Annotated in this window: 86 protein-coding genes and 2 pseudogenes (1 of these 88 cut by a window edge); 60 read left to right on the top strand and 28 right to left on the bottom strand. The window is 70.6% G+C overall.

Translation table 11 applies throughout. The features are described from left to right. Window positions 1-209, bottom strand: partial view of an alkaline phosphatase D family protein gene (locus tag Vgi01_RS12195; RefSeq protein WP_204291066.1) — the beginning only. The gene continues 1,495 nt to the left of window position 1, outside the view; 209 of the gene's 1,704 nt are visible here — the first part of the coding sequence; its start codon is at window positions 207-209; the stop codon falls past the left edge of the window. 150 nt (window positions 210-359) lie between these two features. Here Vgi01_RS12195 and ftsY point away from each other — a divergent pair, with 150 nt between their 5' ends. From ftsY to Vgi01_RS12315, 24 genes and pseudogenes are all read left to right on the top strand, one after another. Continuing rightward, complete coding sequence (gene ftsY / locus Vgi01_RS12200) at window positions 360-1,550, top strand: signal recognition particle-docking protein FtsY (protein WP_102659882.1); 1,191 nt, start codon at window positions 360-362, stop codon at window positions 1,548-1,550. A gap of 6 nt (window positions 1,551-1,556) precedes the next feature. Further along, the gene (locus tag Vgi01_RS12205) at window positions 1,557-2,420 is read left to right on the top strand and encodes an aminoglycoside phosphotransferase family protein (protein WP_169804609.1); all 864 of its coding nucleotides are present in this window, start codon (window positions 1,557-1,559) and stop codon (window positions 2,418-2,420) included. 179 nt (window positions 2,421-2,599) lie between these two features. After that, complete coding sequence (locus Vgi01_RS12210; RefSeq protein WP_050814560.1) at window positions 2,600-3,964, top strand: ammonium transporter; 1,365 nt, start codon at window positions 2,600-2,602, stop codon at window positions 3,962-3,964. Window positions 3,965-3,989: 25 nt separating this feature from the next. Next, complete coding sequence (locus Vgi01_RS12215; protein ID WP_165521895.1) at window positions 3,990-4,328, top strand: P-II family nitrogen regulator; 339 nt, start codon at window positions 3,990-3,992, stop codon at window positions 4,326-4,328. 13 nt (window positions 4,329-4,341) lie between these two features. Further along, window positions 4,342-6,672 carry a [protein-PII] uridylyltransferase gene (locus Vgi01_RS12220; RefSeq protein ID WP_204291067.1) on the top strand — a complete coding sequence of 777 codons (2,331 nt, stop codon included), beginning with the start codon at window positions 4,342-4,344 and terminating at the stop codon, window positions 6,670-6,672. A 157-nt stretch (window positions 6,673-6,829) separates the two neighbouring features. Then, the gene (locus tag Vgi01_RS12225) at window positions 6,830-7,732 is read left to right on the top strand and encodes an ABC transporter ATP-binding protein (RefSeq protein WP_102659884.1); all 903 of its coding nucleotides are present in this window, start codon (window positions 6,830-6,832) and stop codon (window positions 7,730-7,732) included. Further along, window positions 7,722-8,543 carry a DUF2705 family protein gene (locus tag Vgi01_RS12230; RefSeq protein WP_102659885.1) on the top strand — a complete coding sequence of 274 codons (822 nt, stop codon included), beginning with the start codon at window positions 7,722-7,724 and terminating at the stop codon, window positions 8,541-8,543. Before Vgi01_RS12225 ends, Vgi01_RS12230 begins: the two co-directional genes overlap by 11 nt. A gap of 146 nt (window positions 8,544-8,689) precedes the next feature. Next, the gene (locus Vgi01_RS12235) at window positions 8,690-9,904 is read left to right on the top strand and encodes a sensor histidine kinase (RefSeq protein WP_204291068.1); all 1,215 of its coding nucleotides are present in this window, start codon (window positions 8,690-8,692) and stop codon (window positions 9,902-9,904) included. After that, window positions 9,901-10,557 (top strand): response regulator transcription factor, encoded by a 657-nt coding sequence (locus tag Vgi01_RS12240; RefSeq protein WP_102659887.1) that lies wholly within the window; start codon window positions 9,901-9,903, stop codon window positions 10,555-10,557. Before Vgi01_RS12235 ends, Vgi01_RS12240 begins: the two co-directional genes overlap by 4 nt. Window positions 10,558-10,760: 203 nt before the next feature. After that, a complete protein-coding gene (gene ffh / locus Vgi01_RS12245; protein ID WP_102659888.1) occupies window positions 10,761-12,308 on the top strand; it encodes a signal recognition particle protein in 1,548 nt (515 codons plus the stop codon). Window positions 12,309-12,367: 59 nt separating this feature from the next. Next, a complete protein-coding gene (locus Vgi01_RS12250) occupies window positions 12,368-13,447 on the top strand; it encodes an amidohydrolase family protein (protein ID WP_204291069.1) in 1,080 nt (359 codons plus the stop codon). Between the two features lie 68 nt (window positions 13,448-13,515). Next, on the top strand, window positions 13,516-14,922 hold the full coding sequence (gene proS / locus Vgi01_RS12255; RefSeq protein WP_204291070.1) for a proline--tRNA ligase: 1,407 nt from the start codon (window positions 13,516-13,518) through the stop codon (window positions 14,920-14,922). A 153-nt stretch (window positions 14,923-15,075) separates the two neighbouring features. Beyond that, on the top strand, window positions 15,076-15,723 hold the full coding sequence (locus Vgi01_RS12260; RefSeq protein ID WP_204291071.1) for a ribonuclease FAU-1 family protein: 648 nt from the start codon (window positions 15,076-15,078) through the stop codon (window positions 15,721-15,723). Between the two features lie 245 nt (window positions 15,724-15,968). Beyond that, entirely contained in the window at window positions 15,969-16,430 is a 462-nt protein-coding gene (gene rpsP, locus Vgi01_RS12265) for a 30S ribosomal protein S16 (RefSeq protein WP_126711518.1), read from the top strand. Further along, the gene (locus Vgi01_RS12270) at window positions 16,405-16,665 is read left to right on the top strand and encodes an RNA-binding protein (RefSeq protein WP_175440282.1); all 261 of its coding nucleotides are present in this window, start codon (window positions 16,405-16,407) and stop codon (window positions 16,663-16,665) included. Before rpsP ends, Vgi01_RS12270 begins: the two co-directional genes overlap by 26 nt. Then, window positions 16,665-17,228, top strand: coding sequence for a ribosome maturation factor RimM (gene rimM, locus Vgi01_RS12275; RefSeq protein WP_204291072.1), 564 nt, complete (start codon window positions 16,665-16,667; stop codon window positions 17,226-17,228). Before Vgi01_RS12270 ends, rimM begins: the two co-directional genes overlap by 1 nt. A gap of 19 nt (window positions 17,229-17,247) precedes the next feature. Next, on the top strand, window positions 17,248-18,021 hold the full coding sequence (gene trmD / locus Vgi01_RS12280) for a tRNA (guanosine(37)-N1)-methyltransferase TrmD (protein WP_204291073.1): 774 nt from the start codon (window positions 17,248-17,250) through the stop codon (window positions 18,019-18,021). Between the two features lie 144 nt (window positions 18,022-18,165). Further along, window positions 18,166-18,522 carry a 50S ribosomal protein L19 gene (rplS, locus tag Vgi01_RS12285; RefSeq protein ID WP_102658984.1) on the top strand — a complete coding sequence of 119 codons (357 nt, stop codon included), beginning with the start codon at window positions 18,166-18,168 and terminating at the stop codon, window positions 18,520-18,522. Window positions 18,523-18,705: 183 nt separating this feature from the next. Continuing rightward, a pseudogene (gene lepB / locus Vgi01_RS12290) lies at window positions 18,706-19,580 on the top strand (signal peptidase I). Window positions 19,581-19,589: 9 nt separating this feature from the next. Then, complete coding sequence (gene lepB / locus Vgi01_RS12295) at window positions 19,590-20,225, top strand: signal peptidase I (protein ID WP_204291074.1); 636 nt, start codon at window positions 19,590-19,592, stop codon at window positions 20,223-20,225. A 66-nt stretch (window positions 20,226-20,291) separates the two neighbouring features. Then, entirely contained in the window at window positions 20,292-20,780 is a 489-nt protein-coding gene (locus Vgi01_RS12300; RefSeq protein WP_102658986.1) for an NUDIX hydrolase, read from the top strand. After that, the gene (locus tag Vgi01_RS12305; RefSeq protein ID WP_102658987.1) at window positions 20,774-21,586 is read left to right on the top strand and encodes a ribonuclease HII; all 813 of its coding nucleotides are present in this window, start codon (window positions 20,774-20,776) and stop codon (window positions 21,584-21,586) included. Before Vgi01_RS12300 ends, Vgi01_RS12305 begins: the two co-directional genes overlap by 7 nt. Next, window positions 21,583-21,906, top strand: coding sequence for a DUF2469 domain-containing protein (locus tag Vgi01_RS12310; RefSeq protein ID WP_007075222.1), 324 nt, complete (start codon window positions 21,583-21,585; stop codon window positions 21,904-21,906). The genes Vgi01_RS12305 and Vgi01_RS12310 overlap by 4 nt, the downstream gene beginning before the upstream one ends. A 232-nt stretch (window positions 21,907-22,138) precedes the next feature. Next, entirely contained in the window at window positions 22,139-22,885 is a 747-nt protein-coding gene (locus Vgi01_RS12315) for a murein hydrolase activator EnvC family protein (RefSeq protein ID WP_373306940.1), read from the top strand. Here the strand turns inward: Vgi01_RS12315 and Vgi01_RS12320 are convergent. The 5 genes from Vgi01_RS12320 to Vgi01_RS12340 all read right to left on the bottom strand — a co-directional run bounded on the left by Vgi01_RS12320 (window position 22,773) and on the right by Vgi01_RS12340 (window position 28,214). Continuing rightward, complete coding sequence (locus tag Vgi01_RS12320) at window positions 22,773-23,954, bottom strand: aminotransferase class V-fold PLP-dependent enzyme (protein ID WP_102658989.1); 1,182 nt, start codon at window positions 23,952-23,954, stop codon at window positions 22,773-22,775. The genes Vgi01_RS12315 and Vgi01_RS12320 overlap by 113 nt on opposite strands. Window positions 23,955-24,006: 52 nt before the next feature. Beyond that, window positions 24,007-25,053, bottom strand: coding sequence for a tyrosine recombinase XerC (locus Vgi01_RS12325; protein ID WP_204291076.1), 1,047 nt, complete (start codon window positions 25,051-25,053; stop codon window positions 24,007-24,009). Window positions 25,054-25,165: 112 nt separating this feature from the next. Next, window positions 25,166-26,341, bottom strand: coding sequence for a DNA-processing protein DprA (gene dprA / locus Vgi01_RS12330; RefSeq protein ID WP_102658991.1), 1,176 nt, complete (start codon window positions 26,339-26,341; stop codon window positions 25,166-25,168). Continuing rightward, the gene (locus tag Vgi01_RS12335; RefSeq protein ID WP_102658992.1) at window positions 26,338-27,855 is read right to left on the bottom strand and encodes a YifB family Mg chelatase-like AAA ATPase; all 1,518 of its coding nucleotides are present in this window, start codon (window positions 27,853-27,855) and stop codon (window positions 26,338-26,340) included. The genes dprA and Vgi01_RS12335 overlap by 4 nt, the downstream gene beginning before the upstream one ends. Further along, window positions 27,855-28,214, bottom strand: a complete 360-nt coding sequence (locus Vgi01_RS12340) for a YraN family protein (protein ID WP_013732114.1) — start codon at window positions 28,212-28,214, stop codon at window positions 27,855-27,857. Before Vgi01_RS12340 ends, Vgi01_RS12335 begins: the two co-directional genes overlap by 1 nt. Before the next feature lie 195 nt (window positions 28,215-28,409). Between Vgi01_RS12340 and Vgi01_RS12345 the strand changes: the two are divergent. The 8 genes and pseudogenes from Vgi01_RS12345 to Vgi01_RS12380 all read left to right on the top strand — a co-directional run bounded on the left by Vgi01_RS12345 (window position 28,410) and on the right by Vgi01_RS12380 (window position 37,121). Next, window positions 28,410-29,442 (top strand): annotated as a pseudogene (locus Vgi01_RS12345) (hypothetical protein). A 284-nt stretch (window positions 29,443-29,726) separates the two neighbouring features. Continuing rightward, a complete protein-coding gene (rpsB, locus tag Vgi01_RS12350; RefSeq protein ID WP_204291078.1) occupies window positions 29,727-30,596 on the top strand; it encodes a 30S ribosomal protein S2 in 870 nt (289 codons plus the stop codon). A gap of 132 nt (window positions 30,597-30,728) precedes the next feature. Beyond that, complete coding sequence (gene tsf, locus Vgi01_RS12355; RefSeq protein WP_102659035.1) at window positions 30,729-31,556, top strand: translation elongation factor Ts; 828 nt, start codon at window positions 30,729-30,731, stop codon at window positions 31,554-31,556. A 150-nt stretch (window positions 31,557-31,706) separates the two neighbouring features. Continuing rightward, window positions 31,707-32,474 (top strand): UMP kinase, encoded by a 768-nt coding sequence (gene pyrH / locus Vgi01_RS12360; protein WP_013732118.1) that lies wholly within the window; start codon window positions 31,707-31,709, stop codon window positions 32,472-32,474. A gap of 80 nt (window positions 32,475-32,554) precedes the next feature. Then, window positions 32,555-33,112 carry a ribosome recycling factor gene (gene frr / locus Vgi01_RS12365; RefSeq protein WP_013732119.1) on the top strand — a complete coding sequence of 186 codons (558 nt, stop codon included), beginning with the start codon at window positions 32,555-32,557 and terminating at the stop codon, window positions 33,110-33,112. Between the two features lie 322 nt (window positions 33,113-33,434). Next, window positions 33,435-34,694 (top strand): phosphatidate cytidylyltransferase, encoded by a 1,260-nt coding sequence (locus Vgi01_RS12370; RefSeq protein WP_204291079.1) that lies wholly within the window; start codon window positions 33,435-33,437, stop codon window positions 34,692-34,694. 104 nt (window positions 34,695-34,798) lie between these two features. Then, window positions 34,799-35,950, top strand: coding sequence for a dual-specificity RNA methyltransferase RlmN (gene rlmN / locus Vgi01_RS12375; protein ID WP_102658997.1), 1,152 nt, complete (start codon window positions 34,799-34,801; stop codon window positions 35,948-35,950). A 31-nt stretch (window positions 35,951-35,981) separates the two neighbouring features. Beyond that, window positions 35,982-37,121, top strand: coding sequence for a DivIVA domain-containing protein (locus tag Vgi01_RS12380; protein ID WP_204291080.1), 1,140 nt, complete (start codon window positions 35,982-35,984; stop codon window positions 37,119-37,121). A gap of 176 nt (window positions 37,122-37,297) precedes the next feature. Here the strand turns inward: Vgi01_RS12380 and Vgi01_RS12385 are convergent, their stop codons facing one another. Beyond that, a complete protein-coding gene (locus tag Vgi01_RS12385) occupies window positions 37,298-37,519 on the bottom strand; it encodes a DUF2631 domain-containing protein (RefSeq protein ID WP_102658999.1) in 222 nt (73 codons plus the stop codon). A gap of 269 nt (window positions 37,520-37,788) precedes the next feature. Between Vgi01_RS12385 and Vgi01_RS12390 the strand changes: the two genes are divergently transcribed. After that, window positions 37,789-39,363, top strand: coding sequence for a Rieske 2Fe-2S domain-containing protein (locus Vgi01_RS12390; protein WP_204291081.1), 1,575 nt, complete (start codon window positions 37,789-37,791; stop codon window positions 39,361-39,363). Window positions 39,364-39,451: 88 nt separating this feature from the next. Here Vgi01_RS12390 and Vgi01_RS12395 read toward each other — a convergent pair whose 3' ends face one another. From Vgi01_RS12395 to Vgi01_RS12405, 3 genes are all read right to left on the bottom strand, one after another. Beyond that, on the bottom strand, window positions 39,452-41,047 hold the full coding sequence (locus Vgi01_RS12395; RefSeq protein WP_204291082.1) for a phytoene desaturase family protein: 1,596 nt from the start codon (window positions 41,045-41,047) through the stop codon (window positions 39,452-39,454). A 93-nt stretch (window positions 41,048-41,140) separates the two neighbouring features. After that, window positions 41,141-41,626, bottom strand: a complete 486-nt coding sequence (locus tag Vgi01_RS12400; protein WP_102659002.1) for an aromatic ring-opening dioxygenase LigA — start codon at window positions 41,624-41,626, stop codon at window positions 41,141-41,143. A gap of 141 nt (window positions 41,627-41,767) precedes the next feature. Continuing rightward, the gene (locus Vgi01_RS12405) at window positions 41,768-42,616 is read right to left on the bottom strand and encodes a YhjD/YihY/BrkB family envelope integrity protein (RefSeq protein ID WP_204291116.1); all 849 of its coding nucleotides are present in this window, start codon (window positions 42,614-42,616) and stop codon (window positions 41,768-41,770) included. Window positions 42,617-42,735: 119 nt separating this feature from the next. Here Vgi01_RS12405 and Vgi01_RS12410 point away from each other — a divergent pair, with 119 nt between their 5' ends. The 3 genes from Vgi01_RS12410 (at window position 42,736) to Vgi01_RS12420 (ending at window position 46,616) form a co-directional block, all read left to right on the top strand. Continuing rightward, window positions 42,736-43,278 (top strand): GNAT family N-acetyltransferase, encoded by a 543-nt coding sequence (locus Vgi01_RS12410; protein ID WP_204291083.1) that lies wholly within the window; start codon window positions 42,736-42,738, stop codon window positions 43,276-43,278. 126 nt (window positions 43,279-43,404) lie between these two features. Then, window positions 43,405-45,969: a M14 family metallopeptidase gene (locus Vgi01_RS12415; protein ID WP_204291084.1), complete on the top strand. Its 2,565-nt coding sequence runs from the start codon at window positions 43,405-43,407 to the stop codon at window positions 45,967-45,969. Between the two features lie 14 nt (window positions 45,970-45,983). Then, window positions 45,984-46,616, top strand: coding sequence for an endonuclease V (locus tag Vgi01_RS12420; protein ID WP_373306934.1), 633 nt, complete (start codon window positions 45,984-45,986; stop codon window positions 46,614-46,616). A 90-nt stretch (window positions 46,617-46,706) separates the two neighbouring features. On the opposite strand, the gene Vgi01_RS12425 is transcribed toward Vgi01_RS12420, so the two are convergent. Then, window positions 46,707-49,889 carry a DNRLRE domain-containing protein gene (locus Vgi01_RS12425; RefSeq protein ID WP_204291085.1) on the bottom strand — a complete coding sequence of 1,061 codons (3,183 nt, stop codon included), beginning with the start codon at window positions 49,887-49,889 and terminating at the stop codon, window positions 46,707-46,709. Between the two features lie 444 nt (window positions 49,890-50,333). Between Vgi01_RS12425 and Vgi01_RS12430 the strand changes: the two genes are divergently transcribed. Continuing rightward, window positions 50,334-58,094: a ricin-type beta-trefoil lectin domain protein gene (locus Vgi01_RS12430; protein ID WP_204291086.1), complete on the top strand. Its 7,761-nt coding sequence runs from the start codon at window positions 50,334-50,336 to the stop codon at window positions 58,092-58,094. A gap of 111 nt (window positions 58,095-58,205) precedes the next feature. Next, window positions 58,206-58,529 carry a hypothetical protein gene (locus Vgi01_RS12435; RefSeq protein WP_146017575.1) on the top strand — a complete coding sequence of 108 codons (324 nt, stop codon included), beginning with the start codon at window positions 58,206-58,208 and terminating at the stop codon, window positions 58,527-58,529. 246 nt (window positions 58,530-58,775) lie between these two features. Here the strand turns inward: Vgi01_RS12435 and Vgi01_RS12440 are convergent, their stop codons facing one another. The 4 genes from Vgi01_RS12440 to Vgi01_RS12455 all read right to left on the bottom strand — a co-directional run bounded on the left by Vgi01_RS12440 (window position 58,776) and on the right by Vgi01_RS12455 (window position 61,065). Next, a complete protein-coding gene (locus Vgi01_RS12440; protein ID WP_102661098.1) occupies window positions 58,776-60,092 on the bottom strand; it encodes an ISL3 family transposase in 1,317 nt (438 codons plus the stop codon). 228 nt (window positions 60,093-60,320) lie between these two features. Continuing rightward, the gene (locus Vgi01_RS12445; RefSeq protein ID WP_102659007.1) at window positions 60,321-60,572 is read right to left on the bottom strand and encodes a hypothetical protein; all 252 of its coding nucleotides are present in this window, start codon (window positions 60,570-60,572) and stop codon (window positions 60,321-60,323) included. Beyond that, the gene (locus tag Vgi01_RS12450) at window positions 60,569-60,814 is read right to left on the bottom strand and encodes a DivIVA domain-containing protein (protein ID WP_204291087.1); all 246 of its coding nucleotides are present in this window, start codon (window positions 60,812-60,814) and stop codon (window positions 60,569-60,571) included. The genes Vgi01_RS12445 and Vgi01_RS12450 overlap by 4 nt, the downstream gene beginning before the upstream one ends. Then, window positions 60,811-61,065, bottom strand: coding sequence for a hypothetical protein (locus tag Vgi01_RS12455; RefSeq protein WP_204291088.1), 255 nt, complete (start codon window positions 61,063-61,065; stop codon window positions 60,811-60,813). The genes Vgi01_RS12450 and Vgi01_RS12455 overlap by 4 nt, the downstream gene beginning before the upstream one ends. A gap of 203 nt (window positions 61,066-61,268) precedes the next feature. On the opposite strand from Vgi01_RS12455, the gene Vgi01_RS12460 reads away from it, so the two are divergent. The 8 genes from Vgi01_RS12460 to Vgi01_RS12495 all read left to right on the top strand — a co-directional run bounded on the left by Vgi01_RS12460 (window position 61,269) and on the right by Vgi01_RS12495 (window position 71,909). After that, window positions 61,269-62,150 (top strand): helix-turn-helix domain-containing protein, encoded by an 882-nt coding sequence (locus tag Vgi01_RS12460; RefSeq protein WP_204291089.1) that lies wholly within the window; start codon window positions 61,269-61,271, stop codon window positions 62,148-62,150. 4 nt (window positions 62,151-62,154) lie between these two features. Further along, window positions 62,155-62,334 (top strand): DUF397 domain-containing protein, encoded by a 180-nt coding sequence (locus Vgi01_RS12465; RefSeq protein ID WP_102659037.1) that lies wholly within the window; start codon window positions 62,155-62,157, stop codon window positions 62,332-62,334. Between the two features lie 384 nt (window positions 62,335-62,718). Beyond that, window positions 62,719-63,375, top strand: a complete 657-nt coding sequence (locus Vgi01_RS12470; protein ID WP_204291090.1) for a Uma2 family endonuclease — start codon at window positions 62,719-62,721, stop codon at window positions 63,373-63,375. Between the two features lie 116 nt (window positions 63,376-63,491). Beyond that, a complete protein-coding gene (gene dxr, locus Vgi01_RS12475; protein WP_204291091.1) occupies window positions 63,492-64,703 on the top strand; it encodes a 1-deoxy-D-xylulose-5-phosphate reductoisomerase in 1,212 nt (403 codons plus the stop codon). Continuing rightward, window positions 64,703-65,953, top strand: a complete 1,251-nt coding sequence (locus tag Vgi01_RS12480) for a M50 family metallopeptidase (RefSeq protein WP_102659012.1) — start codon at window positions 64,703-64,705, stop codon at window positions 65,951-65,953. The genes dxr and Vgi01_RS12480 overlap by 1 nt, the downstream gene beginning before the upstream one ends. Before the next feature lie 9 nt (window positions 65,954-65,962). Then, entirely contained in the window at window positions 65,963-67,135 is a 1,173-nt protein-coding gene (gene ispG / locus Vgi01_RS12485; protein WP_204291092.1) for a flavodoxin-dependent (E)-4-hydroxy-3-methylbut-2-enyl-diphosphate synthase, read from the top strand. A gap of 91 nt (window positions 67,136-67,226) precedes the next feature. Then, entirely contained in the window at window positions 67,227-68,066 is an 840-nt protein-coding gene (locus tag Vgi01_RS12490) for a GNAT family N-acetyltransferase (protein WP_204291093.1), read from the top strand. Window positions 68,067-68,252: 186 nt separating this feature from the next. Continuing rightward, window positions 68,253-71,909, top strand: coding sequence for an ABC transporter ATP-binding protein/permease (locus Vgi01_RS12495; protein ID WP_204291094.1), 3,657 nt, complete (start codon window positions 68,253-68,255; stop codon window positions 71,907-71,909). A 66-nt stretch (window positions 71,910-71,975) separates the two neighbouring features. On the opposite strand, the gene Vgi01_RS12500 is transcribed toward Vgi01_RS12495, so the two are convergent. The 3 genes from Vgi01_RS12500 to Vgi01_RS12510 are packed head-to-tail and all read right to left on the bottom strand — an operon-like array spanning window position 71,976 to window position 74,717. Next, window positions 71,976-73,043 (bottom strand): NADH:flavin oxidoreductase/NADH oxidase, encoded by a 1,068-nt coding sequence (locus tag Vgi01_RS12500; protein WP_204291095.1) that lies wholly within the window; start codon window positions 73,041-73,043, stop codon window positions 71,976-71,978. Next, window positions 73,040-73,759: a DUF998 domain-containing protein gene (locus Vgi01_RS12505; RefSeq protein ID WP_204291096.1), complete on the bottom strand. Its 720-nt coding sequence runs from the start codon at window positions 73,757-73,759 to the stop codon at window positions 73,040-73,042. The genes Vgi01_RS12500 and Vgi01_RS12505 overlap by 4 nt, the downstream gene beginning before the upstream one ends. Next, window positions 73,752-74,717: a glutathione S-transferase family protein gene (locus Vgi01_RS12510; protein ID WP_102659018.1), complete on the bottom strand. Its 966-nt coding sequence runs from the start codon at window positions 74,715-74,717 to the stop codon at window positions 73,752-73,754. Before Vgi01_RS12510 ends, Vgi01_RS12505 begins: the two co-directional genes overlap by 8 nt. A gap of 107 nt (window positions 74,718-74,824) precedes the next feature. Here Vgi01_RS12510 and pcaF point away from each other — a divergent pair, with 107 nt between their 5' ends. From pcaF to Vgi01_RS12530, 4 genes are all read left to right on the top strand, one after another. Further along, window positions 74,825-76,027, top strand: a complete 1,203-nt coding sequence (gene pcaF / locus Vgi01_RS12515) for a 3-oxoadipyl-CoA thiolase (protein ID WP_013732140.1) — start codon at window positions 74,825-74,827, stop codon at window positions 76,025-76,027. 158 nt (window positions 76,028-76,185) lie between these two features. Then, the gene (locus tag Vgi01_RS12520; RefSeq protein ID WP_013732141.1) at window positions 76,186-77,004 is read left to right on the top strand and encodes an SAM-dependent methyltransferase; all 819 of its coding nucleotides are present in this window, start codon (window positions 76,186-76,188) and stop codon (window positions 77,002-77,004) included. A 4-nt stretch (window positions 77,005-77,008) separates the two neighbouring features. Continuing rightward, on the top strand, window positions 77,009-79,144 hold the full coding sequence (locus Vgi01_RS12525; RefSeq protein WP_013732142.1) for a putative bifunctional diguanylate cyclase/phosphodiesterase: 2,136 nt from the start codon (window positions 77,009-77,011) through the stop codon (window positions 79,142-79,144). Between the two features lie 75 nt (window positions 79,145-79,219). Next, window positions 79,220-79,720, top strand: a complete 501-nt coding sequence (locus tag Vgi01_RS12530) for a DUF456 domain-containing protein (RefSeq protein ID WP_204291097.1) — start codon at window positions 79,220-79,222, stop codon at window positions 79,718-79,720. A gap of 315 nt (window positions 79,721-80,035) precedes the next feature. Here the strand turns inward: Vgi01_RS12530 and Vgi01_RS12535 are convergent, their stop codons facing one another. Then, window positions 80,036-80,647, bottom strand: a complete 612-nt coding sequence (locus Vgi01_RS12535; RefSeq protein WP_102659023.1) for a YdeI/OmpD-associated family protein — start codon at window positions 80,645-80,647, stop codon at window positions 80,036-80,038. A gap of 95 nt (window positions 80,648-80,742) precedes the next feature. On the opposite strand from Vgi01_RS12535, the gene Vgi01_RS12540 reads away from it, so the two are divergent. Beyond that, complete coding sequence (locus tag Vgi01_RS12540) at window positions 80,743-81,360, top strand: DUF4291 domain-containing protein (protein WP_102659039.1); 618 nt, start codon at window positions 80,743-80,745, stop codon at window positions 81,358-81,360. 23 nt (window positions 81,361-81,383) lie between these two features. Here Vgi01_RS12540 and Vgi01_RS12545 read toward each other — a convergent pair whose 3' ends face one another. Both Vgi01_RS12545 and Vgi01_RS12550 read right to left on the bottom strand, forming a co-directional pair. Continuing rightward, a complete protein-coding gene (locus Vgi01_RS12545; RefSeq protein ID WP_204291098.1) occupies window positions 81,384-82,439 on the bottom strand; it encodes a hypothetical protein in 1,056 nt (351 codons plus the stop codon). Continuing rightward, window positions 82,436-82,783: a PadR family transcriptional regulator gene (locus Vgi01_RS12550; protein WP_199180244.1), complete on the bottom strand. Its 348-nt coding sequence runs from the start codon at window positions 82,781-82,783 to the stop codon at window positions 82,436-82,438. Before Vgi01_RS12550 ends, Vgi01_RS12545 begins: the two co-directional genes overlap by 4 nt. Before the next feature lie 65 nt (window positions 82,784-82,848). Here Vgi01_RS12550 and Vgi01_RS12555 point away from each other — a divergent pair, with 65 nt between their 5' ends. After that, window positions 82,849-83,058 carry a hypothetical protein gene (locus Vgi01_RS12555; RefSeq protein ID WP_146017576.1) on the top strand — a complete coding sequence of 70 codons (210 nt, stop codon included), beginning with the start codon at window positions 82,849-82,851 and terminating at the stop codon, window positions 83,056-83,058. On the opposite strand, the gene Vgi01_RS12560 is transcribed toward Vgi01_RS12555, so the two are convergent. Together Vgi01_RS12560 and Vgi01_RS12565 are read right to left on the bottom strand one after the other, a co-directional pair. Further along, window positions 83,055-83,462 carry a nitroreductase family deazaflavin-dependent oxidoreductase gene (locus Vgi01_RS12560; RefSeq protein ID WP_204291099.1) on the bottom strand — a complete coding sequence of 136 codons (408 nt, stop codon included), beginning with the start codon at window positions 83,460-83,462 and terminating at the stop codon, window positions 83,055-83,057. The two genes, Vgi01_RS12555 and Vgi01_RS12560, sit on opposite strands and share 4 nt — an antisense overlap. Before the next feature lie 153 nt (window positions 83,463-83,615). After that, on the bottom strand, window positions 83,616-84,107 hold the full coding sequence (locus tag Vgi01_RS12565) for an SgcJ/EcaC family oxidoreductase (protein ID WP_102659028.1): 492 nt from the start codon (window positions 84,105-84,107) through the stop codon (window positions 83,616-83,618). 61 nt (window positions 84,108-84,168) lie between these two features. Here Vgi01_RS12565 and Vgi01_RS12570 point away from each other — a divergent pair, with 61 nt between their 5' ends. Then, window positions 84,169-84,648 carry a MarR family transcriptional regulator gene (locus Vgi01_RS12570; RefSeq protein WP_204291100.1) on the top strand — a complete coding sequence of 160 codons (480 nt, stop codon included), beginning with the start codon at window positions 84,169-84,171 and terminating at the stop codon, window positions 84,646-84,648. Between the two features lie 21 nt (window positions 84,649-84,669). On the opposite strand, the gene Vgi01_RS12575 is transcribed toward Vgi01_RS12570, so the two are convergent. The 4 genes from Vgi01_RS12575 to Vgi01_RS12590 all read right to left on the bottom strand — a co-directional run bounded on the left by Vgi01_RS12575 (window position 84,670) and on the right by Vgi01_RS12590 (window position 87,210). Further along, window positions 84,670-85,782, bottom strand: a complete 1,113-nt coding sequence (locus Vgi01_RS12575) for a MerR family transcriptional regulator (RefSeq protein WP_204291101.1) — start codon at window positions 85,780-85,782, stop codon at window positions 84,670-84,672. Window positions 85,783-85,846: 64 nt separating this feature from the next. After that, complete coding sequence (locus Vgi01_RS12580; protein WP_102659040.1) at window positions 85,847-86,215, bottom strand: VOC family protein; 369 nt, start codon at window positions 86,213-86,215, stop codon at window positions 85,847-85,849. A 36-nt stretch (window positions 86,216-86,251) separates the two neighbouring features. Next, complete coding sequence (locus Vgi01_RS12585; protein ID WP_204291102.1) at window positions 86,252-86,452, bottom strand: DUF397 domain-containing protein; 201 nt, start codon at window positions 86,450-86,452, stop codon at window positions 86,252-86,254. Further along, window positions 86,443-87,210: a DUF5753 domain-containing protein gene (locus tag Vgi01_RS12590; RefSeq protein ID WP_204291103.1), complete on the bottom strand. Its 768-nt coding sequence runs from the start codon at window positions 87,208-87,210 to the stop codon at window positions 86,443-86,445. Before Vgi01_RS12590 ends, Vgi01_RS12585 begins: the two co-directional genes overlap by 10 nt. A gap of 276 nt (window positions 87,211-87,486) precedes the next feature. On the opposite strand from Vgi01_RS12590, the gene Vgi01_RS12595 reads away from it, so the two are divergent. The 5 genes from Vgi01_RS12595 to Vgi01_RS12615 all read left to right on the top strand — a co-directional run bounded on the left by Vgi01_RS12595 (window position 87,487) and on the right by Vgi01_RS12615 (window position 95,392). Beyond that, window positions 87,487-87,741 carry a flavin reductase gene (locus Vgi01_RS12595; RefSeq protein ID WP_102659042.1) on the top strand — a complete coding sequence of 85 codons (255 nt, stop codon included), beginning with the start codon at window positions 87,487-87,489 and terminating at the stop codon, window positions 87,739-87,741. Window positions 87,742-87,842: 101 nt separating this feature from the next. Continuing rightward, window positions 87,843-89,207 carry a glutamine synthetase family protein gene (locus tag Vgi01_RS12600; protein ID WP_204291104.1) on the top strand — a complete coding sequence of 455 codons (1,365 nt, stop codon included), beginning with the start codon at window positions 87,843-87,845 and terminating at the stop codon, window positions 89,205-89,207. A 248-nt stretch (window positions 89,208-89,455) separates the two neighbouring features. After that, on the top strand, window positions 89,456-90,811 hold the full coding sequence (locus Vgi01_RS12605) for an aldehyde dehydrogenase family protein (RefSeq protein ID WP_204291105.1): 1,356 nt from the start codon (window positions 89,456-89,458) through the stop codon (window positions 90,809-90,811). Between the two features lie 2 nt (window positions 90,812-90,813). Continuing rightward, complete coding sequence (locus tag Vgi01_RS12610; protein WP_204291106.1) at window positions 90,814-91,581, top strand: 3-oxoacyl-ACP reductase; 768 nt, start codon at window positions 90,814-90,816, stop codon at window positions 91,579-91,581. Window positions 91,582-91,741: 160 nt separating this feature from the next. Continuing rightward, window positions 91,742-95,392 (top strand): SpoIIE family protein phosphatase, encoded by a 3,651-nt coding sequence (locus tag Vgi01_RS12615; protein ID WP_204291107.1) that lies wholly within the window; start codon window positions 91,742-91,744, stop codon window positions 95,390-95,392. Between the two features lie 45 nt (window positions 95,393-95,437). Here the strand turns inward: Vgi01_RS12615 and Vgi01_RS12620 are convergent, their stop codons facing one another. Beyond that, a complete protein-coding gene (locus Vgi01_RS12620) occupies window positions 95,438-95,752 on the bottom strand; it encodes an STAS domain-containing protein (RefSeq protein WP_102661010.1) in 315 nt (104 codons plus the stop codon). Between the two features lie 94 nt (window positions 95,753-95,846). Here Vgi01_RS12620 and map point away from each other — a divergent pair, with 94 nt between their 5' ends. Together map and Vgi01_RS12630 are read left to right on the top strand one after the other, a co-directional pair. Next, window positions 95,847-96,704: a type I methionyl aminopeptidase gene (gene map, locus Vgi01_RS12625; protein WP_102661009.1), complete on the top strand. Its 858-nt coding sequence runs from the start codon at window positions 95,847-95,849 to the stop codon at window positions 96,702-96,704. Then, window positions 96,701-97,417 carry a VIT1/CCC1 transporter family protein gene (locus Vgi01_RS12630; protein ID WP_102661008.1) on the top strand — a complete coding sequence of 239 codons (717 nt, stop codon included), beginning with the start codon at window positions 96,701-96,703 and terminating at the stop codon, window positions 97,415-97,417. Before map ends, Vgi01_RS12630 begins: the two co-directional genes overlap by 4 nt. Window positions 97,418-97,867 lie beyond the last annotated feature (450 nt).

Raw genomic sequence — 97,867 nt, forward strand, 5'->3', positions numbered from 1 at the left:
TGATAGGTCGTGGTGCTGTCCGGGGTGAGCCCGTCGACCACCACAAGTGCGTAGTGGTGGTCGTACGCGGTGAAGGTGTTCGTCGTGCCGGTGGCGCCGTCGGCCGTGCGGACGGTGACCACCGCCGGGGCCGTGGTTTCCGCCCAGACCGTGGCCCGCGTGCCGACCACCCGGCGGAGCAGGGGGCCGATGAGCAGCTCGGCGGGCATCGCAGACCTCCAGATGAGAGTGTTTCGACCTCTACTACCCGGCTGGCCGTCGCACCACTGCTGGTTGTGGCCGAGACTACCGCCGCTTCACGACAGGTGCGGGGGTGCGGTGGCTGAGACGTGGTCGGCGGCATCTGACAGGATTTCGGCATGAAGGACTACCTCCTCATCGTTCTCGCCCTGCTCGGTGTGCTGATCCTCGGCGGCATCGGGTTGGTCGTGCCGAGGCTGCGCCGGCGGCCGGCACCCCCGCTGCCGCGTACGGAGGTCGACACCCGGACGCAGGAGGATCTCGCCGGGCCTCCGGTGGAGGCGCCGGAGGCCGAGTTGTCCACCGGCATCCTGGTCGAGCCGCCGCCGGTGGTGGAGGCGCCGACCCCGACCGTCGAGGTGCCCGAGCCGACCGCCGGCCGGCTGGTCCGGCTGCGGTCCCGGCTGTCGCGCTCGCAGAACGCCTTCGGCAAGGGGCTGCTCGGCCTGCTCAGCCGCGACCGCCTCGACGAGGACGTCTGGGAGGAGATCGAGGACAGCCTGATCACCGCGGACGTGGGCATCGACGCCACCCGCGAGATCGTCGACCGGCTGCGCGAGCGGACCCGGGTGCTGGGCACCCGTTCGACGGCCGAACTGCGTGCCCTGCTCGCCGCCGAACTGGTGAACGCGCTCGACCCGGAGCTGGACCGCTCGCTGCGGACCACCCCCAAGGAGGGTGTGCCGGCGGTGCTGCTGGTGGTCGGGGTCAACGGCGCCGGCAAGACCACCACCTGCGGCAAGATCGCCCGGGTGCTCATCGCCGACGGTCGCAGCGTGCTGCTCGGCGCGGCCGACACCTTCCGGGCCGCCGCCGCCGACCAGTTGGAGACCTGGGCGGGACGGGTCGGCGCGGAGACCGTCCGGGGTCCGGAGGGTGCCGACCCGGCCAGCGTCGCGTTCGACGCGGTCCGGCGGGGTATCGACACCGGCGTGGACACCGTGCTCGTGGACACCGCCGGCCGGCTGCAGAACAAGGTCGGCCTGATGGACGAGCTGGGCAAGGTCAAGCGGGTGGTGGAGAAGCACGGCCCGATCGACGAGACCCTGCTCATCCTCGACGCCACCACCGGGCAGAACGGTCTGGAGCAGGCCCGCGTCTTCACCGAGGTGGTTAACGTCACCGGGGTGGTGCTGACCAAGCTCGACGGCACCGCCAAGGGCGGCATCGTGATCGCCGTACAGCGCAAGCTCGGCATCCCGGTGAAGCTGGTCGGCCTCGGCGAAGGTCCGGACGACCTGGCACCGTTCGACCCCGCGCAGTTCGTCGACGCGCTGCTGGGCACCGAAGCCCCCGGTCCGACCGCGTAACCTCGGGTGACCAGAGACAATCGCGCGTACGCGGGCTGGCGCGACCCGAGCCACCCGTCGCAGCGCCTCGGGAGACCGTACGTGACTTCGCAGGAGATCCCCCTGCACGGCGGCAACGTCAGCACCGTGGTGCGGGTCGGTGACACGGTCCGGCGCAACGCCGGACCGTGGACGCCGTCCGTGCACGCCCTGCTGCGCCACCTGGAGTACGTGGGCTTCACCGGTGCCCCCCGCGCGCTCGGCATGGACGAGCGCAACCGGGAGGTGCTGTCGTACCTGGAAGGGGAGTGCGGGGAATACCCGCTGGCCCCGCACTGGGTCACCGACGAGGCGCTGGTCACCGTCGCCACCATGCTGCGGATGTTCCACGACGCCCAGTACGGCTTCGCGCCGCCGGCCAACGCGGTGTGGCGCTCGTTCGGGCCGCCGCCACCGGACACCGAGGTCATCTGCCACCACGACGCCGCGCCGCACAACGTGATCTGGCGTCCGGACGGCACCCTCGGGCTTATCGACTTCGATCTCGCCTCACCCGGTGCGCGGATCTACGACGTGGCCTACGCGGCCTGGACCTGGGTGCCGATCTTCTCCGACCGGGATTCGATCACCCTGGGCTGGAAGCGACCGGACCGGCCGCGCCGGTTGCGACTGTTCGCCGACGCGTACGGGTTGATCCCCCGCGACCGCCACCGGCTGATCGGGACCATCCGCAAGCGGATCATCGACCACGTCGAGGGCATCCGGCGGATGGCTGCGGCGGGGGAGCCGGCCTTCGTGCGGATCGTGCACAAGGGCCACCTGCGCCGGCCGATGCGCGATCTTCGACTGCTCGATTACGAGCGGCGTGCCCTGGAATCCGCCCTGCAGTAACCCGTCGGGGGATAGACCATCACCAAATGGCTGATCCACCCCCGTCGAAGCGTGGAGCTGTGCGGTTTTCTTCACACGTCCGAAACAAGCCGTGACGCACCGGAAACCAGTCGGGGTCCCTCGTCGAAACAGCCGACGACGAGAGTTCCGGCCAACCGGCGTACGGGCGATGCTGCGCGATGCCGGGAGGGAGGGAAAACGACCCGAGAGGAGGCAGCGTGCCGGAGCTAGATTCTGGTGCCACCGCCTGGATTTTGACTTCTGCCGCGCTGGTGTTGCTCATGACGCCCGGCCTGGCGCTGTTCTACGGCGGCATGACGCGATCCAAGTCCGTGCTCAACATGATGATGATGAGCTTCGGCGCGATCGGCCTGGTCAGCCTGTTGTGGGTGTTCTACGGCTACAGCATCGCATTCGGCGAGGACATCGGCGGGATCACCGGTGATCTCTCCGCCGCCGGTCTGCGTGGCATGTTGGAAAGCGGCACCGAGGGCGGCATTCCCGATCTGCTGTTCGCCGGTTTCCAGCTGATGTTCGCGGTGATCACCGTCGCTCTGATCAGCGGTGCGATCGCCGACCGGGCCAAGTTCGGCCCGTGGCTGCTCTTCGCCGGGCTGTGGGCCACCCTGGTCTACTTCCCGGTCGCGCACTGGGTCTGGGGCGGCGGCTGGATCATGGAGCTCGGCGTGCTCGACTTCGCCGGTGGTACGGCGGTGCACATCAACGCCGGTGCCGCCGCGCTCGCTCTGGCGCTCGTACTCGGCAAGCGGGTCGGCTGGCCGAAGGACAAGTTCAAGCCGCACAACCTGCCGATGGTGCTCCTCGGCGCGGGTCTGCTGTGGTTCGGCTGGTTCGGCTTCAACGCCGGCTCCGCCGGCGCGGCCAACGGCACCGCCGCCATCTCGCTGATCAACACCCAGGTCGCCACCGCCGCCGCGGTGCTCGGCTGGATCGTGGTCGAGTGGCTGCGCGACGGCAAGCCGACCACCCTGGGTGCGGCCTCCGGCGCGGTCGCCGGTCTGGTCGGCATCACCCCCGCCTGTGCGTTCCTGGAGCCGCTGGGCGCCATCGCCCTCGGCCTGATCGCCGGTGCGATCTGCGCGCTCGCCGTCGGCATGAAGTACAAGCTCAAGTACGACGACTCGCTCGACGTGGTCGCCGTGCACATGGTCGGCGGCATCATCGGCTCGCTGCTCATCGGTTTCCTGGCCATCGAGGTGCTGGCCGGTGAGGGCAACGACGGTCTGCTCTACGGCGGCGGCATCAAGCTGCTGGGTCTGCAGGCGGTCGGCGTCATCGCGGTGCTTGTCTACTCGTTCGTGGTCGCGTACATCATCGGCTTCGCGATCGAGAAGACCATCGGCTTCCGGGCCAGCGCCGAGGCCGAGGTCGAGGGCATCGACAACGCCGAGCACGCGGAGAGCGCGTACGAGTTCAGCTCCACGAGTGGTGGTGGCGGGGCTTTCGCCGCCGCGGGTATCGCTTCCTCGGCCAAGCCGAAGAGTGAGCCCACCGAAGCGGTAAGCGAAAAGGTCGCCGGCTAACGTTCGTGAGATGGAGGGGTTGGACATGAAGCTGGTGACCGCGGTCATCAAGCCGCACCAGTTGGACGCCGTCAAGGAGGCCCTGCACGCCCTCGGCGTGGCCGGGTTGACTGTCAGCGAGGTCCAGGGTTACGGGCGACAGAAGGGGCACACCGAGGTCTACCGGGGTGCCGAGTACACCGTCGAGTTCCTGCCCAAGATCCGGGTGGAGGTGCTGACCGACGAGATCGACGTCGAGAAGATCGTCGACGCGGTGGTCGGTGCCGCCCGGACGGGCAAGATCGGTGACGGCAAGGTCTGGGTGACCGGAGTCGAGGAGGTCGTCCGGGTCCGCACGGGCGAGCGCGGCCTGGACGCCCTGTAAGGAGACACCGTCGATGACCTCGTTGACCTCTCGGCAAGCCTCGGCTTCGAGCCCCACGGCAGCACCGAAGGTCAACGAGGTCGTCGGCGTACCGGCCGGGATCGGCGCCGCCGCGCGTCGGGCCCGGTCGGACGCGTACGACACCTGGCTGGCCCGCCTGCTGCCACCGCGGCCGGGCGTCGCCCTGCTCGCGGTCGGTGGGCTGGGCCGGCGGCAGTGCGCCCCCTACGGCGACCTCGACCTGGTGCTTGTGCACTCCGGGGTGGCCGGGATCGACGAGTTGGCCGCCGAGCTGTGGTACCCGATCTGGGACGCCGGGCTGCGGCTGGACCACTCCGTACGCACCGTCGCCGAGGCGCTGTCGGTCGCCCAGGACGACGTCAAGGTGGCCCTCGGGCTGCTCGACGCCCGTCTGGTCGCCGGTGACCCCGACCTGGCCGACACGCTGATCCGCAGCGCCACCGACCACTGGCGGCGCACCGCCGTACGTCAACTGGCTCCGCTGCGGGAGAGCACGACCGCCCGCTGGCAGGCCCACGGCGAGCTGGCCTTCCTGCTGGAAGGCGACCTCAAGGAGGCGGCCGGCGGCCTGCGGGACGTCGGCATCCTGCGGGCCATCGCGATCGCCGGGATCACCGACGCGCTGCGGCCCGCCGTACACGCCGCACACCTGCGCCTGCTGGACACCCGCGACGCGCTGCACCACCAGGTCGGCCGGCGCGTCGACCGCCTGCTGGCCCAGGAACGCGAGGGAGTCGCCGCGCTGCTCGGCCTGCGCCAGACAGCACCCGGCGGCCCCGACACCGGCCCGACCGCCGGCTCAGCGGAACCAGCCGGGGACGGGGACGCGCTGTTGCGTCGGGTCGCCGGTGACGCCCGTACCGTCAGTCATGCCCTGCACGACGCCTTCCGCGCCGCCGACCGGCTGCGCTCCGGTCGCCGCCGGGGTGCCGACGGACGGCCGCTGCGCCGGCCGGTTGCCCGTGACGTCGTCGAGCACGACGGCGAACTGGTGCTGGCCCGTACCGCCATCGGGGCCCGCCCCGACCCCAACCTCTCGCTGCGGGTCGCCGCCGCGGCGGCGGTCACCGGGCTGCCGATCGCCCGCGCCACCTGCGAGTGGCTGGCCACCTACTGTCCGCCGCTGCCCACGCCGTGGCCGGCGGAGGCCCGAGCCGCGCTGACCACCCTGCTGGGCGCCGGTGCGGGGCTGCTGCCCGCCTGGGAGACCTGTGACCGGTACGGGCTGATCGACGGCTGGCTGCCGGAGTGGACCCGGCTGCGCAGCCTGCCCCAGCACAACCCGGTGCACCGGTTCACCCTCGACCGGCACCTGGTGCAGACCGCCTTCGAGGCCAGCCGGCACACCCGCGACGTGGACCGCCCCGACCTGCTGCTGCTCGCTGCCTTCCTGCACGACATCGGTAAGGGTCTGCCGGGTGACCATTCCACGGTCGGGGCACCGATCGCCGAGGCGATGGCCGCCCGGATCGGCCTGCCCGCTGCCGAGGCGACACTGATCGGCACCCTGGTCCGGCTGCACCTGCTGCTGCCCGAGGTGGCCACCCGCCGCGATCTGGCCGATCCGGTGACCATCTCCGGGGTGGCCGAGGCGGTCGGCGACGTCACCACCCTCGACCTGCTGCACGCGCTGGCCCGGGCGGACGCCGCCGCGACCGGGCCGGGCGCCTGGTCGGACTGGAAGGGCCGACTGATCGCCGAACTGGTGGCCCGGGTCCGCACCACGCTCGACACCGGCGCCGTACCCGAACCGCCCGCCCCGGACCCGGCGCTGGTGGCGGGGCCGCTGCCGGTCGTACACCTGACCGGGGACCGCGTGGCGGTGGCCGCGGCGGACCGACGTGGCCTGCTCGCCACGGTGGCCGGTTGCCTGGCCCTGCACCGCCTGGAGGTGCTCGCGGCCGACGCCTCGACGGTGGACGGGCGGGCCCTGGTGGAGTGCCGGGTGCAGCCACGGTACGGGCTGCCACCCGAGCCGGTGGCGCTCAGCTCCGACCTGCGTCGGGCGGTCGGTGGCGACGTGTCGGTCACCCAGCGACTGCGGGGACGGGCCCTGGCCGCACGGGGGGCCGGGGCCGAACCACGGGTGGTCTGGCACCGGGACGCCGCCACCGACGCGGTGCTGCTGGAGTTGCGGGCCGCGGACGCCGCCGGCCTGCTGTACCGGGTGACAAGCGCCCTGGACGCCGCCGGCGCCCAGGTCCGCGCGGCCCGCATCGCCACCCTCGGCGGGGACGTGGTCGACGTCTTCTACCTGGTGGGCGGCTGGCCCTCCGACGACGAACGCACCCGCCTCGAAGCCGCCGTCCTAGCCGCCGTGTAGGTGTGTGTGTAAGGAAGGGCACCTTATTAACGCCTCGTGTAGTACAAGGGCCCCTTCTTAACAACCGGCAGCCCGCGCTGGCGTACGCGCCGGAGCGTAGCCGCGATGTCGCTCGCGGGACGACGTGCTCCGGCGCACGTGGCGGCAGGCTCAGGGCATGGAACCGTCAGTACAGACCGAAGCGCTCAGCAAACGGTACGGCGGCAGAACCGTCGTACGGGATCTCCACCTGATTGTCCGGCCCGGGGAGGTGTACGGCTTCCTCGGCCCCAACGGCGCCGGCAAGACCACCACCCTGCGGATGCTGCTCGGCCTGGTGCGGCCCAGCGCCGGGACGGTCCGGCTGTTCGGCCGACCCCCCGGTGCCGGCCGCCTCGCCGACGTCGGCGCGCTCATCGAGGGCCCGGCGTTCTATCCGTACCTGTCCGGACGGGACAACCTGCGGGTGCTCGCCCGCCACGCCGGGGTGGGCATGGACCGGGTCGCGCTGGTGCTCGACCTGGTGCACTTGGCGGACCGGGCCGACGACCGGTACGCGGGCTACTCGTTGGGCATGAAGCAGCGCCTGGGAGTGGCCGCCGCGCTACTGCGCGACCCGCGCCTGTTGGTTCTCGACGAGCCGACCAACGGGCTCGATCCGGCGGGTATGGCGGACATGCGCCAACTGATCCGTCGGCTCGGCGCGGGCGGCCGTACGGTCCTGGTCGCCAGCCATCTGCTCGGCGAGGTCGAGCAGATCTGCGACCGGGTCGGGGTGATCGCCGGAGGGCGCCTCGTCGCGGAGGGCAGCATCGCCCAACTGCGTGGCGCGGTAGGACTGTGGGTGCTGGCCGATCCGCTGGACGCCGCCGTCGCACACGCGCGCACGTTGGTCGGAACGGAGCGCGTCCGGGTGGTCGGCGGGGGCCTGGAACTGTCGGTCGCGCCGGAGCGGGCGGCCTGGCTCAACACCGAACTGGTCACCGCCGGGGTGGCGGTGCGCGAGTTGCGCCCCCGTGAGCGTGATCTGGAACAGGTCTTCTTCGACCTCGTCGAGAAGGGCACCGCCGATGTCGCGTAGCTTTTCCGCCGAGATCGTCAAACTGGTCCGCCGGCCGTCCTGCTGGCTGCTACTCGGCATTGCGCTGGTGACCTCCCTGACCTTCACCTACGTCCTGCCGTACGCGAGCATCCGCAGCGGGACCGGCGGTCCGAACAGCGATCGCACCCTGCCGATGCTGTTGCCGGATCAGTTGGTGGGCAACTCCCTCGGCGGACTGCCGATCTTCCTGGGTGCGATCGTCCTGATCATTGGTGTGCTCGTTGTCGGTAGCGAGTACGGCTGGGACACCTGGAAGACCGTCCTCAGCCAAGGGCCGAGCCGGCTGGAGGTGTACGCCGGCAAGGTGCTCGCCCTGGCCGCCGCCGCGCTGGTGGTGGTGCTCGCCGTCTTCGCAGTGGGTGCGGTGGCCGGTACTTTGATCGCGGTCACCGAGTCGCAGCCGGTGCGCTGGCCGTCCATCGACGACCTGCTGGCCGGGGTCGGCGCGGGGTGGCTCATCGCCGTGACCTGGACCATGCTCGGTGTGGTGCTGGCCGTGGCGATGCGTTCGGTGGCCCTGCCCGTCGGTCTCGGCCTGGTCTGGATGCTCGCGGTGCAGAATCTGCTCGCCGGGGTGGCCGCGCCGTTGCTGGACTGGGTGGCCCAGGTGCAGAAGGGGCTTCCCGGACCCAATGCTGGCTCGCTGGTGGCGGCACTCGGTGCGCCCCGAGACACGCCGGGGGTTGCGGTGGTCGTCGGAGCCGGGCAGGCGGTCCTCGTCCTGGCGGTCTACCTGATCGCCTTTGTGCTGCTGGCCGCGCTACTGCTGCGACGGCGGGACATCGGCTGACCGGTAGCAAGGGAACTGCGACCGATGATCCCAGCGGGGCGTCGGCTGATCGGACAGTAACGGGGGTTGCGAATGACCAGCCGGAACGGGGCATCGGCCGGCCAGGCGGGACGGACGAGAGGGTCGGGCGGGAACGGGAGATGAGAATGCTGCGCAACCGAATCGGATGGCGCGGATATTCCTTCGACGTGGCTCTCGCCACGGCGCTCGTCGCGCTCGGGCTGATGGGTACCGCGCCGGCCGGCGCGAACCAGGGCGTGCCCGTCGGCCCTGCCGCGTACCCACTGGTGGTGGTCGCGGCGCTGGCGCTGGCGCTGCGGCGGCGCTGGCCGTCGGTCACGCTGGCGGTGGTGACCGGGGCGGTGCTGTCCTACCTGCTGCTCGGCAACCCGTACGGGCCGATCCTGGTGTCGCTGCTCGCCGCGGTCTACACAGTCGCGGCGTATCTGCCGGCGCGCGACGGTGTGGTGGACTGCGTCGTCGCCCTCGCCGCCCTGCTCATCGGGGTCTTCATGGGGCTGCGGGCGCCCGGTTGGTCGGGCCTGATGCCCGTCGCCGCCTGGGTGGTGGTGCCGTTCGCGGTCGGCACGGTGGTCCGGGTCGGGCGGGAGAACGCGGCCCGGGCACGACGGGACGAAGCGCGGCGACTGGCCGACGCCGAACGACTGCGAATCGCCCGCGAGGTGCACGACGTCGTGGGACACGGACTCGCGGCGATCAACATGCAGGCCCAGATTGCGCTGCATCTGCTCGACCGGAAGCCGGAACAGGCGGCTGTCGCGTTGACCGCGATCAGCCGGACGAGCAAGGAAGCGCTCGACGAGCTGCGGGTCACGCTGACCGTCGTCCGGGGAGACGACCGGCACGACCGTGAGGCGCGGCACGATCGCGACACACGGGACGGCCGAGACCGTGACGGACGGGACGAGCGGGACGAGCCGGGTGAGGCGGGCGTGGAGCGCTTTCCGGTCCCCGGTCTTGCGCAACTGCCGCAGCTGCGTGACCGGCTGGCCGGCGCCGGTCTGCCGGTGACCGTCGAGACCACCGGCGAGCCGAGCACGCTCCCCGTCGCCGTCGATCTCGCCGCCTACCGAGTGGTGCAGGAGGCCCTCACCAACGTGCTGCGCCACGCCGGCCCGGCCACCGCGACCGTCCGGATCGACCACCGTCCGGAGGGAATCGTGGTGGAGGTGACCGACACCGGCCGGGGACCGGTACCGGAGGGGGCCGGTGGCCACGGCTACGGGCTGGCCGGCATGCGGGAACGGGTGGTCGCGCTCGGCGGAACCTTCCGCACCGGCGCCGCGAGTGGTGGGGGATTTCAGGTGTACGCGACACTGCCCGTGGAGGAGTCCGAATGATCAGCGTGTTGCTCGCCGACGACCAGGACCTGATCCGGATAGGCCTGCGCGCCCTGGTGGAGAGCGAGGACGACCTCACGGTCGTGGGCGAGGCAGCCGACGGGCTCGCCGTGCTGGAGCTGGCCCGACGGGTACGCCCCGACGTGGTGCTGATGGACGTCCGGATGCCGGGCATCGACGGGATCGAGGCGACCCGCCGGATCGCCGCCGATCCAGGGCTGGGCGGTACCCGGGTAATCGTGCTGACCACGTTCGAGCTGGACGAGTACGTCTTCGACGCGCTGCGATACGGGGCCAGCGGCTTTCTCACCAAGGACGCCCCGCCGGCCGAACTGCTGCGGGCGATCCGGCTGGTCGCCGAGGGCGAGGCGCTGCTGTCGCCCTCGGTGACCCGGCGGGTGGTCCGGGAGTTCGCACATCGGTCGGTCCGGGTGTTGCGCCCGCACCCTCGGCTGGACAGCCTCACCGAGCGGGAACGGGAGGTGCTCGGACTGGTCGGCGAAGGGCTGAGCAACGGTGAGATCGCCGAGCGGCTGGTGCTCAGCCCGGCCACCGCGCGTACCCACGTCAGTCGGGCCATGGTCAAGCTCGGCGCGCGGGACCGGGCTCAGCTGGTGGTGTTCGCGTACCAGTCGGGGCTGGTCGCGCCGTGACCGTCGGCCCTGGCCGCACCGCCCGGCGGGCCTGCCATACGGCGGACCCGCCGGCCTGTACTTCGGCGATGCGGTCCGCGGACGACGGGAAGGGGGCGGCTGGGCCGGGCCGGGGAAGCGGGGTCGGGCTAGGCTAGCGGTGGGCTGGACGCCACCCGCGTGTCCGCACCGTGCCCGCCGAAGACGACAATCGGGATGTTCGCGTGTTTGACACCTTGAGTGACCGCCTCTCCGGGATCTTCACCAAGCTCCGCGGCAAGGGACGCCTCACCGACGCCGACATCGACGCCACCGCGCGCGAGATCCGTCTCGCGCTGCTGGAGGCCGACGTCGCGCTGCCGGTGGTCAAGGGCTTCATCGCGAACGTCAAGGAACGGGCGCGCGGTGCGGAGGTCTCCCAGGCGCTCAACCCGGCCCAGCAGATCATCAAGATCGTCAACGAGGAGCTGGTCACCGTCCTCGGTGGCGAGGGGCGTCGGCTCCAGTTCGCCAAGCAGCCGCCGACCGTGATCATGCTCGCCGGCCTCCAGGGTTCCGGTAAGACCACCCTCGCCGGCAAGCTGGCCCGCTGGCTCAAGGCCCAGGGCCACCAGCCCCTGCTGGTCGCCGCCGACCTCCAGCGCCCCAACGCCGTCGGGCAGCTCCAGGTGCTCGGTGGCCGCGCCGGCGTCGAGGTGTACGCCCCGGAGCCCGGCAACGGCGTCGGTGACCCGGTGCAGGTGGCGAAGGCGTCGATCGAGCACGCCCGACGGGCCGCCCGGGACGTGGTCATCGTCGACACCGCCGGCCGGCTCGGCATCGACACCGAGATGATGCAGCAGGCCGCCGACATCCGCGACGCGGTCGACCCCGACGAGGTCATCTTCGTCATCGACGCGATGGTCGGCCAGGACGCGGTGCGTACCGCCGAGGCGTTCCGCGACGGCGTCGGCATCACCGGCGTGGTGCTTTCCAAGCTCGACGGCGACGCCCGGGGTGGTGCCGCCCTGTCGGTGCGTGAGGTGACCGGGCAGCCGATCCTGTTCGCCTCCACCGGCGAGAAGCTGGAGGACTTCGACGTCTTCCACCCCGACCGGATGGCCAGCCGGATCCTCGGCATGGGCGACGTTCTCACTCTGATCGAGCAGGCCGAGGCGGCCTTCGACACCGATCAGAAGGAGAAGATGACCGCCAAGCTGATGGGCGGCGAGCAGTTCACCCTGGAGGACTTCCTCGACCAGCTCATCGCGGTGCGCCGGATGGGGCCGATCGCCAACGTGCTGGCCATGATGCCCGGCATGGGGCAGGTCAAGGACCAGCTCGCCGAGGTGGACGACAAGCACTTCGACAAGATCACCGCGATCATCCGGTCGATGACCCCGGCCGAGCGCACCAACCCGAAGATCATCAACGGCTCTCGACGGGCTCGGATCGCCAACGGTTCCGGCGTCACCGTGATGGACGTCAACCAGTTGCTCAACCGCTTCGCCGACGCGCAGAAGATGATGAAGCAGATGGGCGGCATGATGGGCCTGCCGGGCGGCCGGCGCAAGGCCACCAAGAGCCCGAAGAACAAGCGCAAGGGCACGAAGGGCGGCGGTCGGCCGCGTACCGGTGCCGGCATGCCCGGTGGCTTCCCGGGTGGCATGCCGCAGCTTCCGCCGGGCATGAAGCCGGAGGACCTGGCGGCCGGTCAGGGCCTCCCGCCGGGCTTCAAGCTCCCGAAGATCGACTTCAACAAGCTCGGCAAGGGCGGCCAGCCGCCCCGCTGACCGTACGGCGGGCGGGGCTCCTCGCCGGCGACGGAGAGTGATCCGGTAGGACTGTGCGCATGGCTCTGCATGTGCGCGGTGTGCTCCTGCCGGACGACGAGGTCCGGGATCTGTGGCTGGTCGGCGACCGGATCACCTTCGAACCGGTGCCCGGTGCCGAGACGATCGCCAACGGCGGCTTCGTCCTGCCAGGGCTGGTGGACGCGCACTGCCACATCGGCATCGCCCGGGGCGCGACACCGATCACTTCCCTGGACCAGGCGCGGGCGTTGGCGCGGATCGACCGGGACGCGGGTGTGCTGGCGATCCGGGACGCCGGTTCGCCCTTCCCGTACCCGGAGCTTGAGGACGAACCCGACCTGCCCCGGATGGTCCGGGCCGGGCGGCACATCGCGCCGCCGAGGCGCTACCTGCGCGACATCGGGGTGGAGGTCGAGGCGGCCCAGGTGGCGGCGACCGTGGCCGAGCAGGCGGCGGCCGGCAGCGGCTGGGTCAAGCTGGTCGGGGACTGGATCGACCGGGGGGTCGGTGACCTGGCCCCGGCCTGGGACGCGGACACCATGACCGCCGCGGTGGCCGCTGCGCACGCCGCCGGGGTACGCGCCGCCGTGCACACCTTCAGCGAGTCGGCCGTGGAGATCATGGTGCGGGCCGGGGTGGACTCGGTCGAGCACGGCACCGGGTTGAGCCTGGACCTGATCGACCTGATGGCCCGGCAGGGCACCGCGCTGATCCCCACGATGATCAACATCCAGACCTTCGGCCACATCGCCGACCAGGCCCGACCCAAGTTCCCCGGGTACGCCGACCACATGATCGCCCTGCGGGACCGCTTCCCCGAGGTGGTGCGTTCGGCGTACGAGGCCGGGGTGCCGATCTTCGTCGGCACCGACGCGGGTGGTGGTATCGACCACGGCCTGGCCGCCGAGGAGATGCTGCTGCTGCACGAGCAGGCCGGCATGAGCACCGAGGACGTGCTGGCCGCCGCCACCTGGCGGGCCCGGGAGTGGCTGGGCTTTCCCGGCCTGGTCGACGGTGGTCTCGCCGACCTCGTCGTCTACTCCGACGACCCGCGCCGGGACCTGCGGGTGGTTCGCGAGCCTGCCCGCATCGTGCTGCGCGGTCGGGTCATCCGCTGACCCGCTGATGGTGGTGATGCCGCGCCCGATCGCGCTGCCCCGTCCGCCCCTGCATAGGATGTGCGGTTATGGCGCGCGTGCTTACTCCCCGGGCTGAGGACTTCCCCCGGTGGTACCAGGACCTCATCGCTAAGGCGAAGCTGGCCGACAACGGGCCGGTACGGGGGACCATGGTGATCCGACCGGCCGGCTATGCCATCTGGGAGCGGATGCAGGCCGAGATGGACGACCGGATCAAGGCGGCCGGGGCGGAGAACGCGTACTTCCCGCTGTTCATCCCGGAGAGCTACCTCAAGCGCGAGGCCGAGCACGTCGAGGGCTTCTCGCCGGAGTTGGCGGTGGTCACCCACGGCGGCGGCAAGCAGTTGGCCGAGCCGGTCGTGGTGCGCCCGACCAGCGAGACGGTCATCGGCGAGTTCATGGCCAAGTGGATCGACTCGTACCGGGACCTGCCGCTGCTGCTCAACCAGTGGGCCAACGTGGTCCGCTGGGAGCTGCGTCCGCGGATCTTCCTGCGTACCAGCGAGTTCCTCTGGCAGGAGGGGCACACCGCCCACGCCACCCGCGAGGACGCCCGGGCCTACGCCCGCAAGATCCTGCACGAGGCGTACGAGGACCTGATGGTCAACGTGCTCGGCATCCCGGTGGTGGTCGGGCTCAAGACCGCCCGGGAGCGGTTCGCCGGGGCGACCGCCACGTACACCTGCGAAGGCATGATGGGCGACGGCAAGGCGCTGCAGCTCGGCACCAGCCACGAGCTCGGGCAGAACTTCGCCAAGGCGTTCGACATCAGCTACTCCTCGGCCGAGGGCGGCCGGGAGCACGCCTGGACCACCTCCTGGGGCACCTCGACCCGGATGCTCGGCGGTCTGATCATGTGCCACGGCGACGACAACGGGCTGCGGGTGCCGCCGAAGCTGGCGCCGGTGCAGGCGTACGTCATGGTGGTCAAGGACGGCGAGGGTGTGGGCGAGGCGGCGGCCAAGCTGCGCGACGCGCTGCGCGACGCCGGTGTCCGGGTCATGCTCGACGACCGCACCGACACCCCCTTCGGCCGCCGGGCCGTCGACGCCGAGCTGCGCGGCTACCCGGTACGCGTCGAGGTCGGCCCCCGCGACCTGGCCGCCGGCAACGCGGTCGTGGTCCGGCGTACGGACGGCTCGAAGGCCCCCACCCCCATCGCGGACGTGGTCGGCGCGGTGCTCGCCGCCCTGGACGCCGACCAGCAGTCGCTGCACGACCAGGCCCTGGCCTTCCGCCAGTCCCGCACCACCGACGTCGCCACCCTCGACGAGGCGATCGAGGCGGCCGCCACCGGCTGGGCCCGCGTTCCGTGGTCGGCGGTAGGCATCGAAGGCGAGGCCAAGGCCAACGCCCAGGGCGTCACCGTCCGCTGCCTGCTCCGCGCCGACAACTCCGTCCCCGACACCGAAGACGAACCCAACCTCACCGCCATCCTCGCCCGCGCCTACTAACCCCCACCCCACCCCACCCCCACCCCGTCCTCACCCCACCCCCGCTCTGCCCGTCGATCTTGCACTCTCTGTCGGGGTGAACCCGAATAAAAGGTTCATTTCGGCGACCAGAAGTGCAAGATCGCGGGGGTTGGGGGGCGGTAGGGTCGGGGTGTGAGGTTTGAGGTGGGGCGGTTGGTGGTGCACCGCAACGTGCGGCGTGGGCGGATCGGGTGGGTGCGGCCTGCCCGGGTGGTCAGCGACGACGAGCGTGGGCTGCTGTTGTGGGTGGCCGAAGGGTCGGCGGTCGCGGCGGAGGTGAACGCTGCCGGGCTGGGGATGCGGGAGGTTCCGTTTGCCGAGTGGCTCACTCCGACGTTCCAGCTGAAGCAGGGGCGGTGGAACGGGCCGCCGTTGCTGAAGTTCCTGCCTGCCGGGGCGGCGCATTCCGTCTGGTGGTTCCGGGACGCGCAGGGGCGGTTCACCGGGTGGTACGTCAACCTGGAGGAGAACGGCGTCCGGTGGGACGACGGCGGGCTGGCCGGCGTCGACATCATCGACCAGGATCTCGACGTCTGGGTCCGACCCGACCGCAGTTGGGAGTGGAAGGACGAGGGCGAGTTCGTCGAGCGGCTGGCCTTCCCGGAGCACTACTGGGTGACCGACGAGGCGGCCGTACGAGCCGAGGGCAAGCGGGTGATCGCCCTGGCCGAGGCCGGTGAGTTCCCCTTCGACGGCACCTGGTGCGATTTCGCCCCGCCCCCGGAGTGGGAAACCCCGCAGTGGCTACCGGCCGGCTGGGACCGCCCGCCCGTACGCTGAGCCGGCTGTGTTCTGTGTCACATGCGGGCTGGTTCGGGTGACCCGCCCCGGTCCGATGTGAGGGATCCGGGGTGGATCTGGCAGAATGGCTGGCTGGTATCCGGCGCGCGTCCGGCGCCCTCTAACCCGGTCGCGTCGCCAGTCCACCCGAGCAGTCTCCGGCCCAACCCCACTGTGCCGGTTGGCGCTCACCCGTGCACACCGCCCACCTGGGCCGGTGAGATCGCAACAGGAGCGAAACAACCGTGGCCGTAAAGATCCGGCTCCTGCGGATGGGCAAGATCCGCAACCCGCAGTACCGCATCGTCATCGCCGACTCGCGCACCAAGCGTGACGGCCGGGCGATCGAGTTCGTCGGCATCTACCAGCCGAAGGAAGACCCTTCGGTGATCGAGGTCAAGTCGGAGCGGGTCCAGTACTGGCTGTCCGTCGGCGCGCAGCCGAGCGAGGCGGTGCAGCGGCTGCTGGAGCTGACCGGTGACTGGCAGAAGTTCAAGGGCCTGCCGGCCCCGCCGCCGCTGAAGGTGGCGCCGGAGCGGGTCGACCGCACGGCCGCCTACGAGGCCGAGGCGAAGGCCGCCGCCGGTGTGGCGGACACCCCGGCCAAGCCGGCGAAGAAGGCCGCCAAGGCCGAGGCTGAGGCGCCGAAGGCCGAGGAGTCGAAGGCCGAGGCGCCGGCCGCTGCGGACTCCGGCGAGCAGGCCTGACATGGCACTGCGGCCGGCGTTGGAGCACCTGGTCAAGGGCATCGTCGACCACCCCGATGACGTACGCGTCCGGATGGTCGACTCCCGTCGGGGCAAGCGGCTCGAAGTTCGCGTGCACCCCGAGGACCTGGGCACCGTGATCGGGCGGTCCGGTCGGACCGCCAAGGCACTGCGCCAGGTGATCGGCTCCATCGGTGGGCGCGGCGTGCGCGTCGACATCGTCGACTCGTACTGATGCAGCTCATCGTCGGCAGGATCGGTAAGCCGCACGGCATCCGCGGTGAGGTCACCGTGGAGGTCCGTACGGACGAGCCCGAGACGCGGTTCGCCCCCGGCATGGTGTTGACCACCACGCCGGGGGCGGTTCCCCGTGGCCATCAGGAGCCGGCCGCCAGCCCGGGAGAGCGCTACGAGGTGCCCGCCGAGCTGACCGTGGAGGCTGCCCGCTGGCACCAGGGTCATCTCCTGGTCGCCTTCGAGGGTGTGCTGGACCGCAACGTCGCGGAGGCCTTGCGGGGCACTCTGCTCGCCGTGGACAGCGCCGACGTGGCCCCGCCGGAGGACCCGGAGGAGTTCCACGACCACCAGTTGGTGGGGCTCGCCGTGGTCACCCCGGCCGGGGAGCGCCTGGGCGAGGTGGCCCGGATCGACCACGCACCCGCCTCGGATCTGCTGGTGCTGCGTCGCCCCGAGGGGCGTACCGCGCTGATTCCCTTCATCAAGGTGATGGTTCCCGAGGTCGATCTCGCCGGTGGTCGCGTCGTGGTCGACCTGCCCGACGGCCTGCTCGACCTCTGATCCCCGCGGAGCACCCCTGATGCGCGTCGACATCGTGTCGATCTTTCCGGAGTACTTCGCTCCGCTGGACCTGTCGCTGATCGGCAAGGCGCGGGCCAACGGCACGCTGCAGCTGGGCGTACACGATCTGCGGAGCTGGACCCACGACGTGCACCGCACCGTCGACGACACTCCGTACGGTGGCGGGCCCGGCATGGTGATGCGGCCCGAGCCGTGGGGTGCGGCGCTGGACGCCCTGGCCCCCGCCGAGTCGGCTGCGCCCCGGCTGCTGGTGCCGTCCCCGGCCGGCGTGCCGTTCACCCAGGCGCTGGCGTACGAGTTGGCCGCCGAGCCGCACCTGCTCTTCGCCTGCGGCCGGTACGAGGGCATCGACCAGCGGGTGCTCGACCATGCGGCGACCCGGATGCCGGTCACCGAGGTCAGCCTCGGCGACTACGTGCTCTTCGGTGGTGAGGTCGCGGTGCTGGTGATCCTGGAGGCGGTCGTCCGGCTGCTGCCCGGGGTGCTCGGCAACGCCGGCTCGCTGACCGAGGAGTCGCACGCGCACGGGCTGCTGGAGGCGCCGATGTACACCAAGCCGGCGACCTGGCGGGGGCTGGACGTGCCGGAGGTGCTGCGCTCCGGTGACCACGGCCGGATCGCCCGCTGGCGCAGGGACGCGGCGTTGGAGCGTACCGGCCGTCGTCGGCCCGACATGCTCGCCGCGCTCGACCCCCGGGAGCTGGACAAACGGGACGTGGCGGCGCTGGACCGGGGCGGGTTTCCGGTGCCCGGACCCGATGTGGCAAAGTAGAGGGGTTGCCGCAGACGTCTGCGCCGTGGACGGCTGCGAGGATCCCCGACCGGGGTCTGGTGCCACCGACCACCACCCGGGGATCAGTATCACCCATCCGCGCGCCGATTGACGGTGCGCCGTGAGCCTCACGAGGACGCAGCGATGAACATCCTGGACGCCCTTGACGCCCAGTCGAAGCGCACCGACCTTCCCGCCTTCCGTGCCGGTGACACCGTCAAGGTGCACGCCCGGGTGGTCGAGGGCAACCGGTCCCGGGTCCAGATCTTCCAGGGCGTCGTCATCCGCCGCCAGGGTGACGGACTGCGCGAGACCTTCACCGTTCGCAAGCTCAGCTTCGGCGTCGGTGTCGAGCGGACCTACCCGATCAACAGCCCGGCGATCGACCGGATCGAGGTCGTGACCCGCGGTGACGTCCGTCGGGCCAAGCTCTACTACCTGCGTGAGCTGCGGGGCAAGAAGGCCAAGATCAAGGAGCTGCGCGAGAAGCAGCCGAGCTGACCTCGCCCTGCGCCACGCCGCCTAAGCTGCGCGTATGTCGTACGCTCGGGGTCGCACTACCCTGGTCGTACGGGCGCAGCGCGGCGGCGACCCGCCGTGCATGGCGGGGGACCTCCACTACCGCCCGGGAAGTCTCGACGAGACTGCCGGGCGGTAGTCGTTTCTGTGGACCGGGGAGTGCGCGTGGTACAGGCGCTTGACGACAGCGGCTCGGTTGATCCATGGCGCCGACGGACCCGGCGCAACAAGCCGCAGATGCCGCTCTGGCAGGAACTACCGCTGCTGCTCGTCGTCGCCTTCTGTCTCGCCGTGCTGATCCGTACGTTCCTGCTCCAGGCCTTCTTCATCCCCTCCGGGTCGATGGAGGACACCCTCCTCGTCGGCGACCGCGTCCTGGTCAACAAGGTCGTCTACAACGTGCGGGATCCGCAGCGCGGCGAGGTGGTGGTCTTCCGGGGCACCGACAAGTGGGTTCCGCAGGTGGAGGTGGAGCCGGCCGGCGGCTTCGTCGACCGGCTCGGCCGCACCGTCGGTGACCTGGTCGGGCTGAGCCGCCCGGGGGAGAAGGACTTCATCAAGCGCGTCATCGGGCTGCCCGGTGACCGGGTGAGCTGTTGTGACGACCAGGGGCGGCTGCTGGTGAACGGCACCCCGCTGGACGAGTCGGCGTACGTGTTGCGCGACTCGCCACTGGACCTGCCCCCCAACGCGCAGGAGTGCCGGTCCCGGCGGTTCGAGGAGATCGTGGTCCCGCCCGGGCATATGTTCGTGCTCGGCGACCACCGTCTCGTCTCGCAGGATGCCCGCTGCCAGGGCACCGTGCCGATCGACAACGTGGTGGGACGGGCCTTCGCGGTGGTCTGGCCCTCCAACCGCTGGCACACCCTGCCCGTTCCGGAGACGTTCGCCAACGTGCCGTCACCGGTCACGGCCAGCGGCGGTGCCGCGCCACCGGTGCGGCCCACGACCGAGGGCGGAGCCTTCCTGGCACTTCCGATCGCAGCCGTACTCTCCGTTCTCGCGCGTTCGACGCGGTGGCACCGATCCGGGCAACGTAGGCTCCTCCCGTGATTGACGAGCAGACCGACAAGCCGCGCCACTCCTTCTGGAAGGAACTGCCCATCCTTCTCGGGGTGGCGATCCTGGTCGCGGTACTGGTGCGGGCCTTCGTACTGCAGACCTTCTTCATCCCGTCGCCGTCCATGGAGAACACCCTCAAGATCGACGATCGGGTGCTGGTCAACAAGTTGGTGTACAACTTCCGGACGCCGCACCGCGGTGAGGTGATCGTCTTCAAGGCGCCCGTCGAGTGGAGCGGCAACCCCGCGGGCGAGGACTTCATCAAGCGGATCATCGGCGTCGGCGGTGACCGGGTGGTCTGCTGCGACGCGCAGGACCGCCTGATGATCAACGGGGTGCCGCTGGACGAGCCGTACATCTTCTCCTTCGACGGTCAGCGGGACAAGCCGGCGGACCAGGAGTTCGACGTCGTCGTACCGGAGGGTCGGCTCTGGGTGATGGGCGACCACCGCTCCGCCTCCGGCGACTCGCTGGAGCACTACCAGCAGTCCGGCGAGAACGTCACCGCGGCCACCATCCCCGAGAAGGACGTCGTGGGTCGGGCCTTCACCGTCTTCTGGCCGTTCAACCGGGCCACCCTGCTCACGGTGCCCGAGGGGTTCGAGGCGATTCCGGCACCCTGACGGTGCCGGCAGGTCGGGTGGGACGGCGACGTGGGCGTTGTCGGTGACGTCTGGCAGTCTGGTGCGGTGACGCGATACACCCCGAGGCGCGCCGCCCGGGTGCTCCTGGTCGACCAGGCCGATCGGCTGCTGCTCTTCCGCGGCTTCGATCCGGCCCAGCCGCAGGGCGGACGCTGGTGGTTCACCCCTGGCGGTGGTCTGGACCCGGGGGAGACGTACGCCGACGGCGCGGCGCGTGAGCTGGCGGAGGAGACCGGGTTGCGGTTGCCCGTGGCCGAGTTCGGTGAGCCGGTGCACGCCGACGTCATCGAGTTCTCCTTCGACGGGGTGTCCTACCGGCAGGAACAGCGGTTCTTCCTGGTGCGGGTGGCCGCCCACGAGGTGGACACCACCGGGTTCAGCGAGGTGGAGCGGGGCAGCGTGGACGGCTACCGGTGGTGGTCGGCCGAGGAGCTGCGCAGCACCGCCGAGCGGTGCTACCCGCCGGACCTGCCGGCGGTCCTGACCCGGGCGTTGACCGACGTGCCGGCCACGGCCGGCGGTGCGCCGTGCTGACCCCGCCGCGCACGGTCGTGCGCCGGGAGGCCGGGCTCTACGCGCTGGAACGGGCCTTGCAGCGGCGTGGCTTCCGGCACGTCGCCGGTGCCGACGAGGCCGGCCGGGGCGCGTGCGCCGGGCCGCTTGTCGCCGCCGCCGCGGTGCTGCCGGAGGGGCGGCGGGGCGAGATCGACGGTCTGGCCGACTCCAAGCTGCTCACCCCGGCCAGCCGGGAGCGTGTGTACGACGAGGTGGTCGCGCGTGCCCTGGCGTACGCCGTGGTGGTCATCCCGGCCGAGGAGGTCGACGCCCGCGGGCTGCACGTGTGCAACCTGGCCGCGATGCGCCGGGCGCTGGCCTCGCTGACCGTGCGACCGGAGTACGTGTTGACCGACGGGTTCGGCGTCGACGGTCTGGACGTGCCCGGTCTCGCCGTGTGGAAGGGTGATCGGGTGGCGGCCTGCGTGGCGGCGGCGAGCGTGCTGGCCAAGGTGACCCGGGATCGGATCATGGTCGACCTCGACGCCGAGCACCCCGGCTACGGCTTCGCCGAGCACAAGGGGTACATCACCGCCGACCACACGGCGGCGCTGCGCGAGCATGGTCCGTGCCGGGAACACCGGTTCTCCTACGTCAACGTCGCGGCCGTCTCCGGCCTGGACGACCGCCCGCCCCGCTCACGTCGACCGCTTGGCGCAAGCCGGGACGAGCCGATGGAGCGCTCAGGCTTCGCAGGGGGTACCGTCGGCGTGGCGTTGGGCGAGCAGCGTCAGCGCCCAGCGCCGGTGGGGGAAGATGTGGTCATGGAAGGCGGAGTGCGATGAGCGCGGAAGACCTCGAAAAGTACGAGACCGAGATGGAGCTGCAGCTCTACCGGGAGTACCGCGACATCGTCCGTCAGTTCTCCTACGTGGTGGAGACCGAGCGGCGGTTCTACCTGGCCAACCAGGTCGACCTGCACGTGCGCAACTCCGACGGCGAGGTCTACTTCGAGGTCGAGATGCATGACGCGTGGGTGTGGGACATGTACCGTCCTGCCCGGTTCGTCAAGAACGTCCGGGTGATGACGTTCAAGGATGTCAACGTCGAGGAGTTGGAGAAGCCCGACATCTCGCTGCCCGCCGACTCCGGCTTCGGCGGCTGATCCTCGGCGGCGTTGTCGTCACGGCGGCCCCCACCCGCCCGTGATCGGTCCACATCGGCGTGCCGGGTCCGTCCGGCGCTCCGCGTCGTCCCGCAGCAGCCCTCGGTCGCCACGTGATGCCATAGCAGATCAACTGTGTCGGCGTGGTCTGTCCACAGGGCGTCGCGTCGTCCACAGGCGAGGCCCGCCGGGCAGCGAAGTCGCGCCGACGACGCGCACACTCGCCGCCATGGTGACCCGATCCGGCGCGCTCTGCGCCCTCCTGCTGGTGCCACTTGTCGCGTACCCGCCGCCACCCTTGTCGTCAACGCCGCCACCCTCGTCGTCGACGCCGTCGCGCTGGTCGCCGTTGCCGACGGTGGGTCCGCCGGCCGTCGATCATCAGGGTCCGGCCGTTTCGGTGGCTGCGCTGGTGTCGCCGCCCGGGGTCGCTGCGGCGGGCAGCGCCGGGCGATACCGGTGGCCGGTCGACGGGCAGCCCCGGCCGGTCCGCCGGTTCGATCCGCCGCCTCGTCCCTGGCTGGCCGGCCATCGTGGGGTGGACCTGCTCGCGCCGGACGGCGCGACGATCCGGGCCGCCGGTGCCGGCACGATCTCGTACGCCGGCATGGTCGCCGGCCGTCCGGTGATCTCGGTGGCCCATGCCGACGGGCTGCGCACCACCTACGAGCCGGTGGAACCGGCGGTCACCGTCGGCACGGCGGTGCCGGCGGGCGCCGTGCTGGGGGTTCTGCTGCCCGGCCACGCGGGCTGTCCGCAGGCAGCCTGCCTGCACTGGGGGCTGCGGCGGGGCAACGACTACCTCGACCCGCTGGCCCTGCTCGGTCTCGGCCGGACCCGGCTGCTGCCGGTGGCCGAGGCGCCCCTCAGCGCTGGTCGAGCAGGGTGGGCAGTTGCACGGCGAGCCGGTCGTACTCGTCGGGCGAGTTGTACACCTGGCCGCACAGCCTCAACCAGCCCCGCCCGTCCCAGCTGTTGACCGCGACCTGGGCGGCGAGCCGCTCGGCGATCCTGGCCCGCAGCGCCCGCGCGCCCTCCATGGTGGTGGCGAGGCCCGCCGGCAACGGGATGATCCGCATGGCGACCGTGGGTCCGCCGGGGTCGGGCAGGTCGGCCGGTCGCACGCCGAGAGCGTCCCCCACCACCCGCTGCCCGTACGCGGCCAGCGCCGCGTTGTGCGCACGCACCCGGTCCACGCCGAGCGTACGCAGGACGTAGAGCCCCACCGGGGCGCTCAGCCAGCCGGTGTAGTCCGCGGTCGCCTGCCACTCCAACCGGCCCGGGAAGCCCGCCTCCTGCTCCCAGGAGACCACCAGCGGTTCGACCCGCTCCCGCCAGGTCGGGGAGACCACGAGGACGGCCGTGCCCCGGGGCGCGTACCCCCACTTGTGCAGGTTGCCGACCCAGAAGTCGGCACCGATGCTCTGCACGGACGCCGGCAGCATGCCGGGCGCGTGGGCGGCGTCGACAAGCACCGACACGCCGTGTTCCCGCGCCACACCCACGATCGCGGCGACCGGGAACAGCCGCGCCGTCGCCGAGGTGAGCTGGTCGACCACGACCAGTCGGGTACGCCCCGGACGCAGCCCGGAGCGAACGATCTGCACGATCTCCTCGGTGGTGGCGGACAGCGGCACCCGCAGCACCCGATGGGTCGCCCCGGTGCGTTCACATTCCCGGCGGATGGCGAAGTCGACCGCACCGTAGCCGTGGTCGGTGGTGAGCACCTCGTCGTCCGGCCGCAACCCGACCGACTGCAACGCCACGGCCACGCCGGTGGTGGCGTTGGCGGTCAGGGCCGTGCCGTCCGGGTCGGCGCCGAGGAAGCCGGCCAGGTGCCGGCGGGCGTGCGTGATCCGGTCGACCAGACCCTCGGTGAAGAAGCGCAGCGGATCGGCTTCCATCTCGTCGCGTAACCGCTGCTGGGCCCGCTGCACGGTGATCGGCACCGCGCCGAACGAGCCGTGGTTGAGGTGGCTGACCGCCGGGTCGAGGGAGAAGAGCAGGCGAGCGCCAGGGATCGGCTCAGGAGGCAACGGGACGCTCACCGGATGATCGTAACGCCGTCCCCGGCCCGCCGTGATGGATCTTGCGCAGTCCCTAGGCGCGGGGGTGGGCCTGGCGGTATGCGGCGCGGAGCCGGTCGACCGAGACGTGGGTGTAGACCTGCGTGCTGGCCAGCGACGAGTGCCCCAGCAACTCCTGCACCGCACGCAGGTCCGCCCCGCCTTCCAGCAGGTGGGTGGCGGCCGAGTGGCGCAGCGCATGCGGGCCGATCCGGGGCAGGCCGGTGGCCTGCGCGTACGCCCCGACGATCTGACGGGCGGTCGTCGGGTTCAGCCGCCCACCCCGGACGCCGAGGAGCAACGCGTCGCGCGAGCCCGGGACCACGAGCACCGGACGTCCCCGCCGCAGCCACTCGTCGAGGGCCCGTTGAGCAGGCGAGCCGTACGGCACGACACGTTCCCGTCCGCCCTTACCTCGGACCCGAACCACCCGCCGGCCATGGTCGACGTCGGCGACGTCGATGCCGCAGGCCTCGCTGACCCGCACCCCGGTGCCGTAGAGCAACTCCAGCAGCACCCGGTCCCGCAACCGCACCGCCTCGGCGACCACATCTTCCGCCCCGGCACCATCCACCGTCGCTGCGGTCAGATGACCATCGGTAGCGGGATGGTCGTCGGGGGCGGGGCGTACATGGCTGTGGCGGGTCGGTGCCTCGACGAGCAGCGCGGCCTGGTCGGTGCGGAGCACGGTGGGCAGGGTGCGTTGCGGACGGGGGCTGGCCAGTGTGGCGGCCACATCGGTGGGTAGCAGCCCGCCCCGGTGCGCCCAGGCACTGAAGGTGCGTGCCGCCGCTGCCCGCCTGGCCAGCGACGCCCGGGCGGCTCCCATCGTCCGCTGCTTGGCCAGCCAACTGCGTACCGTGTCGAGGCTCAGCTCGGCCACCTCGGCGCAGCCCATCCGGTGGGCATGATCCAACAGGGACACCAGATCGGCGACGTACGCCCGCACGGTGTGGGCCGAGTGGTTGCGGACCGAGGCGAGGTGTCGGGCGAACTCGTCCACCGCGTCCCGCAGCGGCTCCGGCAGCGCCGCGTGCACGACCCGGGTGCCGCGGGTGCTGCGGTCTTCGGTACCCCCCACGCAGTCCAGCCTAGGACGAGGCGGTGGCGCCCGCGAACCTGCCGCGCACCGGTGGCGCTGCTCAACCTGCGCGACCGGGCGGACAGCTCAGCCGGCGCGGTGGGTTTGCAGATCAGCCCGCGCGGCGCGGTGGGACCAGGGCGTAGCCGTCGTCGCGGCGTACCACCAGGGCCAACTCCTCCAACAGGGACATCTTGCGCAGCACCGTGCGTACGGCCAGGCCGGCCCGGGCCGCGAGGTCGTCCACGCCGATCGTGCCTCGACGGGGCATCGCCTCCACGATCGCCCGCGCATCGTCGTCGATCACATCGGTGGGTCGGTCCGGGCCGCGCGGCACCGGGGCCAGCTCGCCGATCCGGCCCACCTCCTCCAGCACGTGGGCGAGACCGGTCACCAGTCGGGCCCCCGGCTCCTCGCGCAGGATCTCGTGCGCGCCGACGGACATCGCCGAGGTGACCGGGCCGGGCACCACCATCGCCGGACGGTTCAGGGCGAGGGCTCGTCTGGTGGTCTGGGTCGCGCCGCTGCGCGCCGCCGCCTCCACCAGCACCGTGCCCTTCGTGCCGGCGGCGATCACCCGGTTGCGGATGAGGAAGCGGGGACGAAGTGGCTCGGCGGCTGGTGGCCACTCGCTCACCAGCAGGCCCGAGTCGGCGATCCGGTCGAACAACGCCGTGTTGCCCGCCGGATAGGGGCGATCGACGCCGCAGGCGAGCACCGCGACGGTCCGGCCACCCGCACTCAACGCACCTCGGTGCGCGGCGGCGTCGATGCCGAACGCTCCGCCGGAGACGACAGTCCAGTCCCGGTCGGCCAGGCCGTAGCCCAGTTCCCGGGCGACGTGCAGACCGTACGGCGTGGCGGCTCGTGCCCCCACCACGGCCACGGACCGGTCCAGCGCCTCGGCCAGCGGCCACGGTCCGCGTACCCAGAAGCAGAGCGGTGGATCGGTCTCCCGGTCGACCCGGCGGCGCGCGTCGGAGAGCCGGAGCTTGCGGAGTTCCTCGACCGTGCCGGGCCATTCGTCGTCGCCGGGCACGACGACCCGGGCACCGAGCCGTTCGCCGCGTTCGAGGGCCTCGGCTGCGATGGCCCGGGCGTCTCCGGCCCGGCTGCGTGCCGCCACACTGTCGCGCAGGTCCTCGTGCGGCGCTGCGCCGTCGAGCAGCAACTCCAGGGCGGCCACCGGGCCGAGTTCGGCGACCAGCGCGTACACCGAGCGGGTGCCCGGCTCGGCCAGCCAGGTCAACGCGACCCGGGCCAGCGTCGTCTCGTCGTACCTGCTCATATTGCCTCTCCCGTTCTGAGGTGGATGGCCTCGCCGACGTCGTGCCGGTCCGGGCGGGCGCGCCCGTCGAGGTCGGCGATCGTCCAGGCGAGCCGGATGACCCGGTCGAAGCCGCGGGCGGAGAGCGACCCCGAATCCAGCCGGGCCCGTAGTTCGGCGGTGTCGGCGGCGGGCAGTTGCCACGGCGGCCGGCGCAGCCGCGTGCCGGGCACCTCGGCGTTGAGCCGGCGGCCCAACGCCGACCAGCGATCCGCCGCGGCGGCACGGGCGGCGACCACCCGGGCCGCCACTGCCGTGGAGGACTCGTGCGTGCCGGCCTCCATGAGTTCGGCGGCGCGCATCGGCAGCAGCCGCACCTGCAGGTCGATCCGGTCGAGCAGCGGACCGGAGAGCCGGGCCAGGTAGCGGCGGCGGGCCTGCGGGGGACACTCGCAACGGTCGTCGCCGGCCGGGTTGGCGCACGGGCACGGATTCGCCGCGATCACCAGCTGGGCCTGGGCGGGGTATTCCGCGCCGCCCCGGCTGCGGGCCAGGTGCACCCGGCCGTGCTCCAGCGGTTGGCGTAACGCCTCCAGGGCGGCGCGACTGAATTCCGGAGCCTCGTCGAGGAAGAGGACCCCTCGGTGGGCCAGTGAGATCGCGCCGGGCCGGGCCAGTCCCGCCCCACCGCCGACGATGGCGGGGATGGTCGCGGTGTGGTGCGGGGCCTGGAACGGCGGGCGGCGCAGCAGCCCACCCTCGGCCGGCAACAGCCCGGCGATCGAGTGCAGAGCGGTGACCTCCAGCGCGGCGTCGTCGTCCAACTCCGGCAGGATCGACGGCAGACGCTCGGCGAGCATCGTCTTGCCGGCACCCGGTGGGCCGATCAGCGCCAGGTGGTGGCCGCCGGCGGCAGCCACTTCCAGGGCTCGCCGACCGAGCCCCTGCCCGGCCACCTCGGCCAGGTCGGGACCGGAGGTGGCGGGCGTCGGTACGTGGGTCGGCGGCTCGATCAGTGGCGCACCGTCGCGGACGAACGCGATCAGCCGGTGCAGGGTGTCCACGCCCCGGACGCGCAGCCCGGGCACCACGGCGGCCTCGGCACTGTTGGCGGCCGGCACGATCACCCGCTCGACGCCGGCCCGGGCCGCCGCGGCGGCCATCGGCAGTACGCCCCGTACCGGCCGGACGGTCCCGTCCAGGCCCAGTTCGCCGAGGATCACCACGCCGTCCAGCGGTGCCAGGGGCAACTCGCCGGAGCCACCGAGCAGTGCCACCGCGATCGCGAGGTCGAAGGCCGAGCCGAACTTGGGCAGGGTGGCCGGTAGCAGGTTGAGGGTGATGCGGCGGTTCGGCCAGCGCTGACCCGAGTTGACCACGGCGGCCCGCACCCGGTCGCGCGCCTCGTGCAGCGCGGTGTCCGGCAGCCCGGAGATGACCACTGCGGGCAGGCCGGGCGCGAGATCCGCCTCCACCTCCACCAGGTGACCGGTGACGCCGACCAGGCCGACGCAGAGCACCCGGGCGTAGCTCATCAGAACGCTCCCTTGAGATGCTCGACCTGGGCCCGGCCGGCGCGCGGCAGCAGCACCGAGACGACGTCGAAGCGGATCTCGTCGGCGGTGGTGCCGGTGGCCGCCAGCCACGCGGCGGCGAGCCGACGCAGCCGGCGGGCCTTGTGCCGGACCACCGCCTCGGCCGGGGTGCCGAAGTCGTGGTTGCGGCGGGTCTTCACCTCACAGATGACGAGCACCGGCCCGTCCCAGGCGACGATGTCGATCTCACCGGAGGGGCAGCGCCAGTTCCGGGCCACCGGGCGCAGCCCTGCCTCGATCAGGTGTCGGACGGCGCATCGTTCCCCGTACCCGCCGACCGCCTGGTTCCGCTTGGTCATGGCCGGCACCCTGCCCGCAGAGGGCCGGTCGGGGTGCCCCCACCGGTGCGGCCTGTGGACGACCGGAGGTGCTGTGGACAGACAAACGATCATGCCCTCGGTGTGCTAAGGGCAAAGTCGGGTGACGAATCAGCCTCTTACTCTGCGTACCCGGTCGAATTGCCCTTCCCGGGGGCTGGCCAGGGCCGGGGTCGAATGGCGGACGGTCGGCCGGTCGCATACGGTGCCGGGCGTGGACGGACGACGTAGCTTTGCCGATGACCAGGAGTCGCGTTGGTATCCCGGTGACCGCGACCACGGTTACGGCGACCCGGACTGGCGCGGTACTGCGGAGGCGCGGTACCGGGACGACGCGCCGGTGACCCCCGAGCAGCGGATCGACGACGAGGACCGGTACGACACCGCCGCGCGACGTTTCGGTGGGATGGACCCGCTCGCCGACGCCCCGGCCGAGCCCGAGCGCTATCGGGCCTCGCGCGCCCGACGAGCCGGGTCGACCGACCCGGACGTTTCGGGTGAGTTGCCCACCGAACGTCCGGCTTGGCGTGCCGCCCGGGAGACCGCCGCGCCGGTCGGCGCAGACCCGTTGCACAGCGAACCGGCCCCGTTCGCCCCGCCGGTGAGCGATCCGGCGCCGTTCGCGTCGGCGGTGGACGAGCCGGCTCCGCTGGCCTCGGTGGTGGGTGACCCGGCCCGGTCCGTGCCGCTGACCGGGTACCCGATCGTGGAGGCGAAGCGGGGCACGGAGGCGATGAATCCGCTGGAGCAGCCGACCGGGCCGATGCCGCCGGTGGCGCCCCGGGGCGGCCTGGCGGCGGGGGACGCCGGCAGCCAGCAGGGTGCCGGGGACACCGGCTTCCGGCCGACGACCGGGGAGTCCGGCTACCAGGTGCCGGGCGTACCGGCCGGGCCGCCCAGTGGTGACGGCGTCTACCGGACCCGTCGGCCGGTGCTGGCCGTACTCTTCGCCGTCCTGGTGGTGATCTTCGAGGTGCCGGCGTTGCGGGTGTTGCTGCACGGGGCGACCGCCGACCCGGTCTCCGCCGCCGACGTGCTGGTGGGCACCTTCCTGGTGGCCGGTCTGCCGATCTTCGCGGTCGGTCTGTACGGGCTGCGGACCACCGGGTTCTCGCTCGTCGACGGGGCGCGTGGCTGGCTGCGGCCGCCGACGGCCTACCTGACGGTCGGGCTGGCGCTCTTCCTCGCTGCGGCGCTCGCCGCCGGCTGACCTCGCGTTCGGCGGTTGTTAACAGGGGGCCCTTCCTCTACCGCAGGCGTTAACAAGGGCCCCTTCCTTGCACCCGGGGGTTGGGCGGCGGGGCGGGCGCGTACACTGGTCGACTGGCGACCGCCTTGCGCGGTCGACCTCGCGTGCCCTCCTCACGAAGTCGTCGTGCGGCGGCGGCCTCCCTGGTCCCGACCCTGTCGGGCCCATCCTGGCCGACGACCGGGCACCAGGCCACTCGGCCGCCGGCCGAGCGGACGAACCAGGGACCCCAAGGAGTACGAACCATGGCCGTCGTGACCATGCGTCAGCTGCTGGAAAGTGGTGTTCACTTCGGGCACCAGACCCGGCGCTGGAACCCGAAGATGAAGCGCTTCATCTTCACCGAGCGCAACGGCATCTACATCATCGACCTGCGCCAGACCCTCGACTACATCGAGAAGGCGTACGAGTTCGTGCGTAACACGGTGGCCGAGGGCGGCAGCATCCTGTTCGTCGGCACCAAGAAGCAGGCCCAGGAGGCCATCGCCGAGCAGGCGACCCGGGTCGGCCAGCCGTACGTCAACCACCGTTGGCTCGGCGGCATGCTCACCAACTTCCAGACGGTGTACAAGCGGCTGCAGCGGATGAAGGAGCTGGAGGCCCTCGGTGACCTCAGCGGCACCGCCGCCGGTTACACCAAGAAGGAGACCCTGCAGCTCTCCCGCGAGAAGATCAAGCTCACCAAGACCCTCGGTGGTCTGCGGGACATGCAGAAGCTTCCGGCTGCGGTCTGGATCGTCGACACCAAGAAGGAGCACATCGCCGTCGACGAGGCCCGCAAGCTGGGCATCCCGGTCATCGCGGTGCTCGACACCAACTGCGACCCGGACGAGGTCGACTTCCCGATCCCGGGTAACGACGACGCGATCCGCTCGGCCGAGCTGCTGACCAAGGTCGTGGCCGCCGCCGTCGCCGACGGCCTGATCGCCCGTTCCGGCCGTCGCCGTGGTGGCGACGAGAAGCCGGAGGCGGGTGTCGCCACCGACGAGCCGCTGGCCGAGTGGGAGCGTGAGCTGCTCGAGGAGCCGAAGAAGGCCGACGAGGAGCCCGCCGCCGAGCAGGCCCCGGCCGAGCCGGCTCCCGCCGAGCAGCCGGCTGCCGTTTCCGGTCAGTGATCCCGCCGCCGTCCGGTCACCGTCGATTCGCCGATGGTGACCGGCGGCGACCAGGTCGGCACGAACTTCCCGAATCCGGGTAACCGGCACCTCAGACCATCCCATCGCAATCTCAACACCGAAGAGAGAGCCATGTCCCAGATCACCGCCGCGGACGTCAAGAAGCTCCGCGACCTGACCGGCGCCGGCATGATGGACAGCAAGAAGGCCCTGACCGAGGCCGAGGGCGACTTCGACAAGGCCGTCGAGATCCTGCGCGTCAAGGGCGCCAAGGATGTCGGCAAGCGGGCCGGTCGTACCGCCGCCAACGGGCTGATCGCCCACGCCGGCCAGGCCCTGCTCGAGTTCAACTGCGAGACCGACTTCGTCGCCAAGAACGACGCCTTCATCGCCCTGGCCCAGCAGCTGGTCGAGCACGGTGAGCGTTCCGGTGTGAGTAACGCCGAGGAGCTGCTGGCCAGCGAGATCGACGGCCGTCCGGTCGCCGACCTGGTCCAGGAGCAGTCCGCCAAGATCGGCGAGAAGCTGGTGCTGAACCGTTTCGCCAAGCTCGACGGCACGGTCGCGGTCTACCTGCACCGCAAGGCCCAGGACCTGCCCCCGGCGGTCGGCGTGATGGTGCAGTACACCGGCAAGGCCGACGAGGCCGCCGACGCCGACGCCCGTGGTGCGGCGATGCAGATCGCCGCGATGCGTCCGCAGTACCTCACCCGTGACGAGGTGCCGGCCGAGGTCGTCGAGTCCGAGCGGCGCATCGCCGAGCAGACCGCCCGCGAGGAGAACAAGCCCGAGGCGGCCCTGCCGAAGATCGTCGAGGGCCGGGTGAACTCGTTCTTCAAGGACTTCGTCCTGCTGGAGCAGTCGTCGGTCACCGACAACAAGAAGACGGTGAAGCAGGTGCTGGCCGAGGCCGGCATCGAGGTCACCCGCTTCGTGCGGTTCGAGGTCGGCCAGGCCTGAGCCGCCGTCGGGCGCGCCGCGCCCGTGGGCTGAGCAACGATACGACGAGGAGGCCGCCGGTGTACGCGACAAGCACCGCGGCCTCCTCGTCCCATAAGGTCGGCAGCGGCAGATACGCACCCGGTGCACCGGTGGGGGAAGGACGGGCGGATGACGCAGGTTGTGAGTGACCGGACGCTGGCGGCGGACGACCCGACGGCGCCACCGCCCGGGCGGTCCCGGCGGGTGGTGTTGAAACTCTCCGGCGAGGTGTTCGGCGGCGGCGCGATCGGCGTCGACCCGGACGTCGTACAGGCCATCGCCCGGCAGATCGCCACCGTGGTACGACGCGGGGTGCAGGTCTCCGTGGTGGTCGGCGGTGGCAACTTCTTCCGGGGCGCGGAACTGCAGAAGCGGGGCATGGACCGGGCCCGGGCGGACTACATGGGCATGCTCGGCACCGTGATGAACTGCCTCGCGTTGCAGGACTTCCTGGAGAAGGAAGGCATCGAGACCCGGGTGCAGAGCGCCATCACGATGGCCCAGGTCGCCGAGCCGTACATCCCGCTGCGCGCGATCCGGCACCTGGAGAAGGGCCGCGTGGTCATCTTCGGCGCCGGGGCGGGCATGCCGTACTTCTCCACCGACACGGTGGCCGCGCAGCGTGCGCTGGAGATCCACGCGGACGTGGTGCTGATGAGCAAGAACGGCGTCGACGGGGTCTACACCGCCGACCCGCGGATCGACCCGACCGCCAGCAAGTTCGACTCGATCACCTTCTCCGAGGTGCTGCGCCGCAACCTGCGGGTCGCCGATGCCGCCGCCTTCAGCCTCTGCATGGAGAACGGCCTGCCGATGCTGGTCTTCGGCGCCCAGGGAGACGACACCATCGTCCGGGCGGTGGGCGGCGACAAGATCGGCACGCTGATCACCACCTGAAGCGACCGTCGACCTCACCCCGACGGTCCCGGTGACCCGACAAGCCCCACGACGAGCACAAGAAGGAGGCGAGGAGAACGGTGATCGACGACACCCTCCTCGAGGCCGAGGAGAAGATGGAGCGTGCGGTCGAGCACGCCAAGGAGGAGTTCGGTGCCATCCGCACCGGCCGCGCCACTCCGGCCATGTTCTCCAAGATCATCATCGACTACTACGGCAGCCCGACGCCGCTGACCCAGATGGCGTCGGTGGCCATTCCCGAGCCGCGGATGGCCATCATCAAGCCGTACGACAACTCGCAGATCAATGCCATGGAGAAGGCGATCCGCGACTCGGACCTCGGGGTCAACCCGAACAACGAGGGCAACCAGCTGCGCATCCTGCTCCCGCAGATGACCGAGGAGCGCCGCCGCGACATGATCAAGGTCGCGCGCCACAAGGGCGAGGAAGCCAAGGTCGCCATCCGCAACATCCGCCGCAAGGGCAAGGAAGAGCTGGACCGGCTCGTCAAGGACGGCGAGGTCGGCGAGGACGACGGCCGGCGCGCGGAGAAGGAACTGGACGACCTCACCCAGCGCTACGTCGCGCACGTCGACGAACTGGTCAAGCACAAGGAGACCGAACTCCTGGAGGTCTGACCTCGCGCCGTGACCCACGGTGCGCCCAGCCCACCCACTGCACCCCGTCCCCGTCCGGTTGATCCTGAAGTCAGTCGTCGCACTCGTGGTGACAGCTTCGCGAGCAACACGGCGGGGTCGAGGGTGTGGGTGGGTACTGGTGCGGCCTGTGGGGCGGACAGGTGCAGTAGGCTCGGCACGATTCCCGGTGGCCCGGCGGTGAAGGGTGGGGATCGGTCAACCGGCCGGCCGGCAAATCTCAACGGAGCGCCTCGCGCGGGTAGGGGATGGTAGTGGTTGTACGGCAAGTGGTGGATTTCGTCCCGCTCCCCTCTGGTGCGTGATGTCCCACCTCGACCCCTACGGCGGCGCCGAGGCCCGTGGCTGGGATCGGCCGGACCAGCCCGCCCAACTGCCCTGGCCCGACCCGAACCTCGATCCCGGCCCCTGGGCCGCTGATCCGCACGCCGAGCGGTACGCCACCCCCACCGCCCAGATCGAACCGGTCCGTGGCGCTGCCGATCTGCTCCACGACGACGCCCCGGCCGGGCAGATCGAGCGGATACCTGCCGGTGTCGGCCTCGACCACGACGACGCCCCGACGGCCCAGTTCGCCCCGGTGCCCGGCGACGAACCGGAGGCCGACGATCCGCCGCCCGGACGCCGTCACCGCGGCCGTCGTCGCGCCGGGCGGCCCACCAACGGGCAACCCGCATCGAGCCCCGGTGAGCAGCCCGCGTCGCACCTCGACCGGCCGGCGGGGAGCCCCGGCAAACCCGCTGCGCCGAGCCGCGCCGGCCGGAACCTGCCGGCGGCCATCTCGGTCGGGCTCGGCCTGGGGGCTGTGGTCCTGCTCCCGCTCTTCCTCTACACGCCGTCCTTCCTGCTGGTGCTCGCCGCCGCATTCGGGGTGGGCATCTGGGAGATGTCCCGCGCGGTACGCCGGGCCCGCGCCGTGGTGCCACTGGTACCCCTGATCGTCGGTGGGGTGCTGACGGTCACCATCGCCTGGTTCGGTGGTCTGGACGCGCTCCTGCTCGGGTTGCTGGTCACGCTCGCGGGCACGCTCGTGTGGCGGCTCGGCGACGGCATGGCCAACTTCCGGCGGGACATGACCGCGGCCACGTTGATCGCCGTGTACGTGCCGTTCCTCGGTGGCTTCGCCGCGCTGCTCGCGTCGTCGCCGGATGACGGGGCGCTGCGGATTCTGGTGACGCTTGTCGCCGTGGTGCTCTCCGACACCGGGGGGTACGCCGCCGGCGCAAACTTCGGCAAGCATCCGATGGCCCCGACGATCAGCCCGAAGAAGTCCTGGGAGGGTTTCGCCGGGTCGGTCGGCGCGGCGGCGTTGGGCAGCGCCCTGCTGCTCTGGCTGCTGTTCGACGTGGCCCCGTGGTGGGGTGCCGTGTTCGGGGTGGCGGTGTCGTGTGCCGCCGTCCTCGGTGACCTCGCCGAATCCATGATCAAGCGGGATCTCGGTGTGAAGGACATGAGCAACCTGCTGCCTGGGCACGGTGGCCTGATGGATCGCCTCGACTCGGTCCTGTTCGCCGTGCCGACGGCGTACCTGCTGCTCGTGGTCCTCGTGCCGGCGGTGAACTGAGGCATGGATCACGGCCACGCAGCCTGGTCGCGGACGTGGCCGGACCCGATCCGCGCACTCCGGAGGGGTGCGGTCCACGCCCGGCGTGCCAGACTGGACGAGCCATGACGAGCCTGCCCTTGATCCCGGTCGACCCGGACGCGCCTGGCGCGCGCCGGGCGTCGATGCCACCGCAACATCTCGCCGACCTTGACCTGGCCGGCCGGAAAGCCCTGGTCACCGGCCTGGGTGAACCGGCGTTCCGGGCCCGGCAGATCTCCACCCACTACTTCGGTCGGCTGGTGCGCGACCCGGAGCAGATGACCGACCTGCCGGCGGCCTCCCGGGCCCGGCTGGCCGACCAGCTGCTGCCCCGGCTGCTCAACCCGGTCCGCGAGCTGGCCTGCGACGACGGGGCGACCCGCAAGGCGCTCTGGCGGCTGCACGACGGGGCGCTTGTGGAGAGCGTGCTGATGGGTTACCCGGATCGGGTGACCGTCTGCATCTCCAGCCAGGCCGGCTGCGGGATGGCCTGCCCGTTCTGCGCCACCGGCCAGGCCGGCCTGACGCGGAACCTCTCCACCGCCGAGATCGTCGACCAGGCGGTCTACCTGGCGGGTGTGGCCGCCTCCGGCGCGGTGGTGGGGTCACCGGCACGGTTGTCGCACGTGGTCTTCATGGGCATGGGCGAGCCGCTGGCGAACTACAACCGGGTGGTGGCCGCGATCCGTCGGCTGGTCGCGCCGGCGCCCGAGGGCCTCGGGCTGTCGCAGCGGCACATCACCGTTTCCACGGTCGGCCTGGTGCCGGCCATCCACCGACTGGCCAGCGAAGACCTCTCGGTGACTCTTGCGTTGTCGCTGCACGCCCCCGATGATGAGCTGCGCGACGAACTTGTGCCGGTCAACCAGCGCTGGAAGGTGTCCGAGGTGCTGGACGCCGCCTGGGCGTACGCGGCTCGCACGGGGCGTCGTGTGTCGATCGAATACGCGATGATCAAGGACGTGAACGACCAGCCGTGGCGAGCCGATCTGCTCGGGCGGCTGCTGGCCGGCAAGCTGGCCCACGTGAACTTGATTCCACTCAATCCGACTCCGGGCAGCCGATGGGACGCCAGCCCGAAGCCGGTGGAGCGGGAGTTCGTCCGGCGGTTGCGCGACGCCGGGGTGTCCACCACCGTACGGGACACCCGAGGTCGCGAGATCGACGGGGCGTGTGGGCAGCTGGCCGCCGCGGAGGACATGGGCACCGACCCGGCCGGAAACCTGTCGGCATGACCGGGCGTGGCGAACGAGACCAGGAGACATAGTGGCGAGTCAGGGTCAGCGTTTCCGGCGTAAGGCGCTCCGCCGGGGATACAAGGTTGACGAGGTGGACGCCTTCCTGGACCGGGTCGAGGCGACCCTCGCCGGCCAGCCGGTGGGCGCCCCGGTGGCCTCGCAGGAGGTCCACGACGTCGTCTTCCGGGTTCGCTTCAACGGCTACGACGAGTGGCAGGTCGACCTGCACCTCGACCGGGTCGAGCGGCAGCTGGCCGAGTTGGAGGAGCGGGGTCAGACCCGCGCCGGTGGCGAGAACCGGATGGGCCCGCCGGAGCGGATGGGTCCGCCCATGCGCGAGGACCGGGGCATGTCGGCGGTGCCGCAGCCGCCGATGCCGCCCCGGCCGATGCCGGCGCAGGCGGGCCCGTACGGCCGCTACGACGAGCCCACCGGCGCCTTCGCCGGCGGCTACGACGCACCTCGCGGCGGTTACGACGCGCCGCGCGGCCCTGGCGGCCCGATGGGGCCAGGCGCACCGATGGGTCCCCCCGGCGGCCCGATGGGTCACGGTGCCCCGCCGCGCGGCCTGCCCGCCGGGCCGGGTGGCTACGGTCCTCCGGACGGCCCCGGCGGCTACGGCCCCCCGGACGGTCCGGGCGGTTACGGTCCGCCGGACGGCCCCGGCGGTTACGGTCCCCCCGACGGTCCGGGTGGGTACGGTCCGCCGGACGAGCCTCGCTTCGACGGTTTCGAGGCGGGTCGACGCGCCCGTGCCGACATGACTGCGGAGATCCGTATGCCGGATCGTGACCCGCGTCGTGGCCCGGCGGGACCGTCCGCGGTGCCGCAGCAGGCACTCGGTGGTCCGTCGATGGCGGGTCCGCCGCCGATGGCCGGGCCCTCGATGGGTGGCCCGCCGATGGCCGGCCCGCCCGGCAGCGACCTTTACCGGGTGGACCAGATCCGGCGCAGCTTCCAGGTGCGGCGGTTCGGCAGCGGGTACGACCCCGACCAGGTCGACCGGTTCTTCGACAGCCTGCTCGGTGGGATGGCCGGGCGTAACCCGATGCCGGTGAACCCGAAGGACCTGGACACGCTGCGCTTCGGCCTGGTGCAGGGCGGCTACTTCGAGGCGGAGGTCGACGCCGCGCTGAAGAACGTGCAGGACATCCTCTTCGGCCGCTGACCGGCGACGACGAATCGGGCCCGCCCTCCGGTGTCGGAGGCGGGCCCTACTCGTCTGCCGGATGTGAATGCCGTGCGGCCCCGCGTCAGCACCCCCCGCGCCGGTTGCGGCTGCGGGGGTGTCGAAGCCTCGGGGCGCGGCGTCAGGACCGCGGCGGGTTCAGGACCGCGGCGGGTTCAGGAACGCAGACCGTTGCGGCGCAGCACGACGTCGCCGACCACGATGAGCAGCAGGAGCGCGGCCAGGCCGACCAGCCACAGGTCCTCGACCCTGCCCTCGTGGTTGCCGCAGAGCATCGCCAGCAGCGCGAGTGCGGTGAGGATCGCGCCGATCCGCCCGGACTTGCGGTGCCCAGGCTTGTGCTGGTCTGGCGACGTTACCGGCTCGCTTCCTGCCACTGGTCGGTCCTTCCCTCGCGATCGGATCTCCGGTTAGTCTGGCACGCCCGCTGACGGCCCTGGCGCAGGGTCCGGCCGATAGAGAAAAGATCACCCGGGACTGACCGGCGTGACGCGCCGAACGGGCCGGTCCGAAAGCGAGCGCCCGGGCCGAAGGGCCCGTCTTCGGTGGGCCGGAGGGGACTACCGGTGTCGAGGGACGGCGAGCACGCTACCTCCGGTAGCGTTTCGGCGTACGCCTTGATTTGTCTTCTTGAGGGGGAACTGCGGTGCGAGTGACCGGTACCGGGCACGCGAGCATGCGGATCGACACGGGCGCGGGCAGCATCCTGTGCGACCCGTGGGTCAACCCGGCCTACTTCGCCTCCTGGTTCCCGTTCCCGGACAACTCCCTGCTCGACTGGGAGACCCTCGGCGACGTCGACTACCTGTACGTCTCCCACCTGCACCGGGACCACTTCGACGCGGCGCACCTGAAGCGGTACGTGTCGAAGAAGGCCACCGTGCTGCTGCCCGAGTTCCCCACCTCCGAGATGGAGGACGAGTTCCGCGCGTTGGGCTTCACGAAGTTCCTGAAGACCCGCAACGAGGAGGTCGTGGAGCTGGACGGCGGTCTGAAGATCATGATTCAGGCGCTGACCAGCCCCACCGACGGCCCGATCGGTGACTCGTCGCTGTGGGTGGAGTACGACGGGGTCCGGCTGCTCAACCAGAACGACGCCCGCCCCACCGACCTGAGCACCTTCGCCGAGCTGGGCCACGTGCACGCGCACATGCTGCAGTTCTCCGGCGCGATCTGGTACCCGATGGTCTACGAGCTGCCGCAGTCGGCGAAGACCGCGTTCGGCAAGCAGAAGCGGGACCGGCAGTTCGACCGCACCTGGCGTTACATCGACGACCTGAAGGCCGACCACGTCTTCCCGATCGCCGGCCCGCCGTGCTTCCTCGACGACGAGCTGTGGCAGTTCAACGACATCTTCGGCGACGAGGGGAACATCTTCCCCGACCAGTCGGTCTTCCTGGCCGAGTACGCCAAGGTCGGCGGCACCAACGGCATCGTGCTGCTGCCCGGCAGTGTCTCCGAGGTCACCACCTCCGGCGCGACGACGACCCACCCGGTGCCGGTGGAGGAGTTCTTCGCCAACAAGGTGGCCCACCTGGAGGAGATGCGCGAGCGCAAGCGCCCGATCATCGAGGCGGAGAAGGCGTCCTGGCGGCACCCGGAGATCGACGTGCTCAAGGAGCTGAAGCAGCGCATCGAGCCACTGCTCGACGAGTCGATCTACCTGGCCAAGGGGGTGGGCGGCCCGGTCCGTTTCGACCTGGTCGGTTACGACGGCGAGAGCATCGAGTCGATCGTGGTGGACTTCCCCGGCAAGCAGGTGCGGCCGTACGCCGACGAGAAGGTCCGCTACCGGTTCCGTACCGAACGGGCCCTTGTCGAGCACCTGCTGCACATCGGCGAGGTGGACTGGGTCAACTCGCTCTTCCTGTCCTGCCGGTTCTCCGCCGCCCGCATCGGCCAGTACAACGAGTTCGTGTACGCCTTCTTCAAGTGCCTGTCCACCGAGCGCCTCCAGTACGCCGAGGGCTGGTACGACGAGCACGAGCGGGCCGTCGACGCCGAGGACATCACCCTGGGCGACTGGGTGGTGCAGCGCCGCTGCCCGCACCTCAAGGCGGACCTGAGCCGCTTCGGCATCGTCGACGGCGACCAGCTCACCTGCCAGCTGCACGGCTGGCGCTTCGACCTGCCCAGCGGCCGCTGCCTGACCAGCGTCGGGCACAAGGTCCGGGCGCACCGCGTCGGCGAGGAGACCGAGGTCGCCCAACCGACGAGTTAGGCCGCCTGCCCGAGGTGTTAAGAAGGGGCCCCTTCACTACGCGAGACGTTAATAAGGTGCCCTTCCTTGCACCTCGTCCCGTGCGCGCTCAGCGGCCGAGGTCGGCGAGGATGCGTTGAGCCGCGTTGTGCCCGGCGGCGCCGATCACGCTGCCCGCCGGGTGACAGCCGGCGCTGCCCGCGTACACCCCGTCGACCCCGGTGGCGTACGGCATCCGGTCGGTGAACGAGACGGTGTTGTCGACGTGGTGGATGTGCCCGCCGGTGATGCCGAAGTGCGCCTCGATGCCGGGCGGGGGAAGCGGCACCGCGTCGGCGATCAGGTCGGCGGTGCCGGGGGCGTACCGCTCGCAGATGGCCACCAACTGGTCGACGTAGCCGGGCAGCGCCGCCTCCCAGGTGGTGCCGGCCAACTCGTACGGCACCGACTGGACGAACAGCGCCGACGAGTGGTGCCCGTCCGGGTCGGCCAGCGACGGGTCGACGGTGGTGTGCAGGTACCACTCGATGGTCGGCTCCGCCGGCAGCCGCCCGGCCTGCACGTCCGCCCACATCCCCCGCAGGGCCGCCATCGGGGACTCACCACCGCCGGAGGTCAGCGACGCCGACCCGGGCAGCAGGTGGATCGTGGAGCCGAACGGGCTCGGCGCGTCCTTCGGCAGGCAGGAGAAGCGGGGCAGGCCGCGCAGCGCCAGGTTGAGCTTGAGAGTGGTGCCGGTGCGTCGGACTGCCGCCATTCGATCGGTGAGTGCGGTGGGCAGCGCCCCGTCGGGCAACAGCTCCATCAGCCGGTACGGGTCGCAGGCGCCGAGCACCACCTCGGCGCCGATCTCGCGGCCGTCGGCGAGCACCACGCCACTGGCGGCACCTGAGTCCAGCGTGATCGCGATAACGGGTGCGCCGGTGACGATGCGGGCACCGGAGGCGCGGGCCGCATCGGCGAAGGTGCCCGAAACGGTGCCCATGCCGCCCTCGACGATCATCCAGGTGCCGCCGGCACCGGGTAGCCGGCACATGTTGTGCACCAGGAAGTTGTGGCCGGTGCCGGGGTCGTCCGGGCCGGCGTTGAGCCCGGACAGGCCGTCGGTGACCGCGTACATGCTGACCAGCAGCTCGGAGCGGAACTCGAAGCGGGCCAGGTAGTCGGCGACCGAGCCCCGGACGAGGTCGACGAAGACCTGTTGCAACTCGGGACGGACGTAACGCTGTGCGGTCTGCTCGACGTCGAGCGGCTCGGCCAGCCAGGCCGGGGCCAGGTCGGCCCGCAGCGCGGCCAGTTCGGCCTGGAGGGCGTCGTCGGCGGCCACGTCGGCGGGGGAGAAGAACTCGGCGAGCTGCTCTCGGGTGGCCTTCGTGTCGGTGCCGAACAGCAGGTACGGCGAGCCGACCCCGCCGGGGGTGGGCAGGAAGTAGTGGGGGTCGCGACGCAGCACGGGGATCCGCACGTCGAGCGCGGCGAGCAGTTCCGGCGGCATCAGCCCGAGCAGGTACGACCCGGTGGAGTGCCGCAGCGCCGGCACCTTGGGAAAGGGGTTCTCGGTACGGGTCGCCCCACCGATCACCTCGGCGCTTTCCAACACCAGCACGTCGAGCCCGGTCCGGGCCAGCAGGGTCGCCGCGACCAGCCCGTTGTGCCCCGACCCGACCACCACCACGTCGACTCTGCCCGGCAGCTCACCCGTCATCCCCGCACCCTAACCCGCGACCTGCCTGATCTGTTCGTACCCGTAGCGGGCCGGCCACCAACGCCGAGGGGTTCGTGGCCGGCCCTCGGATGGTCAGGAGGTGCTCGACGATGCGGGCGTGATGGCGTTGAGCTGACGGGAGACGGCCAACAGGGCGTAGCCGATCAGCGCGAGCACCACCCCGAGGCCCATCGCCAGGGCGGCGACGCCGAAGGACACCACCGAGGTGAACAGGGACGAGCGCAGGAACGAACCTGTCATCACCACCTGCCGGTTGGGGTCCTCCCGGTCGAGTTCGGCATAGGTCTTGCCGCCGCTGGCCTCCAGCGCGTGCTTCTCGATGACCTCCGCCTCCGCGTACGCGGTGAACGGGCCCTTGATCTGCTTGCCGGCGAAGTTGTCGGCGTCGTCGGAGACGGTGATGCGTTCGTCGGCGAGCTGGCTCTGCACGACAAACCATGTGGTGGCTCCGGCGGCCAGCATGACCAGCCCGGCGATGATCACCAGGATCGACAGCAGTCGTACGGTCGAGCCGAGCGGCTTGCCGGCCGCCGTGGTGGGTGCAGACGTGTCCGTCATCTGATTACTCCTCCTGATACCCCGGTATGTAGGTGCCTGGCGCGGAATGACCTTGTCGCTCCGTGCGGGTCAGTATCGACCGCTCGGGATTGCGGCGCATCCAGGCGGGCGGACCGCAGTGCGACATGCTGTCGCGTTCGGCTAGGAGGTGACCGGTGCGGTGCGTCGCCTGCGGTCACGCCACCCGGACAGGGCGAGGGTGGCGGAGTAGCCGGCCAGGACGATGACGTGGAAGACGTAGAGCCACAGGAGGACGGCGACGGCGGCACCCACCTCGTCGAGGCCGCCGAAGGGGACGCCCAGGTCCAGGGGGAGCGAGGCGAACAGCACGAAGCCGTGCAGGAAACCGGAGAGGTTCGCTGCGGTGAACGAACCCACAAGCAGGGCCGACAGCCAGTCCGGTGACGCGCGACCGACCACCCGGAACACCCACAGCAGCACCGGGGTGAGCACCAGCCACACCGCCAGGAAGGAGAGCACCACACCGAGCGCACCGGCCCAGCCGCCCTGCCGGACCAGCCCGGTGGTGGTCGGCAGCGCCAGCAGGATGGCCAGCAGTAGCGCCGGTGCCGGCGCGAGCAGCGGCAGCAGCAGCAGCCGACCTCGCCAGCCGATCAGGTGTTCGTCGGAGCGGGGCGCGGCCACCGAGACGAACGCCCGGCGCAGCCCTTCGCCGTACAGCGACGCGGGTAGCACGGCGGCCAGCGCGAGCCACGGCGTCAGACCCACCCCGGCCTCGACCAGGGCGGCCACCGCATGCGGCGCACCGATCGCGTCGGGCAGCGCTTCCACGGCGTACGACGTGAGCCGCCGTACCCGGTCGGCACCCGCCACCAGCGTGGTCAGCCAGATCGCCAGCAGGGCCACCGGCACCACGGCGATCGCGCCGTAGAACGTGATCGCGGCGGCGTGCAGCGACAGATCCCGTCCGCGTACCGGCCGGAAGGCGGCCCGGGTGATCCGCTTCGTCCGCCGCCATGCCTCGCCCATCACGCCCCTGTTCCCCGTACCGGCTCCGCTCACGCCTGGGCTGCGCCGGCAGGGGTGGCGGGCGGCTCGCTCGCGTGGTCACGTCGAGGGGTTCAACGGCGACGTTAGGATCGCCAGCCATGACCGTAGCCAGCACCGACCGTCTCGTGCTGCGAGAGTGGACCGACTCGCCGGACGACCTCGCCCGGATCTTCGACATCTACTCCCGCGAGGACGTGATGCGGTGGCTCGGCGGGGGAGCGGGACGGCTGCTCGACCCCGACCAGGCCGCCGAGCGGCTCGCCACCTGGCGGCAGCGGTACGCCCCGTACGACGGGCGGTACGGCCTCTGGGCGATCGAGGTCCGCGACACTCAGACGGTGGCCGGCAGCGTACTGCTTAAGCCGTTGCCCGGCGCCGACGGTCACACCCCGACCGACGACATCGAGGTGGGCTGGCACCTGCACCCCGACTCCTGGGGCCACGGCTACGCCACCGAGGCGGCCCGCGCCGTGCTGGCCCGCGAGTTCGCCACCGGCAACCGTCAGGTCTACGCGGTGGTGATGCCGGGCAACGAGCGTTCCATGGCGGTCTGTCGGCGGCTCGGTATGTCCTATCTGGGCCGACGCACCGACTGGTACGGCGGCACCGAAGTGGAGACCTTCGTCCTGACCGACGCATAGGCCAGGGAGCGCTCCCGCCGGCTCGGCTATCGACTTGTGTTGTCGTCGCTGGTAGAACAGCCAATCATCGGCGCTGGCGATCAAGAGTCGCCACCTTGCGCCCACTCCTCGAAGCGAGGTATCTGCGTGGCTGTACGACGACCACTGATAGCCCTGATCGCCGCGGCGCTGCTGTTCGGACCGGCATCCGCCGCCGTGGCGGCACCCCCCGACCCGGCGGAGCGCGGCCCGGCCGCTGCCTCGCCGCGCGGCCAGTCCGACACCGAGATGCCCTTCGGTGTCGGCCCCGGCCAGCGTGGACGCTCCGCCGACGCCCCGGGACGGAAGCCCAGCCAGCCGGCCGCAACGGCCAAACTGCCGGGCAAACCGCGTAACGATGTCATCGTCGACGTGCCGGTGGAGCTGACCGACGCGTCGATCCCGCTCAACCTCATCCCGTACCACGACATCCCGGCGGCCCTGCGCAACCTGCAGCGCAGCAACCGGATCAGCGTGGAGGTGATCGGCCAGTCCGTGCTCGGCCGGGACCTGCACCTGGTGGTGGCCACCGCACCGATGAGCGACGCCCAGTGGAAGACCTGGCAGCAGCTGTCGGACCTGCGGATCAACGACCCGCACGCGGCCCAGGCCAAGCTCGCCGCCGGTGCGTACGCCAACTGGCGCACCCCGCTGTTCGTCAACAACAACATCCACGGCAACGAGTGGGAAGGCACCGACGCCAGCCTCCAGATCCTGCAGGACCTGGCGTTCTCCACCGACCCGGCCATCGTGGACATGCTCAACAAGCACGTCTTCGCCTTCGTGGTCACCAACAACCCGGACGGTCGGGTTGCCGCGACCCGGGCCAACGCCAACGGCTTCGACATGAACCGTGACTACATCACGGCGTCGCAGCCGGAGGTCCGCGCGGTGCGGGCTCAGCTGGTCCGCTACAGCCCGCTGACCATGTTGGACATCCACGGGTACGTCAACTGCACGCTCATCGAGCCGACCACCGGCCCGCACGGTGACAACTACGAGTACGACCTGTACATCAAGCACGCGCTGCGCAACGCGCTGTCCATGGAGCGGGCCGTGCTGGCCACCGGCGAGGACCGGGCCAGCTGCGTCAACTCCGACGGCACCCGGCGCAACGACATCCCGTTCCGGGACCGCACCCAGGGCTGGGACGACTGGCCGCCGATCTTCACCCCGATGTACGCGATGTACCACGGCGCCATCGGCCACACCATCGAGGTGCCGCTCAACCCGCGGGGCAACCTGACCGTCGCCGAGCGCCACGAGCGCACCCGGATCAACACCGCCGTCGCCGCCGCCACCATCCGCGGCAACTTCGAGTACGCCACCCAGAACCGCGAGGAACTGCTCGCCAACCAGCTGGAGTGGTTCCGTCGTGGCGTCGACGGTGAGCCGACCCGGCCGATCGACGACCCGCTGGCCATCTCCCTGGCCCGCGGCGACAACATCAAGACCCACCTGCAGGACTTCGCCCGCGCGTACGTCATCCCGGCCGGCAAGGACCAGCGCAGTGCCACCGCGGCGGCCCGGCTGGTGCAGTTCATGCTCGACAACGACCTTGAGGTGCAGCGCGCCTCGCGGCCGTTCAAGCTGGGCGGCACCCACTACGAGGCCGGCACGTACGTCGTCGACATGCGTCAGGCCAAGCGGGGCCTGGCCAGCACCCTGCTCGGGGTCGGCCGGGACGTGACGAACGACTTCAACGCCATGTACGACATCTCGGCCTGGAGTCACGGTCACCTGTGGGGCGCCACCGTGCAGCAGGTGGACGGCAACGTCAAGCTGGACGACAAGGCGCTGCGCCCGGTGACCGAGACCCACGCCACCGGTTCCGTGCCGCCGGGCAAGCAGTCCCACTACGGGCTGGTCGTCGACTCCGTGGCCGGCATCCAGGCGGTCAACAAGCTGCTCAACGACGGGGTACGGCTGTCCCGGACCACCGACGGCACCTTCGTGGTGCCCGGTGACGTGTCCGTCGTCCGTCAGGTCGCCGAGGCGTACGGGGTGGAGTTCATCCGGATGACCCCGCCGCAGGTCCGCAACACCACCGGAGTGTCGAAGACCCGCCTCGGTGTCGCCGCCAACGGTGGTGAGATCTTCGCCCTGCAGCAGATGGGCTTCCAGCCGATCTCGGTGACGCACACCGCGTTCAACAACGGCATCCTGTCCTTCGCCGACTTCGACGCCTTCTTCGTCTCGACGACGGCGTTCAACCCGTTGAGCCTCAACGCCACCCAGGCCGCCGCATTCAACCAGTGGCTGGCCGACGGCGGCACCATCGTCGGGCGCGGGTCCAGCGGAAAGCAGTTCAACGACCGCGCCGGGCTGCTCGACGTGACAATCGCGGCGGGACGCAGCGACGCCAACGGCATCGTCAAGGTGGTCAACGACCCGGCTTCGCCGATCACCGCCAACGCGCTGCCGACCGCGTTCGTCGACGCACCGCAGTACTTCACCCGCGTCGGTGACGGCGTACGTGTCGACCAGCGCCTGGCCGCCGAGGGCTTCTTCCTCGCCGGGCACTGGGGTGGACAGGAGGCCGCCGCCGGGCATGCGGTGGTGGTCAGTGGTGTGGCGAAGGGCGCGAACGTGACCCTGTTCGGCACCGAGCCGCTGTTCCGGGCCCACCCGGAGGGCCTGTACCCGCAGGTCGCCGCCGCCCTGTGGTGGTGAACTGACCAGCTCGGGTGATCGTTGCCCCGGCCGGTGCGACCAGCACCGGCCGGGGCAACCGCGTTGCGCCGACGCTGGTGGCCGGCGTCGACGTGTCGTACGACAAGACCTCGCCGCGCATCACGGCCGCCGCCGTGATGATGAACGTGACCACCGGCGAGGAGGTGGAGGCGGCCGTCGTGCACGGCGAGGTGAGCTTCCCGTACGTGCCGGGACTGCTGGCCCTCCGCGAGGTGCCGATCCTGCTGGCGGCGTTGGGCAGGCTCGTGCACCGACCCGAGGCGGTGGTCTGCGACGGGTACGGCATCGCGCATCCGCGAAGGTTCAGCCTGGCCTGCCACCTGGGCGTCGTGACCAGGCTGCCGACCTTCGGGGTGGCCAAGACACCGTTCGTCGCGACGTACGACGAACCCGGCCCGCGCCGGGGCGACCGATCGTCGTTGTGCGACGGCGATGACGTGCTGGGCCAGGTGCTGCGGACGCAGGACGACGTCAAGCCGGTGTTCGTGTCGGTGGGCCACCGCACCAGCCTCGACCAGGCGGCATCCCTGACCCTCGACCTGAGCCCGCGCTACCGGCTCCCGGAAGTGATCCGGCGGGCCGACTTCCTCTCCCGAGAGGCGCTCCGGCGAAATGAGAATCGATGATCAACGGCGAGGAGGGCTTCGTCCGAGTCCGGATCGGCGCGGTGGGCCCGAGCACATGGTTCCTCGGGCCCACCGTCATGCGGCGCGGACTCAGCCGAAGGCTCTGAATGATGTGTAATCGGGCGACAGGACGACCTGCACCGAGGCATCGATGTTGGTAAGTGAGGGCCGGTGGAGCCGGATCTTGCCGTCCGTTCCGGAACGGGTCCAGAGGTCGGGTATCCCGTCGCCGCTGACATCCGGGATGCCGATGACCGCGTTGTAGGCGGCCTCCGTCCAACCCGTGCCGATCCGGACGTCGCCGTCACGGGAGTTGACCGCCTGCTTGAGTGAGTCCAGGTTCACGCTGCCGCTGACCGGACCCGGCATTCCGTGGCGGACATACAGGGTGCCAGCGTCCATGTTGCGCCAAAGCAGGTCCGGCGTACCGTCCCGGTCGAAGTCGGTGATGTTGAGGATCTCCCGGCGGGCCCAGGCGGTGCCTTCCATCAGCGTCGCCTCCTGGAAGGCACCCCCGGTGTACCCGGACAGCACCCAGAATTGGGTTCCCGAGCGCAGGGCCAGATCGGGGCGCTTGTCGCCGGTGATGTCGCCGAGTGCCTTGATCTGCGTCCAGGTCGCCGGGTTCGGTGCGTTGTGCGGCAGGAGGATGCGGAGCCGCTTGTCGACATTGAAGCTGCCGTAACCATCACCGGGGTAGAGCCAGAAGCCGCCGTCCGGGGTGCGGGCGAACAGATCGGTGATGCCGTCGCCCGGGTAGGCGTCGGAATGCTTGGTGATCAGGGCAGCCTTGCCGGTGGCCGGGTCGTACCAGTGCCCCGGCGGGTTCTGCTCACCCTTTTCGTTGTAGGAGGCGGCGAGGTGGGCGTACAGCTCACCGCCCGCGTCGCCCACGTAGGTGCGCAGCTCGCCGCCGCCGTTGATGATGAGCATGTCGGGGATCGAGTCGCCGGTCGTGTCGGCGGGTCCGTCAGCTGACTCGCCCGGCGGCACGAAGAAGGTGTAGTCGGTACGGACGCTGCGGTTGCCGACGGCGTCGTAGGCGTACACCTGCAGGGTGTTGGGGCCGGCGTGCCGTGGTTTCAGATCGTTCACGGTGGCCCTGCCGTTGATGGCAGTCACCGGCGTGGTGCCGACAGCCTCGAAGGAGTAGGTGAAGCTGGTCGCGCCGGCGGCGCTGAAGGTAATCGAGCCCATCTGCCCGAAGCTAACCGTCGACCAGGTTGCGCCGTCCGGGGTGGCCTCCAGGAACACGTCGCTGGACACGGTCGGGGCGGGGGGCGCCGAGGCGTCGATCGTGAGCCGGCAGGGTTCGGTGCCGGGCGGGAAGTACGTCGAGGTGGCGCCCGCCGTGTCCTCGGCACGTACGTCCCACGAGTAGGTGGCCTTGTCCTCCAGGCTGGTGGACGGGATGAGCAGTCTGGCCTCGCCAGAGTCGGTGGCGGTGGCGGTGACCACGGTGCCCGACGGCACCGTCGAGCCGCTCTTCCAGAAGCGGAATCGCAGCGACTTCAAGTTCTTGTCAGGGTCGGTGGCCTTCGCGTACAGCTCGATGTTGGTCCTCGCGACCGTGACGCCGCCGCCGGGGCCAGGCACGCAGTTGCCGCCTGGCGTGCTCTTGCCGTTTGTCGGCTCCTTGGGCGGCGTGTTGTAGACGACCGTCAGCTCCGCCGTGCTGACCTTGAACCTGCGCCACGTCAGCGTGTCGGATTCGCTGGTCGCGCGCATGCCGAGGGTGACGTTCGACCAGCCGCTGTCGGCGCCGTCCTGCGCGGCCTTCTTCACGTCGAAGCTGACGTAGTCGTCGGCGCAACTGCTGCCGTAGCCGTAGGCGAAGGAGAGCTTCTGCTGCACCTCGGCCCAGGTCGGCTGCTTGTTCCAGGTGGTGCCGGAGGAGATGGAGCCGGTCCGCCACAGCTCCATCTGGCGGGCCGTGCAGTTCCAGGAGTGGTTGTTGAGCACCTTGAAGTTTGCCGAGCTGACCGCCGCGCCTTTCATACTGCTGAGGAATCCCATCCGCCAGAAGGAGCGAGCGGTCAGCGGCGTGTTCTGCTCGTGGCCCACTCGGGCGTCAGTACTACCGGAGTTGAAGTTGGTGCCGTTCCAGGTGTTGGTGCTCGGGTGCTGCTTGTAGACGGTGGCCCAGGCCTGCGTGCCGCTGTTCATCGTCGGGTCGAGGAAGAGGGGGAACAGCGCGTTCTCGTCGGTGAGCAGGCCGGTGGCGGCAGCGTCCAGGTGCAGGCGTACGTCCCCGGAGCCGCCGCCGTCGAGGCGAATGGGCATCGGTGCGTGGCGTGCGCCGGGCTCGACGCCGCTGAGACCGGAGAGGTTCAGCACGTCGGCGCTGGTCGCCACCGCTGTGCGGCGGGCGGGCTGGGGAGACGCCGGCTCCTGACCGGAGGAGTCCCAGGCGAACGGGGTGGGCATCGAGCTGATCTCCAGCCCGCTGGTGCCGTCGAAGATCTGGATGCCGCCGGTGGACGCGTCGTGGCGGAAGACCGCTGTCGGGGAGATCAGACCGTAGGTGGGGGAGCGTACGGCGTCGATCGTGGCCGCAGCGCGGCTCTTGACGATCAGCAACTGCCCGAAGCCGCCCTCCTCCCGGGCGACGAGGAGCAGGTCGACGCCGGGCCGGACCTCGGGGTAGAGGGCGCGCGGGCCGTCGAGGACCGGCTCCGGCAGCGGGCCGGGCCACAGGTAGGTGACGGTGTGGCCGTCGATCTCCACTTCGGCCAGCGGGGTGTCGGCCGGTTCTGTGCGGGTGTTCGCGACCAGGCGCACGGACTGCCCGGACAGGGCGGCCTTCGGGGCCGCGTCGGGCTGCGTCGGGTTGCCGCCGAAGAAACGTAGGGGTGCGGGGGCGTTGACCGGGCGGATGCCGAGGCCGTCGGGAGCGTTATCGGCGCGGGTGAGCGTGGTGTCGATCGGTGCCCACCGTCCCGTGGCGTCCTTGGCCCGCTGGGGAGTGGCATGGGTGGTGGTTCGCCACTCCCCGCTCGGCAACGCCCAGGTTAGTGAGGTGGCCGTGGTCGCCGTCTCCACGAGGACTTCCTGGCCGGAGTGGAGCGCCTCGGACATCGCGGTCGCCTCGTCGCGCGGAGGGATCGACGCCGGGGCGGCCCCGGTGGCCGTCTCCGGCCGAGTTCCCGGTTGGTCGAGCCCCGGCAACCACGGGACCAGCGCTGCGATGAGGACGGCCAGCAGGAGGCCCATGGTGCACATCAGCCGGATGCGCGTACGCACGAACGGGCTGAGCAGGCGAGGCGCGGTCACGGCGGTCTACTCCCGTGGGGCCGGGCGGACAGGAAAGCGCGGAGAACAGCCCCTTCCGGATGGCCGAGGGGCGGACGCGCGGGCACACGATCGCACGACACCAGGGCCTTCCGTCCATCCCGTCAACGTTACGAATCCGTGATCCTCACTCAATGGGCACTGACCGTTACGCGAGAATTCGATCTTTTGTGCGGATTTGGCGCTGCGGCTTGTCGGACATGGGGGACTCGCGTGTTTGGTGATCTTCGCCATGATCGACGACTCGCCGCGGCAATGGTGACGTGGTGCAGGTCACAGCAATTCACTTGTGGCCACTTTTAGTGACCTTGAGGTCCGGCCCGCCCTGACGGAAAGTGCTCACGCATGTGCCGATTTCGGCGCATGCCCCTTCGCGGTTTTCGCACCTTCCTTTTCGTCTTCGCGCCTGGGTGGGAGTCGACGCGCATGCGTGGTACCGGTTTGCTGGCCCGACGGTGGGTTCGCCCCACCCGTACGGCGTTCGTCCTGGCGCTGTCCACGACCATGGCGGTGACGAGCCTGCCCGCCGCCGCATTCGCGGTCCCCGGCCCGGGAATGAGCCGTGGCACCGTCGAGCTGCCCGAGCTGCCCGAGGTTGAGCAGGTCACGCCCATCGATCCGGCGGTGACGAACCTGCTCACCGACGAGCCGGATCCGGTGGAGCCGTACGAGCCATCGGCCATCGAGGCGTGGCAGCAGGGCAGCGGATCCGTGGACCTGACCGGCGTCGCGCCCGGCGAGGCACTGCCCGTCGACGATCTGCCGGTCGCCCTCGGCGTGCCGGACGGGGGCGATCCCGCGGCCCTCGCCGGCACCTGGGCCGTCGACCTGGCCGCCCCCGAGGCGTCCCACAATGCCGGCGTGTCGGGCCTGATCATGAAGATTACCCCGCCGGCTACCGCCGACCCGGAGGCCGAGGTCGCCCTCAGCGTCGACTACACGCCCTTCGCCGACTTCTACGGCCCGCAGGCCGCCGACCGGTTCGGCGTCATGCTGCTGCCCGACTGCGTCTTCGACGATCCCGACGGCGGCGACTGCGCCGACGGCGGCGCCGGCTTCCAGTCGACCGAGCCCGGTGACGCCCCCGCCCAGGTCGTCTCCAGTGAGGTGGCGTTGGTCCCCGTCGCCGGGGCGTCCGCCCGCAGTGCCCAGGTCGCCGGCGTCGACGAGGGTGCACCCGCTCGCCGGGTCGTCACGAGCAGCGTGCCGGTCGGCTCGCTGCTCGGGGCAGAGCTGGCCGGACGATCGGAACTCGGCGCCCAGGCTGCCGCCACCGGCGGCAACGTCGTCGGTGTGCTGGACACCGGCGCCTCGTCGGCCGGCGACTTCACCGCCACCCCGCTGCTGTTCTCCGGATCGTGGGCCGCTGGCGCATCTTCCGGTGCCTTCACCTACTCGTACCAGGTGCAGGTGCCCGAGACGGCCGGTGGCCTGATGCCGAAGGTCGCCCTGTCGTACTCGTCGCAGTCGGTGGACGGGCGTACCTCCGCCACCAACAACCAGGCCTCCTGGATCGGTGACGGCTGGGACTACGCCGCCGGAGCCATCACCCGGACCTATGTCAACTGTCGGCAGGACTCCAAGAAGGCCGGCGCCAACAACACCGACCACCGCACCGCCGACCTCTGCTGGGGCTCGAAGAACGCGACCCTCTCCCTCGGCGGGATGACCACCGAACTGGTCTGGGACCAGGCAGCGGGCACCTGGACCACCGCCAACGGCGACGGCTCCAAGGTGCAGCTCCTCAAGGACACCAGCCTGGCCAACGGCGACGCGGACGGCGAGTACTGGGTCGTCACCACCAGGGACGGCACGAAGTACCACTTCGGCCGGCACCGCCTGCCCGGCTGGACCACCGGCCAGCCGGTCACCAATTCGGTCCTCACCGTCCCGGTGTACGGCAACCACGCCGCCGAGGACTGCTACAAGGCCGGTGACTGGGCCGGCTCGGCCTGTACCCAGGCATGGCGGTGGTCCCTCGACTATGTCGAGGACATCCACGGCAATGTGATGAGCCTGTGGTGGGCCAAGGAGGAAAACCACTACGCCCGGAACTTCAACTTCAAGGCCCCGGTCAAGTACGACCGCGGCGGCTACCTCACCCGTATCGACTACGGGCAGCGCAACACCAACGGCAACGTCTTCGCGACCGTGCCGCTGGCCCGGGTCGATTTCGACGTCAAGGAGCGCTGCTTCGCCGAGGGCTCCCACACCTGCTCCGACTCGAACTTCAACAGCCAGATCCCCCACGACTACCGCATCTGGTACGACACCCCGGCCGACCTGGGCTGCATCGCCGGCAGGAAGTGCTGGAACGCCTCGCCGTCCTTCTTCACCCGCAAGCGCCTGGACAAGATCACCACCTACGCGCAGCGGCGCAGCGGCTCGACCGCCCTGCAGAAGGTGGACGAGTACCAGCTCACTCAGTCCTTCCCGGTGCTGCGGACCGGCCCCAACACGGCCCTGTGGCTTGAGTCGATCCAGCGGACCGGATACGGCGTCAGCGGCGACAAGGTCAAGCTCAACCCGGTGCGGTTCGTGCACAACGCCGAGGACATGCCCAACCGGGTCAAGAACGACCACCGCCCCGGTTTCTCCCGGCTGCGCATCTCCCGCGTGGTCAACGAGTACGGCGGCGAGACCGTCGTCACCTACAAGAAGCCCACGGGCGCCTGCGCCACCGGCTCCGGCCTGCCCGGCAAGGGCGACACCGCCGCGCTGAAGTCCAACACCCGGCTCTGCTACCCCAACTTCTGGCACCCGGACCCGGCCAAGGACGACGAGATCGACTGGTTCCACAAGTACGTGGTGGAGTCGGTCGAGGAACTTCCCGCCATCGACGGCGCCGCCACCTCCACCGTCACGACGTACTCCTACGCCAACGCTGGGTGGCGACTCGCCGAGCAGGAGTTCACCAAGAAGGCCCGTCGTACTTACTCCCAGTTCGCCGGCTTCGAGCGGGTCACTGTCCTCACCGGACCGCCCACCCGCGAGATGGGCAGCGAGCAGACCAAGTCCGTGACCCGCTACTTCCGGGGCATGGGCGACGACGTGTCCGTCAAGGACAACCTGGGCAACGGCGACGAGATCGCAAAGGATCGGGAGCCCTTCGCCGGCCGGGTGGCCGAGGAACTGACGTACGCCAAGGCCAGCGACGCCGACGCGAACTGGCTCACCCGCAGCGTCACCTACCCGGCAGCCACGGAACTCGCCTCCCGGAACCGCGACGACGGCCTCAGCCCGCTGAAGGCCTGGCGGGTGACCGACATCCGGCAGAAGGCGTGGGCCAAGTCGTCGGGCACCGGCGACGACACCCGCGAGCTGCGTACCGTCGAGACGAGGACCGAGTACGAAAGCAGCTACGGCCTGCCGCTCAGAATCGAATCCCTCGGTGACACGGGCAAGACGGGTGACGAGTCCTGCACCTCGCTGGAGTACGTGCACAGCACCGCCAAGCACGTCATCGGCCTGACCAAGCAGGTCCGTACCAGCCCGACGAGTTGTGTAGACGCCAACTTCGACGACCTGGCCACGCTCTCCTCCGCCGGCCGGGTCGCCTACGACGGCACCACCTACGGTACGGCCCTGCCGGCGAACACCCGCGGCCTCGCCACCCAGACCTGGTCGCTGAAGGCGGACGGCTCCGGCTTCCAGAGCGACGGCACCACCACCTTCGACGCCATCGGTCGCGTGCTGACCCGCACCGACCCCGACGGCAAGACCTCCAGAATCACCTACACCCCCGCCACCGGACAGGCGTACTCGGTCAGCGAGGAGAACTCGCTCGGGCACAAGCAGACCCGGGAGTTGGACCCGGGCCGCGCCGTCACCCTCAAGACCACCGACCCGAACAACCAGGTCAGCCATGCCGAGTACGACGCCCTCGGCCGTCTCGTCAAGGCATGGGGTGCGGGGCGCGCCCCGTCGCCCTCGGCCGTGCCGGACTTCCGGGCCGAGTACGCCCTCCCGGAGGCCAGGGAGGACCCGGAGAACCCGGGCGAAACCATCCGGATCCCGCCGTACGTCACCACCTTCGCCCGTGGGCACGAGGACCGCATCCAGACCTCCGTCACCATCTACGACGGGCTGGGCCGCGAGCGGCAGTCCCAGGTGGAGGCCACCAACGGTGGCAGGTTGATCACCGACACGCTCTACAACTCGGCCGGCGAGGTCTGGCAGACCAACAACGCCTACTACGCCGAGGGTTCCCCGATCGGTCAACTGTTCACGCCGGCGTCGGACACGGTGGTGCCCAACGCCACCCAGTACACCTACGACGGCCTCGGCCGGGTGGTCAAGGAACTGCCGCTGCTCAACGGCCAGCCGAACGAGGCTCGGGCCACTAACTACAGCTATGGCCTCGACCACTCCACCGTGAACAACCCCACCGGAGCGGCCTCGTACCGCCTCTACACCGACGGGCTGGGGCGCACCACTCGGGTCGACACCTTCCGCAACACCACCGGGACCGACTTCACCTCCATGCGCTACGAGTACGACACTCGTGGCCAACTGGTGAAGGCCACCCACTCGGCGAACCCTGTCCCGTGGACCTGGACGTACGACCAGCGCGGCCGGCTGACCCGGACCACCGACCCGGACACCGGCACCACCACCATGACGTACGACCACCGGGACCGGCCGCTGACCACCACCAACGCCCGTGGCGTCACGGTGTGGAACGGTTACGACGAGCTGTCCCGCCCGACCCAGCAGCGACTCGGTGGCAGTGGCGGCACCCTGCTGGCCACGTACACCTACGACACGGTGGCCGGCGGTAAGGGCCTGCCGGCGACGTCGACGCGCTACACCGACGGCCTGGCGTACACCCAGTCGGTCGGCGGCTACACCCAGGACTACCAGCCGACGTCGACCACGCTGACCCTGCCGCAGTCGATCGCCGACACCTGGGGCCTGAGCCGGGAATACCGGTACGACTACACGTACACCGACACCGGTCTGCCCGAGTCGACGACGCTGCCGGCGGTCGGCCCGCTGCCCAGCGAGAAGCTGCTGGTCCGCTACACCTCCGACGGCCTGCCCCTGTCGGTGTCCGGCAAGGACTGGTACGGCTCCGAGACGGTCTACTCGCCGTACGGGCAGGTGTTGCGCTCGACCCTGGGCGCGCACCCGTATCGGGTGTGGACCATGGCCTCGTACGACGACGCCAGCGGTGCTCTCACCCGGCAGCAGGTCTTCCGCGAGGTCAAGGGCAACCATCTCGTCTCGGACCGCGGCTACTGGTACGACGCCGCCGGCAACGTCACCGCGATCCGTGAATACGCCGCCCCCATCGCGGAGCGGCAATGCTTCGCCTACGACCCGCGTGGGCAACTGCTCAACGCCTGGACGTCCAATACCCAGACGTCTTGTTCGGCCGGCCCCGGCACGGTGGCAGCCCCCAATGCAACTGCGGGTGTCGACGGCACCGGCTACTGGCAGGAGTACGAGTACGACCTGCTCGGCAACCGCACCAAGCTGGTCGAGCGGGACCTGACCGGCCGCACCTCCACGGGCCCGATCACGACGACCTACGGATACGGGTACGGCGTGGAGGGTGGTAGCGGCGCGCAGCCGCGCACGCTCGACGCCGTCTCCAAGAGCTACACCACCCCGCAGGGCGCGGCGATCGTCTCCGAGGCGAAGCGGCTGTACGAGCTGACCGGCGAGACCAAGTCGGTCACCTCCACCCGCAACGGCGACCAGCAGGAGCTTTCCTGGACGTACGACGGCCAGGTCGAGCGGATCACAGGCTCGGGCAGCAAGGGCCGCACCGCGTACATGGGTCTGGCCGCCAAGTGCATGGACCTCAGTCAGCGCCTAGCCCAACCCAACCAGCCGATCCAGCTTTACTCGTGCAACGGCGGCGCGTGGCAGAAGTGGGCCTTCACTCCGACCCCGGGCCAGAACAACGGCAACCTCGGCACGCTCTCGGTCTACGACGACAAGTGGTGTGCCCAGCCGGCTGGCACGACGGCGGGTTCGGTGCTGCGGTTGCAGGCGTGTGACGGCACGGCCGGGCAGCAGTTCGAGCGGCTGCCGTCCACGGCGCAGCTGAAGCACGCCGCGTCCGGTCTGTGTCTGGCCGCGAAGGACGGTGCCTCGGCGGACAACACGCCGATCGTGCTGCTGGCCTGTGCCAGCGGTTCGGCCGCGCAGCAGTGGAACCCGCAGGACGAGACTCGGCACATCTACGGCCCCGGTGGCACCCGGCTGCTGACCGTGCAGGGCCGGCAGGCCACGCTGAATCTCGGTGAGGCTCAGCTGACGGTGCACCCGGGTGGGTCGCCGATCGACGCGCAGCGCACGTACTCGACGCCGGGTGGTGCGGTGTTGCGGCACGTGGCCGCGACGTCCGAGCAGCCGTTGACCGTGGTGGCCGGTGACCATCAGGGCAGCCCGTACGCCGAGGTGAACCTCTCCGGTGTGATGGAGGCGCGGATCCGTAAGCAGGATCCGTTCGGCAACGTGCGTACCGGTGCGGTCAGCGGCTATCTGCGGACCAACCAGGGCTTCCTGGGTGCGGTCCGCGATGACGCTTCGGGTTTCGTGCCGTTGGGTGCCCGGCTGTACGACCCGGAGGTGGGTCGGTTCCTGTCCGCGGATCCGGTGCTGGATCTGACCGATCCGGTGCAGAACAACGGTTTCACGTACGCCCACAACAACCCGGTGACGCACTCCGACCCGTCGGGTCTGTCGGTGGCGCTGACGGCGTCGGAGACTGCGGCGGCGCTGGCCGGTGCGGGTTTGTCGTCGGCGATGATCGCTCAGGCGCAGGCCAACATGGGCCGGTCGTTGATCTCGGTGATCCTCGACTCCGCGTGGTACATCCTCAAGGAGTTCATCGGCATCAACGACGCCATGAACTGCTTCGGCGGTGACATGTGGGCGTGCGGCAGCCTCATCCTCAACGCGATCCCCTGGACGAAGGTCGCCAAGATCCCGTCGGTGATCCGGGCGGTCAACCGGACGATCAACGCGATCCAGGCATGGCAAGCAGCGAAACGGGCCGCCGAGGCGGTGCTGGCGGCGGCACGGGCTGCCGAGGCCGCCGCGTTGCAGGCCAAGAAGCTCGCCATCGAACGGGCCAAGAAAGCCGCCCAGGCAGCGAAGAAGAAGGCCGCCGACAAGGTCAACTCGACAAGCAACAAGGCGACCCAGTCGGCCAAGAAGACGGGTAACGCCCCGCAGAAGGAAGCCCAGGCCAACTCCAACCCGAAGGGCTCGTCCGCAGCCTCCGGCGGCGCCGGCGGCAAGGGCGGCGGCGGTGGAGGTAAGGGCGACTCGAAGCCGGGCGGCTCCTCAGGCGCCTCCAACCGCAGCAACGGCGGCACCAGCGGCAACGACGCCGGTTCGTCGGGTGGCGGCGAATCCTGTCCCGTCTCCAACAGTTTCGTCCCGGGCACGAGGGTGCTCATGGCTGACGGCTCAACCAAGGCGATCGAGGACGTCAAGCCCCGCGACAAGGTGGTGGTCACCGATCCGGAGACCGGCCGTACCGAGGTGGACACGGTCACCGCGACGATCACCGGTGACGGTGCCAAGCAGCTGGTGAAGGTCACCATCGACACCGACGGCGACCAGGGCACCGAAGTCTCCGAGGTCACCGCCACCGACGGCCACCCGTTCTGGGTACCCGAGCTTGGCGAGTGGATCGACGCCACCGACCTTCAGGCCGGGCAGTGGCTCCAAACCAGCGCCGGCACGTACGTCCAAATCACCGCCATCGACCGCTGGAGCGTCCCCCGCGCCACCGTCCACAACCTCACCGTCGCCAACATTCACACGTACTATGTAGTCGCTAGGCGTACCTCGCTGCTGGTGCACAACTGTCCGCCGGGCTTCTTCGGGAAATTGTTTAGTGGCAAGCCTTCGCCCGAAGACGCGATGGATGCGAGGTTCCGCAGCGAGGCGAAGCCGGTGCGCCTCGGTGACCTGCGCCACGTGAGAACCCCTGACTATGGAACCCCGGCACATAAAGCGAACGACGTGCGTGACATGCATGACGATGTGCTGTTGGAGGCTATAAACGATCCAAACACAAAGGTTGCGACGATTCGGATCTACAACGGCGTTGTTGAAGAGGGAAATCATCGGATGCGTGAGGCTTTAAACAGGTTGGCCAATCCGAACAATAAGAAATTCAACGAAGACACTATGGTCCGTGTGATTAATGTGGTGGATTAGTTGAGCTGGCTCAGGTGGTTACGGATCGGTCGTGAGAATTCCGTGCGAACGCACTCGGGGTTGGTGGTCCCGGCGGCGGTGCGGGTGGTCTCCAAGCGAGAGCTGTCTTGCTTGATCGATGCTGCCGAAGGTGATCAGCTGGGATGGGATGCTAATGGACTGAATTTGAACGAGGAGGCACTGTATCTGCTTCTACCGTATGGATATGAAGAGCGATCTGCCCGGATTTGGAAATGCCGTGTTCTTGCTTTTGCTGACGGCTTATCCGTAGAGGTGGGGCGAGGAAAGCATATTTCTTTGGCGCGTCTTGATGTTGCTCTCGATGTTTTTGCGCGGCTTCCGGTTGCGTCGCGCAAGGTTGAGCGGCAGTTGCTGCATTGGCTCGCCTGGAAAGTGGCGGCGGCGGGTTGGAAGAGCGGTTGCGCAGGTGAGTAATGTTGCTCCGCAACGTTGCCATTCTTGCCGTTCAATAATTCATAGTCGGTTGCTGTCGCTCATTGAGGGCCTGGCACTGGCCGTCGTGTTCATGCGGTGGCATCGGTCGCCGTTGTTGAGTGGGGCATCGCACTAGTCTCGGTGGCGGAGGAAGTGGCGGTCCTCTTCGCGAAGGGCGCCCGCGAGGGCGGTGGCCTCGTCCAGGGTGGTCAGCCTGGTGGGTTGGTGGATGATGGCTCTTCGAAGTTAAGCGGGGTTGAGGTGTCCGCGGTGGCGGCGGGTGGTGGCTGCGCGGGTGCGTAGCCGCTGGTTTTCGGGGTTACGGAATCCGTAGGCGTCGCGGGCGACGGTTTTGATGACACGGTTGGTTCCTTCGGAGCCGGCGTTGGTGATGCCGGTGTGCAGGAACGCGAGGATTTCCGGCCACCAGGTCTCGATCGTGGTGGCGAGCCGGTGGAGTTCGAGCAGGTCAGAGTCGGCGCAGCGGGTGTAGAAGCGGTGCAGCAGCCGGGCGGTGGTTTCTCGGTTCGGGTGGGTGCGGGCGAGCGCGAGTAGGTCGAGCAGGTCTTCTTTGGCGTTCCAGGCGGCCAGGATCGGTGCGCCGATCTTCGCCGGCAGGTTGCTGAGGGTGTCGGTGAGCCGGTCGACGTGCTCGGCGCGCATGCGGGCTGCTGACCTGTTCAGCCGGTTGCGTTGCTGCCATTCCGGGTCGGTGGCCCGGCCGCGGCGGCCACGGTGTGTGACTGTCATGCGGCGGCGGACCTCGGTGACGGCCCGGTTGGCCAGCTGCACGACGTGGAAGTGGTCCACGACCAGCGTCGCGTGCGGCAGCGCCTCGCGGACGGCGGCCTTGAACACGGTGCACATGTCGATCGCGACGGCCTGGACGTGTTGGCGCCAGGCGGCGGGGCGTTGGGTGAGCCAGTCGGTCACCGCCTTGCTGGTCCGGCCTTCGACCTGGGCGAGTAGACCCTGCCCGCCGACGAGATCGCAGAAGCCGACGTGCCAGCGGTCGACGGTGGTGGTCCACGACGCGGTGACCTCGTCGAAGCTCCAGCGAGGCTTGCCTCGGCGGACCTCGTCGATGCCCAGCACGCTTACCGGTTCGGGCTCGGCCGGCAGCACCGTGGCGGTGTGCGCGGTGAACGCGGCCGCGACGACCGGCCAGGACATGCCCAGATCACGAGCGGCCTGCACGATCGTCCGGTTGCCGTCGGCGACCGCCGCGCCGGCCGCCTGCCGCAACCGGACGGTGATCCGTGCCCGTGCCGGGATCTGTGGCACGTGTTCGGTGAACGACGTGCGCGGGCATCCGGGCTGATCGCAGTACCAGCGGCGTTTACGCCAGCGCAACCGGGTGGTGCGGCCGGCCACCGGCAGATCCCGGGGGCGGGTGAACACCCAGCCCTTGACCCGGGCGGCCCGGACACCGCACTGAGGGCAGGATTGTGCCTGCTCACCGCTGGTGGACAGGTGAACGACGGGGGAACCGTCCGGGTGCAGCTCGACCCGCTCCACCACCAGGCCGTCCAGGCCCAGCAGCCGGGTCGTATCGTTGACCATGCTCGCAGCTCTTTACTTGTGACCATCCGAACTCGACACTCAGATGATCACCGAAGGGCTGCGAGCCCTCATCTCCGGGCCGGATCGATCAGCGCACCCCGCTCAACTTCGAAGAGCCTGGATGATCCAGAATGGCGCGTTCATCGTGGTCCCGTCGGTAGGCGGTGTCCGATTGGCGGCCAGCGGTCTGGCGGGACAGCCAAAGCGACGAGTTGCCGGGCCAAAAGGCTAGTGGTCGGAGGCGGTGCAGGGGCCGTCGTGGTCGTTCGGGAGGCGGCAGCGGTTGGGGCCGTTGTGCGGGGCATCGCACCAGACTCGGGTACGCACGAACTGTTTGTCTTCCTCGCTGAGGGTGGTTTCGCCGAAGTCGATGACCGTCAAATGGCCGAGGGAGTTGCGCAGCGCGACGGCGAGGGCGGTGGCCTGGTCGAGGCTGGTCAGGGTGGTGGGTAGGTGGATCACCCAGCGGGGTGCGTTCATCGAGACCCGCGACTGTGGTGGCGGTGGGCGGATTGGCGGGACTGCCATTGGTGCAGTGCCTGGCGGATGCGTTCGGCTTCGGTGTTGGCGGTGGTCAACTCGCGGTGCAGGCGTTCCATCTCGTCGGCGAGCCGGTTGAGGTAGGCGTACACCTGGTCCGGGTCGAGGCCGCGCCAGCGGGTGTCGAAGGTGGCGGCGCGGGCGTGCTGGGGGAGTGGGCGCTGGCCGGACAGGTAGATCATGGGCGGGCGGCTTCCTGGTCGGCGAGCATCGTGTTGATCCGTTGATCGGTGAGGCCGCGCATGGTGAGGATGCGGCGGCCCCAGCGGTGCAGGCGGCAGGGGTGGGGTGCCCGGTCGTTGCGGCAGCGCGAGCCGTCGGGCCATTGTTGGGCGGCGTGCACGCTTATCGCCCGGAGAGCGAATGTGACATCTTCGGCGGTGATGTATGGAGGCAGCGGAATCTCGCCGAGGGTCTCGTCGATCGAATCCATGGTGCTCCTTCGGGGATTGGTCGCGGGGCCGGAGCGGACGCCGGGATGAGGTCGTGGGAGGCGTCCGCTCCGGCCGTGACCTGCCAGGGGGATTGGCTGGTCATCCACGATGGTCATTTCACTACTGGCCTGGCGCAATGTTCTGCGGAAGAATGCGAATCAAGGGATGAGGTGCCTTACGCGACAACAGCAGAGGAGATGACGTGGACGACCCGGGAAGCACCGTCCCGCGTAGGCAACTCGGCAGGTATTTGAGAGAACTTCGCGAAAACGCGCATGTGACTGTGGTCGCGGCCGCGAAGGAACTGGAATGGTCGACGCCGCGAATCTGGCGGTACGAGACCGGCCAGGTCCCCATGCACCCGAACGACGTGGAGGCCATGTGCCGGGTGTATCGCGCGACCCCGGAGACCATCCAGACCATGCGCGCCCTGGCTCGGGAAACCAAGGCGCACGGCTGGTGGCACAGCTACGGGGAGGCGATCGAGGACTGGTTCAAGCTCTACGTCGGCCTGGAGGCCGCCGCGACCAAGATCCGGAAGTACGAAGCCGATCTGGTGCCCGGCCTGTTGCAGACGGTCGAGTACATGACCGAGGTCATCGCGACGAACCATCCGGACCTGTCCCAGGCGGAGCAGCAGGTCAAGGTAGATGTTCGACTGCGCAGACAACGTCTGCTGGCTCGCGCGGTGCCCCGAGCGCCCTACTACGACGTGATTCTCAGCGAGGCGGTGCTGCGTCGGCCGCTGCGTGACCGTTCGGCGATGGCCCGGCAACTCGACGCGCTGGTGGTGGCGGGTCGACAACACAACATCAAGATCCGGGTGCTTCCCCTGGCCGCCGGGCTGTTCCGCTCGGCCGACACGGGCACCTTCACCGTGCTCGACTTTCCGACCGAGGTGCGGGAGCCGGAGCCGACCACGATCTACATGGACGGCCCGTGCGGCGCGGTCTACCTTGACAAGCCGCACGAGATTCAGACCTACGAGGATGTCTGGCGCTCGCTCGGCGAGCGAGCGCTCGATGGCGACGACTCCCGTGAGCTGATCACGGCGATCGCGAAGGAGATGACCCATGAAGCGTGACGGGGTGTGGCGCACGTCGTCCCGGTCCGGCAGCGGTGAATGCGTCGAAGTGGCGGGGTTTGCCGACGCGGTCGGCGTACGCGACAGCAAGGACCGGCAGGGCGCGGAGCTGAGCTTCGGCCCCGAGAGCTGGACCCGGTTCATCGCCGCCGCCCGCGCGAGCCGGCTCGGCGTGCGCGCCTGAACCCGACGTGACCGCAAGCTGTGGGTGCGTTTCTTGCTGCCCCGGCGACAAGAAACGCACCCACAGTCGGGCGGCTGACCTGCCGACCTGCTCGCCCCAGCCCTCTGCGCCTGGCGAGGCGACCGGATGACCGAGCTGTCGAGTGGCGTCCCGCCGTCTCGCCCGGTGAAGGGACCGTAGGGACGCCGCCTGGCGGCGAGATTCCGGGCCGTTGTATCCAGCAACTCCGCCAGATCGTCAGAGCCGACCGGTCACGGAGACGGTAGGGCTTGGTTGACATCGCTCGCCCCGGCTGCGTCGGACAGGTTGTGCGATGGCGTGCGGCGCGGGCTGCGCTGGCTAGGCTGAGCTGAGCAGAATGTTCCGCTGAGGGGGTGAGCCCGGATGGCCCAGGCCGCGTACGCGCCCGAGCCCGCGCCGGACGCTGGTGCCGACGATCGGCCCGCCGGGCCGTCGTTCGACGTGCTGCGGTGGCGTGACGAGCCGTGGACCGCTCAGCTCGCCCTCGACCTGTTGCCGGAGACCAACGGCCCCAAGGTTGAGGTCCTGAGCGGAAGCGTGATCGTGACACCCCACGCCGGTATCGACCACCAGTCGGTCGAACGTGAATTGCCGTACCTGCTGCACCGTGCCGCTCGCCGGGCCGGGCTCTGGGTCTATCCGGAGATTAACGTCGTCTCCGGCAAGGACCTTTTCATACCCGATATCGCGGTGTTGACCAGGTCGGGTGGTGGCCGCTCAGCCGTCGACATCGCCACGGCGGTGCTGCTCGGCGAGATCGTGTCTCCGGGTAACCGGCGCAAGGACGTCATCGACCGGCCGCGCGAGTACGCTGCCGCCGGAGTGCCGTTCTTCCTACGGGTGGACCTACGCAACCGGGTGCCCACCCTCGCTCTGCTCGAACTGGTCGACGGCGAGTTCCGACCGTTGGCGGCAGCCGCCGCCGGCACGACCTTCGTGATGAACCGGCCCTTCGCCTTCTCGGTCGACCCGGCAGACTTGCTCGACGACGAGGAGCCGCTGGAGAACGAGCAGCCCTGACCTGACCTGGGCCGCTCCTGGCAGCTCGCTTGTTAATAGGGGGCCCTTCCTCTACCGCAGGCGTTAATAAGGTGCCCTTCCTTCTCGCCCAGCGGGCGTGGGGGAGAATGGGCGGCGTGAGTTCCCCCCGTGATCTTGTGCTGCTGGGTTGTACCGGGTCGATCGGTACCCAGGCCATCGACATCGTGCGGCGCAACCCGGACCGGTTCCGGGTGGTGGCGCTGGGTGCCGGTGGTGGGAATGTCGGGCTGCTCGCCGCCCAGGCCCTGGAACTCGGCGTCGAGGCGGTCGGGGTGGCCAAGGCGTCCGCCGCGCAGGATCTTCAGTTGGCGTTCTACGCCGAGGCGAGTCGGCGGGGCTGGGCCTCCGGCGAGTTCAAGCTGCCCAAGATCGTGGCCGGGCCGGACGCGATGACCGAGTTGGCGCAGTGGCCGTGTGACGTCGTACTCAACGGGGTGGTGGGGTCGCTCGGGCTCGCGCCGACGCTGGCGGCGCTGCGCGCCGGGCGTACGCTCGCGCTTGCGAACAAGGAGTCGCTGGTGGCCGGCGGCTCGCTGGTCAAGGCTGCGGTGACGCGGCCGGAGCAGATCGTCCCGGTGGATTCGGAGCACTCGGCGTTGGCGCAGTGCCTGCGCGGTGGCAGCCGGGGCGAGGTACGCCGGTTGATCGTCACTGCCAGTGGTGGGCCGTTCCGGGGTAAGCGGCGCGACGAGTTGACAGCCGTCACGCCCGAGCAGGCGCTGGCGCACCCGACCTGGAACATGGGGCCGGTGGTCACGATCAACTCGGCGACCATGGTCAACAAGGCGCTGGAGGTGATCGAGGCGCACGAGCTGTTCGACGTGCCGTACGCCGACATCACCGTGATGGTGCACCCGCAGTCGGTGATCCACTCGATGGTCGAGTTCGTCGACGGCTCGACGCTCGCCCAGGCCAGCCCACCGGACATGCGGCTGCCGATCGCGTTGGGGCTCGGCTGGCCCGACCGGGTGGCCGACGCCGCCACAGCCGTGGACTGGAGCAAGAGCCACACCTGGGAGTTCGCGCCGCTTGACGACACCGCGTTCCCGGCGGTGGCGTTGGCCAAGGCGGCCGGCGAGGCGGGGCGCTGCCGACCGGCGATCTACAACGCGGCAAACGAGGAGTGCGTCGCGGCGTTCGTCGCCGGGCGACTGCCGTTCCTCGGCATCGTCGACACGTTACAGCGGGTGCTGGAGGGAGCTCCCGATTTCGGTGAACCGGGTACCGTCGAGGACGTACTCGAAGCCGAGTCGTGGGCCCGCGCGCACGCGCAGGAGATCATCGCTGCTGCGGTGGAAGGAGCTTGATGTCGTTCGCGTTCGGGGTGGCGCTGTTCGCCCTCGGCATCCTGGTTTCGGTCAGCCTGCACGAGGCCGGCCACATGCTCACCGCCAAGGCCTTCGGCATGAAGGTCACCCGCTACTTCGTCGGCTTCGGCCCGACGATCTTCTCCTTCAAGCGGGGCGAGACCGAGTACGGCCTCAAGGGAATCCCGCTCGGTGGCTTCTGCAAGATCGTCGGCATGACGCCGCAGGACGACGACGTCGAGCCCGGCGACGAGAAGCGGGCCATGTGGCGCTACCCGGTGTGGAAGCGGACCATCGTGATGTCCGCCGGGTCGATCACCCACTTCGGGTTGGCGATCTTCGCGGCCTGGTTGGCGGCGATGACCTTCGGCCTGCCCAACCCCGACTTCCCGCGTGACGAGCAGCAGATCCGCGCCGAGCCTGCGGTGATCGCCATCCAGGACTGCGTCCTGCCGGACACCACCTACCGGGAGTGCGCCGCGGGCGACGCGGCCAGCCCCGCCGGGGCGGCCGGGCTGCAAAATGGCGACCGGATCACCTCGATCAACGGCACCCCGATCAACAACTACGGCGAGCTGCTGACCACGCTGCGGGCCACCACCCCGGGCAGCACCGCCACCATCGGGTACGAGCGCGACGGCCAGGCCGGCACCACCGAGACCACGCTGGCGACCACCAAGCGTCCGCCGATCGACAACCCGGACGGCCCGGTCACCGAGGTCTCCGCGCTCGGCGTGGGCCTGGTGCTGAGCACCCCGGGTCTGGTCTCCTACGGTCCGGTGGAGGCCGTCGGCGCGACAAGCACCTTCATCGGCGACATGGCGGTGGCCACCGCGAAGGCGTTGCAGCGCCTGCCGGAGAAGATCCCCGCGCTGTGGACCGCCATCACCGGCGGCGAACGCGACATCGACACCCCGATCAGCGTGGTCGGCGCCAGCGTGCTCGGCGGCGAGGCCGTCGCCAACAACGCCTGGGAAATCTTCATCATGTTGTTCATCTCGCTGAACTTCTTCATCGGGGTGTTCAACCTGCTGCCGCTGCTGCCCCTGGACGGCGGCCACATCGCCATCGCCTGGTTCGAGCGGGCCCGCTCCTGGGTGTACGCGCGGCTGCGCCGCCCCGACCCGGGCCGCGTCGACTACTTCAAACTGATGCCCTTCACGTACGTGGTGATCCTGATCGGTGGTGTGTTCACGCTGCTCACGATCACTGCGGACGTCGTCAACCCGATCACCCTCTTCCCAAGGTGAGTGCCTGAAGTGACAGCTGTCAGCCTCGGTATCCCTGCCGTACCGCCGCCGCCGCTGGCCCCCCGCCGGGCGAGCCGCCAGATCATGGTCGGTTCGGTGCCGGTCGGTGGTGGCGCGCCGGTCTCCGTGCAGTCGATGACCACCACCCTGACCGCCGACGTCAACGCCACTCTCCAGCAGATCGCCGAGCTGACCGCCTCCGGCTGCCAGATCGTCCGGGTCGCGGTGCCCAGCCAGGATGACGTGGAGGCGCTGCCGGCGATCGCCCGCAAGTCGCAGATCCCGGTCATCGCCGACATCCACTTCCAGCCGAAGTACGTCTTCGCCGCGATCGACGCCGGCTGCGCGGCGGTGCGGGTCAACCCCGGCAACATCCGGCAGTTCGACGACAAGGTCAAGGAGATCGCGGCAGCGGCCTCCGCCGCCGGTACGCCGATCCGCATCGGCGTCAACGCCGGTTCCCTGGACAAGCGGCTGCTCGCCAAGTACGGCAAGGCCACCGCCGAAGCCCTTGTCGAGTCGGCGCTGTGGGAGTGCTCGCTGTTCGAGGAGCACGGCTTCCGGGACATCAAGATCTCGGTCAAGCACAACGACCCGGTGGTGATGATCCGGGCGTACCGGCAGCTCGCCGCGCAGTGCGACTACCCGCTGCACCTGGGCGTCACCGAGGCCGGCCCGGCCTTCCAGGGCACCATCAAGTCGGCGGTCGCCTTCGGTGCGCTGCTGGCCGAGGGGATCGGCGACACCATCCGGGTGTCGCTGTCCGCGCCGCCGGTCGAGGAGATCAAGGTCGGCAACCAGATCCTGGAGTCCCTCGGGCTGCGCGAGCGTGGCCTGGAGATCGTCTCCTGCCCGTCCTGCGGGCGGGCCCAGGTGGACGTCTACAAGCTCGCCGAGGAGGTCACCGCCGGCCTGGAAGGGCTGCCGGTGCCGCTGCGGGTGGCCGTGATGGGCTGTGTCGTCAACGGCCCCGGCGAGGCCCGCGAGGCCGACCTGGGGGTGGCCTCCGGCAACGGCAAGGGGCAGATCTTCGTCAAGGGTCAGGTCGTCAAGACCGTGCCCGAGGGGCAGATCGTGGAGACCCTCATCGAGGAGGCACTGCGACTGGCCGACGAGATGGGCGCCGAGCTGCCCGAGGAACTGCGCGGCCTGCTCCCCGGCGCCACCGTCAGCGTCCACTGACCCACCCCACACCCGCCCAAGATCGTGCTCGATGTGGGCGACGGTTACCGTCCGCCAACACGACTCGGGCGGATCTGGCAGGCTGGTAACCGTGCTGACGGCGCCGGTGCGGCAACTTGGTGAGTCAGAGCGTCGCGCGGTCGAGCGGCTGCTCGACCTCGACCCGTACGCGGGTGCGCAGGTCGCGGAGCGGATCGCCGCGCGCGGGCTGGCGTGGTGGCGGGCCGAGGGGCGGGTGCTCGGGTACGGCTCCCGCCGGCAGCTCGAATCGGTCTGCTGGCTGGGCGGCAACCTGACGCCGGTGCTGGCCACCCGACAGGCGACCGCCGCCTTCGCCGATCTGCTCGCCGGTGAGGACCGGATCTGCTCGTCGATCGTGGGGCGGGCCGACGCGGTGCTGGAGTTGTGGGACCGGCTCTCCGACACCTGGGGGCCGGCTCGGGACGTACGCCCCAATCAACCGCTGCTGGCCACCGAGGCGTTGCCCGCGGTCCCCGCCGACCCGCACGTACGCCTGGTTCGTGGCAGTGAGCTCGACCTGCTCTTTCCGGCGGCAGTGGCGATGTACACCGAGGAGGTCGGTGTCTCGCCGCTGGCCGAGGACGCCGGGCGCGGGTACCGCCGCCGGGTCACGGAGATGATCCGCTCCGGTCGGGCGTACGCCCGCATTGTCGATGGTCAGGTGGTCTTCAAGGCGGAGCTGGCGGTCGTCACCCGGCACACGGCGCAGGTCCAGGGGGTCTGGGTGGCGCCCGAGTGGCGTGGGCGTGGGATCGCGACGGCGGCGATGGCGGCCGTGGTGCGCGACGCCCTGCACCGGGTCGCCCCGACGGTCAGCCTGTACGTCAACGATTTCAATGTGCCCGCCCGGCGGGTCTACGAGCGGTGCGGGTTCCGCCCAGTGGGCACGCTGGCGACCGTGCTGTTCTGAAGCGCCTGGCCGCCCTCGGCGGTCCCCGCTGGTGACTCCTCACGACGGCCCGTGGCGACTCGCCCGGCCCGGCACAGGACGCGGCGGAAAGCAACAGGTCGGGCCGGATTGCGCAAAAAAGGCGTTGAACCGGCACGGTCCTGCCCGCAGGCTAGAACCTTCGCCATCACACCTGAGGACGGACCCGTGCGACTGCTTCGTGATCTGTGGGTCACTTCTTCCCGCAGGATGACCCTGGTGGCCGTGCTGGTCGTGATCGGCGGCATCGGCCAGGCGGCCACCGCCGCGCTGGCCGGGCCGGTGCTGGTGAACCGTTCCGTCGTCTTCTTCGTGCTGCTGACGATCGCCCTGACCGCCGCCGTCTTCAGCGACCTGGTGGTCAGCCTGGTGATGGCCGGGGTGACCGCCGACTGGTCCGCCGACCTGCGCCGCCGACTCTGTCGGGTGGCAATGGGGCAACCCGTGCCCGCCCTGGAGACGACGCCGGTCGGTGAGATGCTCGACCGCATCGACGGTGACGTCTACGACGTGGCCTCCGGGGTACGCGGACCGGGCATCCGGCTGGCCCAGTCGTTGGCGGTGGGTGTGGCGGCCACCCTGGTCGCGATCACCGTCTGGTGGCCGGCCGGAATCGGCATGCTGCTGGTGACCGTCCTGCTCGCGGTCACCCTGCGCCGGCCCGCCGGTCGGATCGCCCCGGCCCGGATGAAGGAGGAGGCGGCCTGGTCCGACCTGGCGGCGGTGATGGAGGAGTCCATCCACGGCCAGGACGACGTACGCACCAGCCTGGCCCGGCCGTACGTGCTGCGCCTCTACGCCCGCCGGGCGTCGGAGGTGCTCCGCCGTGGACTGGTGGTCTGGCGGATGGGTGCGCAGGTGAACTCCATCGCGGCGGGGGTGACCCGGGCCGGCATCGTCCTGGTGGTGCTGGGCGGGGTGTGGGCGTTCGGCACCGGCCGGGTGGACGCCGCCCAGTTGACCGCGATCTGGCTGCTCGCGCTCTCCCTGGGCATGACTGTCGAACACATCAGCCGGATGGTGCCCGACGTGCAGCACGCCCTCGGTGCCTGGGGTCGGGTGCAACTGCTGCAGAACGCCGAGCAGGAACCGACCGGCGGCGACTCCCCGGTCGACGGCGATCTGGTCATCCGTGACCTGACCTTCCGCTACCCGGTCGAAGCGGAGGCCGAGCGGGGTCCGGCGCTGCGCGAGGTCAACCTGACCTTCATCCGCGGTCGCTCGTACGCGCTTGTCGGGCGGACCGGCTCGGGCAAGTCGACGCTGGCCAAGGTGCTCACCCGGGCCGTGGACGTGCCGGCGGGCACGGTGCTGCTCGGCGGGCGGGACGTGCTCGACCTGGACGTGGAACAGCTACGTCGGTGGATCGCGCTGGTGCCGCAGCGTACCGAGATCCTGGCCGGCACCCTCGCCGAGAACGTGGCGCTGTTCGACCCGGAACTGCTCGACGCCGCCGAACGGGCCCTGCACGAGCTGGACCTGGCCGGCTGGATCGCCGAACTGCCCGCCGGCCTGGACACCCGGCTCGGCGAGGGCGGGCACGTGCTGTCGGCCGGGCAGGAGCAGTTGGTCGCCTTCGCCCGCATCCTGGTCCGCGATCCGCACGTGGTGATCCTGGACGAGGCCACCGCCCGGCTCGACCCGGTCACCGAGGCACGGGTCCAGCGGGCCACCTCGCGGCTGCTCCGGGACCGGATCGGCATCGTCATCGCGCACCGGCTCTCCTCCGTACGCGAGTGCGACGAGGTGGTGGTGCTGGCCGACGGCGCGGTGGTGGAGGCCGGCCCGCTGGCCAGTTCCCGTCGCTTCGCCGAGCTGCTCGCGGCCAGCCACACCGACGCGTACGACCCAGCACTGCTCGTCGAATCCGATGCCGTGCAGGGTGAACCGGCGCTTGTCGGCGCCGCCTCGACGGAGTTGGCCGGGGGCGCGTTCCCCGACGCCGCCGCGCTGTCGGGTGGCCCGCTCGGTGGTTCGTCGACGCTTGGCGTCGAGCGGTCCGCCGACGATCCCGCGCCGGTCGTCGGACCCGAACCGGTCGAGCCGGTCGAGGGACGCCAGAGCGGCGGGCGTACCGACGGCGGCGGGCGTGCTGACGGCGGCGGTGACGTGCCGGCGGGTGGGCCGGGCGTGGAGCGTCGGCCGGCGTCCCGGTTCCAGACGATGCGGGAGATCGTCCGGCTCTGCCTCAACGATCCCCGCTACGGCCTGTCGGCCATCGGCATCTTCTCCGTACTTACCGTGTTCGGTCTGGACGGGCCGTTGCTGGCCTGGCTCTGGGTCGACGTGGTGGACGGCACCGGCAATCCGTGGCTGCCCGCGTTGGGCATCGCGGCCGGCCTGATCCTCGCCATCCCCGCCAACTACTGGACCCACCTGTGGTTCCCGGCCTGGTTCGTCCGGCAGATGCTGCGGATCAGTGCCCGCCTGGTGCACGGGCAGACCGGTCCACGCCGGATCAGCCGGCACAGCCCGGCCGAGGTGGTGGCCCAGGGTGGTGACACCGAACGCGTCGTCCAACTTGCCGACAACGTGCTGGACCAGACGGTCGCGGTGATCCTGCTGGTGGTGATGACAGTGGTCACCGACAGCGTGGTGCCGGGGCTGTTCTTCATCGGCACGATGGTGCTGTCCGGGCTGGCCGCGACGGCGTTCGGGCCGCGACTGGAACGCGCGGCCCGCGACACGGTGGCCGCCCGGGCCGCCTTCGCCACCGCGCTGGTGTCCAGCCTGTCGGCGGCCCGGACGGTGAAGCTCGCCGGGGCCACCCGGCCGGTGCTGACCCACCTGGCCCGCCTCGACACGGTCCGCAGCGACCGGCAGCGCCGGGAGATCGCCGTGCAGGTGTGGGCCCGGTCCACCCCGGCACTGGCCAGCGGCCTGCTGCCGATCGGCGTCTGGGCGCTGTATCTGTCCGGCGGGCTGGCCGCCGGGGCGGCGCTGGTCGCGGTCGCCACGCTGGGTGCGGCCCGCTGGTTCGCGTGGACCACCGCGTCACTGGTCTCGCAGGTGCCGTCGGCTCGGGTGTGGACGCGTCGGACTGTGGAGATGGCCGGCGTCGAGGCGTACTCGGCGCGGATCCCGGGTGTCGATCTCATAGCGGGGACGGCGCCCGCCCCACCGCAGCCGCCGCGTACCCCGCTGCGTCGGCTGGAGCTGACCAATTTCGGCGTACGGCACACCGACGGCACCGTGGCGGTACGCGATGTCAACCTGACCGTGGAGCGTGGCCAGCTCGTCCTGATCGTCGGCCCGGTCGGTGCGGGCAAGTCCTCCCTGCTGCGGGCCCTGGCCGGGATCGCTCCACACATCGGGCAGGTGACCTGGAACGACGATCCGGTCACCGAGCCGGAGTTGTTCCTGCGCCCCAACCAGGTCGGCTATGTCGGCCAGGTGCCCCGGGTGCTCTCCGGCACGGTCGCCGACAACATCACCCTCGGGCATCCGGTCGACGCCCGACACGCCGTGGCCACCGCCCAGCTGGAACACGACCTGGCGGCCACCGGCAGCGGGCTCGGGCTGCTCATCGGGCACAAGGGCACCCGGCTCTCCGGCGGCCAACTCCAGCGCCTGGCGCTGGCCCGGGCGTTGGCACCGCGTACCGAACTGCTGGTCGCCGACGACGTCTCCTCTGCGTTGGACGTCACCACCGAACTGGCGCTGTGGCAGGCGCTGCGCGAGCACGGCGTGACAGTCGTCGGGTCCACGTCGAAGCGGGCCGCGCTGGTGCGGGCCGACCATGTCGTGGTGCTCACCGACGGCATGGTGATGGCCCAGGGGCCGTGGTGCGAGCTGGAGGGGAAGTGGGGGCACCTCGCGGGTTGAGCCCGGCAGGTGCCACCCAGCGGGCTGAGCCCGGCAGTGTCACCTGCCGGGCTCACCCGCCGGCCTTCAGGCCGCTCGCAGGTACGGCTCGGGCCAGGTGGCCTCCGCGCCGAGCTTGGCGGCGGCCTGGCGCGGCCAGTACGGATTGCGCAGCAGCTCCCGACCGAGCAGCACCAGGTCGGCTTCGCCGTCGGCGATGATCGCCTCGGCCTGTTCCGGCTCGACGATCAGGCCGACCGCCCCGGTGGGCACCTGCGCCTCCCGGCGCACCTGGGCTGCCAGCGGCACCTGGTAACCACGGCCGACCGGGACGGTGGCGTTCGGCGACGCCCCGCCCGAGGAACAGTCGATCAGGTCGACCCCGGCCCGGGCCAGCTCGGCGGCGAGCGCCACGCTGTCGTCGACCGTCCAGCCGCCCTCGACCCAGTCGGTGGCCGAGATCCGGGCCAGCACCGGCACCTGCTCACCGACGGCGGCGCGGACCGCGCGGGCGACCTCCAGGGTCAGCCGCATCCGCCCGGCCCGGTCGCCGCCCCAGGCGTCGGTGCGGTGGTTGGTCAGCGGGGACAGGAACTCGTGCAGCAGGTAGCCGTGTGCCGCGTGCACCTCCACACCGGCGAATCCGGCGGCCAGTGCCCGGCCGGCCGCCACTGCGAACGCCTCCACCACGGCGGCGATGCCCGCCTCGTCCAGCGCGGTCGGCGTCCGGTACTCCGGGAGGAACGGCTGCTCGGTGGGCCCGACCGGAGTCCACCCGCCCTCGGTGTCGGGCACCCCGCCCCGGTGCGGATCCCAGGGCCGGTAGGTCGACGCCTTGAACCCGGCGTGCGCGAGCTGTACGACGGGCACCGCGCCCTGGGCGGCCACGAACCGGGTCACCGGACGCCAGGCGTCGACGTGCCGGTCGGACCAGATCCCGGTGTCCTGCGGGCTGATCCGTCCCTCTGGCAGCACCGCGGTCGCCTCGGTCATCACCAGGCCGGCGCCACCGGCCGCCCGCGTACCGAGGTGCACCAGGTGCCAGTCGTGGGGGAGGCCGTCGGGGCCGGCACTGTACTGACACATGGGGGCCAGCGCGATCCGGTTGGGCAGGGTGACCGCGCGCAGCGTCAGCGGTGTGAACAACGTACTCATGAGTTCATCTTCTCGCGGTCGCCAGGATCCGCGGTCGCCAGGATCGCGGCGGTGACCACACCCCAGCCGACGATCACCAGCAGCAGCAGTCGTTCCAGCACGCCGGCCAGCGTTCCCCGGCCGACGAGCAGCATGGCGAGGCCGAGCGCGCCCGCCAGCGGCAGGGCCGACGCCACGCAGATCGTGGCGGTGCGGCGCAGCGGCTCCGCCGCTGCCCGGGAGAACAGGATCGCGATCATGGCGAGGACCGTGGCACCGGCGGCGACGATGCTCGCCGCGCCGTGCACCAGATCCGCCACGGTGGGCGTCTCGAACGGCGGTAACGGGCAGCCGTCGCTACAGGTCACCGCGCCGGACAGGGCGGTGGCCACCGCCCCGACGACGAGCAGCACCACCGCGATCCGCAAGGCTCTGTCGGGCCGTCGCGCCGGTCGGGGCACGGCGTCGTCACGCGACCGGTCGCGTAGTGCGGCGGCGAGCAGCAGGAGCGCGGCACCCAGGGTGAGCACCCCGAGCCGGTACGTCCAGGCGTAGATGCTGTCGGCCACACCGGCCTCGCTGACGTACCCGGTCAGGCCCGGACCGGGACCGGCGACCACGGCGAACGTCGCCGCGACCGCGCCGACGAGCACGCAGACCGCCGCACCCGTGGCACGGCGTTCGACCACACCCGCGGCCCGGCGCTCGGCCACGGCCGTGGCTCGGCGCTCAGCCACGTCCGTGCGGCGTCGTCCAGCCGTGCAGGTCCGGGCCGAGCGGCACGATGCCGGTCGGGTTGATCTCGTCATGGGTGGCGTAGTAGTGCCGCTTGATGTGGTCGAAGTCGACAGTCTCCCCGAAGCCGGGGGTGGTGAACAGATCCCGGGCGTACGCCCACAGCACCGGCATCTCGGTGAGCTTCTGCCTGTTGCACTTGAAGTGCCCGTGGTAGGCCACGTCGAAGCGGACCAGCGTGACGAACAGTCGCACGTCCGCCTCGGTGATCGTGTCGCCCATCAGGTACCGCTGCTCGGCCAGCCGCAGCGACAACGCGTCCAACCGGGCGAACAGCGCCGTGTACGCCTCGTCGTACGCCTGCTGCGAGGTTGCGAAGCCGCACCGGTAGACGCCGTTGTTGACGTCGCGGTGGATGTCGGCCATCAGCTGGTCCATCTCCGGGCGCAGCTCCACCGGGTACAGGTCCGGTGCGTCAGGTGCGTGCAGCCGCCGCCACTCGGTGGACAGATCCAGGGTGAGCTGCGGATAGTCGTTGGTGACCACCCGCCCGGTGACGGTGTCGACAAGCGCCGGCACGGTGACCCGGCCGGTGTAGTCGGGGTCGGTGGCCAGGTACGCCTCGGAGAGGAAGCCGACGCCCAGCACCGGGTCGAAGCCGTCCGGGTCGAGGGTGAACCGCCATCCCCGCTCGTCGCGGATCGGGTCGACGGTGCCCAGTGAAATGGCCTCGTCCAGCCCCAGCAGGTTGCGGACGATCAGTGCCCGGTGCGACCACGGGCAGGCCCGGCACCAGATCAGCCGGTACCGGCCGGGCTCCAGCGGCCAGCGGTTCTGCTCGTCCGGCCCGGCACCGGGCGGCGAACTGGAGTGCGGGGTGACCCGACCGGTGAACCGGTTGGATTGACGGACGAATGCGCCGGCCTCACTGGTCTCCGCGCTGAACTGGGCTCTTGCCATGCCCACAAACCTATCCGGACTCGGCGGCGATATCCTGGCGGCAGGACGTCCTGCTTGATCCACTGGACGCTCCGCACCCCTGCCTTCCCACCCCCGAAGGACTCGCGATGACCGTGGCATACCTGGTGGCCGGTGTCCGCACCCCGATCGGCCGGTACGCGGGCGCCCTCGCCGGCGTACGCCCCGACGACCTGGCCGCGCACGTGATCCGCGAACTGGTCGCCCGGCACCCGTCGGTGGACTGGTCCCGCACCGACGACGTGGTGTTCGGCTGCGCCAACCAGGCCGGTGAGGACAACCGCAACGTGGCCCGGATGGCGGCGCTGCTCGGCGGCCTGCCGGAGCAGGTCTCCGGCAGCACGGTCAACCGGCTCTGCGGCTCCGGCCTCGACGCGCTGGCCACCGCCGCGCGGGCGATCGTCGCCGGGGAGGCCGATCTGATGGTCGCCGGCGGGGTGGAGAGCATGAGCCGGGCCCCGTTCGTCATGCCGAAGGCCACCAGCGCCTTCTCCCGCGCCGCCGAGATGTACGACACCACGATCGGCTGGCGGCTGGTCAACCCGCTGATGGAGCAGGGCTGGGGGGTCGACTCGATGCCGGAGACGGCGGAGAACGTCGCCGTCGAGTTCGGTGTCGACCGGCTCGCCCAGGACGAGTTCGCGTACCGCTCGCAGATGCGGGCCGCCAAGGCGCAGGCCGACGGCCGGCTGGCCGAGGAGATCGTGCCGGTGACCGTGCCTGCCGGTCGGCGCGAGACGCGGCTGGTCGAGGTCGACGAGCACCCCCGGCAGACCTCGATGGAGAAGCTGGGCGCGCTGCCCACCCCGTTCCGTACCGGCGGCACGGTGACCGCCGGCAACTCCTCAGGGGTCAACGACGGTGCGGTGGCGCTGCTGGTCGCCTCGCAGCGGGCCGTCGAGGAGTACGGTCTCACCCCGCTGGCCCGCGTCGTCGGGACGGCGACGGCCGGGGTGCCGCCGCGGATCATGGGCATCGGCCCGGTGCCGGCGACCCGGCGACTGCTTCAGCGGCAGGGCCTCTCCGTGACCGACCTCGACGTGATCGAGTTGAACGAGGCGTTCGCCGCCCAGTCCGTCGCGGTGCTGCGGGAGTTGGGCCTGCCCGAGGACGCCGAACACGTCAACCCGAACGGTGGGGCCATCGCGCTGGGCCACCCGCTCGGTGCCAGCGGCGCCCGGCTCGCGCTCACCGCCGCGCTGGAGCTGCGTCGCCGGGGCGGCCGCCGAGCCGTCGCCACCATGTGTGTCGGCGTCGGCCAGGGCATCTCCATGCTGCTCGAAGCCGCCTGACGGCCGGGCCGAGGCTGCTTGATCGCCGGGCCGCGCCGCCTGACAGGGCGCGCCGGCACGGTCGCCGGACAAAGGCGGTTGTGGATCTCCCAGGGTGTGGCGCGCGGGCCTAGAGTAGGCAGCGTTACTTGATCCGTCGCGACGACTTGGGGTAACCAGTGCAGCAGCCGGACGGAGCACCCATCGAGATCGACCTTTCCCGGCCCAGCGCGGCCCGGGTGTACGACTATTTCCTGGGCGGTGCCCACAACTTCGAGGTCGACCGGCAGTTGGCCGACCAGATCGCGGCGATGACGCCGAACCTGCCGGCGACCATGCGGGCGGGTCGGGAGTTCCTGCGCCGGGCCGTACGCGTGCTGCTCGACGCCGGCATCGACCAGTTCCTCGACATCGGCTCGGGCATCCCCACCGTCGGCAACGTGCACGAGGTCGCCCAGGCCGCCAACCCGCAGGCCCGGGTGGTCTACGTCGACATCGACCCGGTGGCGGTGGCGCACAGTCGGCAACTGCTGGCCGGCAACGAGTCGACCGGCGTCATCCACGCCGACCTGCGCGACCCGCAGCGGATTCTCGCCGAGACCCGGGCGTTGCACCTGCTCGACTTCGACCGGCCACTGGGCATCCTGCTGGCCGGCGTGGTCCACTTCGTACCCGACGCCGACCGGCCCGGCGACATCCTGGCCACCCTGCGGGCCGCCGCCGCACCCGGCAGTCACCTGGTGATCTCGCACTCCACCTTCGAGGACCAGCCGCAGGAGATGCTTGACGCGCAGCGGCTCTCGGCGCGTACCAGCACCGAGATCACGCTCCGGTCGCGGGCCGAGATCACCTCGTTCTTCGGCGACTGGACGATCCTCGAACCGGGCGTGGTGCACATGGAGCTGTGGCGTCCGGACTCGCCGTCCGACGTGGCCGCCGACGCGCAACGCTTCGGTGCCTTCGGCGCGGTGGCTCGCAACGACGACGTAGCGGGGTGACCTGATGTCGGCCGTCGGTGCCCCCGGAGGGCGTGCCGTCGATCCGGCCGGCGCGCACAACTACGCGACCGAGTGGGCGCAGGCGGTACGCCGGCTCGGCTTCGTACCGATGAGCGCGGCCGACACCGAGCGCCTGCTGTTGTCGTACACCCTGCGGCTGGCCGAGGCGCTGCTGCACGCCGACGAGGTGGCCCCGGTGGCGGCGGAGGTCGGTCAGGCCCTGGTCGAGGCGCACCTGACCGAACCGGACATGATCGAGTGGTCGGTGCGCTCGCTCGCCGACCGGTTGCCCGACCAGGTACTGGGCGGGTCGACCGGGCTCGACGACCGGATCGCGGTGGCGCAGGGCGCGCTCGCGGCCGGGTTCGCCCGCGCGCTGCGTGATCGCACCTTCGCCCAGCAGGAGCGGATCGCACGGTCGGCGTGGCAGGCCCGCGACGATGTCGAGCGGGCGTTGCGCGACAGCGAGGCCAGGTTCCGGGCGGTCTTCCGGGGCGCGGCGATCGGCATCGGCATCGCCGACGTCGACGGGCAGATCATCGACGTCAACCAGCCCTTCGCCGACATGCTCGGCTACTCCATCGAGGAGATGCGCCAGCTCAACGTGACGGCCCTGTTCCACCACGACGACGCACCCGGCATGTGGGAGCTGTACGGGGAACTGATCGAGGGCAAACACGAATCCGCACGGGTCGAGAAGCGGTACTACCGCAAGGACGGCACCTCCGTCTGGACGGACCTGGCAGTCTCGTTGATCCGGCACGACGACGGCCGGCCCCGGTTCACCATCGCCGTTGCCGAGGACATCACGCAACGGTACGAACTCCAGCGTCGGTTGCGCTTCCAGGCGCTGCACGACCCGCTTACCGAACTGCCCAACCGCACGCTGTTCTTCGAGACGCTGAGCCGCCTGCTCAGCGCCTCGGGTCGGGTCGGAGTCTGCTTCCTCGACCTCGACGGCTTCAAGGCGATCAACGACAGCCTCGGGCACGACGTCGGTGACCGGCTACTCATGACGATCGCCCGGCGGCTGGCCGGCTGCGTGGCCGAGTACGGCTACCTGGTGGCCCGGATGGGCGGCGACGAGTTCGTCATCCTGGTCGACGGCGACGCCGGGGTCGACAACATGATCGCGGTGGCCGAACTGGCGCTGACCGCCGTGTCCGCCCCGGTCTTCATCGACGACCACCAGCTGATGGTCTCGGCCAGCGTCGGCATCGTCGCCTCCGACCTCGTCGGCACCAGCGCCGCCGAGCTGATGAAGGCCGCCGACACCACGCTGTACTGGGCCAAGGCCGAGGGCCGGGGCCGGTGGGCGGTGTACGACCCGGAGCGCAGCGCCCGGGACATCGCCCGGTCGACCCTGCTCGCCGGACTGCCGGTGGCGTTGGACCGGGACGAGTTCGTGCTGCACTACCAGCCGATCGTGTCGCTGTTGGACGGTCGGATGCTGGCGGTCGAGGCGCTGGTCCGCTGGCAGCATCCGGAGCTGGGGTTGATCGGTCCGGACCGGTTCATCGGGTTGGCCGAGGAGACCGGTCTGATCGTCCGGCTCGGCGAGTGGGTGTTGCGGCAGGCCTGTCGGGACGCCCGTCGGTGGCACGTCGACTTCCCCGAGGCGCGGCTGGTGGTCAGCGTCAACCTGGCCGCCCGGCAGGCCGACGCTCCGGTGATCGTGGACACCGTGGCCGATGCCCTGTCCAGCAGTGGACTGCCGGCGGAACTGCTGCAACTGGAGTTGACCGAGAGCGCCGTGATGGGCTCCGGCGGTGAGCCGCTGCGGACGCTGTACCGGCTGGCCGAGCTCGGGGTCCGGCTGGCCGTCGACGACTTCGGCACCGGCTACTCGAACCTGGCGTACCTGCGTCGGCTGCCGATCACCTGCCTGAAGCTGGCCGCGCCGTTCGTCGAGGGCATCCGGGGCGACGAGCCGGATGCCGCCGACCACCGCGACGAGCGGATCGTCGACGCGCTGGTGCGGTTGGCCCACGCTCTGGAACTGTGGGTGACCGCCGAGGCGGTGGAGACCGAGCCGCAGGCCGAGCGGCTCCGGGCGCTACGCTGCGACTCCGCTCAAGGGCGCCTGTTCGGCCCACCAGCGCCCGCCGCAGCAATCTCCACCCGCCTGGCCGGCGGGTAAGGAAGGGCACCTTATTAACGCCTGCGGTAGAGAAAGGGCCCCCTTTTAACAGATGAAGCGATCGGATGGGGAGCCGTGAGTCTGACAGAGACCGGTGCCGTGGTTTCGGTGATCACCGCGTTGGCCATCCTCGCCGGGCTGGCCGGCGTGGTGGTGCCCGGCCTGCCGGCCCTGCCGCTGTGCTGGGGCGGCGTACTCGTGTGGGCGTTGTTCGGTGAGGCCGGCGCCGGCCGCTGGCTGGTGCTCGCGGCGGCCACCGTGGTCGCCCTGGGCGGCACCGTGATCAAGTACGCCTGGCCCGGCCGCAACCTCAAACGGGCCGGCGTACCCACCGCCACGCTGCTCGTCGGTGCTCTCCTCGGCCTGGTCGGCTTCTTCGTCATCCCCGTCGTCGGGCTGATCATCGGCTTCGTCGTCGGCATCTTCCTGATGGAACGGCTGCGGCTGGGCGACACCGCACTGGCCTGGCCGGCGACCAAGCAGGCGGTCGCCGCCACCGGCCTGGCCATGTTGATCGAGTTCCTCGCCGGAGTGGTGATCGGCGCGCTCTGGGTGGCCGGCCTGGTACTGGCCTGACGGCCCGGCTCCCTGAGGGCCAGGCTTGCTGACGACCGGGCTTGCTGAGGGCCGGGTTTGCTGAGGACCGGGCGTCGTGGGGACCGGGCGTCGTGGGGACCGGGGCGGCGCGGGGCGGAGCCAGGGTAGGGCGCAGCGCCGTACCCGAGAGAGAGGTGACCTTCCCCGCGCCGCCGCGGCTGCCGGGCCGTTCCGAGGGCCCGGGTCGGCCCGTCGCGATCGGGCCTGGTCACAAGCCCAAGGATGGGGTACGCCGACGCACCCGGCAACGCAATTGCGGGGCCACCGGGAGTTCATCCGAGGATCGCGACCCGACTAGCCGGTCGGCGGCACCGAGGGCTTGGCCTTCTGCGGGTAGACCGTCTCGTGTCGGGCCAGCATGGCGACGAACTCGACGATCTTCCGCTCGCGGGTCTGCGCCCGTTTGACGGCGTTGAGACGGTGGATGAGTGCGAACCGGTTGGTCTTGGTGAGGACGTCGAACATGGCCTGAGCAGCGGGATTGGCGGCAATGGCGGCGAGTAGGTCGGCCGGCACCTCGGCCTCCGACGGCGGGGCGTAGGCGGCGGCCCAACGCCCGTCCGCCTTCGCCGCCTCCACCGCGGCGCGGCCGGACGGCTGCATCCGCCCCTGTTCCTCAAGCCGGGCCACATGGGACACGTTCCGTTGTGACCAGGAGCTGCGGGACCGGCGCGGAGTCAACCGGATCCAGGAGCTCTCCTCGTCGCGTTTCCGGGCCTGCCCGTCGATCCAACCGAAGCACAGCGCCTCGTCGACCGCCTGCTGCCAGGTCAGCGTGGTGACGGTGCCACCCTTTTTGGTCAGCGCCAGCCAGACCCCGTCCGACGTGGCGTGGTGGGTCGACAACCAGTCGCGCAGCGCCTCGGCGTCCGCGACGATCAACTCATCCAGTTCCGCGCTCCCCATGACGGCAGGCTAACCGCTGGCTCTGCCATTTTTCGTTTGCCGGACGCGCGGAATCTCGGTGGTGCGGCCGAGTGCGGATCGGTGAGGATCTGGAGATGTCCACTCCCGCCCGGCAGATCCGCGCCCGCTTCTCGGCCGACACCATCACGGTCTACCAGGCGTACCCTCCGCAGATCGCGGTGCCGGCGGTGGCGGCCGGCCGTTTCGTGGCCCCCTTCAAGCGGGAGCGGATGACGTGGATCAAGCCGTCCTTCCTGTGGATGATGTACCGCTGTGGCTGGGCCACCAAGCCGGGGCAGGAACGCGTGCTGTCCATCGAGATCACCCGAGAGGGATTCGAGTGGGCGCTCGCCCGGGCCTGCCTGAGTCACTACGACCGTGATCTGCACAGCGACCAGGCGACCTGGTCACGGCAGTTGAAGACCAGCCCGGTGCGGGTGCAGTGGGATCCGGAACGGTCCCTGCATCTTCAACCGCTGCCGTACCGGTCGCTACAGGTCGGCCTCTCCGGCGAGGCGGTCGAACGGTACGTCGACGACTGGATCGTCGGCGTCACCGACATCACTGCCACCGTGCACCGGCTCCGGGACCTGCTGCGGGGCGGCGAGACCCAGGCGGCAGCCGCTCACCTACCGGTCGAGCAGGTCTACCCGCTACCGGAGCAGATCGGAGCCCGGCTCAACGCCAGCCCGTACGCCACCACCGATGCCTGAGCTGCACGGACCGTGACCGGCTGCTACGACGGTGTGGTGGGGTTCGGGGTGGCGGCGGGGGCCGAGGGGACGTTGCGCAGCGCGCGAAGGGCCGACACCGCGAGCGGTACGCCTACCGTGAGCACGGCGACGACCTGAACGGCCGCGATCGTGGTGAGCGTCGTGCGCTCTGCCTGGTCGAGGAAGTCGGGCAGGGTCACGGCGCGCAGGACGAGCGCGGTCGCGGCGAGCAGAGTGAACGCCAGCGACCACGGCAGGGTGCGCGTCGATCGACCGGTGGCGCGAGCGGTCAGGTGAACCGCCATGGCCACAGCGACCGCGGCGCACAACAGGCCCGGCCAGTCCAGCAGCCTCAGCGCCGGTTCGACCGCCTGGAGGATGAACAGGGGCAGGGCGACGAGGAAGATGCCGATCGGTAGCGCGAGGAGCCATGGCCGGCGTGACACGGGTGCGGCACCGTGGGGGAAGGCCGCCATGGCGAGGAGCAGAGCGACGTCGACGAGCCGCATCGCCCAGGGCGACACGGTCAGCGGTTCGTCGCCGACGGCTTGTGCCATGGCGGTGGTGATGATGGGGGGCACGATGGCGAGCAGGGCGACCGCCTGGGCCACGCGTCGGTAGCCGAGGACGAGCGCGAGGTAGGCCGGCAACCAGGCGTAGCCGGCGAGGTTCCACGTCGTACTCCAGATGCTCGCCGGTGTGGTGAGTGCGAACTCGGGTGCCGGAGCGGGCAGCCAGGCGAGCTTCCCGGAGTACCACAGCGCGATGGCGATGCTGCCGGTGACCATGACGGCGTGGGTCAGCAGCAGCATCAGGGTCGCCAGCTGCACCGCGTGTCCCCACACCCGCGAGCGGGGTGACGTGTCGGCGCGCAGGCGCAGCCGCACCGCGAGCGCCACGATGCTGGCGGCCTCCGACAGGCTCGGCCGGCCGTAGTCGGCGAGGTACGCGGTGGTCTCGGGGTCGCCGGTGTCCATGCTCTCCAGGAAGGCGGCGACCATGTCGTCTTCCCACTCCTGCCGGTAGGCGGCGGGCAGCAGGCGTAACAGCAGGCGGTAGCGCTCCTCCAGGCGACTCACGACGACGTCCCCGTGATCGGGTTCCGCTGCTCGTGCAACCGGGCGGAGGCGAGGCGCGCGTTGGCGGCCAGCCGGTCCGCCTCCGCGGCGAGGGTGGCGCGGCCCTGCTCGGTGACCCGGTAGTAGCGGCGCAACCGCCCCTGCCACGCCTCCTCGCGGTCCAACTCGACAAGGCCGTCACCGACGAGTCGATCGAGGACTCCGTACAGGGAGCCGATCTTCAGCTGCACCTGCCCATGCGACAGGTCCGCGACCTCCGCGACGATCCCGTAGCCGTGGCGCGGGGCGTCGAGCAGCGCGGTGAGGATGAAGAAGGCCGGTTCGGTCATAGCCCGAGCACTCATCCTCCTAATATAGTGGAAGACAAGATATCCTGGCGTACGCAGGAACCGACGACAGGGGAGTGACCATGGGTGACGGTGACGCGGACGCCGGGGACTTCGGCGGGCCGGACTTCGCTCCTGCGATACCGGCGGCAGAAAGCAGCGCCCTCGGCGCCCCGCCCGCCGGCCATGCGGCGATCGTCCTCGGTCCCGGATTCCGCGGTCACGTCATCCTGACCACGTCCGACCCGAGGCCCGCCGCCCAGCCGGCAGGCGAAGATCCGGGCGACGCCTAGCGCACCGGCTCCAGCACCACGACGGGAATCCGACGGGTGGTCTTCTGCTCGTAGTCGGCGAAGAACGGGTACGCCGCCTTCTGCGCGCTCCAGATCCGCTCCCGCTCGTCGTCGGCGGCGACTCGGGCGACCAGCTCGACCGTCTCCGTGCCGATCTCCGCCTGCACCCGGGGTTGGGCGAGCAGGTTGTGATACCAGTCGGGACTGGTGGGTGCGCCCGCCTTGGAGGCGAACACGGCGTAGCCGCCGTCCACCTGCTGGTACATCACCGGGTTCACGCGCGGCAGGCCGCTCTTGGCGCCGACCGTGTGCAACAACAGCAGCGGCTGGCCCGCGAAATGGCCGCCCACCTGCCCGCCGTTGGCCCGAAACTCGGCGATGATCTTGTCGTTCCAGTCGCTCACGTCGTCTCCTCAGTGCACAGTCGGCTCGTGGCCACAATCCTGGCAGCTCCGTCACCGCCTCGACACCGGACGCGACCGCGTGTCCTCGGGCGACGGAATGCGGCGCGCTCGGCCGGGCGGGGCATGCGCGAAGTGGGCGAGGAGGGGTGCTGATCAGGTGCGGGCGGCGGCGCGGCCCATGCCCAGGCGGCGGGCTGCGTGACCCATGGCCTGGGCCATGCGGGAGGGCATCGAGTCCGGAGCGGGGATCTGCACGGGGCGTACCCGTCCGTTGTGCAGTGCGGTGAACCGCCAGCCCTGGTCGGTGCGTACGGCGACGAGGGTCTGACGGGACAGGCGTCGCCTGGGCAGCCTGGAGCGCCAGGGCATCAGCACCGACGCGGTGCCGTGGACGATCGCGACCCCGTCGGTGACGTACCGGATGGACTCGATGTCGCCGACGAGCGCGGAACCGGCGAGCACACCGCGGAAGAGTCGATCGTGGGCCTCCTGCATGTCGTGGCGACCGACGGCCCGGGTTCCGTCGTAGGAGACGTAGTCGGAGTCGTCGGTGAAGCAGGCCCCGTAGGCGGCGGCGTCGTTGTCGGTCCAGGCCCGCATGAGTCGGTCGAACAGGTCGCGGATCTGGTGGTCGTCCATGGTCATCTCGCCCCCGTAGGCTAATATCGGTTCGATCGTCAGACCTTACGATAGCAGAAGGTTTCGAATGTCGAAATATGGCCTCATCCGGGACGTGGCGATGCAGCTACGGCTGCTTCAGCAGAGCTTCGACGCCTTCGACGAGGCCGCCGCCGCTCGGCTCGGGCTCAACCGCACCGACCTGCGGGCGCTGGATCTCGTCCTCGCCAACGACGGGCCGTTCTCCGCGGGGGAACTCACCCGCGCTCTCAAGATCAGCCCGGCGGCGACCACCACGGTCATCGACCGGCTGGAACGCGCCGGCCTGGTGACCCGTACCCGGGACGCCGAGAACCGACGGCGGGTCCTGGTCACCGCCACCGACACCGCCCGCGAGGTGGAACGTGACATCTACCTACCCGTCGGCGAGGCCGGCGCCCGGGCCCTCCGCGGGTACAGCGGGGAGCAGCTCACCACGATCCTCGACTTCCTGCAGACCGCCCGCCACGTGCAGGAAACCCAGACCGCCCGGCTGAGCGAGAACCCCGCACCCCCGCCGGGCCGCTGATCCGCTCACCAGCGCCGGTGGTCAGGCGACAAGCAGCCGCAGGCCGAGTTCCGCCGCGTCGAGGGCGAGGATCTCGCGGTTGCGCTCGGCCCACCGGCCGGACGCGAGGTCGTCGCGGAGCATCTCAACCGCCCGTCGCTGCGCCTGCGGGCCGACCCTGGCCCATACCGACACCGCCCCGCGAACACGTTCGTCCAGGTACGCCTCAGGGCGGCGCCAGTGTGCCTCGAAAAAGCCGTCCGCACAGTCCCACGGGATGAGCACCGGCTCCAGGTGGGCCCCGATCGCGCGGGCCACCTGCTCCACCGGCGGACGGTCGGCCACCAGGTCGACGACCTCGGGCAGGTAGTCGCGGGTGAGCCAGAACCGGTGTCGCCAGCCGGTGTCACTGGCATCGTGGGTGAACACCACCACCCGCCGGGCCACCCGCCGCATCTCGCGCAGCCCGGCGATCGGGTCGTGCCAGTGGTGAATGGTGCTGAAGGCCATCGCGGCGTCGAACGACTGGTCCTCGAAGGGCAGGCTCTCCGCAGCGGCGGCCACGCACGGTGCCGCGCCCGGGGGCCGCTGGGCCCGCATGACCGCCGACGGTTCCACCGCCGTGACCTCGCGGTCGGGCGGTTCGTAGGAGCCGGTGCCCGCCCCGACGTTCAGGACCGTCCGCGCGTCACCCAGCGCCGCCCAGACCTGCGCGGCGATCCGGGGCTCGGTGCGCCGCGTCGCCGGGTACGCCGACCCGATCGTGTCGTACAACCGGGCACCGAACGCTTTCAGCGGCTCCCGCGGCATCGTCCCGACCCCCGCCCGCGCCGCCAACTCCCGGTCGATAGCCGCCACCATGGCCGCGGCCCGGTCCTGCCGGTCCACCAGCAGGCCACGCAACCGGCAAAGGTGCGCGACCGCGTCGGCGGCCGGGTCGCCCACCAGATCGGCGATCTCCCGCAACCCGAAACCCAGCCGCCGGTACGCGAGCACCTCCCGCAGCCGCTCCACATCATCGGCGGAGTACGCCCGGTGCCCCGACGCGGTCCGTGCCGACGGCACCAGAAGGCCGAGGTCGTCATAGTGGTGCAGGGTGCGGACGCTGACGCCGGTCAACCGCGCCACCCGCCCGACGGTCAGGAGCTCATCCACGCCACCGACTATGTGACCTGACGCCACGTGAGGAGCAAGGGTTTCGTCGGCGACATGCTCGGGGCTACGCCTCGGCCCAGACGCCCAGCTCGTTTCCGCTCGGATCGGTGAAGTGGAAGCGACGACCACCGGGGAAGTCGTACGGTCCCGCCACCACCGTGCCACCGGCCTTCTCGACCGCCTCGACGCTCTGCTCCAGGTCGGCGGAGTAGAGCAGCACCAACGGACCGCCGCCCGTGCGTACCTGCTGGTCCTGGCGCAGGCCGCCCACCTCAGCGCCGGAACCGCCCTGGATGCCGGCGTACGCCGTGCCGTAGTCGGTGAACTGCCAACCGAACGCTTCGGCGTAGAAGCGTTTGGCCTCGGCCAGGTCGGTGACCGTGAACTCGATGTAGTCGATGCGATGGTGGCGATGCGTGGTTGGCTGCGACATGCCCACCATTGTTCGGGCGGGTACGACGTTCAGCGGTCAGCCCACGGAACCGATCTGCTTGGCAAGGTCGACGAAGGACTGCCACGACGACGGCGTGACGCGCAGCGTGCCGCCCTCCCGGTCCTTGGTGTCCCGGACCAGCACGACCCCCGGCAGATTGTCCGCAACCTCGACACACGACCCGCCGTTGTTGCCGCTCTTGGTGCTCTTGCGCCACTGCGCGCCAGTCAGGTCCATGATTCTGCCGCTTTCCTGATCAAGTCCAGGGACTGGGCTCGGGAGAGGCACTCGCCTCTGATGCGCTCCCACCTTCGGCTGAGGGTAGCAACTTCCTCGGCTCCCGTAATGATCTCCGCGCGGGCTTGGCTGTCCGCGTGGGCGACGTACTCACCGCCGGGCAACTCGGCGATGATGAAGCCGCCGCCGAGGCCCGGATACATTCCGACATCCTTCGGTACGACAAGCACCTGCACCGTAGGCAGCGCCGCGCACGTGAGCAGGTGGGTGACCTGCTCACGCATCAGATCGCGGTTGCCGTAGGCCGACTGGTAGAGCACCCCTTCAAAGACGGTGGCGACGAGCAGCGGGGGACGATCGCGGCGCAGGATGGCTTGCCGGTCCAGCCGGGACGCCACGAGTCCGTCGACATCGTCCGGTGCCAGCACCTCTCCGGCGAGGGTGGCTCGGGCGTACGCCTCGGTTTGCAGGAGGCCGGGGATCCAGGTGTGCTCGAACCAGCGCAGGGCGACCGCCTCGCGTTCCCAATCGACCCATTCCCGCAACCAGTGCGGCTCGCGGCGCTTCAGGACATCAGGCCATAACGCTGAAACGTCCCGTCCGAGGATCGCAGCCACCTGAGCGCGTCGGCGTGGTTGAGGGATTCGTCCCGGCGAGATCCAACGCGCCGCTGTCTTGGGGTCCACTCCGGTCTGGGCTGCCAGGCTCTCTGCCGTTTCGCCTGCCTCGGCCATGGCTGCTTGAAGTGCATGGTTCATCCCGCCTCCAAGGGAGGATGTCCTGAACGTCCCTGAGAATAGATGAACGTCGTGTACTGATCCCGTCACTGTCGGCAGCGTGTTGGTCAAGCGGGCTTGCTCTGTCGGGATCGGCGGTGGGGTGGGCTCCTGCGCGGGGTCGCCCTGCTTCGGCCGGGCGGGGTGGCCCCCTCCAGAGCCGAGAGGGGTCGACATGTCTGTTCGTTCGCGTCCGTTCGCCGTACCTTGTCGCGGGGTCTGGGGCGACGCCGCAGGCCGCAGGCGGTGGGTGCGCTGATGGGGCGGCGGGTGATTCCCCACGTCGCGATGCGTCCGCTCTGGCGGTGCCGCAACTGCGGCGCGGAATGGCCCTGTCAACCGGCCCGGCTGGCGCTGCTGATGGAGTACCGCAAGGACCGTCTCGGGTTGCTGCTCTACCTGGGTGGGCTGATGGTCCAGGCCCGCGACCAGCTCGCCCAACTGAATCCCGAGCACACCCCGGATCTGTACGACCGCTTTCTCGGCTGGGCGCGGCGGCGCGACCGGAGGTGAGCGGTGGTCGGTTTGTCAGGCCAGTGGATCGGGGTACGAGCGGAGCGGCCCATTGACGGTCATCGGCGCGGCCGGTAGACCTTGGTGATGGAGGCTCGCGGATGAGGAAAGCCCCGCTGACGCTGGAACAACTGCGGGTCGCCGTCGCCGAGGGTGAGATCGACACGGTGGCGTTGGCGCTCGTCGACATGCAGGGCCGGTTGCAGGGCAAACGGTTCCATGCGCCGTACTTCCTCGATCAGGTGGTCGGCCACGGCAGCGAGGGGTGCAACTACCTGCTCGCCGTGGACGTCGACATGAACACCGTCGACGGGTACGCGATGTCGAGCTGGGAACGCGGCTACGGCGACTTCGTGATGAAGCCGGACTTCGACACGTTGCGCCGGGTGCCGTGGCAGCCCGGCACCGCGATGCTCCTGGCCGATCTGGAGTGGCCCGACGGCGGCGGTCCGGTGGTCGCCTCGCCCCGGCAGATCCTGCGCGGTCAACTGGACCGCCTGGCTGCGCACGGGCTGACCGCGTACGCCGGCACGGAGTTGGAGTTCGTGCTGTTCCGTGACTCGTACGAGCAGGCGGTGGCGCGCGGCTACCGCGACCTGACCCCGGCCAACCAGTACAACGTGGACTATTCGCTGCTGGGTACCGCCCGGGTGGAGCCGCTGCTGCGACGCATCCGCAACCAGATGGCCGGCGCGGGGCTCACCCCGGAGAGCGCGAAGGGCGAGTGCAACCTCGGCCAGCACGAGATCGCCTTCCGGTACGACGAGGCGGTGGCCTGCGCCGACCACCACGTGATCTACAAGAACGGGGCGAAGGAGATCGCCGCCCAGGAGGGCATGTCGATCACCTTCATGGCCAAGCCGAACGCCCGGGAGGGCAACTCCTGCCACATCCACTTCTCGCTGCGCGACGCCTCCGGCGGCTCGGCGATGCTCGGCGACGGCCCCGCACACCTGAGCGTCACCGGGCAGCGGGTGCTCGCCGGGCTGCTCGCCACGATGCGTGAGCTGAGCCTGTTCTTCGCGCCCAACGTCAACTCCTACAAGCGGTATCAGCCGGGCTCGTTCGCGCCGACCGCGCTGCGCTGGGGTACGGACAATCGCACCTGCGCGTTGCGGCTGGTGGGGCACGGCCAAGGGATGCGGGTGGAGAACCGGGTCCCCGGTGCCGACGTCAACCCGTACCTGGCGATCGCGGCGCTGGTGGCGGGCGCGGTGCACGGCATCGAGCAGGAGCTGGAGCTGCCACCGGAGTGCACCGGCAACGCGTACGACGATGCGGATGCCGACCGGGTCCCGGGCACGCTGCGCGACGCCCTGACCCTCTGGGAGTCCTCCACCGTGGCCCGCGATGCCTTCGGCGCTGAGGTGGTCGCCCACTACGCCAACATGGCCCGCGTAGAACTGTCCGCCTTCGACGCCGCCGTCACCGACTGGGAACTGACCCGTGGCTTCGAACGCCTCTAACCCTCCCTCCCTCCCTCCCCACCCTCCCTCCCCTCCCTCCCTCCCCGCCCCCACCCCTCCTTTCCGCCGCGATCTTGCACTTTGTGTCGCTCTTTCGTGGTGGTTAGCGGCTTTTATCCCGACCAAAAGTGCAAGATCGACGGGCTGAGGCGGGCGGGGCGGGGCGGGCGGGGTGGGGTGGGGGTGGGGGTGGGGTGGGGTGGGGTGGGGTGTTGAGAGGGCTGAGGGAGAGGGAGAGGGGGTAGGGCGTGGGGGTGGTTTGGGATCCGGCTCGGGGGGTGGTGTTGGGGGAGGTTGCGGAGAGTTCGGTGGGGGAGGTTGACGGGGCGGTTGCGCGGGCGGGGGTGGCGTTCGAGCGGTGGCGGGGGGTGGCGCCGGGGGAGCGGGCGCGGATGCTGCGGCGGTTCGCGTCGGTGGTGGATGCGCATCTGGAGGAACTTGCGGGGCTGGAGGTGCGTAATGCCGGGCACACCGTTGGCAATGCTCGCTGGGAGGCGGGCAACGTGCGGGACGTGCTCGACTACTACGCGGGCGCGCCGGAGCGGCTGACCGGTCGGCAGATCCCGGTGCCGGGCGGGCTGGACGTCACCTTCCACGAGCCATTGGGCGTGGTCGGGGTGATCGTGCCGTGGAACTTCCCGATGCCCATCGCCGCGTGGGGCTTCGCCCCGGCCCTGGCCGCCGGCAACACGGTGGTGCTCAAACCCGCCGAGTTGACCCCGCTGACCGCGCTGCGGCTGGCCGAGTTGGCGCTGGAGGCGGGCCTGCCCGAAGGGGTGTTCACCGTACTGCCCGGTCGGGGTGACGTGGTCGGCGAACGGTTCGTCACCAATCCCGCCGTACGCAAGATCGTTTTTACCGGCTCCACCGAGGTCGGCACCCGGATCATGGCCGGCTGCGCGGCCCAGTTGAAGCGGCTGACCCTGGAGTTGGGCGGCAAGTCGGCGAACGTGGTCTTCGCCGACGCGGACCTGGAACGGGCGGCGGCGACCGCGCCGTACGGCGTCTTCGACAACGCCGGCCAGGACTGCTGCGCCCGCTCCCGGCTGCTGGTGCAGCGGTCGGTGTACGACCGCTTCCTCGAACTCCTCGAACCGGCGGTGCGGGCCTTCCGGGTCGGTGACCCGGCGGCCGAGGAGACCGAGATGGGGCCGCTCATCTCGGCCGGGCACCGCGACCGGGTAGCCGGCTACGTCGACGACGCCCGGGTCGCGTTCACCGGCGGCTGCCCCAGCGGCCCCGGCTACTGGTACGCCCCGACGGTGCTGCTCGCCGACTCGCCCGCCGACCGGCACTGGCGGGAGGAGGTGTTCGGCCCAGTGGTCTCGGTGCTCCCGTTCGACGACGAGGCGGACGCCATCCGGCTGGCCAACGACACCGAGTACGGCCTGTCCGGCTCGATCTGGACCCGGGACGTCGGCCGGGCGCTGCGGGTGGCCCGGGCGGTCGAGGCGGGCAACCTCAGCGTCAACTCGCACTCCTCGGTGCGCTACTGGACCCCGTTCGGCGGCATGAAGCGCTCCGGGCTGGGGCGGGAACTGGGCCCCGACGCGCTGCACGCCTTCACCGACGTCAAGAACGTGTTCATCAGCACAGAGGAGTGAGCATGCCGGGACGGTTGCAGGACCGGGTCGCCGTGGTGACCGGAGCGGCCAGCGGAATCGGGCTGGCCACGGTACGCCGGTTCGCCGCCGAGGGAGCGAAGGTGGTCTGCGTCGACATCGACGCCGAGGCCGGTCGATCCGCCGCCGAGGAGGTCGACGGCAGCTTCGTCGCGGCCGACGTGGCCGACGAGGCGGCGGTACGGGCCCTCTTCGACGGTGTGGTCGAGCGGTATGGGCGGGTGGACATCGCCTTCAACAACGCCGGCATCTCCCCGCCGGACGACGACTCGATCCTGGAGACCGGCCTGGACGCCTGGGAACGGGTGCTGCGGGTCAACACCACGAGCGTCTACCTCTGCTGCAAGTACGTGATCCCGCACATGCGCCGGCAGGGGCGCGGGTCGATCATCAACACCGCCTCCTTCGTGGCGCTGATGGGTGCCGCCACGTCGCAGATCGCCTACACCGCGAGCAAGGGTGGGGTGCTGGCGCTCACCCGGGAGCTGGGCGTGCAGTTCGCCCGGGAGGGCATCCGGGTCAACGCCCTGTGTCCCGGGCCGGTGGCCACCCCGCTGCTGCGGGAGCTGTTCGCAGCCGACCCGGAACGCGCCGCGCGGCGGCTGGTGCACGTACCGATGGGGCGGTTCGGTGAGCCGAGTGAGATCGCCGCCGCGGTGGCGTTCCTGGCCAGCGATGACGCATCGTTCATGACCGCTGCACAGTTCGTGGTGGATGGTGGGATCACCGGGGCGTACGTCACCCCGTTGTGACGGTGGTCACTCTCTCGGTGATCGCCTCGGGTGGTGTCGCGGACCTGACGGCGCTAATCAGCGTCTAACAGCCGTGATGCGTTACGTTGCTGGTCCGTCGGGGTAGAAGGCGGACGCGGCAGAGATGATCGGAGCGCATGTGGACGGCCGGGGAGGCTGCATGAACTCGGCCCAAGGGGGTGCGGACGTCAGCCATCCGTCCGGGACGGACGGCCGGATCTCGCCCCTCCTCGCGGCGGCCTTCGCCGGGGGCGGCGAGATGGGCCGGTTGCTGCGTGATCATGACTGGTCGGCCAGCCCGCTGGGCGTCCCGGAGCAGTGGCCCGACGCGCTGGGCAACGCGTTGAGCACGATGCTTGCCTCCAAGGCGCAGATCGTCGTGTTCTGGGGCGAGGAGCTACGTGCCTTCTACAACGAAGCCTACCGGCCGACCATCGGCGACAAGCATCCGGCCGTGCTCGGGCAGCCGGCCCGCGAACACTGGGCAGAGACCTGGGAGGTGCTGGGGCCGCTGCTGACCGGGGTGCTGCGCGACGGCGAGGCGTACCAGGCGCAGGACCATCATTTTCTGCTCGACCGGCACGGCTTCGTCGAGGACGTCTACTTCGACGTCTCCTACGACCCGATCCGTGGTGCGGACGGGGGCATCCACGGCGTCCTCTGCATCTGCAGCGAGACCACCGGCCGGGTGCTCGGTGAACGCCGGCTGCGTGCCCTGGCCGAACTCGGGTCGGAACTGGCCGACCCGGGCAGCATCGAGGACCTCGGCCGCGCCGTCACGGCCGTGCTCGACCGGCATCGCGCGGACGCACCCTTCGCGCTGCTGTATCTCGACGACGGCGACGGGCACCTGCGTCGGGCCGGGATGACCGGGATCGACACCGGGCCCGCCGATCCGCCGAGCCGGCTGGTCGAGGTCGCGATGACCGGGGTCGCCGCCACGGTGCCCACCGTCGACCTGCTCGGGCGCGTACCCGCCGGGGCCGCCGACGAGGTGATGGTGCTGCCGATCAGCGCGACGAACGAACCCGCCGGGGTGCTGGTGCTCGGCGTGGCCCGTCGGCTGCCGTTCACCGACGACTACCGCACCTTCTTCGAGCTGGTAGCCGCCCAGATCTCCCGGGCGGTCGGCAAACAACGGGCGTACGAGCAGCAGCGGGCCCGGGCCGCCGAACTGGCCGCGCTGGACCTCGCGAAGACCAACTTCTTCGCCAACGTCAGCCACGAATTCCGTACGCCGCTGACGCTCGTGCTCGGCCCGTTGGAGGAGATGCTCGCCGATCCCGAGCTGCCGGAGGCGTACACCCAGCGGCTCACCGTCATGCACCGCAACGGGCTGCGCCTGCTCAAGCTGGTCAACACCGTGCTGGACTTCTCCCGCCTGGAGTCGGGCCGGCTGGCCGCCCACTACGAGCCGACCGACCTGGCCGACTACACCGGCAGGCTGGCCAGCACCTTCCGCTCGGCCACCGAACGCACCGGCGTACGCCTGGTGGTGGACTGTCCGCCGTTGGCCGAGCCGGTCTACGTCGACCAGGACATGTGGGAGAAGATCGTCCTCAATCTGGTCTCCAACGCCGTGAAGTTCACCTTCGAAGGCGAGATCCAGATCCGGGTCCGGTCGGTCGACGGGGCGGCCCGGCTGGAGGTCACCGACACCGGTGTGGGCATCCACCCGGACGAACTGCCGCACGTGTTCGAACGCTTCCACCGGGTGCCGGGGGTGCGATCACGCAGCCACGAGGGCACCGGGATCGGGCTCGCGCTGGTCCGTGAACTGGTCGAGATGCACGGCGGGCAGGTCAGCGCGAGCAGTCAGGTCGACAAGGGCAGCACCTTCGCGGTCACCATCCCGTTCGGCACCGCACACCTGCCCGCCGACCGGGTCGCCGACGCCGACCCCACCGAGCACGAGCCGCGACAGGCCCCGCTGTTCGCGGCCGAGTCGGCCCGGTGGACCAGCGACGACCACGCCACGCCCACCCCTGGACCGGCCCCGGCCGAGTCGCACGGCCGCATCCTGGTCGTCGACGACAACCCCGACCTGCGGGAACACGTGACCCGGCTGCTCGCGCCGAGTTGGGAAGTGGTGACCGCCACCGACGGTGTCGAGGCGCTGAGAGTGGCCACCGAGGTCGCCTTCGACCTGGTGCTCACCGACGTGATGATGCCTCGGCTGGACGGATTCGGCCTGGTCGCCGCGCTGCGCGCGGACCCCCGCACCCGGTACGTCCCGATCGTGCTGCTCTCCGCCCGGGCCGGCTCCGCCGAGGAGGTGGCCGGGCTGTCGGTCGGCGCAGACGACTATCTGACCAAGCCCTTCTCCGGGCAGGAGTTGATCGCCCGGGTCCGCGCCAATGTGGAACTCGGCCAGTTGCGTGGCCAGATCATCCGGCGGCTGCGCGCCCTCGCCGACGCCGCGGTCGCGGTGAACACCGCCCGGTCCACGGCCGACGTGCTCCAGGTCGCGGCCCGGCACGCGCTCAGCCTCGCCGAGGCCGTCCGGGTCGTGGTCGCCGCCGGCGGGGCACGGTACGAGGCCGACGGCGGCGGTACCGCGCCGGTCGACCCGTCCTTCGTACTGCCGTTGACCGGTGTCGCCGGACGACAGCTCGGTGAGCTGCGGGTGTGGCGGCCGTCCGTGGACGGCATCGGCACCGACGAGGCCGCGTTGACCCAACTGGCCCGGCTGGTCGGCGTCCGCCTGGAGAACGCTCAGCTCTACGAGGCCGAGCACCGCATCGCCACCACCCTGCAACACAGTCTGCTGCCCCGTACGCTGCCGCAACTGCCCGGCACCGTGGTCGCCAGCCGCTACCTGCCGGGTAGCGCCGACGTCGAGGTGGGCGGCGACTGGTACGACGTCGTCGCCCGTGACGACGACGAACTCGTCCTGGTGATCGGCGATGTGGTCGGCAAGGGTGTGCCGGCCGCGGCGGCAATGGGCCAGCTGCGCAACGCACTGCGGGCGTACGTGCTGGAGGGGTTCGCCCCGGGCGAGTCGCTGACCCGGTTGAACCGGCTGGTGGACTCCACCGAGTCGCGTACCTTCGCCACGGTCTTCTGCCTCTGGTTCAGCCCGCGTACCGGTCAGTTGCGCTACGCCAACGCCGGCCATCCGTCCCCGCTGCTGATCCGCGGCAGCGACGTGACCTTCCTGCACGACCGGGCCCTCGGTCCGCCGGTCGGCGCGATCCCCGGCGCGGCGTACGAGACGGTCTCCGGTGAACTGCGGGCCGGCGACCGGCTGCTGCTCTACACCGACGGGCTGATCGAGGACCGGCAGGTCGCCATCGACGTGGCCCTGGCCCAGTTGCGGGCCGACGCCGCCCAGGCGAGCGAACACGTGGCGGATCTGGTCGACACGGTGGTCAACCGGGTCGCCGACCGGCCACGCCGCGACGACGTGGCGGTGCTCGCTCTGGAGGCCACCGAACTCAACCGGTTCGCGCTGCGGCTGCCCGCCGACCCGACCCGGCTGAGCGTGCTCCGCAAGCGACTGGAGGACTTCCTCGTCGCGCACGAGGTGAGCGAGACCGACCTGTTCGACCTCACCGTGGCGGTCTCCGAGGCGGCGGCGAACGCGATCGAGCATCCGGTCGACCCGGTGGAGCCGGTGATCGACATCGAGGTGTCGGTGGAGAACCGGGAGGTCGTGGCGACGGTGCGGGACACCGGCCGGTGGCGCAAGTCGACCGGCTCGGGCTTCCGGGGCCGGGGCCTGTCGCTGATCCGGGCACTCGGGGAGCTGTCGGTCGACCACACCCCGGAAGGGACGCAGGTCACCCTGCGCCGACGGTTGGAGGATTGACTTCCCTCCCGATCGCCGCCGGTGATCTTCGCGTCGATCGGCCGGTCAGCCTGGCGGCAGCCAGGGTTGCCCGCCCAGCCCGGCGATCTCCAGCACCCGGGTGACCTGTCGGGAGGGCAGCACGGTCAGGGTGCCCGGATACTGGCCGGCGAGTCGAACCACCGCATGGATGGCCGCCGAGTCGAAGAAGGTGACCGCCCGCAGGTCGAGGGTCACCCGGGCCGCCGACTCGCGGAGCGCGGCCTGCAACATGGTGTCGGCGGTGGCCATGTCGACCTCACCGGTGACCACCACAACGAGGTGATCACCGTCGGTCTCCGCCACGGCGGAGAAGACGGGAGGTGCGCTCCCTTGATCCACGCAGACACCTTGACACAGCGTCCCTGGTGTGGCAACAACCGTCGGTCCCGGACGGTGTTGGGGGTCACCGAGCGCTCGGCGATAGGCTTGGCGCATGACCGTCCGTGCGCCGCTGACCCCAGGCAGGCAATCCCCGTGGCGGCAGGTGCCCGCCAACATCGCCCGGCCCGAGTACGTCGGTAAGAAGGCGCCCCGGCCGTGGCAGGGGTCGCACGTGCAGACTCCGGAGACCGTCGAGAAGATGCGGGTCGCCGGGCGGATCGCAGCCCAGGCGGTGCAGCTCGCGGGGGAGCACTGCAAGCCCGGCGTCACCACCGACGAGATCGACCGGGTGGTGCACGAGTTCCTCGTCGATCACGACGCGTACCCGTCGACACTTGGCTACAAGGGCTTCCCGAAGTCCTGCTGCACCAGTCTCAACGAGGTGATCTGTCACGGCATCCCGGATTCGACAGTGCTGGCCGACGGCGACATCATCAACGTCGACGTCACCGCCTTCATCGGTGGCGTGCACGGCGACACCAACGCCACCTTCTGCGTCGGTGAGGTCAGCGAGGAAGCCGGGCTGCTCGTCGAGCGGACCCACGAGGCGATGATGCGCGGCATCCGGGCGGTCGCCCCGGGCCGCCAGATCAACGTCATCGGCCGGGTCATCGAGTCGTACGCCAAGCGGTTCGGTTACGGGGTGGTCCGCGACTTCACCGGCCACGGCATCGGTGAGGCGTTCCACAGCGGGCTCTACGTGCCGCACTACGACAGCCCTCGGCCCACCGACGTGATGGAGCCGGGCATGACCTTCACCATCGAGCCCATGATCACTCTCGGCACCTACCAGTACGACCTCTGGGACGACGGCTGGACGGTGGTCACCAAGGACCGCAAGTGGACCGCCCAGTTCGAGCACACCCTCGTGGTGACCGAGGACGGTCACGAGATCCTGACCCTGCCGTGACCGAGACTCCGGCGGCGCTGCGGGAGCCGCACCACGCGGACGTCTCGGGCGGCTGGCTGCGGCCGGCCGTCTTCGGGGCGATGGACGGCCTGGTCACCAACATCGCGCTGATCGCGGGCGTGGGCGGCGGCGGGGTGTCGCCGCGCAACATCGTGCTGACCGGCACCGCCGGTCTGGTCGCCGGCGCGATCTCGATGGCGCTCGGGGAGTACACAAGCGTCCGGTCGGCCAACGAGCAGATCGCCGCCGAGGTGGCCAAGGAACGGCGCGAACTGGAACGCAACCCCGAGGGCGAAGCCAGGGAACTGGCCGAGATCTGGGTCGCCCGAGGTCTGCCGGAGGACCTCGCCCGGCAGATGGCCGAGGCGATCCGCCGCAACCCGGAGACGGCGCTGCGCGTACACGTGCAGGAGGAACTGGGCGTCAACCCGGACGAACAGCCGAACCCGTGGACGGCGGCGACCTCGTCGTTCCTCTGCTTCTCCGTCGGCGCGCTGGTGCCACTGCTGCCGTACCTGCTCGGTGCGACGAGCCTGGTGCTGGCCCTGGCGGTCGGCGGGCTCGGCCTCTTCGTCGCCGGCGCGGTCGTCTCCCGGTTCACCAACCGTCGCTGGTGGACCGGTGGCCTGCGCCAACTGCTCCTGGGCACCGCCGCCGCAGCAGCCACCTACGCCATCGGCACCCTCATCGGCGTCCAAGGCGGCCTAGGCTAACCCCCACCCCGCGCCCCACACCCCCCTGCGCCCTACGCCACACCCCTACCTCGTGCGCCCCGCCCGCGCCCCGCGCCCCGCGCCATGCCCGCGCCTCGGGCCGTGCCGCGCGGCCGTGCAGTGCCCGCGCCGTGCCGCGCCGTGCCCGTGCCGCGCCGTGCCCGTGCCGCGCCGTGCCCGTGCCGCGCCGTGCCGCGCCCCACGCGTCGATCTTGCACTTCCTGTCGGGGCAAAAGGGATCAAAGCCGCATTTGAGCGACCAAAAGTGCAAGATCGACGTGGTGAGGGCGGGCGTGGTGAGGGCGGGCGTGGTGAGAACGCGCGGGGGTGAGGCCGCGCGGGGGAGGGGTGAGGGCGGGCGGGTGAGGCCGCGCGGGGGAGGGGTGAGGGCGGGCGGGTGAGGCCGCGCGGGTGAGGCCGCGCGGGGTGGGGGGTGCGGGGTGGGGGTGC

Source organism: Micromonospora gifhornensis, from assembly GCF_016863515.1.
GTDB lineage: Bacteria > Actinomycetota > Actinomycetes > Mycobacteriales > Micromonosporaceae > Micromonospora > Micromonospora gifhornensis.

Bases quoted from the DNA above. Each gene is read 5' to 3' on its own strand.
- Vgi01_RS12470 (WP_204291090.1), top strand. From the start codon at position 62,719: ATGGCCCAGGCCGCGTACGCGCCCGAGCCCGCGCCGGACGCTGGTGCC.
- Vgi01_RS12610 (WP_204291106.1), top strand. From the start codon at position 90,814: ATGCCGGGACGGTTGCAGGACCGGGTCGCCGTGGTGACCGGAGCGGCC.
- rimM (WP_204291072.1), top strand. From the start codon at position 16,665: ATGCAGCTCATCGTCGGCAGGATCGGTAAGCCGCACGGCATCCGCGGT.
- Vgi01_RS12570 (WP_204291100.1), top strand. From the start codon at position 84,169: ATGTCGAAATATGGCCTCATCCGGGACGTGGCGATGCAGCTACGGCTG.
- Vgi01_RS12500 (WP_204291095.1), bottom strand. From the start codon at position 73,043: ATGAGTACGTTGTTCACACCGCTGACGCTGCGCGCGGTCACCCTGCCC.
- Vgi01_RS12230 (WP_102659885.1), top strand. From the start codon at position 7,722: ATGTCGCGTAGCTTTTCCGCCGAGATCGTCAAACTGGTCCGCCGGCCG.
- Vgi01_RS12540 (WP_102659039.1), top strand. From the start codon at position 80,743: ATGTCCACTCCCGCCCGGCAGATCCGCGCCCGCTTCTCGGCCGACACC.
- Vgi01_RS12340 (WP_013732114.1), bottom strand. From the start codon at position 28,214: ATGACCAAGCGGAACCAGGCGGTCGGCGGGTACGGGGAACGATGCGCC.
- Vgi01_RS12225 (WP_102659884.1), top strand. From the start codon at position 6,830: ATGGAACCGTCAGTACAGACCGAAGCGCTCAGCAAACGGTACGGCGGC.
- Vgi01_RS12580 (WP_102659040.1), bottom strand. From the start codon at position 86,215: ATGTCGCAGCCAACCACGCATCGCCACCATCGCATCGACTACATCGAG.
- Vgi01_RS12370 (WP_204291079.1), top strand. From the start codon at position 33,435: ATGTCCCACCTCGACCCCTACGGCGGCGCCGAGGCCCGTGGCTGGGAT.
- rlmN (WP_102658997.1), top strand. From the start codon at position 34,799: ATGACGAGCCTGCCCTTGATCCCGGTCGACCCGGACGCGCCTGGCGCG.
- Vgi01_RS12455 (WP_204291088.1), bottom strand. From the start codon at position 61,065: ATGGATTCGATCGACGAGACCCTCGGCGAGATTCCGCTGCCTCCATAC.
- Vgi01_RS12440 (WP_102661098.1), bottom strand. From the start codon at position 60,092: ATGGTCAACGATACGACCCGGCTGCTGGGCCTGGACGGCCTGGTGGTG.
- Vgi01_RS12450 (WP_204291087.1), bottom strand. From the start codon at position 60,814: ATGATCTACCTGTCCGGCCAGCGCCCACTCCCCCAGCACGCCCGCGCC.
- proS (WP_204291070.1), top strand. From the start codon at position 13,516: ATGGCGCGCGTGCTTACTCCCCGGGCTGAGGACTTCCCCCGGTGGTAC.
- Vgi01_RS12445 (WP_102659007.1), bottom strand. From the start codon at position 60,572: ATGAACGCACCCCGCTGGGTGATCCACCTACCCACCACCCTGACCAGC.
- Vgi01_RS12250 (WP_204291069.1), top strand. From the start codon at position 12,368: ATGGCTCTGCATGTGCGCGGTGTGCTCCTGCCGGACGACGAGGTCCGG.
- Vgi01_RS12600 (WP_204291104.1), top strand. From the start codon at position 87,843: ATGAGGAAAGCCCCGCTGACGCTGGAACAACTGCGGGTCGCCGTCGCC.
- Vgi01_RS12400 (WP_102659002.1), bottom strand. From the start codon at position 41,626: ATGACGGACACGTCTGCACCCACCACGGCGGCCGGCAAGCCGCTCGGC.
- Vgi01_RS12615 (WP_204291107.1), top strand. From the start codon at position 91,742: ATGAACTCGGCCCAAGGGGGTGCGGACGTCAGCCATCCGTCCGGGACG.
- Vgi01_RS12510 (WP_102659018.1), bottom strand. From the start codon at position 74,717: ATGGCAAGAGCCCAGTTCAGCGCGGAGACCAGTGAGGCCGGCGCATTC.
- Vgi01_RS12215 (WP_165521895.1), top strand. From the start codon at position 3,990: ATGAAGCTGGTGACCGCGGTCATCAAGCCGCACCAGTTGGACGCCGTC.
- Vgi01_RS12550 (WP_199180244.1), bottom strand. From the start codon at position 82,783: ATGAGTGCTCGGGCTATGACCGAACCGGCCTTCTTCATCCTCACCGCG.
- Vgi01_RS12405 (WP_204291116.1), bottom strand. From the start codon at position 42,616: ATGGGCGAGGCATGGCGGCGGACGAAGCGGATCACCCGGGCCGCCTTC.
- pcaF (WP_013732140.1), top strand. From the start codon at position 74,825: ATGACCGTGGCATACCTGGTGGCCGGTGTCCGCACCCCGATCGGCCGG.
- tsf (WP_102659035.1), top strand. From the start codon at position 30,729: ATGTCCCAGATCACCGCCGCGGACGTCAAGAAGCTCCGCGACCTGACC.
- Vgi01_RS12335 (WP_102658992.1), bottom strand. From the start codon at position 27,855: ATGAGCTACGCCCGGGTGCTCTGCGTCGGCCTGGTCGGCGTCACCGGT.
- Vgi01_RS12235 (WP_204291068.1), top strand. From the start codon at position 8,690: ATGCTGCGCAACCGAATCGGATGGCGCGGATATTCCTTCGACGTGGCT.
- rpsB (WP_204291078.1), top strand. From the start codon at position 29,727: ATGGCCGTCGTGACCATGCGTCAGCTGCTGGAAAGTGGTGTTCACTTC.
- Vgi01_RS12525 (WP_013732142.1), top strand. From the start codon at position 77,009: ATGTCGGCCGTCGGTGCCCCCGGAGGGCGTGCCGTCGATCCGGCCGGC.
- Vgi01_RS12395 (WP_204291082.1), bottom strand. From the start codon at position 41,047: ATGACGGGTGAGCTGCCGGGCAGAGTCGACGTGGTGGTGGTCGGGTCG.
- Vgi01_RS12310 (WP_007075222.1), top strand. From the start codon at position 21,583: ATGAGCGCGGAAGACCTCGAAAAGTACGAGACCGAGATGGAGCTGCAG.
- pyrH (WP_013732118.1), top strand. From the start codon at position 31,707: ATGACGCAGGTTGTGAGTGACCGGACGCTGGCGGCGGACGACCCGACG.
- Vgi01_RS12480 (WP_102659012.1), top strand. From the start codon at position 64,703: ATGTCGTTCGCGTTCGGGGTGGCGCTGTTCGCCCTCGGCATCCTGGTT.
- Vgi01_RS12590 (WP_204291103.1), bottom strand. From the start codon at position 87,210: ATGAACCATGCACTTCAAGCAGCCATGGCCGAGGCAGGCGAAACGGCA.
- Vgi01_RS12535 (WP_102659023.1), bottom strand. From the start codon at position 80,647: ATGGGGAGCGCGGAACTGGATGAGTTGATCGTCGCGGACGCCGAGGCG.
- dprA (WP_102658991.1), bottom strand. From the start codon at position 26,341: ATGAGCAGGTACGACGAGACGACGCTGGCCCGGGTCGCGTTGACCTGG.
- Vgi01_RS12565 (WP_102659028.1), bottom strand. From the start codon at position 84,107: ATGACCATGGACGACCACCAGATCCGCGACCTGTTCGACCGACTCATG.
- Vgi01_RS12220 (WP_204291067.1), top strand. From the start codon at position 4,342: ATGACCTCGTTGACCTCTCGGCAAGCCTCGGCTTCGAGCCCCACGGCA.
- Vgi01_RS12210 (WP_050814560.1), top strand. From the start codon at position 2,600: ATGCCGGGAGGGAGGGAAAACGACCCGAGAGGAGGCAGCGTGCCGGAG.
- Vgi01_RS12410 (WP_204291083.1), top strand. From the start codon at position 42,736: ATGACCGTAGCCAGCACCGACCGTCTCGTGCTGCGAGAGTGGACCGAC.
- Vgi01_RS12240 (WP_102659887.1), top strand. From the start codon at position 9,901: ATGATCAGCGTGTTGCTCGCCGACGACCAGGACCTGATCCGGATAGGC.
- Vgi01_RS12430 (WP_204291086.1), top strand. From the start codon at position 50,334: ATGCGTGGTACCGGTTTGCTGGCCCGACGGTGGGTTCGCCCCACCCGT.
- Vgi01_RS12555 (WP_146017576.1), top strand. From the start codon at position 82,849: ATGGGTGACGGTGACGCGGACGCCGGGGACTTCGGCGGGCCGGACTTC.
- rplS (WP_102658984.1), top strand. From the start codon at position 18,166: ATGAACATCCTGGACGCCCTTGACGCCCAGTCGAAGCGCACCGACCTT.
- Vgi01_RS12595 (WP_102659042.1), top strand. From the start codon at position 87,487: ATGGGGCGGCGGGTGATTCCCCACGTCGCGATGCGTCCGCTCTGGCGG.
- ftsY (WP_102659882.1), top strand. From the start codon at position 360: ATGAAGGACTACCTCCTCATCGTTCTCGCCCTGCTCGGTGTGCTGATC.
- trmD (WP_204291073.1), top strand. From the start codon at position 17,248: ATGCGCGTCGACATCGTGTCGATCTTTCCGGAGTACTTCGCTCCGCTG.
- map (WP_102661009.1), top strand. From the start codon at position 95,847: ATGACCGTCCGTGCGCCGCTGACCCCAGGCAGGCAATCCCCGTGGCGG.
- Vgi01_RS12585 (WP_204291102.1), bottom strand. From the start codon at position 86,452: ATGGACCTGACTGGCGCGCAGTGGCGCAAGAGCACCAAGAGCGGCAAC.